This is a genomic window from Pseudomonas sp. FW305-25 (genome assembly GCF_017351415.1).
Lineage (GTDB): Bacteria > Pseudomonadota > Gammaproteobacteria > Pseudomonadales > Pseudomonadaceae > Aquipseudomonas > Aquipseudomonas chlororaphis.
The window spans coordinates 1-115343 of the sequence record NZ_JACNDE010000011.1; the positions used below are offsets into that span (position 1 = coordinate 1).

Annotated in this window: 101 protein-coding genes and 1 tRNA gene (1 of these 102 running past the window's edge); 55 read left to right on the top strand and 47 right to left on the bottom strand. The window is 62.2% G+C overall.

Features of this window, described 5'->3' with window-relative positions; genetic code table 11:
- Positions 1-102: 102 nt before the first annotated feature.
- Positions 103-1302 carry a tyrosine--tRNA ligase gene (gene tyrS, locus J4E58_RS12770; protein WP_007930201.1) on the bottom strand — a complete coding sequence of 400 codons (1200 nt, stop codon included), beginning with the start codon at positions 1300-1302 and terminating at the stop codon, positions 103-105.
- A 211-nt stretch (positions 1303-1513) separates the two neighbouring features.
- On the opposite strand from tyrS, the gene J4E58_RS12775 reads away from it, so the two are divergent.
- Together J4E58_RS12775 and J4E58_RS12780 are read left to right on the top strand one after the other, a co-directional pair.
- On the top strand, positions 1514-2944 hold the full coding sequence (locus J4E58_RS12775) for a peptidoglycan DD-metalloendopeptidase family protein (protein WP_087089345.1): 1431 nt from the start codon (positions 1514-1516) through the stop codon (positions 2942-2944).
- Between the two features lie 2 nt (positions 2945-2946).
- Positions 2947-4038 carry an anhydro-N-acetylmuramic acid kinase gene (locus J4E58_RS12780; RefSeq protein WP_087089347.1) on the top strand — a complete coding sequence of 364 codons (1092 nt, stop codon included), beginning with the start codon at positions 2947-2949 and terminating at the stop codon, positions 4036-4038.
- 67 nt (positions 4039-4105) lie between these two features.
- On the opposite strand, the gene erpA is transcribed toward J4E58_RS12780, so the two are convergent.
- Positions 4106-4456, bottom strand: a complete 351-nt coding sequence (gene erpA, locus J4E58_RS12785; protein WP_007906865.1) for an iron-sulfur cluster insertion protein ErpA — start codon at positions 4454-4456, stop codon at positions 4106-4108.
- Positions 4457-4623: 167 nt separating this feature from the next.
- Positions 4624-5658: an N-acetyl-gamma-glutamyl-phosphate reductase gene (gene argC / locus J4E58_RS12790; protein WP_025804014.1), complete on the bottom strand. Its 1035-nt coding sequence runs from the start codon at positions 5656-5658 to the stop codon at positions 4624-4626.
- A 134-nt stretch (positions 5659-5792) separates the two neighbouring features.
- Between argC and hemJ the strand changes: the two genes are divergently transcribed.
- The 6 genes from hemJ (at position 5793) to coq7 (ending at position 10298) form a co-directional block, all read left to right on the top strand.
- Positions 5793-6224, top strand: coding sequence for a protoporphyrinogen oxidase HemJ (hemJ, locus tag J4E58_RS12795; protein WP_007930191.1), 432 nt, complete (start codon positions 5793-5795; stop codon positions 6222-6224).
- A 34-nt stretch (positions 6225-6258) separates the two neighbouring features.
- Positions 6259-7227, top strand: coding sequence for a nitronate monooxygenase family protein (locus J4E58_RS12800; protein WP_007930184.1), 969 nt, complete (start codon positions 6259-6261; stop codon positions 7225-7227).
- A gap of 92 nt (positions 7228-7319) precedes the next feature.
- Positions 7320-8189 (top strand): DUF805 domain-containing protein, encoded by an 870-nt coding sequence (locus J4E58_RS12805; RefSeq protein WP_087089349.1) that lies wholly within the window; start codon positions 7320-7322, stop codon positions 8187-8189.
- Positions 8190-8319: 130 nt separating this feature from the next.
- A complete protein-coding gene (locus J4E58_RS12810; RefSeq protein WP_007930181.1) occupies positions 8320-9108 on the top strand; it encodes an SDR family oxidoreductase in 789 nt (262 codons plus the stop codon).
- 79 nt (positions 9109-9187) lie between these two features.
- A complete protein-coding gene (locus J4E58_RS12815) occupies positions 9188-9526 on the top strand; it encodes a histidine triad nucleotide-binding protein (protein ID WP_007930180.1) in 339 nt (112 codons plus the stop codon).
- Between the two features lie 124 nt (positions 9527-9650).
- Positions 9651-10298 carry a 2-polyprenyl-3-methyl-6-methoxy-1,4-benzoquinone monooxygenase gene (gene coq7, locus J4E58_RS12820; RefSeq protein ID WP_007930179.1) on the top strand — a complete coding sequence of 216 codons (648 nt, stop codon included), beginning with the start codon at positions 9651-9653 and terminating at the stop codon, positions 10296-10298.
- Between the two features lie 82 nt (positions 10299-10380).
- Here the strand turns inward: coq7 and J4E58_RS12825 are convergent, their stop codons facing one another.
- Entirely contained in the window at positions 10381-10803 is a 423-nt protein-coding gene (locus J4E58_RS12825) for an OsmC family protein (protein WP_009045862.1), read from the bottom strand.
- A gap of 236 nt (positions 10804-11039) precedes the next feature.
- Between J4E58_RS12825 and crp the strand changes: the two genes are divergently transcribed.
- On the top strand, positions 11040-11684 hold the full coding sequence (gene crp / locus J4E58_RS12830; protein WP_007930174.1) for a cAMP-activated global transcriptional regulator CRP: 645 nt from the start codon (positions 11040-11042) through the stop codon (positions 11682-11684).
- Here crp and J4E58_RS12835 read toward each other — a convergent pair.
- From J4E58_RS12835 to J4E58_RS12850, 4 genes are all read right to left on the bottom strand, one after another.
- The gene (locus tag J4E58_RS12835; RefSeq protein ID WP_087089352.1) at positions 11681-12382 is read right to left on the bottom strand and encodes a lipoyl protein ligase domain-containing protein; all 702 of its coding nucleotides are present in this window, start codon (positions 12380-12382) and stop codon (positions 11681-11683) included. The genes crp and J4E58_RS12835 overlap by 4 nt on opposite strands.
- Before the next feature lie 67 nt (positions 12383-12449).
- A complete protein-coding gene (gene trpC, locus J4E58_RS12840) occupies positions 12450-13286 on the bottom strand; it encodes an indole-3-glycerol phosphate synthase TrpC (RefSeq protein ID WP_087089354.1) in 837 nt (278 codons plus the stop codon).
- The gene (trpD, locus tag J4E58_RS12845) at positions 13283-14332 is read right to left on the bottom strand and encodes an anthranilate phosphoribosyltransferase (RefSeq protein ID WP_009045865.1); all 1050 of its coding nucleotides are present in this window, start codon (positions 14330-14332) and stop codon (positions 13283-13285) included. The genes trpC and trpD overlap by 4 nt, the downstream gene beginning before the upstream one ends.
- A gap of 9 nt (positions 14333-14341) precedes the next feature.
- Positions 14342-14935 carry an aminodeoxychorismate/anthranilate synthase component II gene (locus J4E58_RS12850; protein WP_007930170.1) on the bottom strand — a complete coding sequence of 198 codons (594 nt, stop codon included), beginning with the start codon at positions 14933-14935 and terminating at the stop codon, positions 14342-14344.
- Between the two features lie 408 nt (positions 14936-15343).
- On the opposite strand from J4E58_RS12850, the gene estP reads away from it, so the two are divergent.
- On the top strand, positions 15344-17254 hold the full coding sequence (gene estP / locus J4E58_RS12855; RefSeq protein WP_087089356.1) for an esterase EstP: 1911 nt from the start codon (positions 15344-15346) through the stop codon (positions 17252-17254).
- Between the two features lie 65 nt (positions 17255-17319).
- On the opposite strand, the gene trpE is transcribed toward estP, so the two are convergent.
- From trpE to J4E58_RS12905, 10 genes are all read right to left on the bottom strand, one after another.
- Positions 17320-18801: an anthranilate synthase component I gene (gene trpE / locus J4E58_RS12860; RefSeq protein ID WP_087089358.1), complete on the bottom strand. Its 1482-nt coding sequence runs from the start codon at positions 18799-18801 to the stop codon at positions 17320-17322.
- Between the two features lie 70 nt (positions 18802-18871).
- Positions 18872-19690 (bottom strand): phosphoglycolate phosphatase, encoded by an 819-nt coding sequence (locus J4E58_RS12865; RefSeq protein WP_007926157.1) that lies wholly within the window; start codon positions 19688-19690, stop codon positions 18872-18874.
- On the bottom strand, positions 19687-20361 hold the full coding sequence (rpe, locus tag J4E58_RS12870; RefSeq protein WP_007926156.1) for a ribulose-phosphate 3-epimerase: 675 nt from the start codon (positions 20359-20361) through the stop codon (positions 19687-19689). The genes J4E58_RS12865 and rpe overlap by 4 nt, the downstream gene beginning before the upstream one ends.
- Before the next feature lie 79 nt (positions 20362-20440).
- On the bottom strand, positions 20441-21589 hold the full coding sequence (locus tag J4E58_RS12875; protein ID WP_007926155.1) for an iron-containing alcohol dehydrogenase: 1149 nt from the start codon (positions 21587-21589) through the stop codon (positions 20441-20443).
- Positions 21590-21722: 133 nt separating this feature from the next.
- Complete coding sequence (locus J4E58_RS12880; protein ID WP_007926154.1) at positions 21723-22547, bottom strand: ABC transporter permease; 825 nt, start codon at positions 22545-22547, stop codon at positions 21723-21725.
- A gap of 13 nt (positions 22548-22560) precedes the next feature.
- Entirely contained in the window at positions 22561-23808 is a 1248-nt protein-coding gene (locus J4E58_RS12885) for an ABC transporter permease (RefSeq protein WP_087089360.1), read from the bottom strand.
- Positions 23809-23876: 68 nt separating this feature from the next.
- Positions 23877-24920 (bottom strand): ABC transporter substrate-binding protein, encoded by a 1044-nt coding sequence (locus tag J4E58_RS12890; RefSeq protein WP_009045873.1) that lies wholly within the window; start codon positions 24918-24920, stop codon positions 23877-23879.
- 44 nt (positions 24921-24964) lie between these two features.
- Positions 24965-26089: an ABC transporter ATP-binding protein gene (locus J4E58_RS12895; protein ID WP_087089362.1), complete on the bottom strand. Its 1125-nt coding sequence runs from the start codon at positions 26087-26089 to the stop codon at positions 24965-24967.
- Between the two features lie 246 nt (positions 26090-26335).
- Positions 26336-26965, bottom strand: a complete 630-nt coding sequence (locus J4E58_RS12900; RefSeq protein ID WP_007926150.1) for a response regulator transcription factor — start codon at positions 26963-26965, stop codon at positions 26336-26338.
- A 55-nt stretch (positions 26966-27020) separates the two neighbouring features.
- Positions 27021-29414 carry a PAS domain S-box protein gene (locus J4E58_RS12905; RefSeq protein WP_087089363.1) on the bottom strand — a complete coding sequence of 798 codons (2394 nt, stop codon included), beginning with the start codon at positions 29412-29414 and terminating at the stop codon, positions 27021-27023.
- Between the two features lie 74 nt (positions 29415-29488).
- On the opposite strand from J4E58_RS12905, the gene J4E58_RS12910 reads away from it, so the two are divergent.
- The gene (locus tag J4E58_RS12910; protein ID WP_087089365.1) at positions 29489-30487 is read left to right on the top strand and encodes an alpha/beta hydrolase family protein; all 999 of its coding nucleotides are present in this window, start codon (positions 29489-29491) and stop codon (positions 30485-30487) included.
- Positions 30488-30580: 93 nt separating this feature from the next.
- Here J4E58_RS12910 and J4E58_RS12915 read toward each other — a convergent pair whose 3' ends face one another.
- From J4E58_RS12915 to J4E58_RS12925, 3 genes are read right to left on the bottom strand one after another with little or no spacing between them, the layout of a single operon-like run.
- Complete coding sequence (locus J4E58_RS12915) at positions 30581-31348, bottom strand: TerB family tellurite resistance protein (RefSeq protein ID WP_053262871.1); 768 nt, start codon at positions 31346-31348, stop codon at positions 30581-30583.
- Between the two features lies 1 nt (position 31349).
- Positions 31350-32021 carry an N-acetylmuramate alpha-1-phosphate uridylyltransferase MurU gene (gene murU, locus J4E58_RS12920; RefSeq protein ID WP_087089367.1) on the bottom strand — a complete coding sequence of 224 codons (672 nt, stop codon included), beginning with the start codon at positions 32019-32021 and terminating at the stop codon, positions 31350-31352.
- Positions 32018-33043, bottom strand: coding sequence for an aminoglycoside phosphotransferase family protein (locus J4E58_RS12925; RefSeq protein ID WP_087089369.1), 1026 nt, complete (start codon positions 33041-33043; stop codon positions 32018-32020). The genes murU and J4E58_RS12925 overlap by 4 nt, the downstream gene beginning before the upstream one ends.
- Before the next feature lie 130 nt (positions 33044-33173).
- Between J4E58_RS12925 and J4E58_RS12930 the strand changes: the two genes are divergently transcribed.
- From J4E58_RS12930 to J4E58_RS12980, 11 genes are all read left to right on the top strand, one after another.
- Positions 33174-35999 (top strand): LPS-assembly protein LptD, encoded by a 2826-nt coding sequence (locus J4E58_RS12930; RefSeq protein WP_087089371.1) that lies wholly within the window; start codon positions 33174-33176, stop codon positions 35997-35999.
- A complete protein-coding gene (gene surA, locus J4E58_RS12935; protein ID WP_143481876.1) occupies positions 35980-37296 on the top strand; it encodes a peptidylprolyl isomerase SurA in 1317 nt (438 codons plus the stop codon). Before J4E58_RS12930 ends, surA begins: the two co-directional genes overlap by 20 nt.
- On the top strand, positions 37293-38282 hold the full coding sequence (gene pdxA, locus J4E58_RS12940; protein ID WP_087089375.1) for a 4-hydroxythreonine-4-phosphate dehydrogenase PdxA: 990 nt from the start codon (positions 37293-37295) through the stop codon (positions 38280-38282). The genes surA and pdxA overlap by 4 nt, the downstream gene beginning before the upstream one ends.
- Positions 38279-39097, top strand: coding sequence for a 16S rRNA (adenine(1518)-N(6)/adenine(1519)-N(6))-dimethyltransferase RsmA (gene rsmA / locus J4E58_RS12945; RefSeq protein ID WP_087089378.1), 819 nt, complete (start codon positions 38279-38281; stop codon positions 39095-39097). The genes pdxA and rsmA overlap by 4 nt, the downstream gene beginning before the upstream one ends.
- Positions 39098-39219: 122 nt before the next feature.
- The gene (gene apaG / locus J4E58_RS12950) at positions 39220-39600 is read left to right on the top strand and encodes a Co2+/Mg2+ efflux protein ApaG (protein ID WP_007926128.1); all 381 of its coding nucleotides are present in this window, start codon (positions 39220-39222) and stop codon (positions 39598-39600) included.
- Positions 39600-40481 (top strand): symmetrical bis(5'-nucleosyl)-tetraphosphatase, encoded by an 882-nt coding sequence (locus J4E58_RS12955; RefSeq protein ID WP_087089380.1) that lies wholly within the window; start codon positions 39600-39602, stop codon positions 40479-40481. The genes apaG and J4E58_RS12955 overlap by 1 nt, the downstream gene beginning before the upstream one ends.
- Before the next feature lie 32 nt (positions 40482-40513).
- Complete coding sequence (gene glpE, locus J4E58_RS12960) at positions 40514-40843, top strand: thiosulfate sulfurtransferase GlpE (protein ID WP_087089382.1); 330 nt, start codon at positions 40514-40516, stop codon at positions 40841-40843.
- A 295-nt stretch (positions 40844-41138) separates the two neighbouring features.
- On the top strand, positions 41139-43061 hold the full coding sequence (locus J4E58_RS12965; RefSeq protein WP_007926124.1) for a PrkA family serine protein kinase: 1923 nt from the start codon (positions 41139-41141) through the stop codon (positions 43059-43061).
- A gap of 188 nt (positions 43062-43249) precedes the next feature.
- Positions 43250-44521: a YeaH/YhbH family protein gene (locus J4E58_RS12970; RefSeq protein ID WP_007926123.1), complete on the top strand. Its 1272-nt coding sequence runs from the start codon at positions 43250-43252 to the stop codon at positions 44519-44521.
- A complete protein-coding gene (locus J4E58_RS12975) occupies positions 44518-46080 on the top strand; it encodes a SpoVR family protein (protein ID WP_007926122.1) in 1563 nt (520 codons plus the stop codon). The genes J4E58_RS12970 and J4E58_RS12975 overlap by 4 nt, the downstream gene beginning before the upstream one ends.
- 64 nt (positions 46081-46144) lie before the next feature.
- On the top strand, positions 46145-47374 hold the full coding sequence (locus J4E58_RS12980) for a multifunctional CCA addition/repair protein (protein ID WP_087089384.1): 1230 nt from the start codon (positions 46145-46147) through the stop codon (positions 47372-47374).
- Between the two features lie 67 nt (positions 47375-47441).
- On the opposite strand, the gene folK is transcribed toward J4E58_RS12980, so the two are convergent.
- Both folK and folB read right to left on the bottom strand, forming a co-directional pair.
- Entirely contained in the window at positions 47442-47960 is a 519-nt protein-coding gene (gene folK, locus J4E58_RS12985; RefSeq protein WP_087089386.1) for a 2-amino-4-hydroxy-6-hydroxymethyldihydropteridine diphosphokinase, read from the bottom strand.
- Positions 47951-48304: a dihydroneopterin aldolase gene (gene folB, locus J4E58_RS12990; protein ID WP_087089388.1), complete on the bottom strand. Its 354-nt coding sequence runs from the start codon at positions 48302-48304 to the stop codon at positions 47951-47953. The genes folK and folB overlap by 10 nt, the downstream gene beginning before the upstream one ends.
- A 74-nt stretch (positions 48305-48378) precedes the next feature.
- Between folB and plsY the strand changes: the two genes are divergently transcribed.
- Positions 48379-48948: a glycerol-3-phosphate 1-O-acyltransferase PlsY gene (gene plsY / locus J4E58_RS12995; RefSeq protein ID WP_007926112.1), complete on the top strand. Its 570-nt coding sequence runs from the start codon at positions 48379-48381 to the stop codon at positions 48946-48948.
- A gap of 41 nt (positions 48949-48989) precedes the next feature.
- On the opposite strand, the gene tsaD is transcribed toward plsY, so the two are convergent.
- Positions 48990-50015 carry a tRNA (adenosine(37)-N6)-threonylcarbamoyltransferase complex transferase subunit TsaD gene (tsaD, locus tag J4E58_RS13000; RefSeq protein WP_038575294.1) on the bottom strand — a complete coding sequence of 342 codons (1026 nt, stop codon included), beginning with the start codon at positions 50013-50015 and terminating at the stop codon, positions 48990-48992.
- Positions 50016-50215: 200 nt separating this feature from the next.
- On the opposite strand from tsaD, the gene rpsU reads away from it, so the two are divergent.
- The 6 genes from rpsU (at position 50216) to J4E58_RS13030 (ending at position 59812) form a co-directional block, all read left to right on the top strand.
- Positions 50216-50431 carry a 30S ribosomal protein S21 gene (rpsU, locus tag J4E58_RS13005; RefSeq protein ID WP_002551877.1) on the top strand — a complete coding sequence of 72 codons (216 nt, stop codon included), beginning with the start codon at positions 50216-50218 and terminating at the stop codon, positions 50429-50431.
- Between the two features lie 468 nt (positions 50432-50899).
- Positions 50900-52864 carry a DNA primase gene (gene dnaG, locus J4E58_RS13010; protein ID WP_009045891.1) on the top strand — a complete coding sequence of 655 codons (1965 nt, stop codon included), beginning with the start codon at positions 50900-50902 and terminating at the stop codon, positions 52862-52864.
- 67 nt (positions 52865-52931) lie between these two features.
- On the top strand, positions 52932-54779 hold the full coding sequence (rpoD, locus tag J4E58_RS13015; RefSeq protein ID WP_007926106.1) for an RNA polymerase sigma factor RpoD: 1848 nt from the start codon (positions 52932-52934) through the stop codon (positions 54777-54779).
- A gap of 121 nt (positions 54780-54900) precedes the next feature.
- Positions 54901-58644: a bifunctional diguanylate cyclase/phosphodiesterase gene (locus J4E58_RS13020; RefSeq protein WP_087089390.1), complete on the top strand. Its 3744-nt coding sequence runs from the start codon at positions 54901-54903 to the stop codon at positions 58642-58644.
- Positions 58645-58659: 15 nt separating this feature from the next.
- Positions 58660-58736 (top strand) — tRNA-Ile (locus J4E58_RS13025).
- 290 nt (positions 58737-59026) lie between these two features.
- Positions 59027-59812, top strand: coding sequence for a lipopolysaccharide biosynthesis protein (locus tag J4E58_RS13030; RefSeq protein ID WP_223816106.1), 786 nt, complete (start codon positions 59027-59029; stop codon positions 59810-59812).
- A gap of 82 nt (positions 59813-59894) precedes the next feature.
- Here J4E58_RS13030 and J4E58_RS13035 read toward each other — a convergent pair whose 3' ends face one another.
- The gene (locus tag J4E58_RS13035) at positions 59895-62261 is read right to left on the bottom strand and encodes a glucose/quinate/shikimate family membrane-bound PQQ-dependent dehydrogenase (protein ID WP_087089392.1); all 2367 of its coding nucleotides are present in this window, start codon (positions 62259-62261) and stop codon (positions 59895-59897) included.
- Positions 62262-62482: 221 nt separating this feature from the next.
- On the opposite strand from J4E58_RS13035, the gene J4E58_RS13040 reads away from it, so the two are divergent.
- The 10 genes from J4E58_RS13040 to J4E58_RS13085 all read left to right on the top strand — a co-directional run bounded on the left by J4E58_RS13040 (position 62483) and on the right by J4E58_RS13085 (position 73603).
- Positions 62483-62944, top strand: coding sequence for an Lrp/AsnC family transcriptional regulator (locus tag J4E58_RS13040; protein WP_007926099.1), 462 nt, complete (start codon positions 62483-62485; stop codon positions 62942-62944).
- Positions 62945-63180: 236 nt separating this feature from the next.
- Positions 63181-64863: an NAD(P)/FAD-dependent oxidoreductase gene (locus tag J4E58_RS13045; RefSeq protein ID WP_087089394.1), complete on the top strand. Its 1683-nt coding sequence runs from the start codon at positions 63181-63183 to the stop codon at positions 64861-64863.
- 107 nt (positions 64864-64970) lie between these two features.
- Entirely contained in the window at positions 64971-65765 is a 795-nt protein-coding gene (locus tag J4E58_RS13050; protein ID WP_007926096.1) for a carbon-nitrogen hydrolase family protein, read from the top strand.
- A 48-nt stretch (positions 65766-65813) separates the two neighbouring features.
- Complete coding sequence (gene pqqF, locus J4E58_RS13055; protein ID WP_087089397.1) at positions 65814-68276, top strand: pyrroloquinoline quinone biosynthesis protein PqqF; 2463 nt, start codon at positions 65814-65816, stop codon at positions 68274-68276.
- Positions 68277-68432: 156 nt separating this feature from the next.
- Complete coding sequence (gene pqqA, locus J4E58_RS13060; protein ID WP_009045898.1) at positions 68433-68507, top strand: pyrroloquinoline quinone precursor peptide PqqA; 75 nt, start codon at positions 68433-68435, stop codon at positions 68505-68507.
- 71 nt (positions 68508-68578) lie between these two features.
- Positions 68579-69490 carry a pyrroloquinoline quinone biosynthesis protein PqqB gene (gene pqqB / locus J4E58_RS13065; protein WP_087089399.1) on the top strand — a complete coding sequence of 304 codons (912 nt, stop codon included), beginning with the start codon at positions 68579-68581 and terminating at the stop codon, positions 69488-69490.
- A 137-nt stretch (positions 69491-69627) separates the two neighbouring features.
- A complete protein-coding gene (gene pqqC / locus J4E58_RS13070) occupies positions 69628-70380 on the top strand; it encodes a pyrroloquinoline-quinone synthase PqqC (RefSeq protein ID WP_007926092.1) in 753 nt (250 codons plus the stop codon).
- Positions 70377-70652 carry a pyrroloquinoline quinone biosynthesis peptide chaperone PqqD gene (gene pqqD / locus J4E58_RS13075; protein ID WP_087089401.1) on the top strand — a complete coding sequence of 92 codons (276 nt, stop codon included), beginning with the start codon at positions 70377-70379 and terminating at the stop codon, positions 70650-70652. The genes pqqC and pqqD overlap by 4 nt, the downstream gene beginning before the upstream one ends.
- A complete protein-coding gene (pqqE, locus tag J4E58_RS13080; protein ID WP_009045901.1) occupies positions 70624-71796 on the top strand; it encodes a pyrroloquinoline quinone biosynthesis protein PqqE in 1173 nt (390 codons plus the stop codon). Before pqqD ends, pqqE begins: the two co-directional genes overlap by 29 nt.
- Positions 71762-73603 carry a S9 family peptidase gene (locus tag J4E58_RS13085; RefSeq protein WP_087089403.1) on the top strand — a complete coding sequence of 614 codons (1842 nt, stop codon included), beginning with the start codon at positions 71762-71764 and terminating at the stop codon, positions 73601-73603. The genes pqqE and J4E58_RS13085 overlap by 35 nt, the downstream gene beginning before the upstream one ends.
- 51 nt (positions 73604-73654) lie before the next feature.
- Here J4E58_RS13085 and J4E58_RS13090 read toward each other — a convergent pair whose 3' ends face one another.
- From J4E58_RS13090 to J4E58_RS13110, 5 genes are all read right to left on the bottom strand, one after another.
- Positions 73655-73813 (bottom strand): YqaE/Pmp3 family membrane protein, encoded by a 159-nt coding sequence (locus tag J4E58_RS13090; RefSeq protein WP_003228885.1) that lies wholly within the window; start codon positions 73811-73813, stop codon positions 73655-73657.
- A gap of 132 nt (positions 73814-73945) precedes the next feature.
- Positions 73946-74266: a DNA-binding transcriptional regulator gene (locus J4E58_RS13095; protein ID WP_007926083.1), complete on the bottom strand. Its 321-nt coding sequence runs from the start codon at positions 74264-74266 to the stop codon at positions 73946-73948.
- The gene (locus tag J4E58_RS13100; RefSeq protein ID WP_087089405.1) at positions 74244-74615 is read right to left on the bottom strand and encodes a type II toxin-antitoxin system RelE/ParE family toxin; all 372 of its coding nucleotides are present in this window, start codon (positions 74613-74615) and stop codon (positions 74244-74246) included. The genes J4E58_RS13095 and J4E58_RS13100 overlap by 23 nt, the downstream gene beginning before the upstream one ends.
- Positions 74616-74895: 280 nt before the next feature.
- A complete protein-coding gene (locus J4E58_RS13105; RefSeq protein WP_087089407.1) occupies positions 74896-76179 on the bottom strand; it encodes an aspartate aminotransferase family protein in 1284 nt (427 codons plus the stop codon).
- Positions 76176-76874, bottom strand: coding sequence for an MOSC domain-containing protein (locus J4E58_RS13110; RefSeq protein ID WP_087089410.1), 699 nt, complete (start codon positions 76872-76874; stop codon positions 76176-76178). The genes J4E58_RS13105 and J4E58_RS13110 overlap by 4 nt, the downstream gene beginning before the upstream one ends.
- 102 nt (positions 76875-76976) lie before the next feature.
- Here J4E58_RS13110 and J4E58_RS13115 point away from each other — a divergent pair, with 102 nt between their 5' ends.
- Positions 76977-77906, top strand: coding sequence for a LysR family transcriptional regulator (locus tag J4E58_RS13115; RefSeq protein WP_087089412.1), 930 nt, complete (start codon positions 76977-76979; stop codon positions 77904-77906).
- 237 nt (positions 77907-78143) lie between these two features.
- Here J4E58_RS13115 and J4E58_RS13120 read toward each other — a convergent pair whose 3' ends face one another.
- The 10 genes from J4E58_RS13120 to bioB all read right to left on the bottom strand — a co-directional run bounded on the left by J4E58_RS13120 (position 78144) and on the right by bioB (position 90633).
- The gene (locus tag J4E58_RS13120; protein ID WP_087089414.1) at positions 78144-79922 is read right to left on the bottom strand and encodes an acyl-CoA dehydrogenase C-terminal domain-containing protein; all 1779 of its coding nucleotides are present in this window, start codon (positions 79920-79922) and stop codon (positions 78144-78146) included.
- 201 nt (positions 79923-80123) lie between these two features.
- Complete coding sequence (locus J4E58_RS13125) at positions 80124-81920, bottom strand: acyl-CoA dehydrogenase C-terminal domain-containing protein (protein ID WP_087089416.1); 1797 nt, start codon at positions 81918-81920, stop codon at positions 80124-80126.
- A 90-nt stretch (positions 81921-82010) separates the two neighbouring features.
- Positions 82011-83303, bottom strand: coding sequence for a GGDEF domain-containing protein (locus tag J4E58_RS13130; RefSeq protein WP_087089418.1), 1293 nt, complete (start codon positions 83301-83303; stop codon positions 82011-82013).
- A 218-nt stretch (positions 83304-83521) separates the two neighbouring features.
- The gene (locus tag J4E58_RS13135) at positions 83522-85327 is read right to left on the bottom strand and encodes a phenylacyl-CoA dehydrogenase (protein WP_007926069.1); all 1806 of its coding nucleotides are present in this window, start codon (positions 85325-85327) and stop codon (positions 83522-83524) included.
- 302 nt (positions 85328-85629) lie between these two features.
- Positions 85630-85926 carry a hypothetical protein gene (locus J4E58_RS13140; protein WP_007926068.1) on the bottom strand — a complete coding sequence of 99 codons (297 nt, stop codon included), beginning with the start codon at positions 85924-85926 and terminating at the stop codon, positions 85630-85632.
- A 107-nt stretch (positions 85927-86033) separates the two neighbouring features.
- Positions 86034-86714: a dethiobiotin synthase gene (gene bioD, locus J4E58_RS13145; RefSeq protein ID WP_087089420.1), complete on the bottom strand. Its 681-nt coding sequence runs from the start codon at positions 86712-86714 to the stop codon at positions 86034-86036.
- On the bottom strand, positions 86711-87523 hold the full coding sequence (gene bioC / locus J4E58_RS13150) for a malonyl-ACP O-methyltransferase BioC (protein WP_087089422.1): 813 nt from the start codon (positions 87521-87523) through the stop codon (positions 86711-86713). Before bioC ends, bioD begins: the two co-directional genes overlap by 4 nt.
- Positions 87516-88247, bottom strand: coding sequence for an alpha/beta fold hydrolase (locus tag J4E58_RS13155; RefSeq protein ID WP_087089424.1), 732 nt, complete (start codon positions 88245-88247; stop codon positions 87516-87518). The genes bioC and J4E58_RS13155 overlap by 8 nt, the downstream gene beginning before the upstream one ends.
- On the bottom strand, positions 88240-89418 hold the full coding sequence (gene bioF / locus J4E58_RS13160) for an 8-amino-7-oxononanoate synthase (RefSeq protein WP_087089426.1): 1179 nt from the start codon (positions 89416-89418) through the stop codon (positions 88240-88242). The genes J4E58_RS13155 and bioF overlap by 8 nt, the downstream gene beginning before the upstream one ends.
- 159 nt (positions 89419-89577) lie before the next feature.
- A complete protein-coding gene (gene bioB / locus J4E58_RS13165; RefSeq protein WP_007926062.1) occupies positions 89578-90633 on the bottom strand; it encodes a biotin synthase BioB in 1056 nt (351 codons plus the stop codon).
- 91 nt (positions 90634-90724) lie between these two features.
- Between bioB and J4E58_RS13170 the strand changes: the two genes are divergently transcribed.
- The 5 genes from J4E58_RS13170 to rarD all read left to right on the top strand — a co-directional run bounded on the left by J4E58_RS13170 (position 90725) and on the right by rarD (position 96631).
- Positions 90725-91465, top strand: a complete 741-nt coding sequence (locus J4E58_RS13170; protein ID WP_087089429.1) for a ComF family protein — start codon at positions 90725-90727, stop codon at positions 91463-91465.
- Positions 91466-91529: 64 nt separating this feature from the next.
- On the top strand, positions 91530-92294 hold the full coding sequence (locus J4E58_RS13175; protein ID WP_053262902.1) for a TOBE domain-containing protein: 765 nt from the start codon (positions 91530-91532) through the stop codon (positions 92292-92294).
- A 203-nt stretch (positions 92295-92497) separates the two neighbouring features.
- Complete coding sequence (locus tag J4E58_RS13180) at positions 92498-94399, top strand: PhoX family phosphatase (RefSeq protein WP_085533098.1); 1902 nt, start codon at positions 92498-92500, stop codon at positions 94397-94399.
- Positions 94400-94547: 148 nt separating this feature from the next.
- Entirely contained in the window at positions 94548-95522 is a 975-nt protein-coding gene (locus J4E58_RS13185; protein WP_087089431.1) for a serine/threonine protein kinase, read from the top strand.
- A 221-nt stretch (positions 95523-95743) separates the two neighbouring features.
- Positions 95744-96631 (top strand): EamA family transporter RarD, encoded by an 888-nt coding sequence (rarD, locus tag J4E58_RS13190; RefSeq protein ID WP_087089433.1) that lies wholly within the window; start codon positions 95744-95746, stop codon positions 96629-96631.
- Between the two features lie 225 nt (positions 96632-96856).
- On the opposite strand, the gene J4E58_RS13195 is transcribed toward rarD, so the two are convergent.
- The gene (locus tag J4E58_RS13195; RefSeq protein ID WP_007926052.1) at positions 96857-97375 is read right to left on the bottom strand and encodes a glycine cleavage system protein R; all 519 of its coding nucleotides are present in this window, start codon (positions 97373-97375) and stop codon (positions 96857-96859) included.
- A gap of 550 nt (positions 97376-97925) precedes the next feature.
- On the opposite strand from J4E58_RS13195, the gene J4E58_RS13200 reads away from it, so the two are divergent.
- Entirely contained in the window at positions 97926-100103 is a 2178-nt protein-coding gene (locus tag J4E58_RS13200; RefSeq protein ID WP_087089435.1) for a malate synthase G, read from the top strand.
- A gap of 111 nt (positions 100104-100214) precedes the next feature.
- Here the strand turns inward: J4E58_RS13200 and J4E58_RS13205 are convergent, their stop codons facing one another.
- Entirely contained in the window at positions 100215-100661 is a 447-nt protein-coding gene (locus J4E58_RS13205) for a response regulator (RefSeq protein WP_009045922.1), read from the bottom strand.
- Between the two features lie 253 nt (positions 100662-100914).
- On the opposite strand from J4E58_RS13205, the gene J4E58_RS13210 reads away from it, so the two are divergent.
- The 7 genes from J4E58_RS13210 to J4E58_RS13240 all read left to right on the top strand — a co-directional run bounded on the left by J4E58_RS13210 (position 100915) and on the right by J4E58_RS13240 (position 109359).
- Positions 100915-102855 (top strand): putative nucleotidyltransferase substrate binding domain-containing protein, encoded by a 1941-nt coding sequence (locus tag J4E58_RS13210; protein ID WP_087089436.1) that lies wholly within the window; start codon positions 100915-100917, stop codon positions 102853-102855.
- Entirely contained in the window at positions 102852-103559 is a 708-nt protein-coding gene (locus tag J4E58_RS13215; RefSeq protein WP_087089438.1) for a PolC-type DNA polymerase III, read from the top strand. The genes J4E58_RS13210 and J4E58_RS13215 overlap by 4 nt, the downstream gene beginning before the upstream one ends.
- A gap of 265 nt (positions 103560-103824) precedes the next feature.
- On the top strand, positions 103825-104343 hold the full coding sequence (locus J4E58_RS13220) for an RNA polymerase sigma factor (RefSeq protein ID WP_087089440.1): 519 nt from the start codon (positions 103825-103827) through the stop codon (positions 104341-104343).
- On the top strand, positions 104340-105326 hold the full coding sequence (locus J4E58_RS13225) for a FecR domain-containing protein (protein ID WP_087089442.1): 987 nt from the start codon (positions 104340-104342) through the stop codon (positions 105324-105326). Before J4E58_RS13220 ends, J4E58_RS13225 begins: the two co-directional genes overlap by 4 nt.
- A gap of 221 nt (positions 105327-105547) precedes the next feature.
- Positions 105548-107977, top strand: coding sequence for a TonB-dependent siderophore receptor (locus J4E58_RS13230; protein WP_087089444.1), 2430 nt, complete (start codon positions 105548-105550; stop codon positions 107975-107977).
- 63 nt (positions 107978-108040) lie between these two features.
- A complete protein-coding gene (locus J4E58_RS13235) occupies positions 108041-109174 on the top strand; it encodes a PepSY domain-containing protein (protein WP_087089446.1) in 1134 nt (377 codons plus the stop codon).
- On the top strand, positions 109171-109359 hold the full coding sequence (locus tag J4E58_RS13240; RefSeq protein ID WP_009045929.1) for a hypothetical protein: 189 nt from the start codon (positions 109171-109173) through the stop codon (positions 109357-109359). The genes J4E58_RS13235 and J4E58_RS13240 overlap by 4 nt, the downstream gene beginning before the upstream one ends.
- Here J4E58_RS13240 and J4E58_RS13245 read toward each other — a convergent pair.
- A complete protein-coding gene (locus J4E58_RS13245; RefSeq protein ID WP_053262912.1) occupies positions 109337-109759 on the bottom strand; it encodes a hypothetical protein in 423 nt (140 codons plus the stop codon). The genes J4E58_RS13240 and J4E58_RS13245 overlap by 23 nt on opposite strands.
- 111 nt (positions 109760-109870) lie before the next feature.
- Here J4E58_RS13245 and J4E58_RS13250 point away from each other — a divergent pair, with 111 nt between their 5' ends.
- Positions 109871-110500 (top strand): glutathione S-transferase, encoded by a 630-nt coding sequence (locus J4E58_RS13250; protein WP_087089448.1) that lies wholly within the window; start codon positions 109871-109873, stop codon positions 110498-110500.
- Positions 110501-110694: 194 nt separating this feature from the next.
- On the opposite strand, the gene creD is transcribed toward J4E58_RS13250, so the two are convergent.
- The 4 genes from creD to J4E58_RS13270 all read right to left on the bottom strand — a co-directional run bounded on the left by creD (position 110695) and on the right by J4E58_RS13270 (position 115017).
- Positions 110695-112071 (bottom strand): cell envelope integrity protein CreD, encoded by a 1377-nt coding sequence (gene creD / locus J4E58_RS13255; RefSeq protein WP_087089450.1) that lies wholly within the window; start codon positions 112069-112071, stop codon positions 110695-110697.
- Between the two features lie 274 nt (positions 112072-112345).
- The gene (creC, locus tag J4E58_RS13260) at positions 112346-113767 is read right to left on the bottom strand and encodes a two-component system sensor histidine kinase CreC (protein ID WP_087089451.1); all 1422 of its coding nucleotides are present in this window, start codon (positions 113765-113767) and stop codon (positions 112346-112348) included.
- The gene (gene creB, locus J4E58_RS13265) at positions 113767-114447 is read right to left on the bottom strand and encodes a two-component system response regulator CreB (RefSeq protein ID WP_009045935.1); all 681 of its coding nucleotides are present in this window, start codon (positions 114445-114447) and stop codon (positions 113767-113769) included. Before creB ends, creC begins: the two co-directional genes overlap by 1 nt.
- 69 nt (positions 114448-114516) lie before the next feature.
- Positions 114517-115017 carry an ATP-dependent zinc protease gene (locus J4E58_RS13270; protein WP_087089453.1) on the bottom strand — a complete coding sequence of 167 codons (501 nt, stop codon included), beginning with the start codon at positions 115015-115017 and terminating at the stop codon, positions 114517-114519.
- Between the two features lie 212 nt (positions 115018-115229).
- On the opposite strand from J4E58_RS13270, the gene J4E58_RS13275 reads away from it, so the two are divergent.
- Positions 115230-115343, top strand: partial view of an acyltransferase gene (locus J4E58_RS13275; RefSeq protein WP_087089455.1) — the beginning only. The gene runs 774 nt beyond the window's last position; the window shows 114 of its 888 coding nt (coding positions 1-114); the start codon lies at positions 115230-115232; its stop codon lies off the right edge, out of view.

Here is a 115343-nt window from a genome sequence, read left to right on the forward strand (position 1 = left end):
TGCATAACTCGTTGAATCTCAAGGAGTTTTCCGTTTCGACTGCGCCGGAAGTGGGGCGAATTATAGAGAGATATAATTCGCCGTCAACACCTATTTTCAGTTTTATTCGGATTTAAGCGTAATACGTGCAAAAGCCTTCTTTCCGGCCTGGCAAACATGAGTCGAGCCGACAGCCCATATAAAGGAACGCTCAACAACCTCACCATCTACACGCACACCACCCGAGCCGAGCAGGTCACGCGCCATTGCCGAGTTCTTTACCAAGCCCGCCTTATTAAGGACAGCCGCGATCGGCATATCTTCAGCAGCAGCCAGCTCGATCTCAGGCAGATCATCCGGCAGCTCACCATCCTTCATGCGGTTGCCCGCAGCACGGTGAGCATTCGCTGCAGCTTCCTCACCATGGAAACGCGCAACGATTTCTTCAGCCAGCTTGATCTTGATATCCCGCGGATTCGCACCCGCCTCGACATCTGCCTTAAAGGAAAGAATCTCATCCATGGAGCGGAAGCTCAGCAGCTCAAAGTAACGCCACATCAACGCATCTGGAATGGAAACCAGCTTGCTATACATAACACCCGGCGCTTCCTGGATACCTACATAGTTACCCAGCGACTTGGACATCTTCTTGACGCCGTCCAACCCCTCGAGCAACGGCATCGTCAGAATGCACTGAGCCTCTTGACCATAACCGCGCTGCAGCTCACGCCCCATCAACAGATTGAACTTCTGATCGGTACCGCCCAACTCCACATCGGCACGCAGCGCCACCGAGTCATAACCCTGAACTAGCGGATAGAGGAACTCGTGAATGGCAATGGGTTGATTGGTGGAATAGCGCTTGTCGAAGTCGTCACGCTCGAGCATGCGAGCAACGGTGTACTGGGAAGTCAGGCGGATGAAGTCCGCAGGCCCCATCTTGTCCATCCAGGTGGAGTTGAAGGCCACCTCGGTTTTCGCCGGGTCGAGAATCTTGAACACCTGGCTCTTGTAGGTCTCGGCATTTTCGAGGACCTGCTCGCGAGTCAGAGGCGGACGAGTTGCGCTCTTGCCACTCGGATCACCGATCATCCCAGTGAAGTCGCCGATCAGGAAGATCACCTGATGACCCAGATCCTGGAACTGGCGCAGCTTATTAATAAGCACGGTATGACCCAGGTGCAAATCCGGCGCCGTTGGGTCGAAGCCAGCCTTAATACGCAGCGGTTGGCCGCGCTTGAGCTTTTCGATCAGCTCGGACTCGACCAACAACTCTTCTGCACCACGTTTGATCAGCGCTAGCTGCTCTTCAACCGACTTCATAACAGACCCGCAAGGCTCAGATTCAAAGGGAACCAACCATACAAGATCAGCGCCCAATTACAAGTTTTGCCCGGCGTACGGATGGCTTTCCGCGAACAGGACGTCCGCAGGCTTGCTTAACAGATGATTTGGTTATATTTTATACAGTTATTTCATCTTCATCATGTCATTCATCTTTTCCAATTCATCTTTTTCAAAGTCAAAATTACTTATGACCACAGAACCGCCTAAAGCCCCGCCGCTTTATCCGAAGACCCACCTGCTCGCCGCAAGTGGTATCGCCGCCCTCCTCAGCCTGGCGCTCCTGGTATTCCCTTCCAGCGATGTAGAAGCCAAAAGAACAACTCTGAGCCTCGACCTGGAAAGCCCGGCCGAGCAACTGACACAAGATCAAGACGCCGCAGACGCCGCACAAGCCACAAATGAAGCCGTAGCGTCCCCGTTCGCACAAATCGAAAACAGCCCCGAAGACACTGCGAAAACCACTGAAACCGCTCAAGAGCAGCCTGCTCCGGCCGTGACGGAAGAAAAGAAGGCAGCGAATCATAGGGAAGTCATTGTCGCCAAGGGCGACACCCTTTCCACGCTATTTGAGAAGGTCGGCCTACCTGCCACTTCGGTGTATGACGTGTTGGCCAGCGACAAGCAAGCCAAGCAGTTCACCCAGCTGAAGCGCGGCCAGAAACTTGAGTTCGAACTGGGTCCGGACGGCCAGTTGAACAATCTGCACAGCAAGGTCAATGACCTGGAAAGCATCACCCTGACCAAAGGGCCAAAAGGCTTCGCCTTCAGCCGTATCACCGCCAAGCCCATGGTGCGCACGGCCTACGTTCATGGTGTGATCAACAGTTCGCTGTCGCAATCCGCAGCACGTGCTGGACTGTCTCACAGTCTGACAATGGACATGGCCAACGTCTTTGGCTACGACATCGACTTCGCCCAGGATATTCGCCCCGGTGACGAGTTCGACGTGATCTACGAACAGACCGTCGTCAATGGTAAAGCCGTGGGTACCCGCAACATTCTCTCTGCGCGCTTCACCAACCGTGGCAAGACCTACACCGCGGTGCGTTACACCAACAAACAAGGCATGAGCAGTTATTACACCGCTGATGGCAATAGCATGCGCAAGGCCTTTATCCGTACTCCGGTGGACTTCGCACGTATCAGTTCGCGCTTCTCCATGGGCCGCAAACACCCGATCCTGAACAAGATCCGCGCTCACAAAGGCGTCGACTACGCAGCCCCTCGCGGTACGCCAATCAAGGCAGCCGGCGATGGCAAGGTGCTCCTGGCCGGGCGTCGTGGCGGATACGGCAACACCGTGATCATCCAGCACGGCAATGCTTACCGCACGCTGTACGGCCATATGCAAGGCTTCGCCAAAGGCGTCAAGACCGGCGGAACCGTCAAGCAGGGCCAGGTGATCGGCTACATCGGCACCACCGGGCTTTCCACGGGCCCGCATTTGCATTACGAGTTCCAGGTCAACGGCGTTCACGTCGATCCACTGGGCCAGAAGCTGCCAATGGCCGACCCGATCGCCAAAGCGGAACGCGCACGCTTCCTGCAACAAAGCCAGCCGCTGATGGCGCGGATGGATCAGGAAAAAGCCACCCTGCTCGCTTCGAACAAGCGTTAAGCATGGCGCTCTATATAGGTGTGATGTCCGGGACCAGTCTTGATGGCCTGGATATCGCACTCATCGAGCAAACACCGCCGATCAGGCTGATCGCCACGCATTACATTCCCATGCCTGAATCCCTGCGCGCCGAGCTGCTTGGCTTGTGCGCCAGCGGTCCCGATGAAATCGCCCGCTCCGCCATCGCCCAGCAAAACTGGGTAAAACTGGCCGCCCAGGGTATTCATAGCCTACTTGCCCAACAGAAACTGAAACCCGCGGACATCCGCGCCATTGGCAGTCATGGCCAGACTATCCGCCATGAACCCACCCGCGGCTTCACGGTCCAGATCGGCAACCCGGCATTACTGACAGAGCTGACCGGAGTCACGGTGGTCAGCGACTTCCGCAGCCGCGACGTCGCTGCCGGCGGCCAGGGCGCTCCACTGGTACCGGCCTTTCATGAAGCGCTCTTTGATCAAAGCTGTGGCAAGCGCGCGGTCCTCAATGTCGGCGGTTTCAGCAACCTGAGCCTGATCGAGAGCGACAAGCCGGTTGCCGGCTTCGACTGTGGCCCGGGTAACGTCCTGCTGGATGCCTGGATCAATGCCCAGCGTGGAGAAAACTATGATCGCGACGGCCAATGGGCTGCCAGCGGTCAGGTTGAGCCGCGGCTGCTGAACGCGCTGCTCAGCGACCCATTCTTTGCCACTCAAGGCCCGAAGAGTACGGGTCGCGAGGTATTCAACCTGGAGTGGCTACAGGAGCATCTGGCTCGCCTGCCAGCCTTGCCCCCCGAAAACGTACAGGCAACGCTCCTGGAGCTGACCGCGCTGACCATCGTCGAGTCGCTGCAGGTGGCGCAGACCGATACCCAGGAGCTGCTGGTCTGCGGCGGCGGCGCTCACAACTCGGCCTTGATGAATCGCCTGTCCAGCCTGCTGCCTAACACCAAGGTCAGCAGTACCGCCACCCACGGCGTCGATCCGGACTGGGTTGAAGCCATGGCATTCGCCTGGCTGGCCCACTGCTGCCTGGAAGGCATAGCCGCCAACCGCCCAAGTGTCACCGGCGCCCGCGGCTTACGTGTACTGGGCGCGATCTACCCCGCCTGATCGCCAGACAGCAAAACGCCGCAGAGCCCGAAAGCCCTGCGGCGCTTGGTAAAACCTTATTCAGCGATCAGATCGAGAACGAAGACCCGCAACCGCAGGTGGTCGTGGCATTCGGGTTCTTGATCACGAAACGCGAACCTTCCAGACCTTCCTGATAATCCACCTCGGCACCCGCCAGATACTGGAAGCTCATCGGATCGACCACCAGGCTGACGCCTTCGCGCTCGACGATGGTGTCGTCATCCGCGACTTCTTCATCGAAAGTGAAGCCGTACTGAAACCCTGAACAACCGCCGCCCGTAACGAATACGCGCAGCTTCAAGCGATCATTACCCTCTTCATCGACCAGGCTCTTCACCTTGTGCGCGGCACCGTGGGTGAATTGCAAAGCCGTGGGGGTGAAGGATTCGACGCTCATGCTGACTATCTCCCGGCGTTACGCCGCCATAATGCGTGATGACGCGCATTATCCGCTTCTCCCAGAAAAGCGGTCAACTATTGTTACGGTATATCAATAAGCCCAGGGCTTACCGCAAAATGCAAAAAGGCCCGGTAACGGGCCTTTTGCTGAGGCAGGCAGACGCCTTAAGGCAGCATGCCGGCGTGGGACAGGCCCAGACGCTCGTCCAGACCGAACAGGATGTTCAGGTTCTGTACGGCTTGGCCCGACGCGCCTTTGACCAGGTTATCGATCACCGACAACACGACCACCAGATCGCCATCCTGAGGACGGTGCACGGCAATCCGGCATACGTTGGCGCCCCGCACGCTGCGGGTTTCCGGATGGCTGCCCGCCGGCATCACATCCACGAACGGCTCGTTGGCATAACGTTTCTCGAACAGCGCCTGCAGGTCCACCGACTTGTCCACGACAGTGGCATAGAGCGTCGAGTGAATGCCACGGATCATCGGCGTCAGGTGCGGCACGAACGTCAGGCCGACATCCTTGCCCGCCGCACGGCGCAGGCCCTGGCGAATCTCCGGCAGGTGACGATGACCTTTGACCGCATAGGCCTTCATGCTTTCCGAGGTCTCGGAGTACAGGGAACCGACGCTGGCGCCCCGACCGGCACCGCTGACACCCGACTTGCAGTCGGCGATCAGCCGCGAAGTGTCGGCCAGCCCCGCCTCCAGCAATGGCAGGAAGCCGAGCTGGGTAGCGGTCGGGTAGCAACCCGGAACAGCGATCAGGCGGGCCTTCTTGATCTGCTCGCGATTGACTTCCGGCAGGCCATAGACGGCTTCGTCGAGCAACTCAGGGGCCCCATGGGGCTGGCCGTACCACTTGGCCCACTCATCGGCGTCCTGCAGACGGAAGTCCGCCGACAGGTCGATGACCTTGGTACCGGCAGCCAGCAGCTCACCCGCCAGGGCATGGGCAACACCGTGCGGAGTCGCGAAGAACACCACATCGCAGGCACCGAGGGTCTTGATGTCCGGAACGCTGAATGCCAGGCCGTCATAGTGGCCTCGCAGGTTCGGGTACATATCGGCGACGGCAAGGCCTGCCTCGGATCGGGAAGTGATGACCACCACTTCAGCCTGCGGATGCTGTGCCAACAGACGCAGCAGTTCGACACCGGTGTAACCCGTGCCGCCGACGATACCGACCTTGACCATAAACCTGCCCTCAACAAACCCACTGGAAAGCCGTCGATGATAGGGGCCGAAAGACCCTGCGACAACCGTCAAGGTGACGTGCGGACGCTCCTGCCACTACTATCTTCGCTACCGTGAACCTGGGAATAACCGAAATGCTCTATCTGTGGCTCAAAGCCTTTCACATCGTCAGTCTGGTCTGCTGGTTTGCCGGTCTGTTCTACCTGCCGCGCCTGTTCGTTTATCACGCTCAAAGCGAAGACACGATCAGCAAGGAACGCTTCAGCATCATGGAGCGCAAGCTGTACCGCGGGATCATGGGGCCGGCGATGATCGCCACGCTGATTTTCGGTATCTGGCTGCTGAGCCTGAACCCCAGCGCCTACTTCGGCCAGGGCGGCTGGATGCATGCCAAGCTGACCCTGGTGGTCATCCTGATTGGCTACCACCATATGTGCGGCGCCCAGGTGAAGCGTTTTGCCCGTGGCGAAAACACCCGCAGCCATGTCTTTTACCGCTGGTTCAATGAAGTGCCAGTTCTGGTATTGCTGGCTATCGTAATTCTGGTCGTTGTCCGGCCGTTCTAACTCCTACTAGCCGTCATTATTCGGGGTACTTCCAATGTCGCTGCCCGCTCTGCTCGAACAACGCTTGCGCTTGCCTGTCGTGGCGGCGCCGATGTTCCTGATTTCCAACCCACAACTGGTTCTGGCGTGCTGCCGCAATGGTGTGGTCGGCAGTTTCCCTGCCCTCAACCAGCGTGAAAGCAGTGGCTTCAAAGCCTGGCTGGAAGAAATCGAAGCAGGCCTTGCGACCCTGGAAAACCCTGCGCCCTATGCCGTCAATTTGATCGTGCATCACAGCAACCCACGCCTGAACGCCGACCTGGCGATCTGCATCGAACACAAGGTGCCTATCGTCATCACCAGCCTGGGCGCGGTGAAGGAACTGGTCGATGCGGTGCATGCTTATGGAGGCCTGGTCTTCCATGACGTCACCACCCGGCGCCACGCGGAAAAAGCCGCCGAGGCCGGGGTCGATGGACTGATCGCTGTAGCCGCCGGCGCCGGTGGCCACGCCGGGACCTGGAGCCCCTTCTCCCTGATCGCCGAAATCCGCCAGTTCTTCGACAAGACGCTGCTGCTGGCTGGCTGCCTGAACCACGGCCACGAGATCCTCGCCGCACAGTTGCTCGGCGCCGACCTCGCCTACTTCGGCACGCGTTTTATCGGCACCACGGAAAGCCATGCACCGGAGGCCTACAAGGAGATGCTGCTGAGCGCCAAGGCCGCCGACATTGTGCACACCGCGGCAGTCTCCGGGGTTCCGGCAAGCTTCATGCGCCAAAGCCTGGAAAACGCAGGCTTCGACCTTGCCGCCCTGCAGGGCAAAGGCGAAGTCAACTTCGGCTCGAAACTCAAGCCGCTCAGCGACGAAGCCAAAGCCTGGAAAACCGTGTGGTCCGCCGGACAAGGCGTCGGTGAAATCGATGACTTGCCGAGCGTCGATCAACTGATCGCCCGTCTGGACGCCGAATACCGTGCCGCGCAGGAGCTGGCCGCCCGGCTACCGCAACGCTGGCCGCGCTGAATCGCTGATGTTTTTTGGCCAGCAACGGACGGCTGGCCTTAAACTGTCGCCCTGCGAAAGCCCTCTCTATATAGCCGACAAGGACGCCCTGCATGAGCCAAGACCGTTTCAAGATCGTATTTGACGGGGCTCTGCTTCCGGGTGTCGACATCGAACATGCCAAGCAGAAAATCGCCAAGCTATTCAAAAGTGATATCGCCGCGATCGAGCCTCTGTTCAAGGGGCAAAACATCACCCTCAAGCGCGACCTCTCCCAACAAGACGCGGACATCTATCTCGCCGCGCTGAACCAGGCCGGGATCGCCCCACGCATCGAACCGGATCTTGCCCCAGGCACCAGCCAACCTGTACCTCAGCCTGCTCCCCCAGCACCAGCACCAGCACCTTCGGTGGACTTGCCCCAGGCAGAACCCACCGCGACAAGTGACTGGCAACGCCCGGCCCCTACGCCGACGCCAGACCCCATGGCCGGCGCGGGTACTTCGCCCTACACCCCGCCTCAAGCCACAGTAGGCGATCCACTTCCCGAGTTTGGCGAGCTGAAGTTCTACACCGTCGATGGACGCATCGGGCGCCTGCGCTATCTCGCCTGGACCCTGGTGCTGATCCTGCTGACTACCCTGGCCGGCGGCTTCCTGACCGCGGCTCTGGTCGGCAACAGCCTGCAAGTGACGGGAATGATCTTCCTCGGCGTCGTAGCACTGGCCTTCGCCTATCTGAACATCACCATTTCCGTTCAGCGCCTGCATGACCTGGGCTGGTCGGGTTGGCTCTGGCTGCTGAATTTGCTGCCTTTTGTGTACGCAGTGTTTCCGCTGCTGCTGGCGATCCTGCCGGGCAACACCGGCGCCAATCGTTACGGCGCGCCGCCTCCGCCAAACAGCGGAGCGGTCAAGGGGCTTGCCGCGCTGTGGATAATCGTCTTACTGCTGTCCTTCATCGGTGGTCTCAGCTCGGTCTAGGGCGCCCAGAAACAGGAACAGCGAAAGCAGCAAGCCCGCCCCGGCCACCTGTAGACTATCGGATTGAATTAACGCGCCGCTGCCTGGGACTTTTCCCCACAGGCAACCGGCCGTTGCAATGGAGAACCGCATGACCCGTTACGCTCTGATCACCGGCGCCTCCAGCGGCATAGGCCTGGCCCTGGCCGAAGCGCTGGCACGGCGCGGCCGCAGCCTGATCCTGGTGGCCCGTCAGCGTGATCAGCTGGAAAGCATCGCCATCGAGTTGACCCAACGCTTTGGTGTGGAGGTGCTGTTCCGTGCCTGCGACCTGTCCGAGCCTTTGCGGCTTTCGGGTTTCCTGCTGGAGCTGGAGGAAGGCGACCGGCAGATCGATCTATTGGTGAACTGCGCCGGCATCGGCACCTGCGGCCCCTTCCTCGCCCAGGACTGGATGACCGAGCAGGACCTGATCGAAGTGAACATTCTGGCCCTCACCCGGCTGTGCCATGCACTGGGCAACAGCATGGCCTTGCAGGGCGGCGGGCAGATTCTCAACGTCGCTTCGATCGCCGGCTTCTATCCCGGCCCCTGGATGAGCACCTACTACGCCAGCAAGGCCTATGTACTGCACTTCTCCGAAGGCCTGCGCGAAGAGCTGAAAAACAATGCAGTGAAGGTTTCCGTGCTCTGCCCCGGCCCGACCCGCACCGGTTTCTTTGATACCGCCCAGTTGAACACCAGCAAGCTTAACGACAGCAAACTGCTGATGAGCCCGGAAGAAGTCGCGCTGTACACCGTGCGCGCCCTGGACAAGAATCGCGCCATTATCATCCCCGGCCGCCGCAACCGCTGGTTTGCGTTCAGCCCGCGCCTGGGTTCGCGCTGGCTGACCCGCAAGATTTCCGGCGCCGTCAACAAAGCCTATTGCCCGCGCTGACCTGGCAACCATCTAAGGCTGGGCGCACTCGGCTTGCCTGAGTACACTCAGCCCGGACCAACACAACGGAGAAACAGCTGTGGATACTCTGTTCACCAAGATCATCAACCGAGAAATACCGGCGAAGATCATCTATGAGGACGACCAGGTTCTGGCCTTCCACGATATCGCCCCACAGGCCCCCGTGCATTTCCTGGTAGTTCCGAAAAAGCCGGTACGCACCCTCAATGACCTGACCGAAGACGACAAGCTGCTGGCCGGACATATCCTGTTCACCGCCCAGCGTCTGGCCAGGGAGCTGGGCTGCGAAGAAGGCTTCCGGGTCGTCATGAACTGCAATGAACTCGGTGGCCAGACCGTGTATCACATTCACATGCATGTTCTGGGTCAGCGCCAGATGCACTGGCCGCCGGGCTGATCCCCATCCAAGGTGCGCGACAGCACACTTCTCGCCCGCTTTGCCGAGAGTGTGCTGATCCAGCGCAGGCCTCTGCCCATCGATTGGGGTAAACTGGCCGCCGTGATTCTTCCCGGAGGTAAGCATGACTACCCAACGTCACTACTCGCCGATTGACCGTCTACTGCTGCAGGCAGATGCGGCAATGCGTACCTTGCTGCCCTTCAGCGGCCAGCCTTATCGCCCTTCCCCTGCCATCGTGCAGCCGGACGTGCAGATGAGCGAAGAGGACACCAAGCATGTCGCCGGCCTGATGCGCATCAACCATACCGGCGAAGTCTGCGCCCAGGCGCTGTACCAGGGCCAGGCACTGACCGCCAAGCTGCCGCAAGTGCGCGCCGCCATGGAGCATGCCGCGGAAGAAGAAATCGATCACCTGGTCTGGTGCGAGCAACGCATTCACCAATTGGGTAGCCACACCAGCGTGCTCAACCCGCTGTTTTATGGCATGTCATTCGGCATCGGCGCAGTGGCCGGGCTGATCAGCGACAAGGTCAGCCTGGGTTTCGTGGCCGCCACTGAAGATCAGGTGTGCAAACACCTCAACGAACACCTTGAGCAATTGCCGGCCGAGGACGAAAAATCCCGGGCGATTCTCGAGCAGATGCGCATCGACGAAGAGCAACACGCCGAAAGCGCCCTGGACGCGGGCGGATTCCGCTTCCCGGCACCGGTAAAATTCGGCATGAGCCTACTGGCCAAGGTCATGACCAAAAGCACTTACCGGATCTGAGCGATACAAATCGCAGGCAAAAAAAGGGCGCTTTTTCAGCGCCCTTTCTTTTGCCGCGAATTCAGAAGGATTGAATGGCGACTCAACCGAGCTCGACGATTTCGTAATCGTGAGTGATGGCAACCCCGGCCGCACCGAGCATGATCGATGCCGAGCAGTACTTTTCCGCCGACAGCTCGATGGCGCGCTTGACCTGGGCTTCTTTCAACCCGCGGCCCTTGACCACGAAGTGCATATGGATCTTGGTGAAGACCTTGGGATCCTCTGTCGCACGCTCGGCGTCGAGGAAGGCTTCGCAACTTTCGACAGCCTGGCGGGATTTCTTCAGGATGCTGACCACGTCGAAGTTGCTGCAACCGCCTACGCCGAGCAGGAGCATTTCCATCGGGCGCACGCCCAGGTTACGACCACCGGCTTCCGGCGGGCCATCCATTACCACCACATGACCGCTGCCCGATTCCCCGAGGAACATGGCTTCGCCAGCCCATTGGATGCGTGCCTTCATCGCCAAGACTCCACTGCTAAAAAAGGGTCGCCAGCTTAGCACAGGGGCCCGGGATGGCAGCGCTTTGCCTGTTCGGGTGCCACACTCAGTTCTGATAGGAAAATTCTTAATTACCCAAAGGAAGCGTCTGTTAAGCTGGCGCCAAATCACTGGCGCATTGCCAGCTATCGGCGATCCAGCTTGACCGCCCCATAAAAAAACCAAATCACACCGTGCTGTCTTTTCGGGATACAACCATGGTTGCTCTTGCCCCTACACCCAAGATCAAGAACCTCGACAAGCTGTTGATGCATTGCCAGCGCCGCCGCTATCAGGCCAAGAGCAACATCATCTGCGCCGGCGATCAGTCGGACACGCTGTTCTTCATCGTCAAAGGCTCGGTCACCATCCTGATCGAAGATGACGACGGTCGGGAAATGATCATCGCCTACCTCAATGCCGGGGATTTTTTCGGCGAGCTGGGCCTGTTCGAACAAGCCGGGCATGAGCAGCAACGCAGCGCCTGGGTACGGGCCAAGGTCGAATGTGAAGTCGCGGAGATCAGCTATGCAAAATTCCGTGAGCTGTCTCAACAGGACCCGGACATTCTGTACGTGCTCAGCGGCCAGATCGCCCAACGCCTGCGCAACACTACCCGCAAGGTCGGCGACCTGGCGTTCTTCGATGTCACCGGGCGAGTGGCCCGCTGCCTGCTCGAACTGTGCAAGCAGCCAGATGCCATGACCCATCCGGACGGCATGCAGATCAAGGTGACTCGCCAGGAAATCGGGCGGATCGTCGGCTGCTCAAGGGAGATGGTCGGCCGGGTGCTCAAGGACCTCGAAGAACGCAACCTGGTCCATGTCAAAGGCAAGACCATGGTGGTGTTCGGCACCCGTTAGAGCGGCAGGAACTGCGCCAGCGTCTGCCGGTACAGGGCATCCAGGCGCTCGATGGCATTCGGCGCGACGAATGCCTCATGCAAGGCGATATGGCTCTCGGCGCGGCAACGCTGCTCCAGGCCACAGGCCTGGTTGAAACGATTGACCGCCGCCACCATGGTTTCCCGCTCGTCATCCAGCAACAGCGCGCCATGCACCAATCCAACCGGACGCGTCCCACCCTTGCTCTGGCGCCAACGCTGGGCGGTGCCGACCATCTTGCGCCCGTTGAGATTGACGTTGAACCGGCCATCGCAGAAAGCGCCTTCGACCTCACCCAGGGAGGGCTCGCCTCCCAGCTCGGAAAGCAGGTCGCAGATGGGCTGGCACAAACGGCGATAGCCGGTTTCGATCCGATTCTGATCACCCTCGCTGCGAGGCGGCGCATAAACCAGCGCGATATTGACCGTCGCCGCCGATTGCGGCACCGGCTCCCCACCGGTTTCTCGCAGCAACACCGGCCAGCCACTGGCAGCCAGCATGTCGCAGGCCTGCTCGAACCCCGGCAAACGGCTCAAGCGTCGCGGCATCACCAAGGCCCTGTCGCTCGGCTGCCAGAACAACAAACCGTACTCCTGGTCACCGGTGCATACCTGGGCGAGCAGATCCTGTTCGGCCTGCAGGCCGGCTTCGACGGTCAGGGAAAGGGGCTGGATCATGGCAGTAAAGGTCCTTTGCGATAGGTATAAAAAAGCCGGCGGCGCCGGCTTTTTCATCAACTCAGGTTCAGTCCAGGGTCGAACCGCTCACCGGCACGCCACGCTCCGGGAAGAACAGGCGCTGTAACTCCAGGCCAGGGCTTTCGGCGCGCATGAAGGCCTCACCCACCAGGAAGGAGTAGACGTCGCTGATTTCCATCAGCTCGACATCGGCCCGGTTGAGGATACCGCTCTCGGTGATCACCAGACGATCGCGCGGAATCTGCGGCAACAGATCGAGGGTGGTCTCCAGATTGACCTCGAAGGTGTGCAGGTTACGGTTGTTGATGCCCACCAGCGGCGTGTCGAGGGTTTTCAGAGCACGCTCCAGTTCGTCGCCATCATGCACTTCGACCAGCACATCGAGACCCACGCCTTTGGCCACGGCAGCCAGTTCGGCCATCCTGACATCATCCAGCGCGGCCACGATCAACAGTACGCAGTCGGCCCCCAAGGCGCGGGCTTCGACGATCTGGTACGGATCGATCATGAAATCCTTGCGAATCACCGGCAACGAACAGGCGGCACGCGCCTGTTGCAGATAGGCATCAGCGCCCTGGAAGTAATCGATATCGGTGAGTACCGACAGGCAGGTCGCGCCGCCCTTCTCATAGCTCTTGGCGATCTCTGCCGGCACGAAATGCTCGCGGATCACGCCTTTGCTCGGCGAGGCTTTCTTGATTTCGGCGATCACCGCCGGCTGCTTGAGCCTGGCCTGGTCGAGCAGCGCCTTGGCAAAGCCGCGCGGCGCATCCGCGGCACGGGCCAGGCCTTCGAGTTCGGCCAGGCTTACTCGTGCGCTACGCTCAGCCACTTCCTCGACCTTGCGGGCGAGGATTTTTTCCAGAACCGTCGGCACACTCATCCTTCATTCTCCTGCTTGAATACCGCGGTAAAGGCACCCAACTCCTCAAGCTTCTCGCGAGCCAGCCCGGTGTGCAAAGCGTCATGGGCCAGGGCCACACCCTCTTTCAGGCTGCTGGCATGGTCCGCCGCATAGAGCGCGGCACCGGCATTGAGCACGATCATCTCCGCCGCCTTCTGCCCATGCTCGGTCTTGCGCCGCCCCAGGGCATCGCGGATCAGCTCGAGCGATGCCGCCGGGCTTTCGACCACCAGGCCGAACAAGCTCTGGCTCTTTATGCCGAGGTCTTCGGGCTGAACCCAATATTCAGTGATCTGGTCGTCCTTCAGCTCCGCGACGAAGGTCGGCGCGGCGAGGCTGAATTCATCCAGGCCATCCTGAGAGTGCACCACCAGCACGTGCTTGCTGCCCAGGCGTTGCAAAACCTCGGCCAACGGCCGGCACAACGCCTGAGTGAACACACCTACCACCTGATGCTTCACGCCGGCCGGATTCGTAAGCGGGCCAAGCATGTTGAACAGGGTGCGCAGGCCGAGATCGCGACGCGGGCCAGCGGCGTACTTCATGGCACCGTGATGGGACTGGGCGAACATGAAACCGATACCGACGTTGTCGATACAGCGGGCGACCTGTACCGGCGTCAGGTTCAGGTAGATACCGGCGGATTCGAGCAGGTCGGCACTGCCGCTTTTCCCGGACACCGCGCGGTTGCCGTGCTTGGCCACCGTGCAACCGGCTGCGGCGACTACAAAGGAAGAAGCCGTGGACACGTTGAAGATGTTCGCACCGTCACCGCCGGTGCCGACCACATCGACCACACCGTCGAGGGTTTTCAGCTCGACCTTGTCCGCCAGCTCGCGCATGACCGAAACAGCGCCGACGATTTCGTCGATGCTTTCGCTTTTCATGCGCATGGCCATCATGAAGGCGCCGATCTGTGCATCGGTGCACTGGCCGGTCATGATTTCACGCATGACCTGGCGCATTTCATCGGTGCTCAGATCGAGGTGGCCGACGATACGGCTCAGGGCAGTCTTGATATCCATGGAAAGTCCTTAGCGCGTGCCGCCGCTCTGTTTGAGGAAGTTGGCGAACAGCTCGTGGCCCTGCTCGGTGAGAATAGACTCGGGGTGAAACTGCACACCCTCGATGTTCAGCGTCTTGTGGCGCAGCCCCATGATCTCGTCGACGGAGCCGTCTTCCAGTTGGGTCCAGGCGGTCAGTTCGAGGCAGTCCGGCAACGTATCGTGCTTGACCACCAGGGAATGGTAACGGGTCACGGTCAGCGGATGGTTCAGACCGGCGAATACGCCCTTGTCCTGGTGAAATACCGGGCTAGTCTTACCGTGCATCACCTGCCGCGCGCGCACCACGTCGCCGCCAAAAGCCTGGCCAATCGACTGGTGGCCCAGGCAGACGCCCAGGATCGGCAACTTGCCGGCGAAATGCTTGATCGCTTCGATGGACACACCGGCTTCGGTCGGTGTGCAAGGACCGGGCGACACGACGATCCGCTCAGGGTTGAGCGCTTCGATTTCAGCCACGGTCAGTTCGTCGTTGCGCACCACCTTGACCTCGGCACCCAGCTCGCCAAGGTATTGCACAACGTTATAGGTAAAGGAGTCGTAGTTATCGATCATCAGCAACATGGGGATTACAACCTCTTGAATTCACTGACTTTTAATACAGCCTTCAGTGGATTGCCCGCTGGCAGGCCCGCCGGAGGTTGCAATCACTCAACCAGCACAAGCGGAGTCGAACAGGGGTAAAGAAGGCAAAACGGTACAGGTCCGGCCGGGCCGGCAGAGAAAAGTTAGGCGCGCCAACGCCAACGGGCGTGTGCCTTAACAACTCGCATCAAGAGTTTGCTGACGATCAACACGGGGAAGGTCTCATTCATACGTTCAGGCACAGTAACTTAGCTGAGCAGAGGGTGCAATATGGCGGGGCCCGCGCCCGGATAAACAAGCGATATGGCTTATCGCCATAGCTGAAACGCAAAAGTTTTTGGTACTGTCGTTTCGTTCTCTACAACAATAAATAAAACGGACTTGCTCATGATCAAAAAGACGTTGTTCGTACCACTCGCCGGCAGTCTTTTGTCCCTGGCCTGCGCTCAAGCGATCGCAGCCCCCTCCCCCTATTCCAGTTTTATCGTGTTCGGCGACAGCCTCAGCGATGCCGGGCAATTCGCCGATCCCGGCGGTCCTGCGGGCGCGACCCAGCGCTTTACCAACCGCACCGGCCCGGTCTACCTGGATGGTAGCGGGGAAGTCCGCTCCGCCAACTCGACGCAATTGCTGGGGGCCAAACTGGGCTTCTCGGACGACCAGCTCGCCGCGTCGACCTCGGCGACCCGCGCCAGCGAAGGCCTGCCTGATGGCAACAACTGGGCAGTCGGCGGTTATCGCACCGACCAGATTCTCGACTCGATTACCACCACTTCGACCGCCGGCAGCCGCAGCCGCCCTGGCTATCTGGTGGCCAACGATTTCCGCGCCGACCCGAATGCCCTCTATTACCTGTCGGGCGGCGGCAACGACTTCCTCCAGGGCCGCGTCACCAGCCTTGACCAGGCCAACGCCGCGGCCGGCCGTCTGGTCGACAGCGTGCAGACCCTGCAACAGGCCGGCGCCCGCTACATCATGGTCTGGCTGCTGCCGGACATTGGCCTGACCCCGGCAATCAACGGCAGCCCGTTGCAAGGGTTCACTTCCCAGCTCAGTGCCCAATTCAATACCGAACTGGTCCGACAGCTGCAGACGGTCGATGCCGAAGTCATTCCCCTCAACATTCCCGTGCTGTTGAAGGAAAGCTTCGCCAACCCGGCACAGTTCGGCCTGGCCACCGACCAGAACCTCACCGCCACCTGCTTCAGTGGCAATGGCTGCACGGAAAACGCCCGCTATGGCATTCACAGCGCTACGCCAGACCCGAGCAAGCTGATCTACAACGACTCGGTCCACCCCACTGAAGCGGGCCAGCGGCTGATCGCCGATTACGCTTACTCCTTGCTGGCGGCGCCCTGGGAAATAACCCTGCTCCCGGAAATGGCCCAGGGCACCCTGCGCGCGCACCAGGATGAGCTGCGCAACCAATGGCAGGCCGACTGGGAAAACTGGCAGGGCGTGGGTCAATGGCGGGCGATTGTCGCCGCGGGCGGCCAGCACCAGGACTTCGACAGCCAGCGCAGCGGCGCCAGTGCCGACGGCAACGGCTTCAACCTGAACATCGGCGGCAGCTACCGGCTCGACGAGGCCTGGCGAGTGGGTGTGCTGGCTGGCGCCTATCGGCAGAAGCTCGAGGCGGGCAACAACGACTCGGACTACAAGCTCAACACCTACCTGGGCACCGCCTTCGTCCAGTACCAGCAAAACCGCTGGTGGGCCGACGCGGCAGCCACCGCCGGGCACCTGGACTACGACAACCTCAAGCGCAAATTCGACCTGGGGCCCAATGAGCGCGGGGAAAAAGGCGACACCAGCGGCGATGTCCTGGCCTTCAGCGCTCGCCTGGGCTACGACATCGCGCAGCAGGCCAGCAGCCCGTGGCACCTGTCGCCGTTCATCAGCGCCGACTATGCACGGGTCAAGGTCGACGGCTACTCCGAGGACGGCAACGACTCCACGGCGCTGACCTTCGATGACCAGAAACGCACGTCGCGGCGCCTGGGCATCGGTCTGCAGGGCAAGTACCAGATCACCCGGCAAACCCAGGTGTTCGGCGAAATCGCCCACGAAAAGGAATACGAGGACGATACCCAGAAGCTGACCATGGCCCTCAACAGCCTGCCGGATAACCGCTACACCCTCGAAGGCTATACCCCGCAGACCAACCTCAACCGCCTGAACCTCGGAGTCAGCCACAAGCTCACCCAGGACCTGGCCTTGCGCGCCAGCTACAACATCCGCAAGGACGATGACTTCACCCAGCAAGGCATCAACGTCGGGGTCAGCCTCGACTTCTGAACCGCAGGCCATAAAAAACGCTGCCCCCGTGAGGAGGCAGCGTTTTTTATGGCTCTTTGTCCGACTCAGCTATCGGGCGTTTGCTCAGCCAAGGCCACCGCACGGAACATCGCGCGACGCTTGTTCAGGGTTTCTTCCCATTCCAGCGCAGGCACCGAGTCGGCGACGATACCGCCACCGGCCTGCACATGCAGCTCGCCGTCCTTGATCACCGCCGTACGAATGGCAATGGCGGTGTCCATGTTGCCGTTCCAGGCGAAATAACCCACCGCCCCGCCATACACACCACGCTTGACCGGCTCCAGCTCGTCGATGATTTCCATCGCGCGGATCTTCGGCGCGCCGGACAAGGTGCCCGCTGGCAGAATCGCCCGCAGCGCGTCCATCGCGGTCAGTCCGGCCTTCAATTGGCCAGTGACGTTGGAAACGATGTGCATCACGTTGGAATAACGCTCGATCACCATCTTCTCGGTGAGCTTCACCGAACCGATCTCGGAAACCCGCCCGGTGTCGTTGCGCCCCAGGTCGATCAGCATCAGGTGTTCGGCGATTTCCTTGTCGTCGGACAACAGGTCCTTCTCCAGCGCCAGATCCGCCTCTTCACTGGCGCCGCGTGGACGGGTGCCGGCGATCGGGCGAACGGTGATCAGGTTGTCTTCGACCCGCACCAGCACTTCCGGCGAACTGCCGACCACATGGAAGTCGCCGAAGTTGAAGAAGTACATGTAAGGCGTCGGATTGAAGCAACGCAGGGCGCGATACAGGTCGATCGGCGCCGCCTTGAAATCGATAGACATGCGCTGCGACGGCACCACCTGCATGCAGTCGCCCGCCAGGATGTACTCCTTGATGGTATCGACGGCACGCTCGTAGTCACCCTGGGTGAAGCTGGAGCGGAACACCGGGTCGGCCGCCTGCTGCTTGCTGAAGTCCAGACCAGGACGCGGGGTGATGGGCTGGCGCAGCTTCTCCAGCAACGCTTGCAGGCGTGCCTGGCCTTGCTCGAAGGCATCGTCCTGGGACGGGTCGGCGAGGACGATGGCGTGCATCTTGCCGGCGAGGTTATCGAACACCACCACGGCGTCGGAGACCATCAGCAGAATGTCCGGCACACCGATCGGATCCGGGTTCGGACATTTGCCCAGGCGCTTCTCCACATAACGCACACAGTCGTAACCGAAGTAGCCGACCAGGCCACCATTGAAGCGCGGCAGGCCCGCGATGGTCGGCACCTGGTAGCGCGCCTTGAACTCTTCGACGAACGCCAGCGGATCGGCCACGTCATGGCTTTCGGTCTCGACGCCATCGACGGTAATGCTGACGTGATGGTCATGCACCCGCAGTACGGTGCGGCAGGGCAAGCCGATGATCGAATAACGGCCCCACTTCTCGCCGCCCTGCACCGACTCCAGCAGGTAGGAGTTGGGCTGGTCGGCCAGTTTCAGGTAGATCGACAGCGGCGTGTCGAAGTCGGCCAGGGTTTCGCAGGCAAGCGGGATGCGGTTGTAGCCGGCAGCGGCCAAACGCAGGAATTCTTCGCGGATCATGAGGTGCCTCGTGGCTTGAGGTTCTGACAGTCAGGTATGCAAACGCGCCGGAAGACCGGCCAGGAACAAGTCAGGCGCGCCAACGCCAGCGGGCCAGGGCCTTGATGACTTTCATCCAGAGTTTGCGAGTGACCACCACGATGGCGTTTCCAGGAGGGGATTGAACAGCGTCGGGCAACGTTATCTCAGCGGCCGGATCCAGGCAACCGGGAATTAGCTGGCGTAGATCGTCGATCACCAGGGCCGGCATTTCCTCGGCAATCGGCCGTCCGTGGTTGTAGCCATAGCTCAATGCCACGCACTTCACACCCGCGGCTTTCGCCGCCTGCACGTCGCTGCGCGAGTCACCGACGAACAACGATTGCGAGGCCGGGATGCTGGCCATTTTCATGACGAAGAACAGCGCTGCCGGGTCGGGTTTCTTCTGCGGCAGGGTATCGCCACCGATGATCCAGCGGAAATAACGGCCGATCTTCATCTGATCCAGCAAGGGCGCGACGAAACGCTCCGGCTTGTTGGTGATCAGCGCCATTTCGACGCCCTGCTTGTGCAGCCATTTGAGGGTGTCGCGCACGCCAGGGTAGACCACGGTCAGTTCGTGGCCATCCTCATAGGCATTGTTGAACAACTCCAGCCCGCGCTCTGCCTCGACATCGTCGACGCCCTGCGCCGCGATGTCGTTGGCCAGGGCCCGGCGCACCAGCATCTGCACGCCGTTGCCGACCCACTCGCGCACCGCCTCGATACCGGCGGGCGGGCGCCCCAGTTTGAGCAGCATGTCGTCCACGGCCGCCGCGAGGTCGGGAACCGAATCGACCAGGGTGCCATCCAGGTCGAACATCACCAGCCGCGGCAGACGCCCCGGGAACAGCTGCTCGAAACCGCTCATGGACGGGCCAGCGCCAGTTCGGCGCGCATCTTCTCGATCACGTCCCGGTAGTTCGGCGCATTGAAGATCGCCGAGCCCGCGACGAAGGTATCGGCGCCCGCGGCAGCGATTTCACGGATGTTGTGCACATTCACCCCGCCGTCGATTTCCAGGCGGATATCGCGACCGGAAGCGTCGATCAGGGCACGGGCCTCACGCAGCTTGTCGAGGGTGCCCGGAATGAACTTCTGGCCGCCGAAACCCGGGTTGACGCTCATCAGCAGGACCATGTCGACCTTGTCCATGACGTACTTGAGCACGTCCAGCGGGGTGGCCGGGTTGAACACCAGGCCAGCCTTGCAGCCGCCTTCGCGGATCATCTGCAGGGAACGGTCGACGTGCAGCGTGGCTTCCGGGTGGAAGGTGATGTAAGTCGCACCGGCCTCGATGAAGTCGCCGATGATGCGATCCACCGGGCTCACCATCAGGTGGGCGTCGATCGGCGCGGTGATGCCGTACTTACGCAGGGCAGCGCAGACCATCGGGCCAATGGTCAGGTTGGGTACGTAATGATTGTCCATGACATCGAAGTGCACGATATCGGCGCCAGCGGCGAGAACATTGTCCACTTCCTCGCCCAGGCGGGCGAAATCGGCGGAGAGGATCGACGGAGCAATTGCGAAGGGCTGCATGACGCACCTTTTTGAGCAGAATCACGGTGGCGCGCATTGTATACCTCATGCTTTGGCGCGCGCACCGTGACCGCGATGATCAGTAAGCCGCGCGATAGATCTTCTCTATATCGCCCGGGCTCAGTTTGCGCGGGTTGTTACGCATCAGGCGCTCGATCCCCGCGGCCTCCACCGCCATGGACGGAATGGCCTCCTCCGGCACCCCGAAGCTGCGCAGCCCCGAGGGAATCTCCACCGCAGCGCAGAGCTGGGTCATGGCCTCGACCGCCTTGTCGGCTGCCTCGGCCGCGCTCAGATGAGCGGTCTTCACCCCCATGGCCTCGGCGATATCCTGCATGCGCTCGACACAGGCCATCTTGTTCCAGGTCATGACGTACGGCAGCAGCAAGGCATTGCTGACGCCATGGGCGATGTTGAAGCGCCCGCCCAGTGGATAAGCCAGCGCATGCACCGCGCCGACCCCGGCGTTGCCGAAGGCCATGCCGGCCATCAGGCTGGCAGTGGCCATGTCTTCGCGGGCCTGCAGGTGGGCAGGATTGGCGTACGCCTTGGGCAGCGCCTGGGCGATCAGCTTGATGGCGCCAAGGGCCAGGGAGTCGGTGATGGGCGAGGCGTTGAGCGACAGATACGACTCGATGGCATGCACCAGGGCATCGACACCGCTGGCGGCAGTCACACTGCGCGGGCAGGTCAGGGTCATCTGCGGGCTGACCAGCGCCACATCCGGCAACAGGTAATCGCTGACAATGCCCTTTTTCAGCTGCGCGACCTTGTCCGAGAGAATCGCCACATTGGTGACTTCGGAGCCAGTGCCCGCCGTGGTGGGAATGGCAATCAGCGGCGGCCCCTTGCGCGGCACCTGGTCGATCCCGAACAGGTCTTCCAGCGCCCCGTGATAACCGGCGTAGGCCGCGACGCTTTTGGCGATATCGATGGCGCTGCCGCCGCCCAGGCCGATCAGCCCGTCGTGCCCGCCCTCGCGGTAAACCTGCATGCAATCTTCGACGATGGCGATTTCCGGGTCGGGCAGCACCCGGTCGAAAATCTCGTAATCCCGCCCCCCCAGTTGCGCCAGCGCCAGCTCCACGGTACCGGACTTGACCAGCGCGGCATCAGTGACGATCAGCGGGTTATCGATATCCAGGCGGCTCAGTTCGGTGGACAGTTGCTCGATCGCGGCGGAGCCGGTGAGCAGTTTGTGGGCGATTTTGAAAGAGGAAAGACTCATGTGCGCGGCCTCTTATATAAGGGAGAAGCTGGCACAAGAGTAGCTGGGGATTTGGGGTTGTCTGCCATTCAGCCAATGAATGGCGTAATGGATCGCTCCCACGGCCGGTACGGGAGCGATCTGTCAGAGGCAATCAGACCGGAGCGGTACGCAGCTTTTCGCTGCGGCCACGCAGCCACTCCAGGGTCAGCAGCAGGATCACCGAGAAGGCGATCAGCAGTGTCGCCGCAGCGGCGATGGTCGGGCTGAGGTTTTCGCGGATACCGCTGAACATCTGCCGGGGCAAGGTGGCTTGCTCGGGGCCGGCGAGGAACAGCGTGACCACCACTTCATCGAACGAGGTGGCAAAGGCGAACAGCGCGCCGCTGATCACCCCCGGCGCGATCAACGGCAGGGTCACCCGGCGGAACGCCGTCAGCGGCGAAGCGCCAAGGCTGGCCGCGGCCCGCACCAGGTTCTGGTTGAAGCCCTGCAAGGTGGCCGAGACCGTGATGATCACGAACGGCACGCCCAGCACGGCGTGGACAATGATCAGCGAGAAGAAGCTGTTGCCCATGCCCAGGGGCGCGAAGAACAGGTAGCTGGCCACGCCGATGATCACCACCGGCACCACCATCGGCGAAATCACCAGCGCCATCACCAGCGCCTTGCCGGGGAAGTCGCCGCGGGTCAGGCCGATCGCCGCCAGCGTGCCGAAGACCATCGCCAGCACCGTGGCCGCCGGGGCGACGATGATGCTGTTCTTCAGAGCGCGCATCCATTCCGCCGAGCCGAAGAAGTCGTGATACCACTGCAGCGAGAAGCCTTGCAGCGGGTACACCAGGAAGCTGCCCGAGTTGAACGACAGCGGAATGATCACCAGCACCGGCAGGATCAGGAACAACAGGATCACGCCGCAGAGAATCCGCAAGCTGTAGAACCAGACCCGCTCGACGGGCGACATGTAAGGGCTCAGCATTTCGATTCTCTCCTTAGCTCAGGCGCAGGCGACTGGCGCCCACCAGCCAGCTGTAAATCAGATACAGCACGATGGTCGCCAACAGCAGAAGGCCGCCCAGCGCGGTCGCCATGCCCCAGTTGATGCTGGTGTTGGTGTAGAAGGCGACGAAGTAGCTGACCATCTGGTCGTTCGGGCTGCCCAGCAACGCCGGGGTGATGTAGTAGCCGATGGCGAGGATGAACACCAGCAGGCAACCGGCGCCGACGCCGGCATAGGTCTGCGGGAAATACACCCGCCAAAAGCTGGCGAACGGGTGGCAGCCGAGGGAAATCGCCGCGCGCATATAAGTTGGTGAGATGCCTTTCATCACGCTGTAGATCGGCAGGATCATGAACGGCAGCAGGATGTGCACCATGGAGATGTAGACCCCAGTGCGGTTGAACACCAGCTCCAGCGGCTTGTCGATCACGCCCATGGCCATCAGCGCGCTGTTGATCAGGCCGCCCGATTGCAGCAGCACGATCCACGCCGCCACGCGCACCAGGATCGAAGTCCAGAACGGCAGCAGCACCAGAATCATCAGCAGGTTGCTCTGGCGCGCCGGCAGGTTGGCCAGCAGGTAAGCCAGGGGATAGGCCAGCACCAGGCAGATACCGGTAATCACCAGGCCCATCCAGAAAGTCCGGGCGAAGATATCCAGGTAGATGGCCTGGTCAGGGGTCGCCGGGGCGATCTCCCCCAGGTCGTCGATCCGATGGTCGACGGCGGCCAACAGGTAGAACGGCGTCAGGTTGCTGGTGTTGCGGCGTACCGCCTGCCAGTAGGCCGGGTCGCCCCAACGCTCGTCGATGGCTTCCAGTGCTTCTTTATAGGAAGCCGGTTCCTCCTTGAACGGCAGGGCCCGGGCGGTTTTGGTCAGCAGGCTGCGATAGCCGGCCAACTCCATGTTCAGTCGCTTGGACAGATCGCCCAAGGTTTGCTGCTTGCGCGCTTCGGCCAGGTCTTCGCTCAGCGCCTTGTACACCGGCTCGCCCGGCAGGCCGCGTCCGTCCCAACCGGCCACGGCGACCACAGTGCGCGGCATGCCTTCGACCACTTCCGGGTTACCGACGCTCTTGTACAGCAGCGCGGCGATAGGCACGAGAAACACCAGCAGCAGGAACAGCACCAGCGGCGCAATCAACGCTTGCGCTTTCCAGCGGTTGACCCGCTCGGCACGCGCCAGGCGCTGCTTGAGGCTGGGGCTGGTGACCTCGTTCAGGGGAACGCTAATGGCCATGACGAACTCCGCAAATCTTTAAACGGTAACGGCGTCACCCGCGGGTGACGCCGCCCATGCATGACGCCTTACTTGGCCGCCCACGAGTTGAAACGCTGTTCCAGTTGCTCACCGTTGTCAGCCCAGAAGCTGACGTCGATCTGCACCTGGTTGGCGATGTTTTCCGGGGTGGTCGGCATGTCTTTCAGGATGTCCTTGGCCAGCAGCGGAACCGCCTGGGTATTGGCCGGACCGTAGGCGATGTTTTCCGAGTAGGTCTTCTGCTGCTGCGGCTGTACCGAGAAGGCGATGAATTTCTTCGCCGCTTCGGCGCGGGTCTTGTCCAGGCCTTTCGGAATGGCCCAGGCGTCGAAGTCGTAGATACCGCCGTTCCACACGACTTTCAGGTTGCTTTCCTTCTGTACCGCGGCGATCCGGCCGTTGTAGGCCGAACTCATGACCACGTCACCGGAAGCCAGGTACTGCGGCGGCTGGGCGCCGGCTTCCCACCACTGGATGCTCGGCTTGAGTTCATCGAGCTTCTTGAAGGCACGATCCTGGCCGTCCTTGCCGGCCAGCACCTTGTACACATCCTTGGGCGCGACGCCGTCGGCCATCAGGGCGAATTCCAGGGTGTACTTGGCGCCCTTGCGCAGGCCGCGCTTGCCCGGGAATTTCTTGGTGTCCCAGAAATCCGCCCAGCTGGTCGGCGCGGTCTTCAGCTTGTCGGCGTTATAGGCCAGGACGGTCGACCAGACGAAGAAACCCACGCCACAAGGCTGGATTGCGCCCTTGACGTAATCCTCGGGCTTGCCGAACAGCTCGGGGTCGAGCTGCTCGAACATGTCTTCGTCGCAACCGCGGGACAGCTCCGGCGATTCGACTTCCACCAGGTCCCAGGACACGCTCTTGGTGTCGACCATGGCTTTGACCTTGGCCATCTCGCCGTTGTATTCGCCAGCGACGATCTTGCCGTTGCCCGCGGCTTCCCACGGGGCATAGAAGGCCTTGACCTGGGCCGCCTTGTTCGCCCCGCCAAAGGACACCACGGTCAGGTCCGGGCCCGCCGCCATCGCGTGCGATGCGCCCATCAGGCCCAATGTCAAAGCGGTGAATTTCAGGGATCTCAACATTTATTGTTCTCTCCACGTGCAGGGTTGGTGAAGCAAGGGGGCGATCAATGCGCCTCTAGAAGTGGGTCGAGCGCGCGAACGTGCTCGACCTGCCAGCCAAGCGGAACCACATCGCCCACCGCCAGCTCCGGATCGAGCTCGGCAATCGGCTGTTTCACGAAGAAGTCGGTCTTGCCACAGACTTCCAGGCGAACCCGGACGTGGTCGCCCAGATAGATGAATTCCGCCACCCTTCCTGAGAAGCGGTTGACACAGCTTTCGCTGGAGCCGTTGAGGCTCACGCGCTCCGGACGAATCGACAGGGTCACCGGCTCGCCGGTCTTGCCGACGTTGACCGCCAGCGCCTCGACCTTCTCGCCGCGCCCCAGCTCGACCACGCAGCGGTCACCGCTGTGGCTGTGCAGGCGGCCGTTGAGGCGGTTGTTCTCGCCGATGAAGTTGGCGACGAAGGTGTTCTTCGGCTCTTCGTAAAGGGTCCGAGGCGGGGCGATCTGCTGGATCTCGCCCTGGTGGAACACCGCGACCCGGTCGGACATGGTCAGGGCTTCGCCCTGGTCGTGGGTCACGTAGACCACGGTCACGCCGAGGCGCTGGTGCAGGTGCTTGATTTCCATCTGCATGTGTTCGCGCAGCTGTTTGTCCAGCGCGCCGAGGGGTTCGTCCATCAGCACCAGCTGCGGCTCGAACACCAGCGCCCGGGCCAGGGCCACCCGCTGCTGCTGGCCACCGGACAGTTGCGCCGGATAACGCTGGGCGAAGGACTCGAGCTGGACCATGCTCAGCACGCGTTTGACCCGCTCGCTGATATCGGTCTTGCTCAGGCCGCGCACCGACAGCGGGAACGCCAGGTTCTCGGCCACGGTCATGTGCGGGAACAACGCATAGTTCTGGAACACCATGCCGATATCGCGCTTGTGCGGCGGCACGTTGTTGATCGCCCGCCCGGCCAGCTGGATCTCCCCGGCGGTCGGGGTCTCGAAGCCGGCCAGCATCATCAGGCTGGTGGTCTTGCCGGAGCCGGATGGCCCGAGCAGGGTAAGGAACTCGCCTTTGCGAATTTCCAGGTTGAGGTCTTTGACGATCAGGTTTTCGCCGTCGTAGCTCTTTTGCACACCACGGAAACTGACCAGTACATCACTCGTCCCAGCGCTTGAATCGACCTCGCTCATACCCACACCTTTTGTTTTTTGACGGCTGTGGACTAAGCCTAGTGGAGGCCACAAGCCGCGCAAATCGGGGGGTATGAGAGATTGGCCTCAGCCGGATGGAAGGTTCCTTGTAGGAATCCCCCTACAAGGATGGCGCGATTGGACAAGTCCCGGCACAAGCCCGGCGAGGATCATGGCCATAAGCCGGTTTTCGTGTCGCAAATGGGTACGTGTAGCCGCTGCCGCAGACTGCGGCTACAGATCCATTCAGAGCAGCTTGTGCTCCATCGCGTACTTCACCAGCTCGGCCAGGGAGGTGATGTTGAGCTTCTGCATCAGCCGCGCCTTGTGGGTACTGATGGTCTTGCTGCTCAAGGCCAGCTGTTGGGCGATATCGTTGACGTTGGCACCCTGGGCCAGCCGTTCGAACACGGAAAACTCGCGCTCCGACAGCAGGGAATGCAGGGGCCGGGTGTCCGTCAGGCCGACTTCGAAGACCATCCGGTCGGCCAGCTCCGGGTCGATATAACGCCCGCCCGCCGCCACCTTGCGGATCGCCGTCAACAGCAGCGCCGGGTCGCTGTCCTTGGTGGCATAACCGGCCGCTCCCACCTTCAGCGCCCGGGCCGCCATCTGCGCTTCGTCGTGCATCGACAGCACCAGGATCGCCGGCGGATTGTTCAGCGCGCGGATCCGCGGGATCGCCTCCAGGCCGTTGACGCCAGGCATGGAAATATCCAACAGCACCACCTCGCAAGGCACATGGCGCAGGGTTTCCAATAGCTGCTCGCCATTGCTCGCCTCCCCCACCACCGTCAGGTCCTTGGCCAGGCCGATCAACTGCTTGATGCCTTCGCGAACGATGGTGTGGTCTTCGGCTACCAGTACACGGATCACAGCTCGTACCTCTTCTTATTGGTAATGATCTCTGCAGCAGTGAATCTGCTCGCGCCTACAGGTCCAGCGGCACAGTCACGCTCAGGGTGGTGCCCTCGCCCAGCTGACTGTCCAGGATCAGGCTACCGCCCATGATCAGCACCCGCTCGCGCATGCCCACCAGGCCGAAGGACGTCGGCCGCCCGGTCTCGACCACGAAACCCTGGCCGTCGTCGCTGATGGTCATGCACAGCTGGTCATGTTCGAGGCTCAGGGTCAGTTCGACAGTATGCGCCTGTGCATGGCGCATCACGTTGGTCAGCGCCTCCTGGAGGATGCGGAACAGACCGATGGCCTTGGCGTCGCTGAGCAGCGGCAGATTGTCGGGTACCTGCACCAGGCAAGGAATCTGCGTACGCGCCTCGAAACGCCGCGCCTGCCACTCGATGGCCGACGCGATCCCGGCATCGAGAATCGGCGGGCGCAAGGCCGTGGCCACATCCCGCACCAGCTGGAACAGCTGGGCGATCAGGCGCTTCATGCTGTTCAGGCGTTCGTGCAGCCCCGGGTCGAGCTGCGCGTAGGCCAGCTCGCACATCGAGGTCTCCAGCTTGAGCACGGTGAGCATCTGCCCCAACTCGTCGTGCACTTCCCGGGCGATGCGGGCCTTTTCCTCTTCGCGCACGCTTTCCAGGTGCGCCGACAGCTCGCGCAGTTGTTCGCGCGAACTGGCCAGCTCCAGTTCGATGCGCTTGCTTTCACTGATGTCCCAGACGATGCCGTCCCAGACATAGGTGCCGTCCTCAAGCTGGCGAGTGATGGCCTTGATTTCCGCCCAGCGCTGTTCGCCCTGCCGGGTCAGGATCCGCCCCTGCCAGGACCAGTCGCTGTCGGTGTCCAGGGCATGGTCCTGGGTCTGGTGATAACTGGCCCGGTCCTCAGGATGCACCAGGCTGCGCAGCCCTATGTCGCGGTGGCTGAGGGTCGCCGGGGAATAACCCACCAGGCTCTCGCTGCCTTCGCTGATGTAGGCGAAATCGATCTGCCCGGTCACCGGCGCCCGTTCCAGGCGGAACACCAGCCCCGGTACGTTGGCGGCGATCCCCTGCAACCGCGCTTCGCTTTCCTGCAGGGCGGCCAGGGCGCGACGACGCTCGGTGACGTCTGTGAGATAAACCACCAGGTACTCACCATCGCGAAAACGCAGAAAGCTCAGCGACACATCGGCCGGCAAGATGCTGCCATCGGCGCGGACACACTGGGTCTCGAAGCTGGGCGGCGCGTCCTCGCTGGCCCGGGCGCGCTTCCACAGGCCAAGCCAACGGTCCATGTGCAGGTTGGGTTCGAAGTCGCTCAACGGCCGGTCGACCACCGCCCCCGGCGCATAGCCCAGCATGCTTTCGGCCGCGCGGTTGGCGTAGCGCACATGGCTGTCCCAGTTGACCCACAGAATGCCCACCGTACTCTGGTCGATGGAAAACTGGGTCAGGCGCAAGGCTTCTTCACTGGCCTCGCGCCGGGCCAGGTCCTCGCGGGTGGTCAACAGCCGCTGTTCGAGCGTCTGTTGCTGGCGGCGCTGCCAGATAACGATGGCCATGCTCGCCAACAGCAGCACGGCCAGCAGCAGGCTGAGGTTCTGCCAGAAACCGCGGGACTCGCTCAGCCGCGGATATTTGGGCTGCAGCCAGCGATTGTGCAACTGCTCCAGGTCCTTGGCGGCGATACCGTGCAAGGCGCGCTGCACGATGTCCGCCAGCTCGGGCCAATCGCGCCGGGTCGCCACCCGCAACAGTTGCGGCAGGCCGATATCGCCCACCACCGCCAGGCCGGCGAACTCCGGCTCCGCCGACAAACGACTGAGCTGCGCTTCATCGATCACCGCATAACGCGCCTGCTGGCTGAGCAGCAATTGCAGGGCCTGGCGCTCCAGGGGCACACCCTGCAGATTGAGGTTGGAATAGGTCGCCCGCAGGTAGTCTGCCACCGCACTGGGCATGCGCACCGCCACGCGGGTCTGGCTGTCGAGCTTTTCCAGCTCCACCGCGCCGGCGCCCTTCTGCTCGCCGACCACCAGTTGCGGCACGCGCATATAGGGGTCGGAAAACTGCCAGAGCCGCAGGCCGGCCGGGGTCTGGCTCAGGCCCGGGGCTATATCCACTTCACCGGCACGCACTGCCGCCTCCAGTTGCGCCTGATCGGCAAAGTTGCGCCAGCTCAGCTCGACCTTCATCGCCTGGGCCAGCCACTGCATCAGTTCGATATTGGCGCCGGACAAGCGTTGCAGCCGTCGGTCGTACTGGGCATAGGGAGCCTGGAGCACCACGCCGACCCGCAATTCCCGGTGCTGCTCCAGCCACTGCTGTTGTGCGGGGCTCCACTGCGCCTGGGCGATATGTGGTGCAGGCACCGCCCGGGCCATCAAGGGAAGGCATATACAGCCGATAACCAACAGGCAGCGAAAACGCATCATCTGAAGTCTCACACACTGACAAATACTGACCAACCCATTAGGCTGCCGGGATTACTTCTGGCCTGGAATAACCGATGTCCCTTGTCCACCGCACGGCACTGCCCGCATTGTGCCTGTCGCTGATCCTGCCTTGTGCCTTTTCGGTCGAGGCCGCCGATCCGCAAGCCGCCCCGGCAGAACAGCCTGCCGCGGAAAAACCGGCCGAACGCCAGCCGCTCCTTGAGCGTAGCCAGGAAGATGCAGCGGCCCTCGAACGGGTCCTGCCATCCAGCGAACAACAGTCACTGCAAGCCGGCAGCGAGAGCTTTCTGGCCCTGTGGAAACCCGCCAACACCAGCGACCCCAAAGGCGCGGTGATTATCATCCCGGGCGCTGGCGAAACCGCTGACTGGCCTCAGGCAATCGGCCCTTTGCGCAACAGATTGCCGGATGCCGACTGGAGCAGCCTGAGCCTGACCTTGCCCGACCTGCAGAGCGATGCGGCGCAACCGCGCATCGTCGAGGCCGAACCTGCGCCCGCGATCGCCGACACTAGCAGCAAAGATGCCGCCACGGCAGCGCCCAAACCGATCGAACAGGCCGCCGGTGGCGAAGCCGAGATCGCCGATCGCACGGTGGTGGAGAGTAGCGAAGAACAGGCCAAGGCCGACGCCGAGCGGATTTTTGCCCGTATCGACGCCGCGGTGACCTACGCCCAGCAGCAGAACGCCCGCAGCATTGTGTTGCTGGGCCATGGCAGCGGCGCCTACTGGGCCACGCGCTACCTGAGCGAAAAACAGCCGCCGGAGATTCAAAAACTGGTGCTGGTGGCTGCCCAGACCCCGTCCATCGGCAAACCCGGACTGACGGAACTGACGCCGACCCTGAAGCTGGCGACCGCCGATTTTTTCTACAAGGACAACGCGCAGGCTCGCAAGAGCGCCCTGGAACGCCTGCAGGCGAGCAAGCGCCTGAAGAACGCCAACTTCACCCAGGTCTCGCTCAACGCCCTGCCGGGCAACAGCACGGCTGAAAACGAGCAGCTGTTCAGACGCGTACGCGGCTGGCTGAGCCCGCAACCCGCGCAAGACTGAATCCCGCCGCGCCCGGTCCCGCTCCTGTTTTGGGCAAGGTGCGGGACCGGGCGTGGGGCAGTTCCCTCTAGCGAATCTCTCTAACGAGCCTCTCTAACGAAAGTCCCGACGCTCGCGGATCAGTGCGTAAGCGCTGTGCAGTTCGCGGGTTTTCTCCGTGGCTTCACGCACCTGCAAGGGGCTTGCGCCGCTGCCGGCAATCTTGTCCGGGTGATGGCGACTGAGCAGGCGCCGGTAGGCGCGCTTGATCTGCGACGGCTCGCTGGTCGCCGAGACACCGAGCAGGCGCAACGCGTCCTGATAGGTGCCACTGCTGTTGGCCAACGGCTTTTTGCTCGGCTCATAGTCCGCCGCCAACGCCTGCACCTGCTGCACAGTCCAGCCCAGCCACTTGCCCCAAAGCTGGATCAGCTCGCGCTCGGAGGGGCTGGCCCGGCCATCGGCCCAGACCATCCGCCAGCAAGCGCGCAACACACCCTCGGCAGCATGAGGCTGCGTCGCCAGGCGTCGCAGGTAGCCCCGTAGCCGATCGTTACCCGACTTGCCCCGATTGAACGCGGCAATGGCGCGGCGCTGTGCAGCTTCGCTCATGTCCAGCGAACGCATTTCCAGACGCGCCTGCTGGATATGCCCATCGACCACCCGGCCATCGCTTTTCGCCAGCCGCCCCAAGAGCACGAACAGCAGTTCATCGTTGCGCAGCGCCGGTCGACCGCCCAGACGCTCACGCACCTGGGCCCAGCTATGCAATTGCAAACGCCGGTCCAGCGCCTGTCCCAGCAACGCTCCCAGCATGGCCCCCGGGATACTGGCTATGGCAAAGCCAGCCCCGGCTCCGATCAGAGTCCCTGGCCACAACATATCAACGACTCGCTTCTAACAAGGTTTCGACTTCCGCCAGACGCTCATGGGTGCCGACATCGACCCAGTGTCCCTGCAAACGCTCGCCACTGACCTGTCCATCGGCCATGGCCTTGCGCAACAGGGGCGCCAGCTTGAACGCGCCCGGTGTGCAGCCTTGGAACAGGTCCGGGTGCAACACCGCGATGCCGCTGTAGGTCAGGGTCTGCGCGCCCGGCTCGACGTCCCGCACCCGGGCATCGCTGAGGATGAAATCCCCGGCGGTATGGTGAGCCGGGTTATCCACCAGCACCAGGTGCGCCAACGCATCCAGCGGACGGTTCAACGAGCGGAAATCGTAATCGGTCCAGACATCGCCATTGACCACCACAAAGGGCTCGTCGCCCAGCAAGGGCAAGGCGCGGAAAATACCGCCGCCGGTTTCCAGCGGCTCGCCCTCCGGCGAATAGCGGATACTCAGGCCAAAGCGCGAGCCATCGCCCAGATGATCTTCGATCTGCTGTCCCAGCCAGGCATGGTTGATGACGATTTCGGTAAAGCCCGCCCGGGCCAGTGCTCGCAGGTGGTACTCGATCAGCGGCACACCAGCGGCGCGGATCAATGGCTTGGGCGTGGTCAGGGTCAAGGGGCGCATCCGTTCGCCCTTGCCCGCGGCCAGAATCATTGCCTTCATACACAGGCTCCGACCGGTTGACGCAGGCTGGCCAACAGTTCACCCAACTCCGCCAGCTCCGGCCGACGAGCCAGGACGGCCTCTATATAAGCGAAGAAACGCGGCACGTCGCCCAGGTAACGGGGCTTGCCGTCGCGGTGGCAGATCCGGGCGAAAATCCCGATCACCTTGAGATGGCGTTGCACGCCCATCAGGTCGCTGGCGCGCAGGAAATCCTCGAAATCGGGTTGTACCGCGATACCAAGCCGGGACGCTTGCTGCCAGTAGTCCTCCAGCCAGCCGCGCACCCGCGCTTCGGGCCAGCTGAGAAAAGCATCCTTGAACAGGCAGGTGACGTCATAGGTCACCGGGCCATAGACCGCGTCCTGGAAATCCAGCACGCCCGGATTGGGTTCGCTGAGCATCAGGTTGCGCGGCATATAGTCACGATGCACCAGCACCTTGGGCTGGGCCAGGGCACTTTCGATCAGCAGCTCGCTGACCCGCTGCCATTGGCCGCGCTGGCGCTCATTCAGCTCGACGCCCAGCTCGCGCCCCACGTACCACTCAGGGAACAGTTCCAGTTCACGGCGCAGCAAAGCGACGTCATAACTGGGCAACGGCGCATCCATCGGCAACTGCTGGAAAGCCAGCAAGGTTTGCAGCGCATCCTTGAACAGGGTGTCGGCATTTTCGCCGTCGATCACGTCCAGATAGGTTTTGTTGCCTAGGTCATTGAGCAAAAGAAAGCCGCGCGGCAAATCTTCTGCATAAATTTTCGGCACATTGGTTGCGGATTTTGCCAACAGATGGGCGATATCCACGAAGGGTTTGCAGTTTTCCTGCGGCGGCGGAGCATCCATCACAACAAAGCTGCGGCCTTCGCCTTCCCAGCGGAAATACCGCCGGAAACTCGCGTCGCTGCTGGCCGCGGTCAATGTGGCCAGGGGCACGGGGCCCCATCCGTTGGAGGCATAAACAATCGACAACTGCTCATCGAGCCAAACTTTCAGGTGTTGCAAGCGTACATCTTGGTCAGGCATTGCAAGGGTCTCCGACGGCGCTAGCCGTCAAGCGGGTCATGCTTTATTATCCAGCATCTTTTTCAGACCATCGAGAGGCGTGCGGCCCACACCGCGGGCAGATGGCACGCAGGAAGCCCGGACTAATAAGATGGCATTGAAATCCCCCGCGTTTCGTAAAAAATTTCCGTTGTTGGTTACTGGCAGTCTGCTGGCCCTGCAACCCCTAGCCACTTCGTTCGTGGTCGCCGCAGAACAGTATGACTGCTCAGTCTCTGCTTCGGGTGGCTGGGACTGCGCGCCGAAAACCAGCGCCGCTCAACTGCCTCCGCGCCCCGTGCATGACGCGAGTGCGGTCAGTTCGAGCACCGCGGCGTCGGCCGAAGGCGGCGAAACCAGCGAAGACACCGGCGCCAAGCCGATGCTGGTTACCGAGTCCAAGGGCCGCGGCCTGAAGTCCCGCAGCGAAGACTACAGTCACCTCGACTGGGTTCCGCGCGAGAAGCTCACCGCCGCCCAGCTGGCCGAGACCGGTCCTTACTGTGCTGGTGCTTATATCGAACCGATTCGTCCTGGCATGAATGACAAGACGAATAAAAGTGACGCGCCGACCTTTATTGGTGCCAAGGCTTCGCGTTACCAGCAGGAGCAGCAGATCGCTACCCTGGCCGGTGATGTGGTCATGCGCCAGGGCAGCATGCAGGTCGAGGCCGACGAGGCCAACCTGTACCAGGCCGAGAACCGTGGCGAGCTGAGCGGCAACGTCCGCCTGCGCGACAACGGCGCCCTGCTGGTCGGCGATCACGCCGACGTGCAGCTGGACACCGGCGAGGCCAAGGTCGACAACGCCGAATACGTGATGCACAAATCACGCATCCGCGGTAACGCGCTGTACGCCAAGCGTGCCGAGAACGCGATCATCCGCCTCAAGGATGGTACCTACACCACGTGCGAACCGAGCAGCAACGCCTGGCAGCTCAAGGGCAACAACATCACCCTGAACCCGGCGACCGGCTTCGGCACAGCGACCAACGTGACATTGCGCGTCAAGGACATTCCGGTCCTGTACACGCCGTACATCTATTTCCCGATCGACGACCGTCGCCAGTCCGGCTTCCTGCCGCCGACCATCGGCAGCGGCAGCGATACCGGCTTCATGCTGGTCACCCCGTACTACTTCAACCTGGCGCCGAACTATGACGCCACGCTGTACCCGCGCTACATGAGCAAGCGTGGCCTGTTGATGGAAGGCGAATTCCGCTACCTGACCAAGTCCAGCGAAGGTCAGTTCGGCGCGGCGTACCTCAATGACGACAACGATGACCGCAAACTGCAGTCGGACTACGAAAAAACCCGCTACATGTACAACTGGCAGCACAAGGGCGGGCTCGATTCGCGGGTAATGACCGAGGTCGACTACACCAAGATCAGCGATCCGTACTACTTCCAGGATCTGCAGAGCGACCAGATCGGTGTGGAAGGTCGTGATTACATCAACCAGCAGGGTGCAGTGACCTACCGCGGCGATACCTACACCGCGCGCCTCAATGCCCAGGCTTATGAACTGGCCACGGTTTCCAACGTCACGCCATACAATCGTTTGCCGCAAATCACCCTGAATGGCTTCTTGCCGCAGCATCCGGGCGGTTTGGACTTTAAATATGAAACCGAGATTGTCAGGTTTGATCGAGACCTTAAAACCGGTAACTTCGTTGATGAAAATGGCGGCCCATTGAACGCAGATGGATCAATAGGTACTCCTCGCCTAGATACCAATATTTTTGGTTTGGCACGAGCCAATGGTAACCGTCTCAACCTCGCGCCATCTGTAAGTCTCCCGCTCAACTGGACCTATGGTTTCCTGAAACCTTCTCTCAAGTACCAGTACACTCAGTACGATCTGGACCTCGACGGCCAAGGCAAACTTGATATCTCGAAACAAGGTCCGGAAGGCGATCGTCTGAACGGCACTTACAGCAGCAATCAGAACCGTGGCGTACCAATCGTCAGCGTCGATAGCGGCCTGTACTTCGACCGCAACACCCAATGGTTCGGCAAGAACTATCGCCAGACCCTGGAACCACGTCTCTACTATCTCTATGTACCGGAGAAAGACCAGAGTGACATTCCGGTATTCGACACCGGCGAAAGCACTTTCAACTACTCGTCGCTATTCCGTGATAACCGCTTCTCCGGCTCCGACCGTGTAGGCGATGAGAACAAACTGTCTCTCGGTATCACCAACCGCTGGATCGAAGAGAACGGTTTCGAACGCCAACGCATCAGTGTCGGTCAGGCCCTGTACTTCAAGGATCGCGAAGTACAGTTGCCAGGTATCGATGCGAAAACCCGCGACGACGCGCACTCCAACGTTTCGCCTTATGCGCTGGAATACGAGTACCGCTGGAACCGCGACTGGCGCACCACTGCCAACTACAACTGGGATCCGGATACCCGCAGCCCACGCTCCGGTAGCGCGATGTTCCACTACCAGCCGGAAGATAACCCGAACAAGGTCATCAACGCCGGTTATCGCTATCGCAACGACCTGGTTCGTTACGATCAGTCCACGGGTAAATGGTCGGTGGGTGGCGGTGACTACGGCACCCCAGGCACCCCTGGCTACGTGAAGGACTATTACAAAATCAAGCAGCACGACTTCTCGGTGATCTGGCCGATCGTGCCGCAATGGAACCTGATCAGCCGCTGGCAGTACGACTACAACCGCAACCGTACCCTCGATGCCTTCGGTGGTTTCGAATACGACAACTGCTGCTGGAAACTGCGCCTGATCAACCGTTACTGGGTCAAGTATGACGAGTTCAGTCAAGACGCCCCGCAGAACGAGAAAGGCGACCATGGCATCTTCCTTCAAATCGTCCTGAAAGGACTCGGCGGCCTGACCGGCGCCAAGGTAGAGAGCTTCCTCGACAAAGGCATTCAAGGTTACCGTGAACGTGAAGACCAAGCTTTCTGATTGTCTGCGCCCGCTGATGCTGGGCGCGCTGTTCCTGGGTACCGCGGCGAGCGCCGCGGTACAACCCATCGACAAAGTGGTGGCCATCGTCGATAACGACGTGGTCATGCAGAGCCAGCTGGACCAACGGGTTCACGAAGTTCAGCAAACCATCGCCAAGCGCGGCGGCGGTATGCCACCCGCCGAGGTCCTGAACCAGCAGGTACTGGAACGCCTGATCGTCGAAAACCTGCAACTGCAGATCGGCGAGCGCTCCGGCATCCGCATCACCGATGAAGAGCTAAACCAGGCCGTCGGCACCATCGCCCAACGCAACAACATGACGCCCGATCAGTTCCGCGCCGCCCTGGCTCGTGATGGCCTGTCCTATCAGGACGCCCGTGAGCAGATTCGCCGCGAGATGATCATCAGCCGTGTGCGTCAGCGCCGTGTCGCCGAACGCATTCAGGTCTCCGAGCAGGAAGTGAAGAACTTCCTCGCCTCCGACCTGGGCAAGATGCAACTGTCCGAAGAGTTGCACCTGGCCAATATCCTGATTCCAACCCCGGAAAGCGCCAACTCCGAAGCGATTCAGAGCGCCGCGCGCCAGGCCATGGAAATCTACCAGCAGCTCAAGCAAGGCGCCGACTTCGCTCAGCTGGCCATCGCCCGTTCCGGCAGCGACAACGCCCTGGAAGGTGGTGACATGGGCTGGCGTAAAGCCGCTCAACTGCCCCCTCCGTTCGACCGCGAACTGAGCGCCATGGCAGTGGGCGATATCACCCAGCCAGCTCGTACTCCAGGCGGCTTCATCATCCTGAAGCTGTTGGAAAAACGCGGCGGCGGCAATCAGATGCGTGACGAAGTGCATGTCCGTCATATCCTGATCAAGCCAAGTGAAATTCGCAGCGAAGAAGAAACCAAACGCCTGGCCCAGAAGCTCTACGAGCGCATCGAAGCTGGCGAAGACTTTGCCGAACTGGCGAAAAGCTACTCGGAAGATCCGGGTTCCGCCCTCAACGGTGGCGACCTCAGCTGGATCGACCCGAACGCCCTGGTTCCCGAGTTCCGCGACGTGATGGCCAAGACCCCGCAAGGTCAGCTGTCCAAGCCGTTCCAGAGCCCATATGGCTGGCACGTACTGGAAGTCCTTGGCCGCCGCGCCACCGACAGCACCAGCCAGGCCCGCGAACAGCAAGCGATGACCGTACTGCGCAACCGCAAATACGACGAAGAGCTGCAAACCTGGCTGCGCCAGATTCGCGACGAAGCCTACGTCGAGATCAAACTTCCTGGCGCTGACCAGGCGGCACAGTGAAACCCAAGCGTTTCGCGCTCACCCCTGGCGAGCCAGCCGGCATAGGTCCCGACCTGTGCCTGTTGCTCGCTTCGCAACAACAGCCATACCCCCTGATCGCCATCACCAGCCGCGACCTGCTTACCGAGCGGGCCGCGCAGCTGGGTGTGGCCGTCAGCCTGATTACGGTCGGTCCCGACAATTGGCCAAGCCAGCCGGCCGCCGCCGGTAGCCTCTACGTCTGGGATACCCCGCTGGCGGCCAAGGTCGTCACCGGCCAGCTAGACAAGGCTAACGCCGCATTCGTTCTGGAAACCCTGACCCGGGCCGGCCAAGGCTGCCTGGACGGACATTTCGACGGCATGATTACCGCCCCGGTGCACAAGGGTGTGATCAACGAATCCGGCATTGCCTTTTCCGGCCATACCGAGTTTCTCGCCGACCTGACGCATACCGAACAAGTGGTAATGATGCTGGCCACCCATGGCCTGCGCGTGGCACTGGTGACCACTCACCTGCCCCTGCGGGACATCGCCGATGCCATTACCCCGGAGCGCCTGGAGCGGGTTACGCGCATTCTGCATGCGGACCTGCGCAACAAATTCGGCATCGCCCAGCCACGCATCCTGGTCTGCGGGCTCAACCCGCATGCCGGCGAAGGCGGACATCTGGGCCATGAAGAAATCGATATCATCGAACCCACCCTGGAGCGTCTGCGCAACGAAGGCATGGACCTGCGCGGCCCCCTGCCCGCCGACACTCTGTTTACCCCCAAATATCTGGAGCACTGCGACGCAGTGCTGGCGATGTACCATGACCAGGGGCTGCCCGTGCTGAAATACAAAGGCTTCGGCGCCGCGGTCAACGTGACGCTGGGCTTGCCGATCATCCGCACCTCGGTCGACCACGGCACCGCCCTGGATCTGGCCGGCAGCGGCAAGATCGATACCGGCAGCCTGAAAGTCGCCCTGGAAACCGCCTACCAGATGGCCGAGACCCGTTTATGACCGAGCAATACCAACACCGGGCGCGCAAGCGCTTCGGCCAGAACTTCCTGCATGACGCCGGCGTGATCGACCGCATCCTGCGCTCCATCAATGCCAAATCCGGCGACCGCATGCTGGAAATCGGCCCGGGCCAGGGCGCCCTGACCGAGGGCCTGCTCAACAGCGGCGCCCAGCTGGATGTGGTCGAGCTGGACAAGGACCTGGTGCCGATCCTCAACCAGCAGTTTGCTGGCCGGGATAATTTCAGCCTGCACCAGGGCGATGCCCTGAAGTTCGACTTCAACAGCCTGAATGCCGCGCCCGGCAGCCTGCGGGTGGTTGGCAACCTGCCCTACAACATCTCCACCCCGCTGATCTTTCACCTGCTGCAGAACGCCGGACTGATTCGCGACATGCACTTCATGCTGCAGAAAGAAGTGGTCGAGCGCCTCGCTGCGGGCCCTGGCGGTGGTGACTGGGGCCGCCTGTCGATCATGGTCCAGTACCACTGCCGCGTGGAGCATCTGTTCAACGTCGGTCCTGGCGCATTCAATCCGCCACCGAAAGTCGACTCGGCAATCGTCCGCCTGGTGCCACACACCGTGCTGCCGCATCCGGCCAAGGATCATCGCCTGTTGGAGCGCATCGTCCGCGAAGCCTTCAACCAGCGCCGCAAGACCCTGCGCAATACCCTCAAGGCCCTGCTCACAAGCGCCGAGATCGAAGCCGCGGGCGTCGATGGCAGCCTGCGTCCGGAGCAACTGGACCTGGCAGCCTTCGTTCGCCTGGCTGACAAGCTCAGTGAACAAGCCGCGGACACCGCCAGCGCGAGCTGACACGCCACCAGCGTTATCGGGTAAGACGCCAGGCTCCATGTCTGGTTTACTACCCGATACTTGGCCTAGACTGACCCCCATCAGCTTTGTCCCGCGTCCCGCTTCGTTTTAAGGCCCCTTGCATGTCCGATCCCCGTTATCAGATCGACGTCAGCGTCGTCACCCGCTTTCTCGCAGAACAGTCGCAACCCGAGCAGAACCGCTTTGCCTTCGCCTACACCATCACCGTACAGAACAATGGCCTGCTGCCCGCCAAACTACTCTCGCGGCACTGGGTGATCACCGATGGCGACGGGCACGTCGAGGAAGTTCGCGGCGCCGGCGTCGTCGGCCAGCAACCGCTGATCGCCGTGGGCAAAAGCCACACCTACAGCAGCGGCACGGTCATGACCACACGGGTCGGCAATATGCAGGGCAGCTATCAGATGCTCGCCGAAGACGGCAAACACTTCGACGCCATCATCGCCCCCTTCCGCCTGGCCGTGCCCGGAGCCCTGCACTGATGACGACTTACGCCGTCGGTGACCTGCAAGGCTGCCTGGGACCTTTGCAGTGCCTGCTTGAAAAGGTCGCTTTCGACCCGACCAAGGATCGCCTGTGGCTGGTCGGCGATCTGGTCAACCGCGGCCCGCAGTCGCTGGAAACCCTGCGCTTTCTTTATGCCATGCGCGATTCCCTGGTGTGCGTACTGGGCAATCACGACCTGCACCTGCTGGCCGTCTGGCGCAATATCGAGCGCCTGAAGAAAGCCGACACCCTGCGCGAGATCCTCAACGCGCCGGATTGCGAGGAGTTGCTCCAGTGGCTGCGCCAGCAAAAGCTGATGCACTATGACGAACAGCGTAACGTCGCCCTGGTGCACGCAGGGATACCGCCACAATGGTCGCTGAAAAAAGCCCTCAAGTGCGCCACTGAAGTCGAAGAGGCGCTGCGGGACGACAACCGCTTCGAGCCCTATCTGGACGGTATGTACGGCAACGACCCGACAAAATGGGACAGCGAACTCAAAGGCGTGACCCGCCTGCGGGTGATCACCAACTATTTCACCCGCATGCGTTTCTGCACCAGCGATGGCAAGCTCGACCTCAAGGGTAAGGAAGGGCCGGACACCGCCCCACCGGGGTACGCCCCATGGTTCGAGCACAAGGAACGCAAGACCCGGGACGTGAAAATCATCTTCGGTCACTGGGCCGCCCTCGAAGGCAACTGCAACCAGCCCGGCGTCGTCGCCCTGGACACTGGCTGCGTCTGGGGCGGCGCCCTGACCTTGCTGAACGTCGACACCGGCCAACGCCTCGAGTGCGAGTGCGGCGCCCACGGCCACATCAAGCCCCAGGCCAATCAACCTTCCCCTGAACCCATGCCAATCACGGCCAAGCGCTAGACGGCGCTTGCCACCAGGCCCAGGAGCCCGCCATGAGCGAATTCAAACGCATCCCCCCAGAACAGGCCCAGGCACTGCGCGAGCAAGGCGCCGTGGTGGTCGATATCCGCGACCCGCAGACCTTTGCCCTGAACCACATCAGCGGCTCCCTGCACCTGGATAACCACTCCATCTCCGACTTCATCCGCAACGCCGATCTCGACGCCCCACTGGTGGTCGTCTGCTATCACGGCAACTCCAGCCAAAGCGCGGCGGCCTACCTGATCAGCCAGGGGTTCTCCGACGTCTACAGCCTGGACGGTGGCTTCGAACTGTGGCGGACCACCTACCCTGCGGAAATTGCCCAGGGTGGTAGCGAATAATTTTTTCTGTGCGCCAGCCCGCGTCATTCGCGGGCTGGCGCCGCGACCGACGAACGGTCACTTGAACAAATTACGTATTCCACCTTTATCTCCCCGATTCCGAACTATCCTTAGCCTCAGGCCATCCAATCAGGGGAGAGCCGGTACACCGGCGTGCGGGTCATCGGTACTAGCTTTCAAGGTCGATAGCTTTGAAAGTGTTCTGGGGGGTAAACATCAGCCGGATTCCCGGCTGCATGCCAGCACTTGACTGACTGATCCGGCGTCGGCTCCACGTATCGAGCGAGGTGACGTCATGAGTATTTTTAGCCACTTCCAACAACGCTTCGAATCCACACGCCAGGAAGAGTTCTCGCTACAGGAGTACCTGGAGCTCTGCAAAAAGGACCGTAGCGCCTACGCGTCGGCCGCTGAACGCCTGCTTCTGGCTATCGGCGAACCGGAGCTGCTGGACACGTCGACCAATTCGAGACTGTCACGGATCTTCTCCAACAAAGTGATCCGTCGCTATCCGGCCTTTGAAGACTTCCATGGAATGGAAGAATGCATCGACCAGATCGTCTCCTACTTCCGTCATGCCGCTCAGGGCTTGGAAGAGAAGAAACAGATCCTCTACCTCCTCGGCCCCGTCGGTGGCGGCAAATCATCCCTGGCCGAGAAACTCAAACAACTGATCGAGAAGGTGCCCTTCTACGCCATCAAGGGCTCTCCGGTATTCGAGTCGCCTCTTGGGTTGTTCAACGCCACGGAAGATGGCGCGATCCTCGAAGAAGACTTCGGTATCCCACGGCGCTACCTGAACACCATCATGTCGCCCTGGGCTACCAAGCGCCTGTCCGAGTTCGGTGGCGACATCAGCCAGTTCCGGGTGGTCAAGCTCTATCCTTCGATCCTCAACCAGATCGCCGTCGCCAAGACCGAACCGGGGGACGAGAACAACCAGGACATTTCCGCACTGGTGGGCAAGGTCGATATTCGCAAGCTGGAAGAGTTCCCGCAGAACGACGCCGACGCCTACAGCTATTCGGGCGCACTGTGCCGGGCCAACCAGGGCCTGATGGAGTTCGTCGAAATGTTCAAGGCACCGATCAAGGTGCTGCACCCATTGCTGACGGCCACCCAGGAAGGCAACTACAACAGTACCGAGGGTCTGGGCGCGATCCCCTTCACCGGCATCCTGCTGGCTCACTCCAACGAATCGGAATGGCACACCTTCCGTAACAACAAGAACAACGAAGCCTTCATCGACCGGATCTATATCGTCAAAGTCCCGTACTGCCTGCGGGTCAGCGACGAAGTCAAAATCTACGACAAGCTGCTGTTCAACAGCTCCCTGTCCAAGGCGCATTGCGCTCCCGACACCCTGAAAATGCTCGCTCAGTTCACCGTGCTCTCGCGCCTCAAGGAGCCGGAGAACTCGAACATCTACTCGAAAATGCGCGTCTACGACGGCGAGAACCTCAAGGACACCGATCCAAAAGCCAAGTCGATCCAGGAATACCGCGACGCCGCCGGCGTGGATGAAGGCATGAACGGTCTGTCGACCCGCTTCGCCTTCAAGATCCTGTCGAAAGTCTTCAACTTCGATCCCCACGAGATCGCGGCCAACCCGGTACACCTGCTCTATGTGCTCGAACAACAGATCGAACAGGAACAGTTCCAGGCGGAAACCCGCGAACGCTACCTGCGCTTCCTGAAGGAATACCTGGCTCCGCGGTACATCGAGTTCATCGGCAAGGAAATCCAGACGGCATACCTGGAGTCCTACAGCGAATACGGCCAGAACATCTTCGACCGCTATGTGCTGTATGCGGACTTCTGGATTCAGGATCAGGAATACCGCGATCCGGAAACCGGCGAGATCCTCAATCGGGTCGCGCTCAACGAAGAGCTGGAGAAAATCGAGAAACCGGCCGGCATCAGCAATCCAAAGGACTTCCGCAACGAAATCGTCAATTTCGTATTGCGGGCCCGAGCCAACAACAACGGCAAGAACCCGACCTGGCTCAGCTACGAAAAACTGCGGGTGGTCATCGAGAAGAAAATGTTCTCCAACACCGAGGACCTGCTCCCGGTCATCAGCTTCAATGCCAAGGCCAGCAAAGAGGATCAACAGAAACACAACGACTTTGTTACCCGAATGGTCGAGCGCGGCTACACCGACAAACAGGTACGACTGCTGTCCGAGTGGTATCTGCGGGTCAGAAAATCGCAGTAACCCGCCGGTTGCACCGGTTGTCGTTAGCCAGGAGCCTGTCTTAGCGATTTCTGCTACACAGGCTTCAGGAAGCGCGTTTGAACGTTCGCAGCGAGGCTCGGGCAGAGGACCGGCGGCACGACACCTTGTCGCCCCCTCCCCCCGCCCGGGCCGCTTGCGAGCTTCAAGACCGCTTCTAAGGAGCAGTCATGAGTTATGTGATCGACCGACGTCTCAATGGCAAGAACAAGAGCACGGTAAACCGTCAGCGGTTTCTGCGGCGCTATCGTGACCACATCAAGAAGGCCGTCGAAGAGGCGGTCAGCCGCCGTTCCATCACTGACATGGAGCATGGCGAACAAATCAGCATTCCAGGCCGGGATATCGATGAACCGGTGCTCCATCATGGGCGCGGCGGCAAACAGACCGTGGTGCACCCGGGAAACAAGGAGTTCACGGCCGGCGAGCACATCGCACGCCCTCAAGGCGGTGGTGGCGGAGGTGGTCGGGGCAAGGCCGGCAATTCCGGCGAAGGCATGGACGAGTTCGTTTTCCAAATTACCCAGGAAGAATTCCTCGAGTTCATGTTCGAAGACCTGGAGTTGCCGAACCTGGTCAAACGCAACCTGAGCGGGACAGACACCTTCAAGACCGTCCGGGCCGGGATCAGCAACGAAGGCAATCCCTCGCGCATCAACATCATTCGGACCCTGCGCTCGGCCCATGCCCGGCGCATTGCCCTGTCCGGCAGCAGCCGGGCAAAACTGCGCGAAGTCAAAGAGGAACTTGAACGCCTGAAACGCGAAGAACCGGACAACTTCGGCGATATTCAGGAAATGGAAGCGGAAATCGAGCGTCTCAGCGCCCGTATCCATCGGGTGCCATTCCTCGACACCTTCGACCTCAAGTACAACCTGCTGGTCAAACAGCCCAACCCCAGCTCCAAGGCCGTGATGTTTTGCCTGATGGACGTTTCCGGCTCCATGACCCAGGCCACCAAGGATATCGCCAAGCGCTTCTTCATCCTCCTGTACCTGTTTCTCAAGCGTAACTACGACAAGATCGACGTAGTGTTCATCCGCCACCACACCAGTGCGCGTGAAGTGGATGAGGAGGAGTTCTTCTACTCCCGGGAAACCGGCGGCACCATCGTCTCCAGCGCCTTGAAACTGATGCAGGAAATCATGGCCGAGCGTTATCCGAGCAACGAATGGAACATCTATGCCGCCCAGGCTTCCGACGGCGATAACTGGAACGACGACTCGCCGATCTGCCGTGACATCCTGATCAACCAGATCATGCCCTTCGTGCAGTACTACACTTACGTGGAGATTACCCCGCGCGAACATCAGGCCCTGTGGTTCGAATACGAGCGCATCGCCGAAGCCTTTTCCGATACTTTCGCCCAGCAACAACTGGTCTCGGCCGGAGATATCTATCCGGTCTTCCGTGAACTCTTCCAGCGCAGGTTAGTGACATGACCGCCAGAGAGCAGAAACGCCAGCCTATTTCCACCGGTTCGGAATGGACGTTCGAGCTGATCCAGGCCTACGACCGCGAAATCAGCCGTATCGCGGCGCGTTACGCCCTGGATACCTATCCCAACCAGATCGAAGTAATCACCGCCGAACAGATGATGGACGCCTACGCCTCTGTCGGCATGCCCCTGGGTTATCACCATTGGTCCTATGGCAAGCACTTCCTTAGCACCGAAAAGTCCTACAGCCGTGGCCAGATGGGGCTGGCCTATGAGATCGTGATCAACTCGGACCCATGCATTGCCTACCTGATGGAAGAAAACACCATCTGCATGCAGGCACTGGTGGTGGCCCATGCCTGCTATGGCCATAACAGCTTCTTCAAGGGCAACTATCTGTTCCGCACCTGGACGGATGCCAGTTCGATCATCGATTACCTGGTGTTCGCCAAGCAGTACATCATGCAGTGCGAAGAGCGCCACGGCATCGATGCCGTGGAGGACCTGCTGGACTCCTGCCATGCCCTGATGAACTACGGGGTGGACCGCTACAAACGTCCTTATCCGATTTCCGCGGAAGAAGAGCGACGTCGGCAAAAGGACCGGGAAGAACACCTGCAAAAACAGATCAACGACCTGTGGCGCACCATTCCCAAAGGCACGGACAAGTTCAGCGACAAGGACAACGCGCGCTTCCCCGCCGAGCCGCAGGAAAACATCCTGTACTTCATCGAGAAACACGCGCCGCTGCTGGAACCGTGGCAGCGGGAAATCGTGCGGATCGTGCGCAAGATCGCCCAGTATTTCTACCCGCAACGCCAGACCCAGGTGATGAACGAAGGCTGGGCAACATTCTGGCACTACACCCTGATGAACGACCTGTATGACGAAGGCCTGGTGACCGACGGCTTCATGATGGAGTTCCTCGCCTCCCACACCAGCGTGGTCTTCCAGCCTGGCTTCGACAGCCCTTACTACAACGGCATCAACCCCTACACCCTGGGTTTCGCCATGTACCGCGATATCCGGCGCATCTGCGAAGAACCGACCGAGGAAGACCGTCGCTGGTTCCCGGAACTGGCCGGGACCGACTGGCTTTCCAGCATCAAGTTCGCCATGAGCAGCTTCAAGGACGAGAGTTTCATCCTGCAGTACCTTTCGCCCAAGGTGATCCGCGATCTCAAGCTGTTCAGCATCCTGGACGACGACCAGAAAGACGACTTGCTGGTACCGGCCATTCATGATGAAAGCGGCTATCGAGTCATCCGCGAAACCCTTGCGGCCCAGTACAACCTGGGTAACCGCGAGCCCAACGTGCAGATCTGGAGCATCGATAGACGGGGCGACCGCTCGCTGACCCTGCGCCACCAACAGCACGACCGCAAACCATTGGGTGACTCCACCGACGAAGTCCTCAAACACCTGCACCGGCTATGGGGGTTCGACATCCACCTGGAAACCCTGCAGGGCGACCAGGTGATGAAAACCCATCACGTACCGCCAAGAAGCGATCACAACGAAGGGGACTACGGCCGCCTGGACCTGGCTGTCATCCACCTCTGAACGCATGACAAACCTCCGAAAGCGCGGCGTAAGGGTTATTCTGTCGGGCTAACGGAGGTTTTTTATGCAGATTTACAAGGTCGGCGGTGCGGTACGCGATCGCCTGCTGGGCAAACCGGTAACCGACATCGACTGGGTGGTAGTCGGTGCCACAGCCGAAGAAATGCTCGCCAAGGGCTTTCGGCCGGTAGGCTCGGACTTTCCGGTCTTTCTTCACCCCAAGAGCGGCGAGGAATACGCCCTGGCCCGCACCGAACGTAAAAGCGGTCGTGGTTATGGCGGCTTCACCTTTCACGCCAGCCCCGAGGTCACCCTCGAAGAAGACCTGATCCGCCGCGACCTGACAATCAACGCCATGGCGGAAGACGACCATGGCGTGCTGACGGATCCATATCACGGCCAGCAGGATCTGGAAAACCGCCTGCTTCGCCACGTTTCCCCCGCATTCGCCGAAGATCCGCTGCGTGTCCTACGCGTTGCCCGCTTTGCTGCTCGCTACGCTGGGCTCGGTTTCCGGGTGGCGCCTGACACCCTCGAATTGATGCGCCAGCTCAGCGAATCAGGCGAACTGGAAGCCCTGACGCCGGAGCGCAGCTGGAAGGAAATTTCCCGCGCACTGATGGAAGATCACCCCCAAGTGTTCATCCGGGTGCTGCGCGACTGTGGAGCGCTCAAGGTCCTGCTGCCCGAAGTGGAGGCGCTGTTTGGCGTTCCGCAACCCGCCACCCATCACCCGGAGATCGACAGCGGCGTGCACACCCTAAGCGTTCTCGAGCAGGCGGCACTGCACAAGCAGCCATTGAGCGTGCGCTGGGCGTGCCTGTTGCACGACCTGGGCAAGGGCCTGACACCGCAAAGTGAATGGCCACAGCACATCGCACACGAGCACAAGGGCCTGAAGCTGATCAAGTGCGTCAACGAACGCTTCAAGGCGCCGCGCGACTGCCAGGAACTGGCGCTGCTGGTGGGCCAGTACCACACCCACGGCCATCGCGCCCTCGAACTGAAACCTTCGACATTGGCGCAGCTGCTGCAAGGCTTTGACGTGTACCGTCGGCCGCAGCGGTTCGAGGAGTTTATCGCCGCCTGTGAAATGGATGCCCGCGGTCGTCTCGGACTGGAGGAGCGCGCCTATCCCCAGGCGGACTATTTGCGCGGCGCGGCCACCGCAGCACGAACGGTAGCGGTGCAGCCGCTGCTGGAGCAGGGATTCAAGGGGCCGGAGTTGGGAGAGGCGCTGAAACGGGAGCGACTGAAGGCGCTGAAAGCCTACAAGGAACAGCACCCGCGGTAAGAAACATCACGAGCTAGCTCCGCTGTAGGAGCTAGCTTGCTCGCAAGCCGATAGCAATCAGCCAGAACTATCCCAACTCCGGCGGCGTCAGCTGCCTGCCCCGCCACTCAAAGGCCACGGGCGCCAGCACCTGGTCGATTTGGGCTTCGCGCCAGAGGGTGGCGAAGTCCTGTCCGGCCAGCGGATGAACCCTTTCCGGTGCCATCAGCGACAAGGGCCAGAGCACAAAGGCATTCTTCAGAATCTCGGCGCGCGGCAGGATCAAGCCGTCGAAATTGCCCACCAGATCGCCGTACAGCAGCACATCGATATCCAGCGGCAGGCCCTTGCGGTCCGGGGCATAACGACCGTTATCCGCTTCGATGAACTTCAACCGGCGGTCCAGTTCCATCAGCGGCAGATCGGTAAAGGCCGAAACCACCAGATTGAAGAAAGGCCCGCTCTTGATCCCGACCGGCTGGCTTTCGAACACTGCCGAGCAGCGCATCTCCCGCAGGAAGCCCGCCAGGGCATCGAGCCCGGCCAGCAGATGGGTTTCGCGCTCGATATTGCTGCCGAGCCCAAGAAATACTTGAGTTAGCAACATCCGCGCTCGATCTCCACGCCCACACCTTTGGCGGCCGCAACAGCACCGGGTTTGGTCAGCTTGAGGTGCAACCAGGGAATATGAAACTCACTCATCAGGACTTCAGCCAGACGCTCGGCAAAGGTTTCCACCAGCTGGAATTGCGCCTGTTCAGCAAATGCCTGGATCCGCGAAGACACGCTGGCGTAGTCGAGCGCCAGGGTCAGGTCGTCACCAGCCGCGGCCGGGCGATTGTCCCAGGCGAAGCTCAGGTCAAGGCGCAGGCACTGTCGGATGCCTCGCTCCCAGTCGTAGGCACCGATCACCGTGTCGACTTCCAGACCCTCGATAAACACTCTGTCCAAGCACTCTTCTCCGCAGCACGACAAGGGCGCAATGCGCCGTTAGAATCAGGGCGTCCTCGCCCGGAATAGTTAGCATGTTTTGGTTACTGGCGATCTTCGCCTACCTGCTCGGCTCGCTGTCCTTCGCCATCTTGCTCAGCCGCCTGACCGGTAAACCCGATCCGCGAATGAGTGGCTCGGGCAATGCCGGCGCCACCAACATGTTGCGCCTGGCCGGCAAGAAACTTGCGGTACTGACCTTGCTCGGCGATCTGCTCAAAGGGCTGTTGCCCGTGCTGATCGCCAGTCTCGCAGGCCTTTCGCTCCAACAACAGGCCTGGATCGGGCTCTACGCCGTACTGGGCCATCTGTTTCCGGTGTACTTTCGCTTTCGCGGCGGCAAGGGTGTCGCCACCGCCGCCGGGATGCTGCTGGGGCTGTATCCGCCAGCGGCGCTCCTGGCCATTGCCGCCTGGCTCCTGACCTTCTACCTGACCCGCACCAGCTCGCTGGCGGCCTTGATTGCCACGCCCCTGACCCTGCCATTGCTGGCCTGGCAGGCGCCGGCGGCACTGCTGCCGATGAGCGTCCTCACACTGCTTATCGTCTGGCGCCACCGCGGCAATCTACGCGACCTGTTTGCCGGGCGCGAACGGCATTTCTGAATCCTGAAGATGAGCCGGGCTCAGGTCGGGAAATTACCGACTCACAACGACGACAACTGCTCCATCGGCCAACGCGCCTGCACACTGATCGCCAGGCTCTCCTGCTGACCGGCCTGCAAACGCTGGCAACCGGCAAACGCGATCATCGCGCCGTTATCGGTACAGAACTCAGGACGGGCGTAAAACACATTCCCCTTCATCTCGCCGAGCATTTTTTCCAGCGACGCGCGCAGAGCCTTGTTGGCGCTCACGCCACCAGCAATTACCAGACGCTTGAGTCCGGCCTGCTTCAAGGCTCGCTTGCATTTGATGGTCAGAGTTTCCACCACCGCCTGCTGGAAGGCGAGCGAGATGTCGCAACGGGTTTGTTCGCCGTCGTCCCCAGCGCTGACACATTGCTGCCAGGTATTCAGGGCGAAGGTTTTCAAGCCACTGAAACTGAAATCCAGCCCTGGACGATCGGTCATCGGCCGCGGGAAAACAAAGCGCCCGGCCACGCCTTGTGCGGCCAGGCGAGCGATTTCCGGACCGCCCGGATAATTCAGGCCGATCATCTTCGCCGTCTTGTCGAAGGCTTCACCGGCAGCATCATCCAGGGTTTCGCCCATCAGCTCGTATTGGCCGATGCCATCGACCCGCACCAACTGCGTATGACCACCGGAAACCAACAAAGCGACGAACGGAAATTCCGGTGGTTGTTCTTCCAGCATAGGGGCCAGCAAGTGCCCTTCCATGTGGTGCACACCCAGCGCCGGGATACCCCAGGCGAAGGCCAGCGCCTGGGCACAGGAAGCGCCCACCAGAAGGGCTCCGACCAGGCCCGGGCCAGCGGTATAGGCAATGGCGTCGATTTCGGTCGGCACACAGTCCGCCTCGGCCAGAACTTGGCGAATCAGCGGCAGCATGCGCTTGACATGGTCGCGAGAGGCCAGCTCCGGCACCACGCCACCATAAGCCCGATGCAGGTCGATCTGACTGAACAGCGCATCGGCCAGCAGGCCCCGCTCGCTGTCGTAAAGCGCGACGCCGGTTTCGTCGCAGGAAGTTTCTAATCCCAGTACTAGCATGGGTTTGCGCCTTGTAGAGGCTAAATTCGAAGGCGCGCATAATAGTCGCCACTCCCTCAGCCGACCAGCGGTTTTCGATCAGAGGCTTTGCATTCCGAGCGATGAGGGGTTAACATCCGCAACCCTTAAAAACCGACGACCTCAGCCGCGATTTTTGCGACGAGAACGTTGACCCCGGTAATGAATGAAGGTAGCTCTGGATGCCAGCCGTCAAAGTTAAAGAGAACGAACCCTTCGACGTAGCTCTGCGTCGTTTCAAGCGCTCCTGCGAAAAAGCCGGTGTTCTGGCTGAAGTTCGTAGCCGCGAATTTTACGAGAAGCCGACTTCCGAGCGTAAGCGCAAAGCAGCAGCTGCTGTTAAGCGTCACGCCAAGAAAGTTCAGCGCGAACAGCGCCGCGCCGTACGTCTGTACTAATACACAGACGTTCGCTGCAAGCTTCTGCCAAGCCCGGCCCTCAGCCGGGCTAATGGCATTTGCGGACAACGCTTGATGCTTCACCGTCAACGCCGCGCATGCGACCGAGACAATCCGCTTCACCACGTCAGACCTGGCTTCCTGCCAGCGGTGCACGTCTCTTCTGACGAGCCTTCCAAGGCTACTGACGAGCACACTTTATTCTGATTCCTCAACAGACTCAGTCCAAGGCGCCTTTCTCCAGCGCCCGCTTATGAGCCATCCGAGACCTGTCGGACTCAGAGCAATATCTTCAAATAGTCGAAGACTGATTGAAACTAACGTCAGTGGACTTTCGGCAGATACACTTCCCGATAGCGATCAAGCCGACGACAGATGGTCGAACGCGCAGCCGTTGCGTCTCGAACAGCCCACTTTCGAAGCCTTCGCATTGGTCCAATTCTTTCGCGCAGTGATGACGAGAACGCCATGGCCGGGCTGATTCCCCAGAGCTTTATTGACGACCTTCTGAACCGCACCGACATCGTCGATGTTGTCAGCTCGCGCCTGCAGATGAAAAAGGCCGGCAAGAACTACACCGCCTGCTGCCCGTTCCACAAGGAAAAGACCCCCTCCTTCAGCGTCAGCCCCGACAAGCAGTTCTACTACTGCTTCGGCTGTGGCGCGGGCGGCAACGCCCTCGGTTTCATCATGGACCACGACAACCTGGACTTCCCCCAGGCAGTCGAGGAACTGGCCAAAGCCGCCGGCATGGAGATCCCACGCGAGGAAAGCGGCCGCTCGCACAAGCCCCGGCAGCCGACCGACTCACCGCTCTATCCGCTGCTGACCGCCGCCGCCGATTACTATCGCCAGGCCCTGAAAAGCCATCCGGCCCGTAAGGCCGCGGTCGATTACCTCAAGGGGCGCGGCCTGACCGGCGAGATCGCCCGCGACTTCGGCCTCGGTTTTGCACCGCCCGGCTGGGACAACCTGTTCAAGCACCTGAGCAGCGACACCCTGCAGCAGAAAGCCATGATCGACGCCGGCCTGCTGATCGAAAATGCTGAAACCGGCAAACGCTACGATCGCTTTCGCGACCGGGTGATGTTTCCGATCCGCGACAGCCGCGGTCGGATCATCGCCTTTGGTGGCCGGGTACTGGGCGACGACAAACCGAAGTACCTGAACTCGCCGGAAACGCCGGTTTTTCACAAGGGCCAGGAGCTTTACGGCCTGTTCGAAGCCCGCAAGAACAACCGCAACCTCGACGAAATCATCGTCGTCGAAGGCTACATGGACGTGATTGCCCTCGCCCAACAAGGCCTGCGTAACGCCGTTGCGACCCTGGGTACCGCCACCAGCGAAGAACACCTCAAGCGCCTGTTCCGTATCGTGCCCAGCGTCCTGTTCTGTTTCGACGGCGACCAGGCCGGGCGCAAGGCCGCCTGGCGCGCGCTGGAGGCGACCCTGTCCAGCCTGCAGGACGGTCGCCGGGCGCGCTTTCTGTTTCTTCCCGAAGGGGAAGACCCGGATACCCTGGTCCGCTCCGAAGGCACCGACGCCTTTCGCGCACGCATCAATCAACACGCTCAACCGCTGGCCGACTACTTCTTCCAGCAACTGACGGACGAAGCCGATCCACGCTCGCTCGAGGGCAAGGCCCACCTGGCCACCCTGGCTGCACCGTTGATCGACAAGGTCCCCGGAGCCAACCTGCGGACCCTGATGCGCCAGCGCCTCAGTGAAATTACCGGCCTCAACAACGAGACCGTCAACCAGTTGGTGCACAGCGCCCCACAAGAAGCGCCGCCGGCGTACGACGCCGGCATCGATTATGACGCCATGCCGGACTATGCCGACTACCACGAGCCGCAAGAAGCCTATGTGCCGCAGCAGGAATGGACGCCGAAGAAAAGCGGTGCCGGCGGCAAGAAGTGGGAGAACAAGCCGTGGGACAAAAAGGGCAAGCGCAATGGCGATCGCGATCAACCACGTGCCCCGCGCGTTCCGGCCGCCGTCGAACCTCCTACACTGTCAGCCCTTCGAACATTGCTGCATCACCCGCAACTGGCCGAGAAAGTTGAAGACGCCGGGCATTTCGCCGCCGACGACAACACCAATACCCAGTTGCTGGTCGCCCTGATCGAAGCCGTGCAGAAAAATCCTAAGCTACGCTCTATTCATCAACTGATGGCGCGTTGGCACGGTACCGAACAGGGCCGCCTGATCAAGGCGCTAGCAGAAAAGGAATGGTTGATTGAAGGCGATAACCTTGAACAACAGTTTTTCGACACCATTAAAAGCTTGTCCGCTCGCCAAAGTGAGCGTGCTTTGGAACAACTTCTCAGGAAATCGCGTCAAAGCGAATTGAGTGGCGAAGAAAAAATTCAGCTACTTGAGCTTTTAAAACGCAATGTTCCCGCATCAAACCCGACCTCAACTGGCGCGTGAGGTCATAGCTCGGGTATAATCCTCGGCTTGTTTTTTGCCCGCCAAGACCTTCAGTGGATAGGGTGTTATGTCCGGAAAAGCGCAACAGCAGTCTCGCCTCAAAGAGTTGATCAGCCGTGGTCGTGAGCAGGGTTACCTGACTTACGCGGAGGTCAACGACCACCTGCCGGAGGATATTTCAGATCCGGAACAGGTGGAAGACATCATCCGCATGATCAACGACATGGGGATCAACGTATTCGAGAGTGCTCCGGATGCGGATGCCCTTTTGTTGGCCGAAGCCGATACCGACGAAGCAGCAGCTGAAGAAGCCGCCGCAGCGTTGGCGGCAGTGGAAACCGACATTGGTCGCACTACCGACCCAGTGCGTATGTACATGCGCGAAATGGGTACGGTAGAGCTGCTCACACGTGAAGGCGAAATCGAAATCGCCAAGCGTATCGAAGAGGGCATCCGTGAAGTGATGGGCGCGATCGCGCACTTCCCTGGCACGGTTGAGCACATCCTCTCCGAATACACTCGCGTCACCACCGAAGGTGGTCGCCTGTCCGACGTCCTGAGCGGTTACATCGACCCGGACGACGGCATCGCGCCGCCTGCCGCCGAAGTACCACCGCCTGTCGATGCCAAGGCCGCGAAAGCGGACGACGACACCGACGACGATGACGCCGAAGCCAGTGACGACGAAGAAGAAGCCGAAAGCGGTCCGGATCCGGTCATCGCAGCCCAGCGCTTTGGCGCCGTTGCCGACCAGATGGAAATCACCCGCAAGGCGCTGAAAAAGCACGGTCGTGAACACAAGCAAGCCCTGGCTGAAATGCTGGCCCTGGCTGAACTGTTCATGCCGATCAAACTGGTTCCGAAGCAATTCGAAGGCCTGGTTGAACGCGTTCGTAGTGCCCTGGATCGCCTGCGTCAGCAAGAGCGCGCGATCATGCAACTCTGTGTTCGTGATGCTCGCATGCCACGCGCCGACTTCCTGCGCCAGTTCCCTGGCAATGAAGTGGACGAAAGCTGGTCCGACGCACTGGCCAAAGGCAAGGCCAAGTACGCCGAAGCCATCGGTCGCCTGCAACCGGACATCATCCGTTGCCAGCAGAAGCTGACCGCGCTCGAGACTGAGACCGGCCTGACGATCGCCGAGATCAAGGACATCAACCGTCGCATGTCGATCGGCGAGGCCAAGGCCCGTCGCGCGAAGAAAGAGATGGTCGAAGCCAACTTGCGTCTGGTGATCTCCATCGCCAAGAAGTACACCAACCGTGGCCTGCAGTTCCTCGACCTGATCCAGGAAGGCAACATCGGCTTGATGAAAGCGGTAGACAAGTTCGAATACCGTCGCGGCTACAAGTTCTCGACTTATGCCACCTGGTGGATCCGTCAGGCGATCACTCGCTCGATCGCCGACCAGGCCCGCACCATCCGTATTCCGGTGCACATGATCGAGACGATCAACAAGCTCAACCGTATTTCCCGGCAGATGCTGCAGGAAATGGGTCGCGAACCGACCCCGGAAGAGCTGGGCGAACGCATGGAAATGCCTGAGGACAAGATCCGCAAGGTATTGAAGATCGCTAAAGAGCCGATCTCCATGGAAACCCCGATCGGTGATGACGAAGACTCCCATCTGGGCGACTTCATCGAAGACTCGACCATGCAGTCGCCAATCGATGTCGCCACCGTTGAGAGCCTCAAGGAAGCGACTCGCGAAGTACTCTCCGGCCTCACTGCCCGTGAAGCCAAGGTACTACGCATGCGCTTCGGCATCGACATGAATACCGACCACACCCTCGAGGAAGTCGGTAAGCAGTTCGACGTTACCCGTGAGCGGATTCGCCAGATCGAAGCCAAGGCGCTGCGCAAGCTGCGCCACCCGACGAGAAGCGAGCACCTGCGCTCCTTCCTCGACGAGTAATACCAAGACCCCCAGCCCTGCTGGGGGTCTTGTTTTGTGCAGTTTAAAACTCCCCGCGCCTCACTCCCTCCGGATTGCCCGTCTACACTCGAAACATTCCCCGTGTCATAACGAGACCGTTATGCCCAGACTGCCGACCGTGCTGGTGCTGTCGCTGCTCGCCTGGACCGCAACGGCTGGCGCACTGACGCTCACCGATGAAGAACGTGGCTGGCTTTCCGCCCATCCGGAATTGCGCCTGGGCGTCGACGCTTCGTGGCCGCCCTTCGAATATCGCGATGAGGAAGGGCGCTACCAGGGCCTTGCGGCGGACTATATCCATCTGATCCAGGATCGCCTGGCGATCACGCTCAAGCCGATAGAACCCGCCAGCTGGAGCGAAGTGCTCGAAGCCGCGAAAAAGGGCAAGCTGGACCTGCTGCCAGGTATCATGTCGACCCCGGAGCGGCAAAACTATCTGGCCTTCACCCGTCCGTACCTCGACTTCCCCATCGTGATCCTGGCCCATAAAGGCGGCGCGCAACCTCGCAAGCTCCAGGACCTGTACGGCCTGAAGATCGCCGTCGTGGAGAATTACGCCCCCCATGAACTGCTGCGCACCCACCATCCCGACCTGAACCTGGTCGCCCTGCCCAATGTGAGTTCGGCTTTGCAGGCGCTGGCCCTCAATCAGGTCGATGCCGTGGTCGGCGACCTGGCTTCCAGTGTCTGGAGCCTGCGGCAGTTGAAGCTCGACGGGCTCTATGTCAGCGGCGAGACGCCCTACCGCTATCAGCTGGCCATGGGCGTCCCCCGCGACAGCAAGATACTGGTAGGCATTCTCGACAAGGTACTGGCTGACATAAGCCCGGCGGAGGTCAACGAGATCCAGCAGCGCTGGGTGGGCAATGTGCTCGACCACCGTTCGTTCTGGTCGGACCTGCTGTTCTATGGTCTGCCAGGGCTGCTCCTGCTGTTTGCCATTCTGGCGGCAGTGATCCGCATCAATCGCCGGCTGAGCTCCGAGATCGCAAGGCGCGTGGCCCTGGAACAGGAGCTGCGCAGCAGCGAATACCATTACCGCGGCCTGGTCGAAAGCCTGTCGGCAATCGCCTGGGAAGCGCGCATCAGCGACTTCACCTACAGCTACGTGTCGCCCCATGCCGAGCAATTGCTGGGTTATCCCCTTTCGCACTGGCTGATTCCCGGGTTCTGGAGAAACATCATCCACCCCGCCGACCTGACGCGCGCCCAGCACTTCTGCGATCACGAAGTCCTGGCCGGGCGCGATCACAGCCTGGATTACCGAGTGATCACCGCCGATGGCCGCTGCCTGTGGGTTCGCGACATCGTCAGCCTGATCGAGCATGGACATGAACCGATCATGCGCGGCCTGATGATCGACATCAGCGAGACAAAACGCACCGAAGAGGCCCTGCAGCTCTCGGAACAGAAATTCGCCTCGGTCTTCCAACAGTGCCCGGACATCCTGGTCATTGCCCGCCTGTCGGATGGCTGCCTGCTGGAGGTCAACGAGGCGTTCGAAGAACAGATCGGCCTGAGTGCCTCGCAAGTCGTGGGCCAGACGGCCACCGAGCTGAATATCTGGGGTATTCAGGGCGTCGGCCCGGGGCTGCTGCAACGCTTGCAGGCCGGCAGTATCCGTAACCTGGAAATGCCCTTTCGGCGCAGCAACGGCCAGCTGTTCACCGGGCTGATCTCCGCCGACCCCTTCGACCTCGACACTACGCCCGCCCTGGTCGTGGTGGTTCGCGACATCAGCCAGTTGAAGGAAACCCAACAGCAGCTGCAAACCTCAGAAGAGAAGTTCGCCAAGGCTTTTCACGCCTCGCCGGACGGCCTGCTGCTAAGCCGCCAGCGCGACGGCTTGCTGATAGAGGTCAACGAAGGTTTCAGTCGTATCACCGGCTTCAATAGCGCCATGTCCGTCGACCGTTCCACGCTGGAGCTGGGCATCTGGGTCAACCTCAACGAGCGCCGGCAGATGCTCGACCTGATGCAGCGGGATGGCTTCGTGCGCGACTTCAGCTGCCATATTCGCCGCAATGACGGTCAGATCCGCCTCTGCGAGCTCTCGAGCCGGCCGCTGCCGATCGGCGACGAAGATTGCATGCTGACCATCGCCCGCGACATCACCGAGCGCCACCTGATGCAGGAGAAGCTGCAACAGGCCGCCACCGTGTTCGAGAGCACCGCTGAAGGCGTACTGATCACCGACACCCAGCAGCACATCAGCGCGGTCAATCGGGCATTCACCGAAATCACCGGCTACAGCGAAACCGAGGCCCTGGGCCACACTCCGCGCCTGCTGGCTTCCGGCCTGCATGACAGCGCCTTTTACGCCGCCATGTGGCACCAACTGACCGCCGAGGGTCATTGGCAAGGGGAAATCTGCAATCGGCGCAAAAATGGCGAGCTGTACCCCAGCTGGTTGACCATCAGCGCAGTGCGCAACAAAGACCGGTTCATCACCCACTTCGTCGCGGTATTCGCCGATATTTCCAGCCTCAAGCACGCCCAGGCCAAGCTCGATTACCAGGCGCACCACGATCCGCTGACCGGCCTGCCGAACCGTACCCTGTTCGAAAGCCGCCTGCTGACTGCCCTCAACAACCAGCAAGAGAACGGTGGCCAGGGCGCCGTGCTGTTTCTCGACCTGGACCGTTTCAAGCATATCAACGACAGCCTCGGCCACCCGGTCGGCGACCTGCTGCTCAGGGGCATTGCCGTGCGCCTGAAAGAACAACTACGGGATATCGACACCGTGGCCCGCCTGGGTGGCGACGAGTTCATCATCCTGCTACCCGGGCTGCAGCAGCCCAGCGATGCCGACCACATCGCCAACAAGCTGCTGAACTGCTTCACCGCGCCGTTCCAGGCCGGCGAGCACGAGTTCTTCATCAGTGCCAGCATCGGTACCAGCCTCTACCCCAAGGATGGTTGCGACGTGGCCACCCTGGTCAAGAATGCCGACGCCGCCATGTACCGCTCCAAGGCTAAGGGCCGCAACCGGGTCGAAAGCTATACCCGCGACCTGACTGCCCAGGCCAGCGAGCGCGTGGCCCTGGAACATGAACTGCGGCGGGCCATCGAACGCAACGAGCTGTATCTCTACTACCAACCCAAGATCAGGCTGGGCGACCAGGAGCTGGTGGGCGCCGAAGCCCTGATTCGCTGGCATCACCCGACCTTCGGCGATGTCCCCCCCGAACACTTCATCCCCCTGGCCGAAGAGAACGGCATGATCCTGCAAATCGGCGACTGGGTGCTGGAACACGCCTGCCAACAGTTGCGCAAGTGGAACGAGCGCTACGACAGCTTCGGCCCGCTCTCGGTCAACCTCGCCGGCGCCCAGTTGCGCCAGCCGAACCTGCTGGGGCGGATTGAACAACTGCTGAAAGACAACCGCCTCAAACCCGGCTTCCTGCAACTGGAAATTACCGAGAACTTCATCATGAGCCAGGCCGAGGAAGCCCTGGCGGTCCTGCACCAGCTCAAGCGCCTGGGCGTCCAGTTGGCCATCGACGATTTCGGTACCGGCTACTCGTCCCTGAGCTACCTCAAGCGCCTGCCGCTGGATTTCCTGAAAATCGATCAATCTTTCGTCCGCGGCCTGCCCGACGACCCCCACGATGTGGCGATCGTGCGGGCCATCATCGCCCTGGGCCGCAGCATGCAATTCACCGTGATCGCCGAAGGCGTGGAAACCCATGACCAGCAGGTATTCCTCGGGAACGAAGGCTGCGAACAGATCCAGGGCTACATCATCAGCCTGCCGCTGAGCGCCGACGAATTCGCCGCAACCTTTCTGCGCCTTCCCGTTTCGGATTTTTCGGATAGCACAGCCGAGAAACCGTCGCTATAATCCGCGGCCTACTGAGGGCCTATAGCTCAGTCGGTTAGAGCAGAGGACTCATAATCCTTTGGTCCACGGTTCGAGTCCGTGTGGGCCCACCATCTTTGGAAGCCGCGCATTGCGCGGCTTTCGCGTATTCAACGCGCTGCAAATCCCTCCATTCGGCCGCCAGGCCGGCAAAACGCCCGATCGTTTTTTCCAAGAAATCAGCCCTACCGCACAACTATTAAAAACCGCGACGGTCATAACCGTTCGGAAGTCGTGCATGGCCTTTGTTTGGTCCTAGACTGCACTTCTATCAATGGGGGAGAGCCTGTCCTTTCCCCGGCGTGATGCACCACTTAAGCCACCCCATAATAATCAGAGTGGCCTGATGATTCGGACACAACACATGGAAGTAGTATCTACGGCGCCTTCGCCTGGCCGGGCAACGGGGTTTGCACGTTGCCGAAATATTCAGCAAGGCCCTGTTTTCATCATTGCATCCGGTAGTTCGGCAAAGGACTTCCCTATCGAAGCCTTCTCGAACATCCCGATGATCACCATGAACGGGGCCATCTCGATGTTCCGCGGGACCGGCATACAACCCTTTTTTTATGCCTGCACCGACACCAGCTTCTCCCTCCAGCAACCCGAGCTCTTCACCCAGGCAATGGCTGTCAGTCAGCGTGTGGCGCTCTGGGAAGAACATGCCCGCACGATTCCGATCCAGCCTCGCGGCGAGCTGTTTCTGCTGAAGAAGGCGCCACGACAGACCTGGATGCAGCGATTGCTCAGGAGCAACCGCGATCTGGTTCGCCCTCCCCTGCTCTGGGGCAACAGGAGCCGGACCATCGGCTTCAGCAAGAATCTCGAACTGGGTTTCTTCGACGCCCGCACGGTGGCTTATCTGGCACTGCAACTCGCCTATCACGCCGGCTTCAATACGGCGATCCTGGTGGGCGTCGACCTGAATCCTGCCCAAGGGCGTTTTTATGAAACGCCAGATACCTTCAAGTCGCCCTGCGGCCTGGACCAGCACCTGCAATCGCGGATCCTGCCATCCTTGAAACTGATGTCGGACAAGGTCATGGGCAAGGATTTCTCCGTCTACAACCTGTCCCCCACGTCGAGCATCCCTACTTCGATCATTCCCAAGATCAGTCTCGACGAACTCGACAAGCTGGTTAATCGCTGAGCATTCCATGCTCGGACGGGTTGTATTCGCCCACAAAAAAACCGCGACTTGCGCGGTTTTTTTGTAAGGCCAGGATCAGCCGTTATTCAGGCAACGCATAAGCGATCACATAGTCCCCACGGTCCGGCGACTGACGCGCGCCGCCCGCGGTCAGCAGGATGTACTGCCGGCCGGTCTTGGGCGAAACGTAGGTCATCGGCCCCGACTGGCTGCCCACCGGCAGGCGGGCTTTCCAGATTTCGTTGCCGTTGCCGGTATCGAAGGCGCGCAGGTAGAAGTCCTGGGTGCCGGCGAAGAACAACAGGCCGGACTGGGTCGCCAGGGACGCCCCCAGGGTCGGCATGCCGATCGGGATTGGCATGTGCATGCGAATGCCCAGGGGACCGGTGTCCTGCACGGTACCGACCGGCACCTGCCACACCAGCTTCCTGGTTTTCAGGTCGATGGCCGACATGGTGCCGAACGGTGGCTTCTGGCACGGAATACCGGCAGGCGAGAGGAAACGCTGGCGCATCGCCCCAAACGGCGTGCCGTCCTGGGGTACCACGCCCATTTCGATACCGCTGGCCCCGGCCGCGATCTGCGCCCGCGGGATCATGTAGTTGGCCAGGCCCAGGCGCATGTCGTTGACGAACATATAGTTGCTGTTCGGGTCCACCGACACGCTGCCCCAGTTCATGCCGCCCAGGGAGCCCGGGAACTGCAAGGCATGATCCAGGCCCGGCGGGGTGTAGACACCTTCATGGCGCATGCTCTTGAACTGGATACGGCACATCAACTGGTCAAATGGCGTGGCACCCCACATGTCCGACTCGCTCAGGGTCTGGTTGCCGATCGACGGCATCTCCACCGAGAACGGCTGGGTTGGCGAGTAGCGTTCGCCCGGCATATTGCCCTGCGGCACCGGACGCTCTTCCACCCGGGCGATAGGCACGCCGGTTTCGCGGTTGAGCAGGAAGATCTCACCCTGCTTGGTGACCTGCGCCAGCGCCGGCTGCACCCCGCCCTTGTCGTCCGGCACGTCGTACAGCAGCGGCTGCGCCGGCAGGTCGAAGTCCCACAGGTCATGGTGAGTGGTCTGGAAGTGCCAGCGCACCTGACCGGTCTTCACGTCCAGGGCGACGATGGACGAACTCCACTTGTCGTCGAACTCCGTGCGCTGGCCGGCGAAGAAGTCTGGAGTGGCGTTGCCGGTCGGCAGGTAGACCAGACCGAGCTTGGCGTCGTAGGACATGGCCGACCAGACGTTCGGCGTGCCGCGGGTATAGGTCTCGCCCGCCTGTGGATGCTTGGTGGTGTTCGGGTTGCCCGGATCCCAGGCCCACACCAGTTCGCCGCTGCGCACGTCGAAGGCGCGGACCACGCCCGGCGGCTCGCCGATGGAATAGTTGTCCGCCACCCGGCCGCCGACGATGACCACATTGCCGGCCACCAGCGGGGTCGAAGTCTGCTGGTAGTAGCCAGGCTTCACTTCGCCCATGTCGGTTTTCAGGTCGACCGTGCCTTTGTCGCCAAAGTCTTCGCACGGCTTGCCGGTTTGCGCGTTGATCGCGATCAGGCGCGCATCGCCGGTCGGCAGGAACAAACGCTTGGTGCAGGCGGCCGGAGCGGCCGTTGCCTCGGCGCCTGGCTCGACGGAAGCATCGAAATAACCCAGGCCGCGGCAACGCTGCCAGTTAGGCGCCGAGCCTTGCGGATCGAACTTCCAGCGTTCGGCACCGGTGTCGGCGTCCAGGGCGAACACCTTGCCGTAGGCGGTGCAGGTATAGACCGTGTCACCGATCTGCAGCGGTGTGTTCTGGTCTTCGGCGCCCGCGCCGGTGCTTTGCGGAATATCGCCGGTGCGAAAAGTCCAGGCCACCTGCAGCTGGTCGATGTTGCCCTTGTTGATCTGGTCCAGCGCGGCAAAACGATTGCCGGCGGTGGTGTTGCCCCAATGGGCCCAGTCTTTCTGCTCGGAACCTGGAGCCACAGGCTTGATCGCCGGCTCGCTGCTGGCCTTGACCACATGGGTCGGCACAAACATGTAGGCCAGGGTCGCCACGACACCAATGCCCAGCACGCCGGCCAGGCCATAAGCGCCACGCCCGGCGGTCGCGCCCGAAGCACGCACCAGGGTCGGGTAGATCAGCGCCACCACCAGGCCGATAACGGCGAAGGTCAGCACCCGCGAAACCAACGGCCAGTACTCCAGCCCGGCATCCCAGACCGCCCAGATCGCCGTGAGCACCAGCGCCCCTCCATACAGCCAGGCACCACGCGGGTTACGCCGGGCGATCAGCAGCCCGGAAACGATCATCGCCAGGCCCATCAGCAGGAAGAACCAGCTGCCGCCCAGACTGACCAGGTACCCGCCCCCGCCGGCCAGCCCCAGGCCGATCAATGCGATCAGCAAACCCAGCGCCCCCAGCAGCCATTTGCTGCCGGTGGCAGCCCCAGAATTATTCATGTCGGAAATTTCTCCCATTCTTTACGTGGCGCAAGAATGTACTAACCAGTTACTTATGACAACTTGTCGCAGGCAGTTCGTGGCAAAAAATGTCATCCGCGCTGTTGAGCCTGGCCGTCACAACAGGGCCGGCAGCCAATACAACTGACGCCATGCCGCAAGCATCGCCTGGAGCGAGCCTGTAACATGCTCGGCCACCGTTGCCCGCGCCGGAGTTCACCTTGTCTGACAGCCGCCCTCCCGTCCTCGACGAAATCGACCGCCAACTGATCGCGGCCCTGCAGATCAATGCCCGCGAAAGCGTGGCCATGCTCGCCCGGCAACTGGGGATCGCCCGTACCACCGTGACCTCGCGCCTGGCGCGGCTGGAAAAGGCGCGGGTGATTACCGGTTATGGCGTGCGCCTGGGTCAGCGGGTCATCGATGGCGGCTTGCAGGCCTACGTCGGGATCAAGGTGCAGCCGCGTTCCGGCAAGGAGGTCCTGCGGCGCCTGAGCGCCATGGCCCAGGTCCAGCAGCTCTGCGCGGTCAGTGGGGAATTCGACTATGTCGCCTGGCTGCGCACCGATTCGCCGGAACAGCTGGACCAGTTGCTCGACCAGATCGGCAGCGTCGACGGTGTGGAAAAGACCACCACCTCGATCATCCTCAGCAGCAAGATCGACCGTGGGCAGCCCGTCTGAAGGTTTTTCCAGGCACGGTGTCCCGCTGTTTTGCGAGCGCTTCGCGTTCGATCGCAGCCTTCGGCAGCGGCTACAGAGAACATTTCGTCAGTTAGTTAAAAAACATCGTCAGTTTGAAATAAAACCATCCAAAACGACGACATTTTGCGTCTTATTAACGTGCGCAACGCTCCCTAGAATGGCTGCCATCTTTTCCTATACTCAGCGCTCTGCTCGAGTCGCCAGCAAGGTCAGCCATGAACAAGAACAATCGCCATCCTGCAGACGGTAAGAAACCCATCACCATTTTCGGCCCGGACTTCCCGTTCGCCTTCGACGACTGGATCGAGCACCCCGTCGGCCTGGGCAGCATCCCCGAAGCCAACCATGGCGCCGAAGTGGCGATTGTCGGGGCCGGTATCGCCGGGCTGGTGGCGGCCTACGAGCTGATGAAGCTGGGCCTCAAGCCCGTGGTGTACGAAGCCTCGAAAATGGGCGGCCGGCTGCGTTCCCAGGCGTTCGAAGGCGCCGAAGGGATCATTGCCGAACTGGGCGGCATGCGCTTTCCGGTGTCCTCCACGGCCTTCTATCACTACGTCGACAAGCTGGGTCTGGAGACCAAGCCCTTTCCCAACCCGCTGACCCCGGCTTCCGGCAGCACGGTGATCGACCTCGAAGGCCAGACTCACTACGCGCAGAAGCTCGCCGACCTGCCGGCGCTGTTCCAGGAAGTGGCCGACGCCTGGGCCGATGCCCTGGAAGACGGTTCGCGCTTCGGCGAAATCCAGCAGGCCATTCGCGATCGCGACGTGCCGCGCCTCAAGGAGCTGTGGAACACACTGGTGCCGCTGTGGGACGACCGCACCTTCTATGACTTCGTCGCCACCTCGAAGGCCTTCGCCAAGCTGTCGTTCCATCACCGCGAAGTGTTCGGCCAGGTCGGTTTCGGCACCGGCGGCTGGGATTCGGACTTCCCCAATTCGATGCTGGAAATCTTCCGTGTGGTGATGACCAATTGCGACGATCACCAGCACCTGGTGGTCGGCGGTGTCGAGCAGGTGCCACTGGGCATCTGGCGCCATGTGCCGGAGCGCTGCGCCCACTGGCCGCAAGGCACCAGCCTCAGCTCGCTGCACCATGGCGCGCCGCGTCCCGGAGTGAAACGTATCGCCCGGGCCGCCGATGGCCGCTTCAGCGTCACCGACAACTGGGGCGATACCCGCGAATACGCAGCAGTGCTGACCACCTGCCAGAGCTGGCTGCTGACCACCCAGATCGAATGCGAAGAATCGCTGTTCTCGCAGAAGATGTGGATGGCCCTGGACCGCACCCGCTACATGCAATCGTCGAAGACCTTCGTCATGGTCGACCGGCCGTTCTGGAAGGACAAGGATCCGGAAACCGGTCGCGACCTGATGAGCATGACCCTCACCGACCGCCTGACTCGCGGCACCTACCTGTTCGATAACGGCGACAACAAGCCGGGGGTCATCTGCCTGTCCTATTCGTGGATGAGCGACGCCCTGAAGATGCTGCCGCACCCAGTGGAAAAACGGGTCAAGCTGGCCCTCGATGCGCTGAAGAAGATCTACCCGAAAGTCGATATCGCCGGGCGCATCATCGGCGATCCGATCACTGTGTCCTGGGAGGCCGATCCGCACTTCCTCGGCGCGTTCAAGGGCGCGCTGCCCGGCCACTACCGCTATAACCAGCGCATGTACGCGCACTTCATGCAGGACGACCTGCCCGCCGAGCAGCGCGGTATCTTCATTGCCGGCGACGATGTGTCCTGGACTCCGGCCTGGGTCGAGGGCGCGGTACAGACCTCGCTCAACGCGGTCTGGGGCATCATGAAGCACTTCGGCGGGCAGACCCACGCCGAAAACCCGGGACCGGGCGACGTGTTCCACGAAATCGGCCCCATCGCCCTGGCCGACTGAACCTGTAGCCGCTGCCGCAGGCTGCGATCGAGCGCAACACTCGTGGTCTTTGAGCAGCCCGCAGCAACGGCTACAGTGACAGTCCAGCGCACAGAGGAGTCATCGCCATGCGTGTAGCGCTTTATCAATGTGCCCCACAACCGCTGGATGTCGCCGGCAACCTGCAACGCCTGCAGAAAGTCGCCGTGGAAGCTTCCGGCGCCGACCTGCTGGTGCTGCCGGAGATGTTCTTGAGCGGCTACAACATCGGTGTCGAGGCGGTGGGCGCCCTGGCCGAGGCCCAGGATGGTCCGTCGGCGCAATACATCGCCAATGTCGCCCAGTCGGCGGGCATCGCGATTCTGTATGGCTATCCGGAGCGCGCCGACGACGGGCAGATCTACAACGCCGTGCAACTGATCGACCGCAACGGCCAACGCCTGTGCAATTACCGCAAGACCCACCTGTTCGGCGATCTCGACCGCTCGATGTTCAGCGCAGGTCCAGACGATTTCCCCCTAGTGGAACTCAACGGCTGGAAGCTCGGTTTCCTGATCTGCTACGACATCGAGTTCCCGGAGAATGCCAGGCGCCTGGCACTGGCCGGGGCCGAGCTGATTCTGGTGCCCACCGCCAACATGCTGCCCTACGACTTCATCGCCGATGTCACCGTGCGTTCGCGTGCCTTCGAAAACCAATGTTATGTGGCCTACGCCAACTACTGCGGCCACGAAGACGAGATCCACTACTGTGGCCAGAGCAGCATCGCCGCCCCCGACGGCCAGCGGATTGCCCTCGCAGGGCTGGATGAAGCCCTGATAACCGGCACGCTGGACCGTCAGTTGATGCTCGATTCCCGCGCTGCCAACCGCTACTTCCATGACCGTCGCCCGGAGCTTTACGACGACCTGAACAAGCGCTGATCCAGGGTTATCCGCTAGCATGGGCGCTTCACTGTTCTGGAAGTGCTCATGCCCGCGCTGAACCACCCTCTGCCTCATCGGGAAACCCTGGCCAACGGCCTGCGGGTTTCACTGCACCATGTCCCTCGATTGAAGCGCTGCGCGGCGACCCTGCGGGTCTCGGCCGGCAGTCATGACGTACCGCTGGCCTGGCCGGGGCTGGCGCACTTTCTCGAACACCTGCTGTTTCTCGGCACCGAGCGTTTTCCCGCGCAACAGGGCCTGATGGCCTATGTGCAACGCCACGGCGGCCAGGTGAACGCCAGCACCGGCGAACGCCACACCGACTTTTTCTTCGAACTGCCCCCCGCGGATTTCGCCGGTGGGCTGGAGCGCCTGGCCGACATGCTCGCCCACCCGCGCATGAACCAGGAAGACCAGTTGCGCGAGCGCGAGGTGCTGCACGCGGAGTTCATCGCCTGGTCGCGGGATGCCGCGGCGCAACGGCAATTGGCCTTGCTCGACGGCCTGTCCGCGGAGCACCCGCTGCGGGCGTTCCACGCCGGCAATCGCTACAGCCTCAACGTGCCGCGCCCGGCGTTTCAACAGGCGTTGCAGGCCTTCTATCAGGCTCACTACCACAGCGGGCAAATGTCCCTGAGCCTGGCTGGCCCACAGTCGCTGGAAGAGCTGAAGGCCCTGGCACAAGGTTTTGGCGCCGTCCTCGCCGTCGGTAAAACGCAACCGCAAGCAGCCCCGGTGCCCTTGCTGACGTCTGCACAGCAGCATTATCAGCAGCTCGACGGACGCCACCTGAACCTGCTGTTCGCCTGCGAGCAACTGCCCACGGCCGCCCGCGAAGCGCTGGATTTTCTCTGCACCTGGCTGGCCTGCGGCAAATCCGGCGGGCTGCTGGCCATGCTCAAGGAGCGCAAGCTGGTCGAAGGGTTGAAGGCCGCGCCGCTGTATCAGTTTGCCGGCCAGGCGCTGCTGCATATCCAGTTCGACTTGACCGAGCAAGGCGCCCAACAGCCGGAGCAAGTGAGTGAGTTGTTCTTCGATTGGCTGGCGTTTTTCAGCAACCAGGACGACTGGCCGGCATTGCGCGACGAATACGCCCTGCTGCAACAGCGCCAACGCCAGGTCGCCAGCGCACTGGCGTTGGCAAGACTGAATAACGAGCAGTTGGAACCGCAGCTGTCCGACCGCGGTGTCACGGCCCTCAAAGCCCTGCTGTCGCAACTTCAAGCCCCGTCGGCAGCCAGCGGCATCGGCTGGCAACTGCCTGCGCCCAATCCGTTCCTGCGCAGCTCGGCGCCAACCGCGCGGGCCGGCCTGATTCGCGGGCAAACCAGCGCCCACCGCGGCTTGCGCACCTTCGCCCAGGATCGCTTGCGACAGCGTCGCGAATCCTCGGCGATGACCTTCAGCCAAGCCATCGCCGACGACGCTGGCGAGGCGGCCCTGTACTTGCGCTGGCGCCTGCAAAGCGTGTTGCCGCAGGAGCTGCGCAGCCGCTTGCAAAACCACCTGCGCAACCTGCGGGACGACGGACTTCAGGCGGGCGTCGAGCTGTCCCTCGGTGTCTCGGGCAACCAGTGCTTGCTGACGCTGAAGGGGCTTCCCGAACCGATGCCGATCATGCTCCAGCAGGCTCTGCTGGAACTGAGCGAACCCGGCGCGGCGTTCTGGCAGATCCCCCCGGCGACTCCCACGCCGCTGTTGCCGATCCGCCAATTGCTCCAGGAACTGCCCGAGCGCTGCCTGGACATACCCACCAACGAGGAGCCGCATCCACTGGATGAACAAGGATGGCAAACGCTGTGGGAGGGCTCCCGCTGGGATGGCCTGGCCATCGGCCTGGCCCATGCCCAAAGCACAATCGGCGCGGCATTGAGCAAAGCCACGGGCACCGCCGACAGCCAGCTGTCAGCGCCACCCTCGATAGCCGCGCAGCAGCACTGGCATAAGGTCGCAACCGGCTCCGGCGAGCAGGCCCTGCTGCTGTTTTGCCCGGCACCGGACACCACCCTTCAGCAGGAAGCCAGCTGGCGGCTGCTGGGGCAGCTTGGCCAGACGCCGTTCTATCAGCGCCTGCGGGTCGAGTTGCAACTGGGCTATGCGGTGTTCAGCGGCGTGCGACAGATCAATGGCCAGACCGGCCTGCTGTTCGGCGTGCAGTCTCCTAGCGCGTCACTGAGCGAGATCCTCGAGCATATCCGGGCGTTCCTGGCGCAGTTGCCCGAGTTGATCGAGGCACTGGATGACGCCTCTCTGGACGACTTGAAAGCTAACCTGGCCGCCCAGTTCGATGCCCGTGCATTGCCCGTGGCACAACTGGCCGAGCTGCTCTGGCAGGGCCGACTGGCCGGCCATCCGTCGGATTACCTGGAGCAATTGCAACAGGAAATCATGGCGGCGCCCCGGCCACAGCTGTTGCTCGCGGCCGAACAGTTGCAGCAGGCGCAAGGCGGCTGGCGCTGCCTGGCCAGCGGTGCCTGTCCGGGCGAACCCTGGCAAGCGGGAAAATGATCGTTACCCTGGCTGCAACGAGCTTTCTTCAACAATTGCAGTCATTCCCCGGGGGGAATTTAGTAAGATAGCCCCCTAAGCATCTGAACATCTCCGGTTGGAGGTGGACTATATGTATAGATCTCAACCGTCCCACCCACCTGAAGGAGCACCTCTATGTCCTGGTCCAAACCGGCTTACACCGACCTGCGTATCGGCTTTGAAGTCACCATGTACTTCGCCAGCCGTTGATTGCTCGCGCAGTGCAACGCCTCGGCTCGCCGGGGCGTTTTTATTTTCAGCCTTAACCTGATGGAGCGGCCATGTTTGTCCAGATTCTAGGTTCCGCCGCCGGTGGCGGTTTTCCGCAGTGGAACTGCAACTGCGCGAACTGCGCGGGCTTTCGCGACGGCAGCCTGCGGGCAAAGGCTCGCACCCAATCGTCGATCGCCATTTCCGATGACGGCGTGAACTGGGTCCTGTGCAACGCCTCGCCGGACATCCGCGCCCAGCTCCAGAACTTCGCCCCGATGCAACCGGGCCGCGCCCTGCGCGACACCGGGATCAGCGCAATCATCCTGATGGACAGCCAGATCGACCACACCACCGGTCTGCTCAGCCTGCGCGAAGGCTGCCCGCATCAGGTCTGGTGCACCGACATGGTCCATGAAGACCTCAGCAGCGGTTTCCCGCTGTTCACTATGCTCACCCACTGGAACGGCGGGCTGGACTGGAACCGCATCGAGCTCGACCGGAGCTTCACCATCCCGGCCTGCCCGAACCTGCGCTTCAGCCCGCTGCCGCTGCGCAGCGCCGCGCCGCCCTATTCGCCCCATCGCTTCGACCCGCACCCGGGCGATAACATCGGCCTGATCGTCGAAGACCTACGCACCGGCGGCAAGCTGTTCTACGCCCCGGGGCTGGGCAAGGTCGACGCGGCGTTGCTGGAAATCATGAGCGGCAGCGACTGCCTGCTGGTGGACGGCACCCTGTGGGAAGACGACGAGATGCAGCGTCGCGGCGTCGGCACCCGGACCGGGCGGGAAATGGGCCACCTGGCGCAGAACGGCCCTGGCGGCATGCTGGAAGTGCTGGAGCAGTTGCCAGAGCAGCGCAAGATTCTTATCCACATCAACAACACCAACCCGATCCTCGACGAGGATTCCGCCGAACGCGCGGAGCTGGCGCGGCGTAACGTTGAAGTGGCTTACGACGGCATGAGTATCGAGCTGTAATTGCCGGGACCGCTTCGCGGTCTATCGCGAGCAAGCTCGCTCCTACAAAAGATTGCGCTGTCCTGTAGGAGCGAGCTTGCTCGCGATAAGTCCAGAATAGACACCACAGATCCAGGACCTCCCTGCGGAGAACCGCAATGACTGACACAGCAATGTCCCCCGCCGAATTCGAGCAAGCCCTGCGGGCCAAGGGCGCCTATTACCACATCCACCATCCGTATCACGTGGCGATGTACCAGGGCCGGGCGACCCGCGAGCAGATCCAGGGCTGGGTCGCCAACCGCTTCTACTACCAGGTGAACATCCCGCTCAAGGACGCGGCGATTCTCGCCAACTGCCCGGATCGGGAAATTCGTCGCGAGTGGATTCAGCGCCTGCTGGACCACGACGGCGCCCCCGGCGAAGACGGTGGTATCGAGGCCTGGTTGCGCCTGGGGCAAGCGGTCGGTCTCGACCCGGACCAGCTGCGCTCGCAAGAGCTGGTGCTGCCGGGCGTGCGTTTCGCCGTCGACGCCTACGTCAACTTCGCCCGCCGCGCCAGCTGGCAGGAGGCCGCCAGCAGCTCGCTGACTGAGTTGTTCGCGCCGCAGATCCACCAGTCGCGTCTCGACAGCTGGCCCCAACATTACCCGTGGATCGACCCGGCCGGCTATGAATACTTCCGCACCCGCCTGGGCCAGGCGCGGCGCGATGTCGAGCACGGGCTGGCGATCACCCTGCAGCACTACACCACTCGCGCCGGCCAGGAGCGCATGCTGGAAATTCTCCAGTTCAAACTGGACATCCTTTGGAGCATGCTCGACGCCATGAGCATGGCCTATGAACTCAATCGCCCGCCGTATCACAGCGTCACCACAGAACGGGTCTGGCATAAAGGAATCACCCTATGAGCTTCGATCGCAGCAAGACCCCGACCTGGCGCCCCGGCTACCGCTTCCAGTACGAACCGGCGCAGAAGGGCCATGTACTGCTCTACCCTGAAGGCATGATCAAGCTCAACGAGAGCGCCGCGCTGATCGGTGGGTTGATCGACGGCGAACGGGATGTCGCGGCGATCATCCAGACGCTGGCAGTCCAGTTCCCCGACGTGCCCGAACTCGGTGACGACATCGAGCAATTCATGGAGGTCGCCCGTGCACAGCACTGGATCGAACTTGGCTGATTCGCCAGCGCCGATACCGCCCAAGCCGGAAGTCGGCCTGCCGCTGTGGCTGCTGGCCGAGCTGACCTACCGCTGCCCGCTGCAATGCCCGTACTGCTCCAACCCGCTGGATTTCGCCGAGCAGGGCAAGGAGCTGAGCACCGAGCAGTGGCTCAAGGTGTTTCGCGAAGCCCGGGAGATGGGCGCCGCGCAGCTGGGCTTTTCCGGTGGCGAACCGCTGGTGCGCCAGGACCTCGCCGAGCTGATCGGCGAGGCGCGCAAGTTGGGTTTCTACACCAACCTGATCACCTCCGGCATCGGCCTGACCGAGCAGAAGATCAGCGACTTCAAGAAGGCCGGGCTCGACCATATCCAGATCAGTTTCCAGGCCAGCGACGAGCAGGTGAACAACCTGTTGGCCGGCTCGAAGAAAGCCTTCGCCCAGAAGCTGGAAATGGCCCGGGCGGTGAAAGCCCACGGCTACCCGATGGTGCTGAACTTCGTCACCCATCGGCACAACATCGATCGAATCGACCGCATCATCGAGCTGTGCATCGCCCTGGAAGCCGACTTTGTCGAGCTCGCCACCTGCCAGTTCTACGGCTGGGCCCAGCTCAACCGCGTCGGCCTGCTGCCGACCAAGGAACAACTGGTACGCGCCGAACGCATCACCAACGAATACCGCGCCAGGCTGGAAGCCGAAGGGCATCCGTGCAAACTGATTTTCGTCACCCCGGATTACTACGAGGAACGCCCGAAAGCCTGCATGAACGGCTGGGGCAGCATCTTCCTCACGGTCACGCCGGACGGCACCGCCCTGCCCTGCCACGGCGCCCGGCAACTGCCCGTGCAATTCCCCAATGTGCGCGACCACAGCATGCAGCACATCTGGTATGACTCCTTCGGCTTCAACCGCTTCCGTGGTTATGACTGGATGCCCGAGCCATGCCGCTCCTGCGATGAAAAGGAAAAGGACTTCGGTGGCTGCCGCTGTCAGGCCTTCATGCTCACGGGCGATGCCAGCAATGCCGACCCGGTGTGCAGCAAGTCGCACCATCACGGCGTGATCCTCAAGGCCCGCGAAGAAGCCGAGCACGCCACTCAGACCATCGAACAACTGGCCTTCCGTAATGAACGAAACTCGCGCCTCATCGCCAAGGGCTGAATCCTTCAGCGCCGCCCAAGCCGTCGCCGCCGGCATCGATTTCGCCGAGCTGCGGCTCGGTGCCAATGGCCTGTTCTGGAACGAATACCGCCCCGAAGATGCCGCTTGCCGGATCTGGCACTGGCGCGACAACCAGGCCCGCTGCCTGACGCCACAAGGCTTCAGCGTGCGCAGCCGGGTCTATGAATACGGCGGCGGCGCCTTTTGCCTGAGCGATGACGGGCTGGTATTCGTCAACGAGGCGGACCAGCAGCTCTACCGACAGTCCCTGCAAGGCGAAGCGCCGGTAGCCCTGACCTGCGGCGAGTGCCGTTATGGCGACCTGCAGTTCGCCGCCGGCCAGGTGCTGGCAGTGGAAGAGCACAACAACCGGCATTGCCTCGTGGCCATCGACCTAGGTAACAGGAAACGCCAACTGCTAGCCGAAGGGGCGGACTTCTACGCGGCTCCCACCTTGAGCCCGGACGGCCAGCGCCTGACATGGATCGAATGGGATCGACCGCACCAGCCCTGGACCTCGACCCGCCTGATGGTCGCCGAGCGCCTGGCCAACGGCCGCTGGGATGACCCTCGGTGCCTGGCTGGTGACCGCGCGGAAGAGTCGCTGCAACAGCCGCGCTTCGATGACAACGGCCGCCTGTATTGCCTGACCGACCGCGCCGGGTTCTGGCAACCTTGGGGTGAAACCCCTAACGGCCTGCAGGCGCTGCCCTGCGCCGCCGCCGATCACGCCCCGGCGCCCTGGCAATTGGGCTGCTGCACCTGGCTGCCGCTGGGCGGCGACAGCTGGCTGGGTACCTGGACGCAAGCCGGCTTTGGCCGTTTGGGGCTGCGCCTGGCCGAGGGTGAGCAACAGGACTTCAGCGGCGACTACAGCCGCTTCCGCAACCTGGCGCTGGATGAACGGTTTATCTACTGCATCGCGGCGTCACCTGTGAGTCCGTCCGCGGTGATCGCCATTGACCGCCAATCGCAGCAGGTCAAGGTCCTGGCTGGCGGCGTGGCGCCCCTGCTGCCCGAGCAGATCAGCCGTCCGCAAACCCTGCGTTACCCCAGCGGCCAGGGCGAGGCCCACGGCTTTTTCTACCCGGCCATGAGCGATGACGACCGGCCGCCGCTGGTGGTGTTCATCCACGGCGGCCCCACCTCGGCCTGTTATCCGATACTCGACCCGCGTATCCAGTACTGGGCGCAACGGGGGTTCGCCGTGGCCGACCTGAACTATCGCGGCAGCACCGGCTATGGCCGCGAGTACCGGCAAGCCCTGCACCTGAGCTGGGGCGAAGTGGATGTGGAGGACGCCTGTGCGGTGGTCGCGTATCTGGCCCGACAAGGCCTGATCGATGGCGGCCGGGCGTTCATCCGCGGTGGCAGCGCCGGCGGCTACACCACCCTTTGCGCCCTGGCCTTCGCCGATGTGTTCCGTGCCGGCGCCAGCCTGTATGGCGTCAGCGACCCCGTGGCCCTGGCGCGAGACACCCACAAGTTCGAAGGCGACTACCTGGACTGGCTGATCGGCGACCCCGAACAGGATGCCGAACGCTACAAGGCCCGCACCCCGCTGCTGCATGCCGGCAATATCCGCGTGCCGGTGGTTTTCTTCCAGGGTGAACTCGATGCCGTGGTAGTGCCCCAGCAGACCCGAGACATGCTCAAGGCGTTACAAGACAACGGCATTGCGGCCGAAGCGCACTATTACCCGGACGAGCGCCACGGTTTTCGCAAGGCCGCCAATCAGGCACACGCCCTGGAACAGGAATGGCTGTTTTATCGGCAGGTAATGGAACAGACGGACGCACCGGAATAATCGCCGTCCAAGGGGGGACAAGCCCGCTCCTCTGCGGAGCGGGCGCCAGGCTCAGCGCTTGGCGATGATGTACACCGCATGCACGATGCCCGGAATGTAGCCGCACAGGGTCAGCAGGATATTCAGCCAGAACGCGCCGCCGAACCCCACTTGCAGGAACACACCCAATGGCGGTAACAGAATGGCGATGATGATGCGGATAAAGTCCATGGGGCAGCTCCTGATAGCAATCGACTCGTACGAGCCTCACCGCTAATCGACCCATGGCGTTCGGCAGGGTTCAATCGATTCTGGCCAAGGGCCAGTTTTTATCCCCAGGCCGGGCGGTGTTTCAGTGCCGGCTCACGCCAGTATTTCAAGGCCGTGCTTCTGCACGATGCTCAGCAGTTTCAACGCCATGCCGCTCGGGTGCTTCTCGCCAGACTCCCACTGCTTCACCGTGGACGCGCTGGTGTTCAGGTAGCGGGCAAAGACCGGCTGGCTGACGTTACTACGCTCGCGCAGCAGCTTGATCTGCTCCGCCGGAATATTCGCCGGTACTGGCGCGATACACGCCTCATCGAACTGGCGCATGGTGGTTTTGCCGATGGCGCCGATGGCGTGCAGGGCACTGGCCGACTCGTGTATCGATTCAAGGGCTTCAGTCTTGAATGGCTTGCTCATGTCTGATCTCCACAAACGCTTTCATCTCGAGTAGCTGCTGGACCTGCCAGCCATCCAGCCCTTCGTAGGCCTTGGCCAGCGCGCGGAATGCCTGCAGCTCCTGGTGGCTGATACTGCTCTGGTCCTGCTTGGCGAACAGGAACTGGAACACCCAGTAGCGCCGGCCCCTGGCCAGGACGATCGAACGATAGCGGTTGGCATTCAGGCGTTTTTTCCAGACCCCGCCACCCAGGTCATCAGCCTGGCCTTTGCATAACTCGCTGAATGCGGCCAGCAACTGGTCATCATGGATCAAGGCTTTTTTAGCCGCGACAGCAAAACCTTTGGTTTTGAACAACCTGATGGTCATGGCTTCCCTTCCCGAAAACATACCACTCAGTGGTATATATATTCAACCCAAGCTGCCCGGTGGTCTTGCGCCCCAGCAGCAGCCCCCACCGTCCTGGTGGATGAGCCTAAGGAACCTTGCCTGGATGATGGCCTTCAAGGCCTGATGGCGGTTTTGCAAAAGCCCGAGACAAAAAAACGCCCCGTGCGAAAGATCGGACACGGGGCGATGCGTTATACCGCGAGACGGTTCGGGAATTTCTGTCAGTGCAAGATCGGGTGTGGCGGGACCAGGCCAGGCCTCAAACCACCAGCCCCTTGCGGCATTGCAGCTGCGCGGTGCGTACTCGCGAAAAGGCCCGCGCCAGGCGCAGCAGCATTTCGTCGATGTTGGCCTTGCTCACCGTCAACGCCGGGGTAAAACGCAGGCAGTCCGGTTGGGTTGCGGCCAGCAACAGACCTTCGTAGCGGGCCGCCTTGACCACAGCCTCGGCCGAGTCGTCGGCCAGGCTCAGCCCCCAGAACAATCCCTGCCCACGCAGTTCTCCCTGGGCATAACGATTCGCCAGGCGGGCCAGCCCTTCGCGCAAGTACTGGCCGTTGTCCCGCACATGCTCGAGAAAGCTGTTGTCCAGTACGCTATCGAGCACCGCCAGGCCCGCGGCGGTCATCAGCGCATTGCCATGATGGGTGCCGTTCAGCTCACCCACCTCAAAGCAACAGGCGCTGCCACGCGCCAGTAAGGCCGCCAAGGGCACGCCACCACCGAGGCCTTTGCCCAGGGCCACGATGTCGGCGCGCACGCCATAGAGTTGTTCGGCCAACAAGGTGCCGCAGCGGCCGATGCCGGTTTGCACTTCATCCAGGATCAGCAGGATGCCCAGCTCGCGGCACAGGCGCTCGACCCCCTTGAGGTAATGCTCGGTCGCCGGAATCACCCCGGCCTCGCCCTGGATCGGCTCGAGCATGATCGCCACGGTCTGCGCGTCCACCGCGGCATGCAAGGCTGGCAGGTCATTGAAGGGAACATGACTGAAACCCGACAGCTGTGGCTCGAAACGATTGGCGATATGGGGGCTTGCCGACGCCGACATTGCCGCGAAGCCGCGACCATGACAGCTGCCGCTGGCAGTGATGATCTTCGCGGCCCCACCGCGATACAGCTGGCCCCATTTACGGGCCAGCTTGATCGCCGCCTCGCAGGCTTCGCTGCCACTGCTCAGCAGATAGGCCTGGTCGCTGCCGGTGCTGCGGCACAAGCGCTCGCTGAGGTTGAGCATGCCGCGGTTGTAAAAGCCCGGGCCGGGGTTGATCAGTGATTGGGCCTGGGCCGTCAGCGCCTTGACCAACGCCGACGAGCTATGGCCAAGGCTGTTGGCGGCGTTGCCCTGGACGAAGTCGAGATAGGCGCGGTCATCGCTGTCCCACAGCCATGAGCCCTGGCCACGTACAAACACTGGGTGGGGTCGCTGCACGCTGGGCATCAGGCACTCACTGGAAAGGTTGTCGCTCATCGGCGACAGGCAAGGCTCGGCCGCCAGATCATCAAGGCTCGGCTGAGGGCGGCGCAGGCTGAACAGATTCATGCACTCAACCCCTGCAGTGGCAGGCCCAGCAGGCGCGCGGACCAATCCTCGATCAGGCCGGTGCGCATGCGCTTGATCGCGATGTCGCGCCAACGCGACGCCAGTGCTGGACAGTCCACCAGTTTCTTCAAGCCCGCATGCTCCAGAGGTTCTCGATAAAAACAGCGCAAGGCCCAGGCCACGGTCAACCCCGGGTAACTGCGCTGGATCAGCTCGAAGGGCTGATCGGCACTGACGAAACCGGGTTTGAGCACCCGGTAGAACCAGCCGCAGCGACCATTGTTTTGCGCCTGTTGCGGCAGGTCGGGGATGCCCCAGCGGTGGCTCAGGCGATAACAGGGCGAACGCGGCTGGCTGACCTGCAGCAGCGCGCCGCCCCAGCGGAACATATCGCCGAGGCAGACCTGTTCCTCGGTCAGGCCGTGGGTAGACAGGTTTTCGCCAAAGGCCGGGGCACACCAGTCAATCAGCGGATAACGCTTGCGCCAGTAGCTGTAGTGTTCGGCGGGGTAATGGTGCAGCGCCCGCTCCGGGCCGGTATGAAAGCGCGGGTCGCCGTGTTCGTCGCTGCCCAGGCCCTGCGGCCATAACCAGAGTCGGTTTGCAACCGGACGTTTGTCCGTATCACTGATCAAACCCTGTCCGAGGTTTTTTGCCTTGCCTATGTAAACACCATCCACGTAAACGGTATTCATCTCGCCTTCTGGCCCTGTAAGCCCTGTGAATAGGGGTTAGACTAGGCTTCTGCAGCCTATCGGGCCATTTCGATTTTCCAGCTTTTTCGATAAGCAGAACTTATGGATTTTAAACAACTGCGTTATTTCGTCGCGGTGTATGAAGAAGGTCACGTGGGACGAGCCGCCGAACGCCTGTCGATCTCTCAACCGGCGCTCTCGCAACAGATCCGTCAGCTGGAACAGAACCTCGATGTCAGCCTGTTCGAGCGCAGCAGCAAGCGCCTGTTGCCGACGCTGGCGGCCCATACCCTGTACAACCATGCCCTGCCCTTGCTCGACGGCATGCAACGGGCTCGTGAAGCCCTGGGCAACTTCAAGGGCCACGCCCTGCGCACGCTGGCGATTGGCGTACTGCAAACCGTGCACAGCAGCCTGGTGCCGCAAATGCTTGAGCGGGTGCGCAAGGCCCAGCCGCATCTGGTGGTGCAGATCTACGAACTGACCGGCCTGGAAATCGAACGGCGCCTGCTCAATGGCTCATTGGATATCGGCATCAGTTATCTGCCGCCGCGCCAGCCAGGGTTGCATGGCGTGCAGCTCTACGAAGACGAGTTGACCCTGGTGATTCCTGCCGAACATCCCCTGCGCGAATTCAAGAAGGTCTCCATGAGCCAGGCCGCGGAGCTGCCCATGTTGTTGTTGGGCGAGGAGTTCCAGATACGCCAGATCTGGCAGGCGCAACTGGCCAGCCTCGGACGCCGGCCACAAGTGCAGGCGGAGCTGAACAATATGGCGGGGATTCTCGACAGCTTGCCCAACACCCGCCTGGCAACGGTCTTGCCGGGGCGTTCGCGGCAGACCCACAGCCATACGGACCTGTTATGGAAACCGCTGAGCGAACCAAGGGTGCCGTTGAAAGTGGGGCTGGTATGTCGGGATGTACAACGTCAGCAGGCAACCCTGGAATTGCTGCGAACCTTGCTGGAAGAAGAGATGAGCGGCCCGGATGGGCGGATGACAGGCCCGACGACGCTGGAAGGGCTGGGTTGAAGCAGCGCAGGTAAAAAACGCGGGCAAAAGAAAACCCCGCCGAAGCGGGGCTTTGCAGACTGTTTCCCTGACATCCTTTTCACTCCACCATCCTGGCGGAATCCTACGTGTCCGTGTTATTGCTTTGCGCTTCCTGCGCGACGTCCATGTGAAGTAGATTAGCTCTGGATCCAATCTGCCGATATGGGTGATTAGCAGCACGTCATGTAAGAGAATGCTTACATGACGTGGCCATGCTCAGAACTGCGCCGCATCCAGCAGGAACAGTGATTCGCTACCCGCCTTCACCGATGCGCTCAGCGAGTGAATACGCGGCAGCAGACGGGCGAAGTAGAAGCGCGCGGTACCCAGCTTGCTGGCGTAGAAATCGTCTTGCGACTCCTTGCCCAGGGCGGCTTTTGCCATCAACGCCCACATGTAGGCGTACGCCGTGTATCCGAATGCTTGCAGGTATTCGACCGAAGCCGCGCCGATTTCGTTCGGATTGGTCTTGGCCCGATCCAGCAGCCAGGCCGTCAGTTCGTCCAGGTTATCCAGTGCGTCGTTCAACGGCTTGGTGAACTCGGCCAGATCGGCGCTGGCGGTCGCGGTGAAATGGCGAATCTCGTCAGCGAACAGCTTGTAGAACGCCCCGCCGCTGCCGACGATTTTGCGCCCGACCAGGTCCAGCGCCTGGATGCCGTTGGTACCTTCATAGATCTGGGTAATGCGTACATCGCGCACCAGCTGCTCCTGGCCCCATTCACGGATGTAGCCGTGGCCGCCGAAAACCTGCTGGCCGTGAATCGTGGTTTCCAACCCCAGGTCGGTGAGGAAGGCCTTGGCCACCGGCGTCAGCAGCGCCACCAGATCTTCCGCGCGCTTACGCACCAGCGCATCTTCGCTGAACTTGGCGGTATCCAGTTGCATCGCCACATAGGTGGAGAACGCGCGGCCGCCTTCGTTCGCGGCTTTCATGGTCAGCAGCATGCGACGCACATCCGGGTGCACGATGATCGGGTCAGCAACCTTGTCCTTGGCTTGCGGGCCGGTCGGCGAACGGCTTTGCAGGCGATCGCGGGCGTATTCCACGGCGTTCTGATAGGAGCGCTCGCCCGAGGCCAGGCCTTGAATACCGACGCCCAGACGCTCGTAGTTCATCATGGTGAACATTGCCGCCAGGCCCTTGTTCGGCTCGCCGACGATGTAACCGACGGCTTCGTCGAAGTTCATCACGCAGGTCGCCGAGGCCTGGATGCCCATCTTGTGTTCGATCGAACCACAGTTGGCCGGGTTGCGCGCGCCCAGGCTGCCGTCGGCGTTGACCAGGAACTTCGGCACCAGGAACAACGAAATGCCCTTCGGCCCTGCCGGTGCGTCCGGTAGCTTGGCCAGCACCAGGTGGATGATGTTCTCGGTCAGGTCGTGCTCACCGCCGGTAATGAAGATCTTGGTGCCGCTGACCTTGTAGGAGCCGTCAGCCTGCGGCTCGGCCTTGGTGCGAATGATGCCCAGGTCGGTACCGGCATGCGGCTCGGTGAGGCACATGGAGCCGGCCCAGACGCCTGCATACATGTTCGGCAGGTAGGCCGCCTTCAATTCTTCGCTGGCGTGGGCATTGATCGACAGGCAGGCGCCCGCGGTCAGCATCGGGTACAGACCAAACGACAGGCTGGCCGAGTTGACCATTTCCTCGACCTGGGCCGATACCGCCTTGGGCATGCCCATGCCGCCGTAGGCTGGATCGCCGCCGACGCCAACCCAGCCGCCTTCGGCGTAAGTCTGATAGGCCTGTGGAAAACCTGCTGGCGTGGTCACCGCGCCGTCGCTCCAGTGACAACCCTCTTCGTCGGCGCCACGGCTCAGCGGGGCGATACTTTTGCCGGTGACTTTGCCGGCTTCCTCAAGAATCGCTTCGACGGTTTCAGCGTCGACGGTGTCGGCCAGAGCAGGCAGTTCGGCCCAGAGTTTGGCGACCTCGAAAACTTCATTGAGGACGAAGCGCATATCGCGCAGGGGCGCTTTGTAGTCAGCCATGGCAAACCTCGCAAGATCTAAACAAGTGGACCCGAACGGCCCCAGTTACGAAAGCTCGAGTGTACCCGAACAACTTTTACGACACATAGGGTCAACTCATGACTTTAATGTAATTTTTAGTCACCAAAAATCACGAGCAAACTCACTCCCGCAAATATCTGCAGGAGCAGGCTTGCCCGCAATGGACGATTACATGAAAACCTAGAGCGCAAACAGCTCCGCCGGCAACTTCATCAGGCAGTCACTGCCCGCCTCGATCGCCGCCAGATGGGCCGCGGTACGCGGCAGCAAGCGCTTGAAGTAGAACTCGCAGGTCGCCAGCTTGGCCTGGCAATAATCGGCATCCTCTTCACCGGCGTCGAGCCGGGCCTGGGCCACCAGCGCCATGCGCAGCCACAGGTAGGCGAGGATGATGTAACCGCTGTACATCAGGTAATCCAGCGCCGCGGCGCCGACTTCGTCGGGGTTCTTCATCGCCGCCATCCCGACCTTGGTGGTCAGCACGCCCCACTGCCGGTTGAGCCCGTCGAGTTGCGTCACATAACCCTTGAGTTGTGGATGCTCGGCATTGGCCGCGCAGAATTTATGGACGATCTTGGTGAAGCCCATCAACAACTTGCCCTGACTGCCGAGCACCTTGCGTCCCAGCAGGTCCAGGGCCTGGATGCCGTTGGTGCCCTCATAGATCGGGGCGATGCGGCAGTCGCGCACCAGTTGCTCCATGCCCCATTCGCGAATGAAGCCATGCCCGCCAAACACCTGCATACCGTGGTTGGTCACCTCCAGCCCGGTTTCAGTCATGAAGGCCTTGCAGATCGGCGTCAGGAAAGCCAACAGGTTCTCGGCATCCTGGCGCTGGGTCTCGTCGGCGGCCAGGTGCGCCACATCCAGCAACTGCGCGGTGAAATAGGCCAGGGCGCGATTACCTTCGTTGAAGGCCTTCATGGTCAGCAGCATACGCCGCACATCGGGGTGGACAATGATCGGGTCGGCGGCCTTGTCCGGCGCCTTCGGCCCGGTCAGGGAGCGCATCTGCAGACGGTCGTTGGCGTACTTGATTGCGCCCTGGAAGCTTGCCTCGCCCAGGCACAGCCCCTGCATCCCGGTACCGAGGCGCGCGTGGTTCATCATGGTGAACATGCAGTTCAGACCCTTGTTGGCCTCACCGATCAGGAATCCCTTGGCGCCATCGAAGTTGAGCACGCAGGTGGCCGAAGCCTTGATGCCCATCTTGTGTTCGATGGAACCGCAGCTCACACCATTGCGCTCACCCGCCTCGCCATCGGCGTTGGGCAAAAACTTGGGCACGATAAACAGCGAAATGCCCTTGGTACCGGCCGGCGCATCCGGCAGCTTGGCCAGCACCAGGTGGATGATGTTTTCACTCATGTCGTGCTCGCCGGCAGAAATGAAGATCTTGCTACCGGAGACCGCATAGCTGCCGTCGGCCTTGGGTACGGCGCGGGTCTTGATGATGCCCAGGTCGGTGCCGCAATGGGCTTCGGTCAGGCACATGGTGCCAGTCCATTGGCCAGCGGTGAGCTTGCTCAGGTAGGTCTGCTTCTGCTCTTCGCTGCCGTGGGTGTGAATCGCCGACATGGCGCCGTGGGTCAGGCCCGGGTACATGCCCCAGGAAGTGTTGCTGGAGCCAACCATTTCGCTGATCACCAGCCCCAGCGAATGCGGCAGGCCCTGGCCACCATAGTTCGGGTCTGCCGCCAGGCCGTGCCAGCCGCCTTCTACATACTGGGCGAAAGCCTGCTTGAAGCCTTTTGGCGTAGTAACCACGCCATTGTCGAAATGGCAGCCCTCTTCATCGCCCGGGCGGTTCAACGGCGCCAGCACGTTTTCACAGAATTTCGCCCCTTCTTCGAGAATCGCGGCCACCATATCCGGGCTGGCATCGCTGGCCCCCAGGGCGGCGTAGCTGGCGTGAAAGTCGAAGACGTGGTCGATCAAAAAGCGCATGTCGCGCAGGGGAGCTTTGTACTCGGGCATGGTGGTTTCTCCGGCAGCAGATCAATCCAACCTACTGCCGCTCATCCGACCTGCCAATCACAGTCCAGACGCTGAATGCGCCGCTATCACTCAACCCGCAGCGGTGTCCATGCGCACCGCGCCACGGCGGTTCTGACCGAAGGCCATGACGCAGTTACGCCCCGCGCCCTTGGCGCTGTACAGCGCCTGGTCGGCAGACTTGAGCACCTCCTCGGGCGAGCGGTGCTCCATCTGCCGCTCGGCGACGCCAATACTGACGGTCACCGATACGCTAGACGCCGCGACCGCACCCCGGCGCTGACGACCCTGCTGGTCGTCCTGGGGCCGGTTCTCCTGATTGCGCAACTGGATGTTGTAGTTGGCGATGGTCTCGCGAATGACCTCCAGGTGCGGCATGCACTCCTCGAGGGTCTTGCCGGCGAACACCACCGCAAACTCCTCACCGCCATAACGGTAGGCACGACCGCCGCCACTGACTTTCGACAGTTTGCTGGCCACCAGGCGCAGCACCTGATCGCCCACATCGTGGCCGTGGGTGTCGTTGAATTTCTTGAAGTGATCGACATCGCTCATCGCCAGCACATAGTTGCGCCCCAGGCGCTGCATGCGCTCGTTCAAGGCGCGGCGCCCCGGCAAGCCGGTCAGCTCGTCGCGAAAAGCCATCTGGTACGCCTCATGGGCAACGGCCGCGGCGATCATCAGCATCACCTGGCTGCACATGATGTTCAGGGTGAACGGCAGGATAAAGGTCTTGGGCAGCATCCAGAACAGCCCCAGCAGCCCCACCAACTGCGCCGCATGCAGCGGACGTGGATTGCGCCAGTACTGGATCGCCAGCAACAGGAAGGCGGCGATAAACACCGGGTACGACAACTGGATCAGGCTCATCCAGGCGCCGTGCAGGGCCGGCCAACGGATTTCCGCCAGCCAGGCCAGCAGCGCCTGGGGATAACTCTGCTCCAGGCCCAGCGCCACGCTGCCAAAGGCGAGCAATACGGCAAACCGCGCCACCATGTCCTGGAACAGGTGGGTACGCTCCTGCCAGGCCGCAAACAGGCCGAACAGCAGCGGCAGCAGCAAGCAGACCAAGTGGAATACCACGGCCGCATCCTCGCGGACCTTGCCGTTGTCACGGTAATAGTCGGTCTGGGTATCGAGCAGGAAATAGGCGATGTACACCGTGACCATCAGGAACAGTTCACGCTGGCGCCGGTACACCGCGCAATAAGCACCGCCGAGCAGCAGCACCAGGGTCGGCAAGACGTTGAACAGCGAGGTGAAGAAGACGTTGAGATCCTTGACGTAGGCAGCCGCGAGCCCCGCAAGCAAGAGTAACAATGACGGTAGAAAATGGCTGAAACGTACAGCAGAAGAACGCGGCAAGGTAAAGCTCCGACGCGGTTAAACAGTAGATGGCACTATGCCTTCACCTGGCATGGTTAAACAGCACAAATGTGATGCATGTCACATTGCCACTTCTGTAACGGCAGGGATCGGCTTCTTCTTAACGTTTTAGTCGGATTATTTTCAGATTCATCCCGCGCACAAAAAAGCCGCTTCTCCCGAAGGAGAAGCGGCCTCTGAAGAGATACCGGTAGGGCTTAGTAAGCCAGGCCGAAATCTTCCTCTTTCATGTCCATCAGGTTGTTGGCACCCGACAGCATCGCCGCAACGTGAGTGCGGGTACGCGGCAGGATGCGCTGGAAGTAGAAGCGCGCGGTCTGCAGCTTGGCGGTGTAGAACGCCTCTTCGGTGGTGCCGGCAGCCAGCTTCTCGGCAGCCAGGCGTGCCATGTCGGCCCAGAAGTAAGCCAGGCAGGCATAACCGGAATACATCAGGTAATCCACGGACGCAGCACCGACTTCTTCACGGTCTTTCATGGCCGCCATACCGACCTTCATGGTCAGCTCGCCCCATTCCTTGTTCAGTGCAGCCAGCGGTGCGACGAACTCTTTGACCGACTCGTTGCCTTCGTTGCTCTGGCAGAACTTGTGGACGATCTTGGTGAAGCCTTTCAGAGCCTCGCCTTGAGTCATCAGCACTTTACGGCCCAGCAAGTCCAGCGCCTGGATACCGGTGGTGCCTTCGTACAGCATGGAAATGCGGCTGTCGCGAACGTTCTGCTCCATGCCCCACTCGGCGATGAAACCGTGGCCACCGTAGATCTGCACGCCGTGGTTGGCGGATTCGAAACCGACTTCGGTCATGAAGGCCTTGGCGATCGGAGTCATGAAGGCCAGCAGTGCGTCGGCTTTCTTCTTCTCTTCTTCGTCCACGCCGTACTTGACGATGTCGACCTGCTTGGCGGTGAAGTAGACCATGGCCCGGTTGCCTTCGGCGAAAGCCTTCATGGTCAACAGCATGCGACGTACGTCAGGGTGCACGATGATCGGGTCGGCGGCCTTGTCCGGCGCTTTGGGGCCAGTCAGGGAACGCATTTGCAAACGATCGCGAGCGTATTTCAGGCCGCCCTGGAAGCCGATCTCGGCGTGGGCCAGGCCTTGCAGCGCGGTGCCCAGGCGAGCGGTGTTCATGAAGGTGAACATGCAGTTCAGGCCTTTGTTCGCCGGGCCGATCAGGAAACCGGTGGCCGCGTCGAAGTTCATCACGCAGGTGGCGTTACCGTGGATCCCCATCTTGTGTTCCAGGGAACCGCAGCTCACGGCGTTGCGCTGGCCGACAGTGCCATCGGCGTTCGGCAGGAACTTCGGCACGATGAACAGCGAGATGCCTTTGGTGCCAGCCGGTGCATCCGGCAGGCGGGCCAGAACGATATGGACGATGTTGTCGGCCATGTCGTGTTCACCGGCCGAGATGAAGATCTTGGTGCCGGTAACTTTGTAGGAACCGTCGGCCTGAGGTTCGGCCTTGGTGCGCAGCATGCCCAGGTCGGTGCCGCAGTGCGGTTCGGTCAGGCACATGGTGCCGGTCCACTCACCGGATACCAGCTTGGTCAGGTAAGCCTCTTGCTGCTCAGGCGTGCCGTGTTCGGAGATGGTGTTCATCGCGCCATGGGACAGGCCTGGGTACATACCCCACGACCAGTTGGCTTCGCCGACCATTTCACTGACAGCCAGGCCCAGGGACTCCGGCAGGCCTTGACCGCCATGCTCGACATCGTGAGCCAGGCTTGGCCAGCCGCCTTCGACGAATTGCTTGTAGGCCTCTTTGAAGCCAGTCGGGGTCTTAACGCCGGACTCGCTCCAGGTGCAGCCTTCCAGGTCACCCACACGGTTCAGAGGGGCCAGTACCTGCTCACAAAACTTCGCGCCTTCCTCGAGGATGGCGTCAACCATGTCTGGAGTAGCGTCCTGGCAAGCCGGCAGGCTCTGATAGTGCGCTTCATAGCCGAGCAGCTCGTCACGAACGAAGCGAATATCACGCAAGGGGGCCTTGTAGTCAGGCATAGCGATAAACCTCTGCTGATGTAACCGGGAATGAACGACCGCGTTGATTTATTGTGGCGGTCAAACAGTTGTTTGAAACATACGTTTACGCCCAAACCTTGTCAAGCGCCACGCAAACACCATTCGTCATCGATCCTCTGCAGGCCTTGCACGCAAAGGCCCACAGCGAATGCCGTGAAATATTCGGAAGCTGAATAGAGTGTAGGAGCTGGTAAGCCAGCAAGACAGAAGATGGGGCTTTGCAGGGCGTTCTTGCGCGGGTCACCCTGCCCGCAAAAATGGGTAGGGCTACCGAAGGAGGGTCAAGCGTAGGTGTCGATCAGCGTACCGAGCACTTCATCGGCGGCCTTGGCGACTTTCACACCCAGCTCCGCCTGAACCTTGCCCATGGCCATTTCGACCATGTTGCTGGCCAGGTCCGATTGCTGGCTGCGATCGACAGATCGCAAGCGCTCGACTTGTACCTCAGAGGATTGGCTGGCGACAGAACGTTCGATGGTCGTATTGGCGATCTGGCTGGCAGCCTGATCGACACGATTCTGCCCGGTCTGCACGGTACTCAGGCCGGCGTAGAAAGCGGTATTCCCGGAAATTTCCATGGGAGAATTCGACCCTGCAAGGAATGAACAGCGGCTATTGAACCAGACGCGTCAGAAAAAGACCCGTCAAAAACACTAATGGCACAGTGCCTCACCATAGGCAAAATCTAGTCAAGCAGGTCCAGTTGCAGATACTCGGCCACCGCTTCAGCGCTGATCGCCTTCAATCTTGGGACCCGCCCCAGACAAGGTGCGGGCAGGCGCTCCGCCAGCGTGGCGAGGTTCTCCTCGAGCCGCGAAGTCTTCGGCTCGATGATATTGGCCACCCAACCGGCCAGCTGTAATCCGTCCTGGGCAATCGCCTCGGCCGTCAGCAGCGCATGGTTGATACAGCCCAGGCGCACGCCCACCACCAGGATCACCGGCAGATACAGGGCCATGGCCAGGTCGGACAGGTTGTCCTGATCGGCCAGCGGCACACGCCAGCCGCCGGCCCCTTCGATCAGGGTGAAATCGGCACCCTTGGCCAGCACCTGGCGCATGGGCGCCAGCAAGGCCTGCACAGTCAACGCCACCCCAGCCTCACGGGCCGCCAGATGGGGAGCGATGGCTGGTTCAAAGGCCAGTGGATTGACTTCGTCGTAGGTCAGCGGCAACGAGCATTCAGCCAACAGAGCCAAGGCATCGGCGTTACGCAACCCCTTGGGGGTCAGCTCACAGCCCGAAGCCACCGGTTTCCCGGCCGCGGTGCTCAGCCCCGAGAGCCGCGCGGCATGCAGCAAGCCAGCGGCGACGGTGGTCTTGCCAACATCGGTGTCTGTTCCGGTAACGAAATAGGCTCGGCTCATAGCGGCTTCTCCAATACGGCGTAGACCACCTGGTAGGTCGCGGGCAATCCCTGCGCTTGACGGAACTGTTCGTAGGCGTCGATCAGGCCCTTGATCCGCGCCCGCCCTGTCAGCCCGCCGGGCCGTCCAGGGTTGAGGTTGTGCGCCCCCAGGGCCTTCAACTCATGGGTCAGACTGCGCACATCCGGGTAGTGCAGCACATGAGGACGGGTTTCCAGGCTCAGCACCTGCAAGCCGCTCGCCGCACACAGCTGTTGATACGTGCTGAACTCACGAAAGCGATTGACATGCACCATGCCGTCGACCTGACGCCAACTGTCGCGCAATTCGTACAGCGTACCGACGCACAGGCTGGCGAACGCCAGCACGCCGCCCGGCTTCAGCACCCGATGCGCCTCGCTGAGAACCGAACGAAAATCCGCGCACCACTGCACCGCCAGGCTGGAGAAAATCAGTTCGCAACTCTGCCCCTGCAACGGCAAACGCTCGGCATCGCCGGCAATGAAATACCGCGCCCCGCCCAACGGCCGGGCGTGCTCGAGCATGCCTTCGGCGATGTCCAGCGCCAGCCCTTCGCTGGCCTGGAAACGCTCGCCCAACAGGCGGCTGAAATAACCCGTGCCACAGCCCATGTCCAGCCACCGGCCGGGCTCGCGGTCTTGCGGCAGGCGGCCCAGCAACTCGTTACCGACGTCGCGCTGCAGTTGCGCCACGCTGTCGTAACTGGACGCCGCGCGAGAAAAGGAAGCCGCCACCTGGCGCTTGTCGGGCAAGCTGCCGGGGGGCTTGGGAAGGGACAGATCAGTCATCACCGGACTCATGCAAAAAAGCCTGGATCGCCCCCGCCACACCGTGGGGATCCTCCAGAAGAAACGCGTGGCTGGCCTGCTCAATCAGGCCAACTTCAACATCGGGCAACAACGCCAGCAGTTCGCCCGCGGCTTCGGCCGGCACCAGGCCGTCGAGCCCGGCGAACAGATGCAACTGCGGTCCACGAAACGCCTGCAAGGCATGGCGGGTATCCAGCTGCGCCAGCAACTCCAGGCCGGCCATCAACACCGTGCCCGAGGTATGCGGCGCGCCGCCCGACAGCAGGCGCGACAAGCCGCGCGGATCTTCGGCGCCCTGGGCACACAACAGGCTGAAGCGCTTGAGGGTGGTGCGTGGGTCGGCGTTACAGCCGGCCAGAAACCCGTCGAAGGTCTCCCCCGGCATTGCGCTTGCCCACTCGGCATGCGCCACGAAACTGGGGTTGCTGGCCAATGTCAGCAGACCGCAGCAGCGCTCGCCACGACGCGCCGCCAGCTCGGAAGCCAGCATGCCGCCCAGTGACCAGCCACCGAGCCAGGCGTTGTCCGGCACGCTGGCGTCCAGTTCGTCGAGCCACTCATTCAGGTCGCTGGACTCCAGCTCCGGCAATAGCTCGATCTCGACCCGCAGGTGTTCGTCCAGCCCCTGCAGAGCCGCCGCCAAGGGTTCGAGCGGCGATACACCGAGACCCCAACCGGGCAGCAGAATCAGTCGATCACGCATGGCTTGGCTCCGGTCCCAGTTCGCTAAAACAATCCGCCAGTGCATTCAACAATAGCTGGACCTGAGCCTCACTATGGGCGGCGGACAGGGTCACCCGCAAGCGGGCGCTCCCCGTGGGCACGGTAGGCGGACGAATCGCGGTGACCATCAGGCCGCGCTCGCGCAACATCTGCGACAGGCGAATCGCCCGCGCGCTGTCGCCGATCAGGATCGGCTGGATCGGCGTAAAGCTGTCCATCAGGGTCAGCCCGATCTGCTCGGCGCCCTGGCGGAACTGGCGGATCAGGGTATTCAGGTGCTCACGCCGCCAGTGCTCGCTGCGCAGCAACTCCAGGCTTTTCAGGGTGGCGCAGGCCAGGGCCGGCGGCTGGCTGGTGGTATAGATGTAGGGACGGGCGAACTGGATCAGGCTTTCGATCAGTTCCTCGCTACCGGCGACAAAGGCGCCGGCGGTGCCGAACGCCTTGCCGAGGGTGCCTACCAGGATCGGCACCTCTTCCTGGCTCAAGCCGAAGTGCTCGACGATCCCTCCTCCGTTGGCCCCCAGCGGCCCGAAGCCATGGGCGTCGTCGACCATCAGCCAGGCGCCCTTGGCCCGGGTTTCGCGAGCCAGCGCCGGCAGGTCGGCCAGGTCGCCGTCCATGCTGAACACACCATCGGTGACCACCAGGGTATTGCCGGTGGCTTTCTCCAGGCGCTTGGCCAGGCTCTCGGCATCGTTGTGCAGGTAACGGTTGAAGCGCGCGCCGGAGAGCAGGCCGGCATCCAGCAATGACGCGTGGTTGAGGCGGTCTTCCAGCACCGTGTCGCCCTGCCCCACCAGCGCGGTGACGGCGCCGAGATTGGCCATGTAACCGGTGCTGAACAGCAATGCCCGCGGGCGACCGGTGAACTCGGCCAGGGCTTCTTCCAACTGGTGGTGGGGCGTGCTGTGGCCGATCACCAGGTGCGAGGCGCCACCGCCCACGCCCCAGCGGGACGCACCGGCGCGCCAGGCTTCGATCACTTGCGGGTGATTGGCCAGGCCCAGGTAATCGTTGTTGCAGAACGCCAGCAACGGCTGGCCGTCGACCACCACTTGCGGCCCTTGCGGGCTTTCCAGCAATGGGCGCTGACGATAGAGGTTTTCGGCACGACGGGCAGCGAGACGCGCGCGGAGATCGAAAGACATGCAGGCCTCGATGATCTGATCGGACGATGATTGCCGTAGCCGCTGCCGCAAGCTGCGATCGACCCGAAGGGGCGCGAGGACCTTGAGTCCGTCGAGGTCCTGCGACCAGCGTGGCCCGGACTATCGCAGCCTGCGGCAGCGGCTACACAGGAGAGATGCTTAAACCGCGGCGTTGTAGAACTGCTCGCTGCTCTTCTGCTCCACCAGCGCCTGCTCGATGGCGGCCTGGTGCACCTCGTCGGCGTGCTCTTCGCGGGCTTCCGGCTGGATGCCCAGGCGCGCGAACAGTTGCATGTCCTTGTCGGCCTGCGGGTTGGCGGTGGTCAGCAGTTTCTCGCCGTAGAAAATCGAGTTGGCACCGGCGAAGAACGCCAGGGCCTGCATCTGCTCGTTCATCGCTTCGCGGCCGGCGGACAGGCGCACATGGGATTTCGGCATCAGGATACGAGCCACAGCGAGCATGCGGATGAAGTCGAACGGATCGACGTCCTCGGAGTTTTCCAGCGGCGTGCCGGCCACTTTCACCAGCATGTTGATCGGTACCGACTCCGGGTGCTCCGGCAGGTTGGCCAGCTGGATCAACAGGCCGGCGCGGTCATCGAGGGATTCGCCCATGCCGAGGATGCCGCCGGAGCAGATCTTCATCCCCGCATCGCGCACGTAGGCCAGGGTTTGCAGGCGCTCGCTGTAGGTGCGGGTGGTGATGATGCTGCCGTAGAACTCCGGCGAGGTATCGAGGTTGTGGTTGTAGTAGTCCAGGCCGGCCTTGGCCAGCGCTTCGGTCTGGTCCTGGTCCAGGCGACCGAGGGTCATGCAGGTTTCCAGGCCCATGGCCTTCACGCCCTTGACCATTTCCAGCACGTACGGCATGTCTTTGGCCGACGGGTGTTTCCAGGCCGCGCCCATGCAGAAACGGGTCGAACCTATGGCCTTGGCGCGCGCGGCCTCTTCGAGGACCTTCTGCACTTCCATCAGCTTTTCTTTTTCCAGGCCGGTGTTGTAGTGACCGGACTGCGGACAATATTTGCAATCTTCCGGGCAGGCGCCGGTCTTGATCGACAACAGGGTGGAAACCTGGACGCGGTTGGCGTCGAAATGCGCGCGGTGCACCGTCTGCGCCTGGAACAGCAAGTCATTGAACGGCTGGACGAAGAGGGCTTTGACTTCAGCCAAAGTCCAGTCATGACGCAGATTGGCGGTGGTGCTGGCGCTCATGGGCGATTCCTTGATTATGCTTGGCAAGCGGCTGCGGGAAGGCAATACCCACAGCCGCGACACGGATGTTGGGCATATTTAAGGAAGCGCCATGCAGTGTCAACCACATTACCAAGGACCAGTTTACATCTGGTTAAAAAACAAACAAACCTGTTTGCTCTGCGACGAGCCGACCGACACGCCCCAAGCCATTTGTACCGCCTGCGAAACCGAACTGCCGTGGCTCGGCGATCATTGCCAGGTGTGCGCCCTGCCCCTGCCCGCGGCCGGCCTGACCTGCGGCCAGTGCCTCAAGCGACCGCCCGCCTTCGCCCAGGTGGTGGCGCCCTGGCGTTATGGCTTTCCGGTCGACAGCCTGGTCAGCCGTTTCAAGCACAACGGCAAATGGCCCTTTGGCCGTCTTTTGGCCGAACTTCTCGCGCAATCGCTGCAACATCGCTTTGCCGAGGACCTGGCGCAACCCGACGCCCTGCTGCCGGTGCCCCTGGCTCGCAAGCGCCTGCGCCAGCGCGGCTATAACCAGGCGGCGATGCTCGCGCGCTGGCTGGGCGAGATCCTGCAAATCCCCTGTGACGAAACCTCGTTGCAGCGCACCCAGGACACGCCATCGCAGCAGGGCCTGGATGCCAGGGCGCGGCACCGCAACCTGCACCATGCCTTTGCCCTGATGCCCGAGGCGGCGGTCCATGGCCGGCACCTGGCGCTGGTGGACGACGTGCTCACCACCGGCGCGACCGCCCACGCCCTGGCGCGGCTGCTGCTCAAGGCCGGGGCGCGGCGGGTAGACGTCTATTGCCTGGCACGCACGCCAAAACCCGGCGAGCCCGACTGAACTTGACTCTCGCCCCTCAAGCCGCAAACTCCCTTTCCATTCCCAGCGTTCAAAGCGTTCAGCCATGCCCTTGCCCACCTTGTTGACCCAGCACATCGCCCGTCGCCCGCAGCGCATTGCCCTGCTGCAGCACATCGCCGAACAGGGCTCGATCACCCGTGCCGCGAAAAGCGCCGGCCTGAGTTACAAGGCGGCCTGGGACGCCATCGACGAGTTGAACAACCTGGCGCAAAAGCCCCTGGTCGAACGCAGTGTCGGCGGCAAAGGCGGCGGTGGCGCCAGGCTCTCCGTCGAAGGCGAACGGGTGCTGCGCCTCTACCAGCGCTTGCAGGCCTTGCAGGCCCAGGTGCTGGAAGCCGCCGAAGACGCCGCCGACCTCGATCTGCTGGGGCGCCTGATGCTCCGCACCAGCGCCCGCAACCAGCTGCATGGCACGGTGCTGGCGATCGAAGCGCAGGGGCGCAACGATCTGATACGACTGGCGCTCGCAGAAGACCTGGCGATCCAGGCGCAGATCACCCATGACAGCACCCTGCACCTGGAACTGGAGCCCGGCACAGGCGTCGTGGCGTTGATCAAGGCCGGCTGGCTGGAATTGCTGGCCATCGATCAACCCGCAACACCCGGACACAATTGTCTGCAGGGCACCCTGGAAGCGATCCTCGACGCCGAAGACGGCCCCAGCGAAATCAGAATCGCCCTGCCCAGCGGCCAGACGCTCTGTGCCCTGGCCGAACCGCTGCACCTGCGACACCTTGGCTTGAGCGCCGGCCAGCCGGTACGGGTGCAGTTCTCGCCGTCCAACGTGCTGCTCGGCACGCCGCTCTAGTTTTTTTTGCTGCTGCCGCAGGCTGCGATAGTCCGGGCCACGCTGGTCGCAGGACCTCGATGGACTCAAGGTCCTCGCGCCCCTTCGGGTCGATCGCAGCCTTCGGCAGCGGCTACACAAAGCCGCGCAATGCTTGCGGCGCTGCAACATGTTCGTCATCGACGCTGATTAAGGTGGCTGCAAAACCCTGCAGGAAGCCTGTGATGAGCCTATTAGAAGAAGACCAACCTACCGACCTCGAAAAGATGGTCGGCCTCAGCCGCCGTGGTTTCATCAGCGCCGGCGCCCTGTGCGGCGCGGCCATGTTCCTCGGTGGCAACCTGCTGAGCCGCAGCGTGCTGGCCGCCAGCGTCAGCGCCGGTTCCAGCAAGCTGCTGGGCTTTGAAGGCATTGCCGCCGCCACCAGCGACACCATCACCCTGCCGCCGGGCTACAAGTCTTCGGTGCTGATCAGCTGGGGCCAGCCCCTGCAGAAGAACGGCCCGGCGTTCGACCCGAGTGGCAATGGCACCGCCGCGGCCCAGGAGGTCCAGTTCGGTGACAACAACGACGGCATGAGCCTGTTCGCCTTCCCGGACGACAAGAATCGCGCATTGATGGCGATCAACAACGAATACACCAACTACCGCTACCTCTACCCCCACGGCGGCATGCCGCAGTCAGCGGAAGACGTGCGCAAGGCCCTGGCCAGCGAAGGCGTGTCGGTGATCGAAGTGCAGCGCCGCAGCGGCCAATGGCAGTTCGTCCAGGGCTCGCGCTACAACCGACGCATCCACGGCAACGCGCCGATTCGCCTGAGCGGCCCGGCCGCCGGCCACGCGCTGATGAAAACCAGCGCCGACAAGAGCGGCCGCAAAGTCCTCGGCACCTTCCAGAACTGCGCCAACGGCAAGACGCCATGGGGCACCTACCTGACTTGTGAAGAGAACTTCACCGACTGCTTCGGCAGCAGCAACGCCCAGCAGACCTTCGATGCCGCGCAGAAACGCTATGGCGCCTCGGCGAGCAGCCGCGACATCAACTGGCATCAGTTCGACCCGCGCTTCGACCTGGCGAAAAACCCCAACGAACTCAACCGTCACGGCTGGGTCGTGGAGATCGACCCGTTCGACCCGCAGTCCAAGCCGATCAAGCGCACCGCCCTGGGCCGCTTCAAGCACGAGAACGCCGCCCTGGCCGAAACCCGCGACGGACGCGCCGTGGTCTACATGGGCGACGACGAGCGTGGCGAGTTCATCTACAAGTTCGTCAGCCGCGACCGCATCAACCACCGCAACCCCAAGGCCAACCGCGACCTGCTGGACCACGGCACCCTGTACGTGGCGATCTTCGACAATGGCGACGGCAACCCGGACCACCCGAAAGGCAAGGGCAAATGGGTCGAGCTGAGCCATGGCAAGAACGGCATCGACGCCAGCAGCGGTTTCGCCGACCAGGCCGAAGTGCTAATCCACGCTCGCCTCGCGGCCAGCGTGGTCAAGGCCACCCGCATGGACCGCCCGGAATGGATCGTGGTCAGCCCGAAGGACGGCCAGGTCTACTGCACCCTGACCAACAACTCCAAACGTGGCGAAGACGGCCAGCCAGTGGGCGGCCCGAACCCGCGGGAGAAAAACGTCTACGGGCAGATCCTGCGCTGGCAGACCGCCCGTGGCGACCACGGCTCGATGGACTTCACCTGGGACCTGTTCGTGGTCGCCGGCAACCCGGCCGTGCATGCCGGCCAGCCCAAAGGCGGTTCGTCGAACATCACGCCGCAGAACATGTTCAACAGCCCCGACGGCCTGGGTTTCGACAAGGCCGGCCGGTTGTGGATCCTCACCGACGGCGACTCCAGCAACACCGGCGACTTCGCCGGCATGGGCAACAACCAGATGCTCTGCGCCGACCCGGACACCGGTGAAATCCGTCGTTTCATGGTCGGGCCGGTGGGCTGCGAAGTCACTGGCATCACCTTCTCGCCGGATCAGCGGAGCCTGTTCGTGGGCATCCAGCACCCGGGCGAGAACGGCGGTTCGACCTTCCCCGAGCACCTGCCCAACGGCAAGCCGCGTTCCTCGGTGATGGTGATCACCCGGGAAGACGGCGGTATCGTCGGCGCCTGATAGACCGCTTCGCGGGCAAGCCTCGCTCCTACAGATCCGTGTAGGGGCGAGCTTGCCCGCGATAGCGCCCTCACAGTCACCACCTGTCATCCTTCGTGCGCTACCATGCTTGGCCGGACGCAGCAGCCTGCTGCGCGCAGGAGTCAGCATGTCTCACCCGTTCGAAACCCTTACCCCTGATCTAGTCCTCGATGCCGTCGAAAGCATCGGTTTTCTCAGCGACGCCCGTGTCCTGGCACTCAACAGTTACGAAAACCGTGTCTACCAGGTCGGCATCGAAGACAGCGAGCCGCTGATCGCCAAGTTCTACCGCCCGCAGCGCTGGACCAACGAGGCGATCCTCGAAGAGCACCGCTTCACCTTCGAACTCGCCGAGTGCGAAGTGCCGGTGGTGGCGCCGCTGATTCACCAGGGCGAAAGCCTGTTCGAGCATGAAGGCTTCCGCTTTACCCTGTTCCCACGCCGTGGCGGCCGGGCGCCGGAACCCGGCAACCTCGACCAGCTGTATCGCCTGGGGCAATTGCTCGGCCGCCTGCATGCGGTCGGCGCCACCCGCCCGTTCGAGCATCGCGAAGCGCTGGGGGTGAAGAACTTCGGCCACGATTCGCTGACCACCCTGCTGGAAGGCGACTTCGTGCCCAAGAGCCTGCTGCCGGCCTACGAGTCAGTGGCCCGCGACCTGCTCAAGCGGGTGGAAGAGGTCTACCAGGCCACGCCGCACCAGAACATCCGCATGCACGGCGACTGCCATCCCGGCAACATGATGTGCCGCGACGAGGTGTTCCATATCGTTGACCTCGACGACTGCCGCATGGGCCCGGCGGTGCAGGACCTGTGGATGATGCTCGCCGGCAATCGCCAGGAATGCCTGGGGCAGCTGTCAGAACTGATGGATGGCTACAGCGAGTTCCACGACTTCGACCCGCGCGAACTGGCATTGATCGAACCGCTGCGCGCCCTGCGCCTGATGCACTACAGCGCCTGGCTGGCCCGGCGCTGGGACGACCCGGCGTTCCCACGCAGCTTCCCCTGGTTCGGCAGCGAGCGTTATTGGGGCGACCAGGTGCTGGCGTTGCGCGAGCAACTCTCGGCGCTCAACGAAGAACCGCTGAAGCTGTTCTGACCCCAAGCCCTGATCCGACCTGTAGAAGCGAGGCTGGCCCGCGATAGCCTCGCCGCGGTAGTTCTGATGCACCGTGGTGTATTGATCGCGGGCAAGCCTCGCTCCTGCAGAAGCCGGATTGATCACAAAAGCCGGCAACCAGGATGACGCCGACAAAGACACGGCCTGACAAACCTCCTTACAATCCCCCTCTTTGTTAGCTGCCTAAGCAAGGATTCTGCATGCAAGCCGCCAACCCGCGCCGCGGGTACATCCTGGGCCTGAGTGCCTACATCATCTGGGGCCTGTTCCCGATCTACTTCAAAGCCATCGCCAACGTGCCCGCCGTGGAAATCATCATCCACCGGGTGCTCTGGTCCGCGCTGTTCGGCGCGCTGCTGCTGATGGTCTGGAAGCATCCCGGCTGGTGGCGCGAGCTGCGGGACAACCCCAGGCGCCTGGCGATCCTGGCCCTGAGCGGTACCCTGATCGCGGCCAACTGGCTGACCTATGTCTGGTCGGTGAACAACGGGCGCATGCTCGAAGCCAGCCTGGGTTACTACATCAACCCGCTGGTGAACGTGCTGCTGGGCATGCTGATCCTCGGTGAGCGGCTGCGGCGCCTGCAGTGGCTCGCAGTGGGCCTGGCGGCGGTGGGCGTGGCGCAGCAGGTGTGGCAGGTCGGCAGCCTGCCCTGGGTTTCCCTGGTGCTGGCGCTGACCTTCGGTTTCTACGGGCTGATCCGCAAGCAGGCACCGGTCAAGGCGCTACCGGGGCTGGTGGTGGAAACCTGGATGCTGGTACCGATCGCCCTCGCCTGGCTCTTGCTCAACCCCACCGCCTCCAGTGCCCAGGCGGCCTTCTGGACCAGCTCCGAGGCCTGGTGGCTGGTGGCGGCCGGTCCCGTCACCCTGGTGCCGCTGGTGTGCTTCAACGCCGCCGCCCGTCACCTGCCCTACACCACCCTGGGCTTCTTGCAGTACCTGGCGCCGACCCTGGTGCTGCTGCAGGCGGTACTGCTGTTCGGCGAACACCTGTCGTCGAGCACCCTGGTGGCGTTCATGTTTATCTGGGCCGGCCTGGCGGTGTACAGCGTGGATGCCTGGTTGAGCCTGCGCAAACGCAGCTGATCAATAAACGTACAAAGCTCTGCAGGCCACGGTTGGCGTGGCCTGCATCTATCCTTCCCAAGGTTACCCACAGCGTGATCCCCGCCGTTTGTGCACAAGCCCTTGAAACTGCTGGTTTTTTGATCAGATTCAGCAAAGCCTTGGCCGGCTTGGGCTGGCGCCAGGTCTCTACAGGTTATCCACAGGCGCATGCACGCTAAAACTGGATAACCCGCCCTTTCAGGTTCACACCTCGCTGCGCAGCACCAACTCCACCATCAAATCATCCGCCAGGGTTTCCAGGCGCGACTGCAAAACGTCGAGGGACAAAGTCAGCGGCACCGCCAGGATCGCTTCGGCGTGGAACAGCGGCTCGCTGCTCATGGGGGCCGGGCGCACTTCGGTCACCAGCCGCTCCAGGTTCACCCCCTGCTCGCTCAACAGGCGGGTGATGTCGCGCACAATGCCCGGCCGGTCGTTGCCCACCAGTTCCATGGCGATCGGCTTCCAGGTGCAGGACTGTTCGATACCGCTTTCGGCGATCAGCACCCGAATGCCCTGGGCCGCCAAGCCTTGCAGCGCGTCCACCAGCTCGTCATAGGCTTCGGCCGGCACGCCGACCCGCAGGATGCCGGCGAACTGCCCGGCCATCCGCGACATGCGGCTCTCCAGCCAGTTGCCGCCGTGCGCGGCGATGCATTGGGCGATGCGCTCGACCTGTCCGGGCTTGTCCGGGGCGAATACGGTGAGTACGAGGTGGTCCATGGCGCAACCCTCTGTCAGGACGTTTGTTGTAGAAGGTCAAGTATAGGCAAGCCGCAGGGTCGCCGCGGCCCGGCAGGAGCGACGCCTGCTTGCGACAAGAATCACCCGGCCGGCATCGTTGGGACTGTCAGGATGCCATCGCGAGCAAGCTTCGCGCCTACAAGGAAAAAAGGGGCTTGAGACAAATCGTGTACATGTTTTTAGAATTCTATGGAACAATCCGCAAGTTTTTTGAGAACATCCTGTTCCCCAGCGTGACCGTGCCGCGAACTTGAGTCGCGGAACGACGTATTTAGTCTAATTTTCACAACCGCAATTCATCATGTAGTATGCCGCAGCGCGCACTACATAACGTTGGATCGATGTCTGCCAAGGCGCAGTCGCAACCCTGAAAGCCCTGTCAGCAAGGCTCCGAGCCGTTGATTGGAACCATCCCAGCCGCCCGCGATGGCATGTACTGGTAGAGGGGTTTGTGGTTTAAATGGCCAGAGGCTTCATTGTCAATTTGAAGAGCTGAAAAGCGAAATAGCTGAGCAGAGTGAGGCAAGCAATGACTGAACACGTTCAAGTCGGTGGCCTGCAGGTCGCCAAAGTCCTGTTCGACTTCGTGAACAACGAAGCGATTCCCGGTACCGGCCTCACCGCCGACACGTTCTGGGCCGGCGCCGACAAGGTCATCCACGACCTGGCACCGAAGAACAAAGCCCTACTCGCCAAACGCGACGATTTCCAGGCGCGTATCGATGCCTGGCACCAAGCCCGTGCCGGACAAGCCCACGACGCCGTGGCCTACAAAGCCTTCCTGCAAGACATCGGTTATCTGCTGCCAGAAGCGGCGGACTTCCAGGCCACGACGCAAAACGTCGATGACGAGATCGCCCGCATGGCCGGTCCGCAGCTGGTGGTCCCGGTGATGAATGCCCGCTTCGCCCTCAACGCCTCCAACGCCCGCTGGGGCTCGCTGTACGACGCGCTCTATGGCACCGACGCCATCAGCGAAGCCGACGGCGCGGAAAAAGGCAAAGGCTACAACAAGGTGCGCGGCGACAAAGTCATCGCCTTCGCCCGCGCCTTCCTCGACGAGGCCGCGCCATTGGCCGCCGGCTCCCATGTCGACTCCACCGGCTACAAGATCGTCGACGGCAAGCTGGTGGTCGCCCTCAAGGGTGGCAGCAACAGCGGCCTGCGCGACGACGCTCAACTGATCGGCTACCACGGCGATGCCGCGGCACCGACCGCGGTGCTGCTGAAACACAACGGCCTGCATTTCGAGATCCAGATCGACGCCAGCAGCCCGGTCGGCCAGACCGACACGGCCGGCGTAAAAGACGTGCTGATGGAAGCCGCCCTGACCACCATCATGGACTGCGAAGACTCGGTCGCCGCCGTCGACGCCGACGACAAGGTGGTGATCTACCGCAACTGGCTCGGCCTGATGAAGGGCGACCTGGCCGAAGAAGTGGCCAAGGGCGGCAAGACCTTCACCCGCACCATGAACGCCGACCGCGAATACACCGCGCCCAACGGCGGCAGTGTGAAGCTGCACGGCCGTTCGCTGCTGTTCGTGCGTAACGTGGGTCACCTGATGACCATCGACGCGATCCTCGACAGCCAAGGCAACGAAGTGCCGGAAGGCATCCTCGATGGCCTGGTCACCAGCCTCGCGGCGATCCACAACCTCAACGGCAACACCTCGCGCACCAACAGCCGCACCGGCTCGGTGTACATCGTGAAGCCGAAGATGCACGGCCCGGAAGAAGCCGCTTTCACCAACGAGTTGTTCGGGCGCATCGAAGACGTGCTGGAACTGCCGCGCAACACCCTGAAAGTCGGGATCATGGACGAGGAGCGCCGCACCACGGTCAACCTCAAGGCCTGCATCAAGGCCGCCAGCGAGCGCGTAGTGTTCATCAACACCGGCTTCCTCGACCGTACCGGCGACGAAATCCACACCTCCATGGAAGCCGGCGCCGTGGTGCGCAAGGCCGAGATGAAGGCCGCCAAGTGGATCGGCGCCTACGAGAACTGGAACGTCGATATCGGCCTGAGCACCGGCCTGCAAGGTCGTGCGCAGATCGGTAAAGGCATGTGGGCCATGCCGGACCTGATGGCCGCCATGCTCGAACAGAAAATCGCCCACCCGCTGGCCGGCGCCAACACTGCCTGGGTACCCTCGCCCACCGCCGCGGCCCTGCACGCCCTGCACTATCACAAGGTCGACGTGTTCGCCCGCCAGGCCGAGTTGGCCAAGCGCGCCCGCGCCTCGGTGGACGACATCCTGACCATCCCGCTGGCCAGCAACACCAACTGGTCGGCCGAAGAGATCAAGAACGAACTGGACAACAACGCCCAGGGCATTCTCGGTTATGTGGTGCGCTGGATCGACCAGGGCGTCGGCTGTTCCAAGGTGCCGGACATCAACGATGTCGGCCTGATGGAAGACCGCGCCACCCTGCGTATTTCCAGCCAGCACATCGCCAACTGGCTGCGCCATGGCGTCGTCACCCAAGCCCAGGTCATGGAAAGCCTCAAGCGCATGGCGCCCGTGGTGGACCGGCAGAACGCCGGCGACACCCTGTACCGTCCGCTGGCACCGAACTTCGACAGCAACATCGCCTTCCAGGCGGCGGTCGAACTGGTGATCGAAGGCACCAAGCAGCCCAATGGCTACACCGAGCCGGTGCTGCACCGTCGTCGTCGCGAGTTCAAGGCCCGCAACGGCCTGTGATCCTGCGTTGACGCGGTAAAGAAAAAGCCCTGGTCGCGAGACCAGGGCTTTTGTGTTTCTGCCGGGGAATCTTATCGCGAGCAGGCTCGCTCCTAGGGGGACACCCTGTTCCTAGCGCACCACTCCCAGCTCATGCTTGACCAGCGCCAGCAGCTTGCCGGTGTCGATCGGCTTGAGCAGGAAGTCCACCACGCTCAGGTGCATGGCCGCGATGGCGTCGCGCACATCGGCATCCCCGGAAATGATAATGATCGGAAGGGCCGCCCGCTCCGATTCGCGCACCTGGCGTATCAGATCCAGGCCGTTGCAGGGGGCCATGCGCAGGTCGGTGATCAGCAGTCCGATCGATTTGTTCGAGTTCAACAGTTCCAGTGCTGCCTTGCCACTGGCTGCGGTCATGCAGCGAATGCCATCCAGTCCGAGAATCTCCGACAGCAACTCACGGGCATCCTTGTCATCATCGGCGATCAACACGCGCTGGGGCGGCAGATCGGGCTCGAGCATCACGGCGTTCAACGCCTCGCGCTCGGCATCACTCAAAATATCGTGGTCGGACATGGCTTTCTCTACATATTCAAATCGATCCCCTAGCACAGTGGTCAGACATCGCTAAGCAGGCCTCCAATGTGCACTTCGTCGGATTTTTTTCCAAGAGGCCGGATAAGTACTTTTTTCACAGTTTTGACACCTGCTTGAAGCGAATTAACAGGTGCAGAGCCGCTACCTAGACTTACGTCCAATGGGCACCTGGCAGCGTGGGACCGACCATGACCCAAGACCCGACCACGACAAATCCAAAAAGACTGCGGTAATGGTTATGAGTAAAGCGGATGCCTTCACCCAGGCAGGGAAAACCGCGGTGTTGCAGAACATCCACGGCACGATGCAGTTTCTCCAGCGGTTCCCCCCCTTCAATCAGATGGAAAACGCTCACCTGGCGTACCTGGTCGAGCAATGCCAACTGCGTTTCTACGGCCCCGGCGAAAGCATCATCAAACCCGCCGACGGACCGGTCGAACACTTCTATATCGTCAAGCAGGGCCGGGTGGTCGGCGAGCGCCAGCACGCCCTCAAGGGCGGCACCGAAACCACCTTCGAGATCACCGCCGGCGAGTGTTTCCCCCTCGCCGCGCTGCTGGGCGAGCGCGCCACCCGCACCGAACACCTGGCGGCCGAGGACACCTTCTGCCTGCAACTGAACAAGCCGGCCTTCATCAAGCTGTTCGCCCTTTGCGCGGTGTTTCGCGATTTCGCCCTGCGCGGCGTCAGCAGCCTGCTGGACCAGGTCAACCAGCAGGTCCAGCAAAAAGCCGTTGAAACCCTCGGCACCCAATACTCCCTCAACACCCGGCTGGGCGAACTGGCGATGCGCCACCCAGTGACCTGCAGCCCGTCCACCCCTCTGCGCGAAGCCGTGAGCCTGATGCACGAACAGCAGGTCGGCAGCATAGTGGTGGTGGATGAACACAAGGCGCCGCTCGGCATCTTTACCCTGCGCGACCTGCGCCAGGTGGTGGCCGACGGCACCAGCGACTTCAACCAGGGCATCGAACGGCACATGACCCAAGCGCCGTTCGCCCTCTCGCCGGACCACAGCGCATTCGACGCCGCCATCGCCATGACCGAACGGCACATCGCCCACGTCTGCCTGGTCAAAGAGCAGCGCCTGTGCGGCGTGGTTTCCGAGCGCGACCTGTTTTCCCTGCAACGGGTCGACCTGGTGCACCTGGCGCGGACCATCCGCAACGCGCCACGGATCGACAACCTGGTGGCGATTCGCGGCGAGATCGGCCAGCTGGTGGAGCGCATGCTGGCCCACGGCGCGTCCTCGACCCAGATCACTCACATCATCACCCTGCTCAACGACCACACCGTGTGCCGGGTCATCGAACTGACCCTGGCCGACAAGGGCGACCCCGGCGTGCCGTTCAGCTGGCTGTGTTTCGGCAGCGAAGGCCGGCGCGAGCAGACCCTGCACACCGACCAGGACAACGGCATCCTGTTCGAAGCGCGCGACGCAGCCCATGCGGCAGAGATTCGCGGCAAGCTGCTGCCCCTGGCGCAGCAGATCAACCAGAGCCTGGCGCTGTGCGGCTTCACCCTGTGCAAGGGCAACATCATGGCCGGCAACCCCGAGCTGTGCCTGTCCCGCGCCGAATGGGCACGACGCTTCGCCGCCTTCATCCGTGAGGCCACGCCGGAGAACCTGCTGGGTTCGAGCATCTATTTCGACCTGCGGGTGGTCTGGGGCGACGAGCAGGGCTGCGCGCAACTGCGCCGCGGCATCCTCGACCAGGTCGGCGACAACCGCCTGTTCCAGCGCATGATGGCCGAGAACGCGCTGCGCCAGCGCCCGCCGGTGGGGCGTTTTCGCGAGTTCGTCCTGGCCAGGAAAAATGGCGAAAAAGCCACCCTCGACCTCAAGATCCAGGGCCTCACCCCCTTCGTCGACGGTGCGCGCCTGCTGGCCCTGGCCAATGGCATCGATGCCAACAACACCCTGGAGCGCCTGCGCCAGCTGGTGGCCAGGGAAGTCATCGAAACCCTCGACGGCGCCGCGTATGAAGAGGCTTATCACTTCATCCAGCAGACCCGTATGCAACAGCACCAATTGCAGACCCGGCAGAACCTGCCCTACTCCAACCGCGTCGACCCGGACAGCCTCAACCACCTGGACCGGCGTATCCTGCGCGAGTCGCTGCGCCAGGCCCAGCGCCTGCAAAGCAGCCTGGCGCTGAGGTATCAGCTATGAGCCTGTTCGCCTGGTTGCGCCCGGCCAGCACGGCACTCAGCGCCGAGCAGCAACAACGCCGCGAGCGCCTGCCCGTCGCCCCGGCGCTGGGCGAATGCAGCCTGCGCGAACAGCGCTGGGTGGTGCTGGACCTGGAAACCAGCGGGCTCAACCTCAATCGCGACCAGGTGCTGTCCATTGGCGCGGTGGTGATAGAAGACGGCGCCATCGACTTCAGCCAGCAGTTCGAGCGCACCTTGCAGCGTACCGATCACAAGCTCAGCCCCAGCGTGCTGATTCACGGCCTTGGCCCTAGCGCGATCGCCGCCGGCAGCGACCCGGTGGAAGCCTTGCTGGATTTCATGGCGTTCGTCGGCGACAGCCCGCTGCTGGCCTTCCATGCGCCATTCGACCAGCACATGCTCGGCCGGGCGCTGAAGGACAGCCTGGGTTATCGCCTGCAGCATCCGTTCCTCGACGTCGCCGAAATGGCCCCGCTGCTCTGCCCCCAGGCGCATATCCGCGAAGCCGGGCTGGATGACTGGATGGGCTACTTCAAGCTGCACGCCGGCGAACGCCACCATGCCGCCGCCGATGCCCTGGCCACCGCCGAGCTGGCGCTGATCCTGTTCAGCCGCGCCCGCCAGCAGCAGATCCACAGCCCGCTGAACCTGCAACAGCGGCTCAGCCAATGGAAACGCCGGCAGCAGAGCCACTCCTTCTGACCCTGCTGCCGCTGCCGAGCCCTGCGAGGCTGCGATCGAGCGCATAGCGGTCGCCGACGCTCTCTGCCAGACACACTGCAAGCCGAGGCTTTGCGGCAACTGCGTTGCCGGTCGCAGCCTCGCGTTGCTCGGCAGCGGCTACAGGTATCGACCCGAAACATTGGCTATCCACCCCGCCGACCGGCGCCCATTGCGCGGCTCTTTGCGCCCTGCCACAATCGCGAATAATTCTCGTTAGTTTCAACTTCTCGATTGGGATACCCAGGTGCCATCAGCCCAAAGCCCCCACAGTGACCTCGTTGGTGCGTTGTATCGCGACCATCGCGGCTGGCTGCTGGCCTGGCTGCGGCGCAACGTGGCCTGCCCGCAACGGGCCGAGGACCTGAGCCAGGACACCTTCGTCCGCCTGCTGGGCCGCGACGAACTGAAAGCCCCGCGCGAGCCGCGGGCGTTCCTGGTGGCCATCGCCAAGGGCCTGCTGTTCGACTACTTCCGCCGCGCCGCGCTGGAGCAGGCCTACCTCACCGAACTGATGCTGATCCCGGAAGAGGAACACTCCTCCCCGGAAGAACAGCAATCGATCCTTGAAGACCTCAAGGCCATCGACCGCCTGCTGGGCAAGCTGTCGAGCAAGGCCCGCGCCGCCTTCCTCTATAACCGCCTCGACGGCCTCGGCCACGCCGAAATCGCCGAACGCCTCGGGGTGTCCGTGCCGCGGGTCAGGCAGTACCTGGCCCAGGGCATTCGCCAGTGCTACGTCGCCCTGTACGGTGAGCCGGCATGAGTTCGCTCAACGCCAAGCCGGTGTCTGCCCGGGTGCTGGACGCGGCGATTGCCTGGCAGTTGTCGCTGGATTCCGGCGAAGGCAACCCGATGGCCCGCGAAGAGTTCGCCAAATGGCACGCCGCCGATGAAGAACACGCCCGCGCCTGGCGCCAGCTGGGCATGCTCGACCAGCGTTTCAGCGTCGCCAACGGCCCGGCCCGCAGCGCCCTGCTGCAATCGCGGGACGGCATCCGGCGGCGCGTGCGCAAGCTCGGCAGCGGGCTGGCCAGCGTCGCCCTGCTGCTGGGCCTGGCCCTGTTCGCCGGCGACCGTTACGGCCAGCTGGATTACTGGCTCGCCGACCAGCGCACCGCCACCGGCGAGCAGCGCACCCTGCGCCTGGCCGACGGCACCGTGATCAACCTCAATACCCACAGCGCCGTGGATGTGCGTTTCGACGAAAAGCAGCGACGCATCGTGTTGCAGGAAGGCGAGATCCTGGTCGAGACCGGCCACAACGACGCCCGCCCCTTTATCGTCGAAACCCGCGAAGGCCATATGCGCGCGCTGGGCACGCGCTTCCTGGTCAAGCGCGAGGAACAGGGCACGCGCTTGAGCGTGCTGCAATCGGCCGTGGCCGCGCGGCCGGAATCCAGCCAGGACGAGCAGATCCTCAAGGAAGGCCAGCAGGTGCTGATACGCCGCGACGGCCTCGGCCCGCTGCTGGCCCTGAACTCCGGCGCCGACGCCTGGACCCGCGGCATGCTGGTGGTGGACAACGCGCGCCTGGCGGACCTGGTCAGCGAACTGGGGCGCTACCGCCGCGGCCATCTGGGGGTGGCCGACGAGGTGGCCGACCTGCGCATCACCGGCAGCTTCCCGCTGCACGACACCGACCTGGCCCTGAGCGCGCTGCTGCCGACGCTGCCCGTGGCCATCGAGCGGCATACGCCCTGGTGGGTGACGTTGGTGGCGCGGGCCGAGAGCAAGGCCAAGCCCTAGGCGGCACGATTTTTATCGCAAGCAAACTCGCGCCTACAGGAACGGCGGTGCCCTGTAGGCGCAAGCTTGCTCGCGAAAATTCCAACTGACGCCGCCTGCCCCAGCCTGAAATATCCCTCTTATTTTCGTGAATCGAAATTATTTTCAGTCCGCCCTATCACTTTTGGAATCTCGTCCGGCACATAGGCAATTGAGAAATATTTCCATCCAGGAGCCGCCGTATGTCCCGCTCGCTAGACACCCTGTTGCGCCCCAGCCTGTTGGCCGTGGCGATTGCCCTTTGCGCCCCGCTGGCCAGCACCCCGCTGATCGCCGCCGAACAGGCGTCCAGCGTGCGCGCCTACAACCTGCCGGCCGCGCCCCTGGCCAGCACCCTGAACCAGATCGCCAGCCAGGCGGGCCTGGCCCTGAGCCTCAACCCGAGCCTGGCCGCCGGCAAGACTTCGGCCCCGGTCAAGGGCCAGTTCGACGCCGCCGGCGCCCTGCGCGAGGCCCTGCGCGGCACCGGCCTGCAACTGGAACAAAGCAGTGCCGGCACCTACAGCCTGGTGGCGATTCCCGACGGTGTGGTGGCCCTGCCGGAAACCAGCATCACCGGCCAGCAGGCTTATGAGAGTGCCTGGGGGCCGGTGGACGGTTACCTCGCCACGCGCACCGCCGCCGGCACCAAGACCGACACCTCGCTGGTCGAAGCGCCGCGTTCGATTTCCGTCGCGACCCGCCAGCAGATGGAAGACCGCAACGTGCAGAATCTGGACGATGCCGTGCGTTACATGCCCGGCATCGTTTCCGCCAGCTACGGCAGCGACACCCGTTATGACTGGATGCGCGTGCGCGGCTTCGAGCCCACCCAATTCCTCGACGGCCTGCCGCTGCCCCGCGGTGTGTATGCCAACCCGAAAGCGGAGACCTGGAACCTCGACCGCCTTGCCCTGCTGCGCGGCCCGGCCTCGTCGGTCTACGGCCAGACCCCGCCGGGCGGCCTGCTGGACATGGTCAGCCGGCGCCCCAGCGCGGAATCGAGCCATGCCATTCAGCTGCAGTACGGCAGCGACAACTACCGCCAGATCAACTTCGCCAGCACCGGCAAGATCGACGATGAAGGCCAGTTCCTCTACGGCCTCAGCGGCGTGGTGCGGGATGCCGGAACGCAGGTCGATCACATCGACAACAAGCGCTACAACATCGCCCCCAGCCTGACCTGGAACATCGATACCGATACCAGGCTGACCCTGCTTTCGCAGTTCACCCGCGACGACACCGGGGCGACCAGCCAGTTCATGCCGATCCAGGGCACCAAGATCAAGTCGCCACTGGGCGACGTCTCCCATCACAAGAACCTCGGCGACCCGGACTACGAGTTCTACGACCGTACCTACTACGCCCTGGGCTATGCCTTCGAGCACCGTTTCAACGATGTCTGGCAGTTCCGCCAGAACCTGCGCTACACCAAATCGGAGCTGTCCTTCCAGCAACTGACCGTGGGTTCCTACGCCTACTCCCCGGCTGACGCGGCAGGCAATATCAGCCGTACCTCGACCAACGTCGACGAGGACATCAGCCAGTTCGCGGTCGACAACAACTTCCAGGCCGACTTCGCCACCGGCGACATCACCCACACCGTGCTGATCGGCCTGGATCACCAACGGACCGACACCTCCTACCTGTCGATTTACGGCGACGGCGGGACCACCAACATCTTCAATCCGGTTTATGGCCAGCCGATCGTGCGCCCGGCGCGCTCCAGCGCTTACTACGACTACAACCAGAAAACCGTGCAGACCGGCCTCTACGTGCAGGACCAGATGGCCCTGGACAAATGGCGCCTGACCCTGGGCGGGCGTGAAGACTGGGTGCACCAGGGCACCACCTACTTCAACAAAAACGACGTGACCAACACCGACCGCAGCAAGAACTTCAGTGGCAACGCGGCGCTGAGCTATGTGTTCGACTCGGGCCTGGTGCCGTACCTGTCCTACGCCGAATCCTTCCAGCCCGCCAGCAACGCCAGCGTCTCCCCGACCGAGTCGTATAAACCCACCGAGGGCAAGCAATGGGAGCTGGGCATCAAGTACCAGCCGCCGGGCTCCAACACCCTGCTGAGTGCGGCGGTCTACGACCTGACCCAGAAAAACGTGCTGGTAACCAGCATCGGTGCCGGTGGCGAGTCGGTCACCAACCAGACCGGCGAAGTGAAGGTCAAAGGCCTGGAACTGGAAGCCGTGTCCGACGTGACCGACAACCTCAAGGTCATCGCCGCCTACACCCTGGCCAAGTCCGAGGTGCAAAAAGGCATCTATAAAGGCAACCGCCTGCAACTGATGCCCAACCAGCAAGCCTCCCTGTGGACCGACTACACCTGGCACAGCGGCGTGCTCGACGGTTTCGGCATTGGCGCCGGTGCCCGCTATACCGGCAACACCTACGGCGACCAGGCCAATACCTGGCTGGGTAAGGCCAATGCCTACACGGTGTTCGATGCCGCCGTGCATTACGACCTGGGCCGCCTGGACAGCAGCCTCAAAGGCGCGTCGCTGAAACTCAACGCCACCAACCTGTTCGACAAGGACTACCTGTCCACCTGCGATGGCTCCTACTGCTATTTCGGCGATCAGCGTAGCGTGGTCGCCAGTGCCACCTATCAGTGGTAATCGGCTGAGTTAACAACCAGGCCGTCCTGCAAGGACGGCTTTGCTGTGCCTGAAGGCTAAGAAATGAAAAGCAAAACCATCCGCCGCTGGTCCTTTATCCACACCTGGACCAGCCTGATCTGCACGGTGTTCCTGCTGATGCTGGCCCTGACCGGCCTGCCGCTGATCTTTCACCACGAGATCGATCACCTGCTGGGCGACGCACCGCAGCTGCGGGAAATGCCCGCCGACACCCCGCAGCTGGATCTGCAGCAGCTGGTGCGCGCCGCCGAGGCCCATCGACCGGGCGAGGTCATGCAGTACTTCGGTTGGGACGAGGAAGACCCCAACGGCGTGCTCACCATCATGGCCAGGACCGCCGGCACCGAGCCCAACTCGTCCCACACCTTCATGCTCGACGCGCGCACCGGCGAAGCCGTGGAAACACCCTCGGCCAATGGCGGGCTGATGATGTTCATGCTGCGCCTGCACGTGGACCTGTTCGCCGGCCTGCCGGGCAAGCTGCTGCTGGCGTTCATGGGGCTGCTGTTCGTGCTGGCGATCGTCTCCGGCGTGGTGCTGTACCTGCCGTTCATGCGCCGGCTGGAATTCGCCACGGTGCGCCAGGACAAGTCCACCCGCCTGCGCTGGCTGGACCTGCATAACCTGATCGGCGTGGTGACCCTGACCTGGGCCCTGGTGGTCGGCGTCACCGGGGTGATCAGCGCCTGCGCCGACCTGCTGATCGCGGCCTGGCGCAACGACAGCCTCAGCGCGATGATCGAGCCTTACCGCGAGGCCCCGCCACTGACCCGACTGGCCCCGACCAGCCGCCTGCTGGAGATCGCCAAGGAAGTGGCGCCGGGCATGCAGCCGGACTTCATCGCCTTCCCCGGCACACGTTTTTCCAGCGAGCATCACTACGCGGTGTTCATGAAAGGCAGCACCCACCTGACCTCGCACCTGCTGACCCCGGTGCTGATCGACGCCAGCACCCTGGAGGTCACCGCGGTGGCCGAACGTCCCTGGTACATGGACGCCATGGGCATGTCGCAACCGCTGCACTTCGGCGACTACGGCGGCATGCCGATGAAGATCCTCTGGGCGACCCTGGATGTGCTGACCATCATTGTCCTGGGCAGCGGGGTGTACCTGTGGCTGGTGCGGCGCCGCGCGGCCCGGCCGGCCTTGGGCGAACCCGCCGCGGTGGCGCCATGAGGCCGCGGCAATCGAATTTCTGGAAGGTCTTCGGCGCGCCGCTGTTCATTGCCGTGCTCTGTGCCGCAGGGCTGTTCTCCGCGCTGCTCGGCGACGGCATCTGGGACGCCCTGAGCTGGCTCGGCTTGGGCGCTCCGGCCCTGATCGCCCTGCGGGGTCTGTTCAACCGCCCGCCACCGGCCTGACCCCGGCGGCGGGGAAACCGCGCCACAGGTACAGCGCCAGCCCCAGGCCGATCGGCAGCACCGGGATGAATACGCGGTTTTCCTGCTGCGCCTCGGCGGCCACCAGTACGCAGAACAGCGCCAGCCCCAGCAGCGGTACATAGCTCGCCGCCAGGCCCCAGCGCCAGGGCCGGGTCACCGGGCCGGGGCCCCGCAGGCTCAGCAGGGCACAGCCCAAAGCCGGCAAGGCCAGCGCCGGCAGCGCCCAGTACCAGGCCATGTAGGCGAACGCCATGATCAGTTCCGGCTCACCCTCGCCGTGGCGGCGAAACTCATACTGCAAGGCCAGGTACACCGCCAGCGCGCCCGACAGCGTCAGGACCAGGCTGTACAACCCGTGCCGAAAATAACACCTGCGCATTCATCACTCCTTGTCTGTCCTGCATGCCGCCCCTGTGGCCGGGGCCAGAGGCTGCGTTAAGATCCCCGGGGTGGCGAGCCTGCGCTCCACTTCCACCTTCGAGGAATATTCATGTCCACCCCCAGCATGACGCTGTTCCACAACCCGGCATCACCTTATGTGCGCAAAGTCATGGTGCTGCTGCACGAGACCGGCCAGCTGGACCGCGTGGCCCTGCAAGCCAGCCAGTTGACCCCGGTGAACCCGGACACCGCCCTCAACCAGGACAACCCGCTGGGCAAGATTCCCGCCCTGCGCCTGGCCGACGGCAACGTGCTGTACGACAGCCGGGTGATCCTCGACTACCTCGACCAGCAGCATGTCGGCAACCCGCTGATCCCCCGTGAAGGCTCGGCCCGCTGGCGGCGCCTGACCCTGGCGGCGCTGGCCGACGGGATCCTCGATGCCTCGGTGCTGATCCGTTACGAACTGGCCCTGCGCGCCTCCGAGAAACACTGGGAGCAGTGGCTCGACGGCCAGCGCGACAAGATCCGCCGCGCCCTGGCCGTGCTCGAGGCCGATGCGATCGCCGAACTGGCCAGCCACTTCGACGTCGCTTCCATCGGCGTCGCCTGTGCCCTGGGTTACCTCGATTTCCGCCACCCCGACCTGCGGTGGCGCGACGCCCAGCCCCAACTGGCGGCCTGGTACGCCGAGGTCAGTCGACGCCCTTCGATGCTGGCGACCCAGCCGCCGGTTTGAAGCCTCCCACCTGAAGCATGGTGGTGGCCGCGCCGACCCTATCGCGAGCAAGCTCGCTCCTACAGGTACTGCGCTGTTCCATGTAGGAGCGAGCTTGCTCGCGATGGCCGCCCCACGGTGCTTCAGGCAGCAACCCGACTATCCATGCCAGCAAGGCTTCCGCCGCCTGCTGGTCCTCGCGCAACCCCAACGACCTACTCATGGGCCACCTGCGTCTCGAACGTCAGCGGCTGGTTCGCTTTGGCCTGGCCTACGCCGTACCAGTCGAGTTTGCGGGTCAGCACCATGAACACACCCAGCAGGCCGAACAGCAGCAGCGAGCCCATCAGCAGTGCGTAATCCTCGGCGCTGAGCAAGCCGTACAACAGGCCATACAAAGCGGCCAGGCCGGCGGCGAAACTCAGGCCGTGGCCCAGGCTGCGCAACACATGGCTGACGTAGAAGCCGATCAGCGCCACACAGGCACCGGCCGACAGCAGGTAGGCCAGGGCGAAGCCGATGTGCTCCGACAGCGACAGCAGCAACAGATAGAAGAACGCCAGGGCCACGCCCACCAGGGCGTATTGCACCGGGTGCACCGCCAGGCTCTTGAGCACCTCGAAGAGGAAGAAACCGGCAAAGGTCAGGGAGATGAACAGCAGCGCGTATTTGATCGCCCGGTCGCTCTTGAGGTACTGGTCCACCGGGTCGATGAAACTCACGCCGAAGGAGCGGTTCTTGAACTCCTTGCACTGCCCGCTGGCCAGGCAATTGATCAACGCGCTTTCCAGGTTGGTGGAGAAGAACGAGGTCTGCCAGTTGGCGGCGAAGCCCAGGTCGGAAATCTCACGCTGGGCCGGCAGGTAGTTGCCGATAAAGCTCGGATGAGGCCAGTCGGCACGCAGGCGCACCTTGCTGGTCTTGCCCACCGGCAGCACCTGCAACTGACCAGTGCCTTGCAATTGCAGATCGAAGGCGAAGTCCAGGTCGGTGCTGCGCTTGCCGTCCAGCAGCGGCAGGTTGACGTGTACGCCCTCCCCGAGCCAGTCAATCCGGCTGCCGGGAGCGAACGGCAGGTTCTGTCCGTTCAGTTCGAGGGCCAGCGCTTGTTCGATACCGCGAATGTCGCTGATGCCCACGGCGAGAAACGGCTGCTCGAATTTGTAGTCGACGAAGTCTTCCTTGATCCCCAATTGCTCGGGCAGCGCAAACTGGCCGCTGATGCGGTTGTTGGCATGGAACAGCCGGGCCTGGTAGATACCCCGGGCACGCAATTCGGTCCGTACCTGGCCATCGAGTTCGAAGTGCTCCGGCAGGAAGTACAGCTGCCCGCGCTCTTCTCCCAGCTCCTGGTAACGCTTGTTGGTCTTCTCGTTGGTTTTCCAGGTGCGCACCACCTTGCGATAAGGCACCACCAGCAGCGGGCCGCTCAGTTGCTGGCTGTAGCTGGAGCTGCGGGCGATATCGGTCAGCACACCGTCGCGCAGTTCCTGGCGCTCCTGGATCAGCCCGTCGATCATCAACAGCGGGACCAGCAGCCCCAGGATCAAAAGGGCGATAGCCCCCAGCTTTATGGTCAGATTGCGATTCATGGGTTCTCTCCCTGTTCGAATGAGGGAGAGTCTGGGCAGCCCATGTGGGGGTTTTATGGGGGCTGTGTGGAGACTGTGTGGAGATTGCCCCTCGCCCTTTGCAGGAGCGTCTATCGGTGGCCCCATAGAGATGGGGTGGCTGGCAGATCTGGCGGCCGCTTCGCGCCCGATCGCAGGCTGCGCCAGCGGCTACACAGATTCCGTGCATCTTGCAGCCGCTGCCGAAGGCTGCGATCGGTCTGCGAAGCAGCCGCAAAACGGTACACGCAGGGAATCAGGCCGGGAACTGCAAGGTCACTTCAACGCCGCCTTCCACGTTGCCGATCCGCATCTGGCCGCCATGCAGCTGCACCACCTCTTCGACGAAGTTCAGCCCCAGGCCGGTGCTTTTGCGCCCGCTGTCAGGCCGTGGCAGGGAGTAGAAACGTTCGGTCAGGCGCGCCAGGGCGTAGTCCGGGATCGGCTCGGCCTGGTTGAACAGGCTCAACCGCAGCTGGTCGCCCGTTCTGCTGGCGCTCAGGCGCAGCACACCACCGGCGGGGGTGAAATCCAGGGCGTTTTCCAGCAGGTTGCCCAGGGCCTGGCGCAACAGGAACGCTTCTCCCGACAGCTTCAGCCCCGGGTCGATACGCTGCTCGACCTGCAGGCCCTTGCCCTCGATCCGTGCCTTCTGGCTGTCCAGCACCTGGTTCGCCAGGTCCGCCAGCGGCACCGCCTCCCGCTCTTCCAGGCCATGACGCTGCTCGACCAGCGCCAGGTTCAGCAAACGCTCGATCAAGTGCTGCATGCGCGCGCTTTCGCTGTCGATATTGCTGACGAAACGTGCGCGCTGTTCGCCGGGCATATCGCTCTGCAACAGCTCCGCCGCCCCGCGAATCGCCGCCAGTGGGCTTTTCAGTTCGTGGGTCAGGGTGTGCACATAACGCTCGACATAGGCCTTGCCCTCCAGCTGGGTGCGCATGTCCTCCACCGCCGTGGCCAGCTGTTCCAGTTCGCCGCCGCGATAGTGCGGCAGCTCGGCGCGACGGCCTTCGCTGACCGCCTGGGCATACCCGGTCAGGCGGCGCAGGGCAGCGCTCAGCCACCAGGACAGCAAGGCGCCGAACAGCAGGCCCAGGCCGATCAGGCCGGCGCCGTACCACAGTAGGCGGCGCTCGGTGCGGTCGACGTAGGGTTGCAGGGAACTGTTGGGCTTGGCCACGGTGACCACGCCGATGATCCGGCCGTTGTCGCGAATCGGCGCGCCGACATGCATCACCGAGGAGTTCGGGTCATCGGCCACGCTGCGCGAGGAGCGTGCGCCGTATTGGCCGCGCAGGGTCAGGTACACGTCGTTCCAGCGCGAATAATCCTGGCCGACCGCCAGGCCGCTGGAGTCCAGCACCACTTTGCCCTGGGCGTCGGTGACGTAGATGCGGTGGTTGACCTGGTTCTTCGGCAGGCCCCAGATGGTCGCCGCCGGCTGCCGCTCGCCATAGGCCTTGAGCAACTGCGGCCAGCGGTTCTCGCTGAGGGTGCCGGCCTTGAAGTCATCGCGCAGGATTTCCGCCAGCAGGTTGGCGGTGTCCACCAGGGTTTCTTCGGTGGACTGGCGCACGCCCGGGCGGATTTCCTCCATCACCGTGCTGAGCACGAAATAACCGGTCAGGCCGACGAACAGGACGTAGACCAGGAAAATCCGGATTCCCAACGGCATCAGCTGTGCCCCGGGCTGTAGCTGTAGCCCAGGCCGCGATGGGTCTGGATCGGCTCGGCATCGGCCGCCACCAGGCGCAGCTTGGCCCGCAGGCTCTTGATATGGCTGTCGATGCTGCGCTCGTAGCCGGCATCCGCCGCCACCCCCAGGGCGTCGAGCAACTGCTCGCGGCTGAACACCCGCTCGGGTTGCTCCAGCAGGCAATGCAGCAGGCGGAACTCGTGGCGGGTCAGGCTCAGCAACTGGCCGCGATAGCTGATCTGGAACTTGTCGGTATCGACCTGGAACGGTGAGGCCGGCGCCTCGACCACCGCCCGCGGCGCCATGCGCTTGAGGATGGCCTTGACCCTTGCGGCGACCTCGCGCGGGCTGAAGGGCTTGACCACATAATCGTCGGCGCCGATTTCCAGACCCACCACCCGGTCGATTTCCCCGTCCCGGGCACTGAGGAACATCACCGGCACCTCGCTGAAGCGCCGCAACTGCTTGCAGGTTTCGAAGCCGCTGATGTCCGGCAGGCCGATATCGAGAATCAGCAGGTCCGCCGGTGTATGGCGCTGATAGTCCAGCGCCGCCTGCCCGAGATTCAGCCAGGTGGTGCTGAAACCTTCACCCTGCAGGGCAAAAATCAGCGTATCGGCAATCGCCGCTTCGTCTTCGACAATCAGGATATGAGGCATGGCATCCAAGCACGGGAGGTAAGTGCCAGAACGGTGCCGGATGCCTCATGCGCCGTCAATCAAGTCTGATCAGCAGTCGGGCTTGTCCGCGGTGTAACGCCGGGCCGGGTTCACGGCGGCGCCGAACTCGCGCAGGGCCTTGGCGCCGATCAGCAGCGGGTAGTTGAAGCTGCTGCGGTCGGTCAGGTTGACCTCGACGGTGCGCTTGACGTTACCCAGGCACATTTCCAGGTCGACCACCGGTCGCTTGGCCACCTGGGCCTCTTCCCTGTCTTCGTCTTCATCGGCGCGGCTCTTGATCTTGCTGATCCGCGCCACCTTGTGTTCGTAGACCTTGCCGTCGGCGTCCTTGGTCGCCAGGCGGAAACGCACCCACTCCTCGCCATCGCGGGTGAAGGTCTCGATGTCCTTGGCCGACAGCGAGGCGGTCAGGGCGCCGGTGTCCATCTTGGCCTTGAGGGTTTCGCCGATTTCCGGCAGTTGAATGTATTCGTAGCGCCCGTAGAGGGTCGGCTCGGCGGCCATGACCGGCAGCGCTAGCAGGGACAGGAGTGCAAGGACGGATTTCACGTGAGCAGGTTCCTTGGAAAGTGGGCAGCAGGATTTTAGACCGTGGCCGGGCAATTGGTTCGGCCCGCGAGAAAACCCGCAGCCGCCACGGTCGGCGAAATTGACCGCCAGCATATCCCGGTATACGTGAAACATTCGTCAGCACATCAGGATTTGGCCTGCCCGGCGAAGGTGCTTATCATGGCGCGCCCAAAGGCTTTCAAGAGTTCCTTATGCGCCGCCTGCTCACCGGCTGTTTCGTCACCCTGCTGCTGTTGCTCAACACCCTGGTCCTGTTCGGGCCGCTGATGGTGTTCGCCCTGCTCAAGCTGGTCCTGCCAGGGCGC

Excerpts from the sequence above, each read along its gene's own strand:
- murU (WP_087089367.1), bottom strand. The coding sequence starts at position 32,021 with ATGAAGGCAATGATTCTGGCCGCGGGCAAGGGCGAACGGATGCGCCCC.
- bioF (WP_087089426.1), bottom strand. The coding sequence starts at position 89,418 with ATGTCTTTCGATCTCCGCGCGCGTCTCGCTGCCCGTCGTGCCGAAAAC.
- trpD (WP_009045865.1), bottom strand. The coding sequence starts at position 14,332 with ATGGATATCAAGACTGCCCTGAGCCGTATCGTCGGCCACCTCGATCTG.
- J4E58_RS12965 (WP_007926124.1), top strand. The coding sequence starts at position 41,139 with ATGAGTATTTTTAGCCACTTCCAACAACGCTTCGAATCCACACGCCAG.
- J4E58_RS13250 (WP_087089448.1), top strand. The coding sequence starts at position 109,871 with ATGTCCACCCCCAGCATGACGCTGTTCCACAACCCGGCATCACCTTAT.
- hemJ (WP_007930191.1), top strand. The coding sequence starts at position 5,793 with ATGCTCTATCTGTGGCTCAAAGCCTTTCACATCGTCAGTCTGGTCTGC.
- folK (WP_087089386.1), bottom strand. The coding sequence starts at position 47,960 with ATGTTGCTAACTCAAGTATTTCTTGGGCTCGGCAGCAATATCGAGCGC.
- J4E58_RS13175 (WP_053262902.1), top strand. The coding sequence starts at position 91,530 with ATGCCCTTGCCCACCTTGTTGACCCAGCACATCGCCCGTCGCCCGCAG.
- J4E58_RS13085 (WP_087089403.1), top strand. The coding sequence starts at position 71,762 with ATGAACGAAACTCGCGCCTCATCGCCAAGGGCTGAATCCTTCAGCGCC.
- J4E58_RS13155 (WP_087089424.1), bottom strand. The coding sequence starts at position 88,247 with ATGCGTGATCGACTGATTCTGCTGCCCGGTTGGGGTCTCGGTGTATCG.
- pqqF (WP_087089397.1), top strand. The coding sequence starts at position 65,814 with ATGCCCGCGCTGAACCACCCTCTGCCTCATCGGGAAACCCTGGCCAAC.
- J4E58_RS13210 (WP_087089436.1), top strand. The coding sequence starts at position 100,915 with ATGGTTATGAGTAAAGCGGATGCCTTCACCCAGGCAGGGAAAACCGCG.
- J4E58_RS12780 (WP_087089347.1), top strand. The coding sequence starts at position 2,947 with ATGGCGCTCTATATAGGTGTGATGTCCGGGACCAGTCTTGATGGCCTG.
- J4E58_RS13105 (WP_087089407.1), bottom strand. The coding sequence starts at position 76,179 with ATGAATCTGTTCAGCCTGCGCCGCCCTCAGCCGAGCCTTGATGATCTG.
- rarD (WP_087089433.1), top strand. The coding sequence starts at position 95,744 with ATGCAAGCCGCCAACCCGCGCCGCGGGTACATCCTGGGCCTGAGTGCC.
- J4E58_RS13245 (WP_053262912.1), bottom strand. The coding sequence starts at position 109,759 with ATGCGCAGGTGTTATTTTCGGCACGGGTTGTACAGCCTGGTCCTGACG.
- J4E58_RS13125 (WP_087089416.1), bottom strand. The coding sequence starts at position 81,920 with ATGCCCGAGTACAAAGCTCCCCTGCGCGACATGCGCTTTTTGATCGAC.
- J4E58_RS12775 (WP_087089345.1), top strand. The coding sequence starts at position 1,514 with ATGACCACAGAACCGCCTAAAGCCCCGCCGCTTTATCCGAAGACCCAC.
- pqqD (WP_087089401.1), top strand. The coding sequence starts at position 70,377 with ATGAGCTTCGATCGCAGCAAGACCCCGACCTGGCGCCCCGGCTACCGC.
- pqqC (WP_007926092.1), top strand. The coding sequence starts at position 69,628 with ATGACTGACACAGCAATGTCCCCCGCCGAATTCGAGCAAGCCCTGCGG.
- J4E58_RS13230 (WP_087089444.1), top strand. The coding sequence starts at position 105,548 with ATGTCCCGCTCGCTAGACACCCTGTTGCGCCCCAGCCTGTTGGCCGTG.
- J4E58_RS13050 (WP_007926096.1), top strand. The coding sequence starts at position 64,971 with ATGCGTGTAGCGCTTTATCAATGTGCCCCACAACCGCTGGATGTCGCC.
- J4E58_RS13090 (WP_003228885.1), bottom strand. The coding sequence starts at position 73,813 with ATGGACTTTATCCGCATCATCATCGCCATTCTGTTACCGCCATTGGGT.
- J4E58_RS12825 (WP_009045862.1), bottom strand. The coding sequence starts at position 10,803 with ATGAAGGCACGCATCCAATGGGCTGGCGAAGCCATGTTCCTCGGGGAA.
- J4E58_RS12980 (WP_087089384.1), top strand. The coding sequence starts at position 46,145 with ATGCAGATTTACAAGGTCGGCGGTGCGGTACGCGATCGCCTGCTGGGC.
- J4E58_RS13215 (WP_087089438.1), top strand. The coding sequence starts at position 102,852 with ATGAGCCTGTTCGCCTGGTTGCGCCCGGCCAGCACGGCACTCAGCGCC.
- J4E58_RS13195 (WP_007926052.1), bottom strand. The coding sequence starts at position 97,375 with ATGGACCACCTCGTACTCACCGTATTCGCCCCGGACAAGCCCGGACAG.
- trpC (WP_087089354.1), bottom strand. The coding sequence starts at position 13,286 with ATGAGTGTGCCGACGGTTCTGGAAAAAATCCTCGCCCGCAAGGTCGAG.
- J4E58_RS13200 (WP_087089435.1), top strand. The coding sequence starts at position 97,926 with ATGACTGAACACGTTCAAGTCGGTGGCCTGCAGGTCGCCAAAGTCCTG.
- trpE (WP_087089358.1), bottom strand. The coding sequence starts at position 18,801 with ATGATCCGCGAAGAATTCCTGCGTTTGGCCGCTGCCGGCTACAACCGC.
- J4E58_RS12895 (WP_087089362.1), bottom strand. The coding sequence starts at position 26,089 with ATGAGCGAGGTCGATTCAAGCGCTGGGACGAGTGATGTACTGGTCAGT.
- J4E58_RS12810 (WP_007930181.1), top strand. The coding sequence starts at position 8,320 with ATGACCCGTTACGCTCTGATCACCGGCGCCTCCAGCGGCATAGGCCTG.
- J4E58_RS12955 (WP_087089380.1), top strand. The coding sequence starts at position 39,600 with ATGACGACTTACGCCGTCGGTGACCTGCAAGGCTGCCTGGGACCTTTG.
- J4E58_RS12885 (WP_087089360.1), bottom strand. The coding sequence starts at position 23,808 with ATGGCCATTAGCGTTCCCCTGAACGAGGTCACCAGCCCCAGCCTCAAG.
- crp (WP_007930174.1), top strand. The coding sequence starts at position 11,040 with ATGGTTGCTCTTGCCCCTACACCCAAGATCAAGAACCTCGACAAGCTG.
- creC (WP_087089451.1), bottom strand. The coding sequence starts at position 113,767 with ATGCCGTTGGGAATCCGGATTTTCCTGGTCTACGTCCTGTTCGTCGGC.
- coq7 (WP_007930179.1), top strand. The coding sequence starts at position 9,651 with ATGACTACCCAACGTCACTACTCGCCGATTGACCGTCTACTGCTGCAG.
- pqqB (WP_087089399.1), top strand. The coding sequence starts at position 68,579 with ATGTTTGTCCAGATTCTAGGTTCCGCCGCCGGTGGCGGTTTTCCGCAG.
- J4E58_RS12875 (WP_007926155.1), bottom strand. The coding sequence starts at position 21,589 with ATGAGTCTTTCCTCTTTCAAAATCGCCCACAAACTGCTCACCGGCTCC.
- J4E58_RS13185 (WP_087089431.1), top strand. The coding sequence starts at position 94,548 with ATGTCTCACCCGTTCGAAACCCTTACCCCTGATCTAGTCCTCGATGCC.
- J4E58_RS13035 (WP_087089392.1), bottom strand. The coding sequence starts at position 62,261 with ATGAATAATTCTGGGGCTGCCACCGGCAGCAAATGGCTGCTGGGGGCG.
- creD (WP_087089450.1), bottom strand. The coding sequence starts at position 112,071 with ATGAATCGCAATCTGACCATAAAGCTGGGGGCTATCGCCCTTTTGATC.
- J4E58_RS12835 (WP_087089352.1), bottom strand. The coding sequence starts at position 12,382 with ATGATCCAGCCCCTTTCCCTGACCGTCGAAGCCGGCCTGCAGGCCGAA.
- rsmA (WP_087089378.1), top strand. The coding sequence starts at position 38,279 with ATGACCGAGCAATACCAACACCGGGCGCGCAAGCGCTTCGGCCAGAAC.
- J4E58_RS13120 (WP_087089414.1), bottom strand. The coding sequence starts at position 79,922 with ATGGCTGACTACAAAGCGCCCCTGCGCGATATGCGCTTCGTCCTCAAT.
- J4E58_RS12975 (WP_007926122.1), top strand. The coding sequence starts at position 44,518 with ATGACCGCCAGAGAGCAGAAACGCCAGCCTATTTCCACCGGTTCGGAA.
- J4E58_RS12800 (WP_007930184.1), top strand. The coding sequence starts at position 6,259 with ATGTCGCTGCCCGCTCTGCTCGAACAACGCTTGCGCTTGCCTGTCGTG.
- J4E58_RS13235 (WP_087089446.1), top strand. The coding sequence starts at position 108,041 with ATGAAAAGCAAAACCATCCGCCGCTGGTCCTTTATCCACACCTGGACC.
- estP (WP_087089356.1), top strand. The coding sequence starts at position 15,344 with ATGATCAAAAAGACGTTGTTCGTACCACTCGCCGGCAGTCTTTTGTCC.
- J4E58_RS12865 (WP_007926157.1), bottom strand. The coding sequence starts at position 19,690 with ATGAGCGGTTTCGAGCAGCTGTTCCCGGGGCGTCTGCCGCGGCTGGTG.
- J4E58_RS13030 (WP_223816106.1), top strand. The coding sequence starts at position 59,027 with ATGGAAGTAGTATCTACGGCGCCTTCGCCTGGCCGGGCAACGGGGTTT.
- bioD (WP_087089420.1), bottom strand. The coding sequence starts at position 86,714 with ATGAGCCGAGCCTATTTCGTTACCGGAACAGACACCGATGTTGGCAAG.
- J4E58_RS13170 (WP_087089429.1), top strand. The coding sequence starts at position 90,725 with ATGCAGTGTCAACCACATTACCAAGGACCAGTTTACATCTGGTTAAAA.
- J4E58_RS13180 (WP_085533098.1), top strand. The coding sequence starts at position 92,498 with ATGAGCCTATTAGAAGAAGACCAACCTACCGACCTCGAAAAGATGGTC.
- glpE (WP_087089382.1), top strand. The coding sequence starts at position 40,514 with ATGAGCGAATTCAAACGCATCCCCCCAGAACAGGCCCAGGCACTGCGC.
- J4E58_RS13095 (WP_007926083.1), bottom strand. The coding sequence starts at position 74,266 with ATGAGCAAGCCATTCAAGACTGAAGCCCTTGAATCGATACACGAGTCG.
- plsY (WP_007926112.1), top strand. The coding sequence starts at position 48,379 with ATGTTTTGGTTACTGGCGATCTTCGCCTACCTGCTCGGCTCGCTGTCC.
- J4E58_RS12910 (WP_087089365.1), top strand. The coding sequence starts at position 29,489 with ATGTCCCTTGTCCACCGCACGGCACTGCCCGCATTGTGCCTGTCGCTG.
- rpsU (WP_002551877.1), top strand. The coding sequence starts at position 50,216 with ATGCCAGCCGTCAAAGTTAAAGAGAACGAACCCTTCGACGTAGCTCTG.
- J4E58_RS12925 (WP_087089369.1), bottom strand. The coding sequence starts at position 33,043 with ATGCCTGACCAAGATGTACGCTTGCAACACCTGAAAGTTTGGCTCGAT.
- creB (WP_009045935.1), bottom strand. The coding sequence starts at position 114,447 with ATGCCTCATATCCTGATTGTCGAAGACGAAGCGGCGATTGCCGATACG.
- argC (WP_025804014.1), bottom strand. The coding sequence starts at position 5,658 with ATGGTCAAGGTCGGTATCGTCGGCGGCACGGGTTACACCGGTGTCGAA.
- J4E58_RS13225 (WP_087089442.1), top strand. The coding sequence starts at position 104,340 with ATGAGTTCGCTCAACGCCAAGCCGGTGTCTGCCCGGGTGCTGGACGCG.
- J4E58_RS13135 (WP_007926069.1), bottom strand. The coding sequence starts at position 85,327 with ATGCCTGACTACAAGGCCCCCTTGCGTGATATTCGCTTCGTTCGTGAC.
- J4E58_RS12915 (WP_053262871.1), bottom strand. The coding sequence starts at position 31,348 with ATGTTGTGGCCAGGGACTCTGATCGGAGCCGGGGCTGGCTTTGCCATA.
- dnaG (WP_009045891.1), top strand. The coding sequence starts at position 50,900 with ATGGCCGGGCTGATTCCCCAGAGCTTTATTGACGACCTTCTGAACCGC.
- J4E58_RS13110 (WP_087089410.1), bottom strand. The coding sequence starts at position 76,874 with ATGAATACCGTTTACGTGGATGGTGTTTACATAGGCAAGGCAAAAAAC.
- rpoD (WP_007926106.1), top strand. The coding sequence starts at position 52,932 with ATGTCCGGAAAAGCGCAACAGCAGTCTCGCCTCAAAGAGTTGATCAGC.
- rpe (WP_007926156.1), bottom strand. The coding sequence starts at position 20,361 with ATGCAGCCCTTCGCAATTGCTCCGTCGATCCTCTCCGCCGATTTCGCC.
- J4E58_RS13100 (WP_087089405.1), bottom strand. The coding sequence starts at position 74,615 with ATGACCATCAGGTTGTTCAAAACCAAAGGTTTTGCTGTCGCGGCTAAA.
- J4E58_RS13205 (WP_009045922.1), bottom strand. The coding sequence starts at position 100,661 with ATGTCCGACCACGATATTTTGAGTGATGCCGAGCGCGAGGCGTTGAAC.
- apaG (WP_007926128.1), top strand. The coding sequence starts at position 39,220 with ATGTCCGATCCCCGTTATCAGATCGACGTCAGCGTCGTCACCCGCTTT.
- tyrS (WP_007930201.1), bottom strand. The coding sequence starts at position 1,302 with ATGAAGTCGGTTGAAGAGCAGCTAGCGCTGATCAAACGTGGTGCAGAA.
- tsaD (WP_038575294.1), bottom strand. The coding sequence starts at position 50,015 with ATGCTAGTACTGGGATTAGAAACTTCCTGCGACGAAACCGGCGTCGCG.
- bioC (WP_087089422.1), bottom strand. The coding sequence starts at position 87,523 with ATGACTGATCTGTCCCTTCCCAAGCCCCCCGGCAGCTTGCCCGACAAG.
- J4E58_RS13240 (WP_009045929.1), top strand. The coding sequence starts at position 109,171 with ATGAGGCCGCGGCAATCGAATTTCTGGAAGGTCTTCGGCGCGCCGCTG.
- erpA (WP_007906865.1), bottom strand. The coding sequence starts at position 4,456 with ATGAGCGTCGAATCCTTCACCCCCACGGCTTTGCAATTCACCCACGGT.
- J4E58_RS13140 (WP_007926068.1), bottom strand. The coding sequence starts at position 85,926 with ATGGAAATTTCCGGGAATACCGCTTTCTACGCCGGCCTGAGTACCGTG.
- J4E58_RS13020 (WP_087089390.1), top strand. The coding sequence starts at position 54,901 with ATGCCCAGACTGCCGACCGTGCTGGTGCTGTCGCTGCTCGCCTGGACC.
- J4E58_RS12970 (WP_007926123.1), top strand. The coding sequence starts at position 43,250 with ATGAGTTATGTGATCGACCGACGTCTCAATGGCAAGAACAAGAGCACG.
- J4E58_RS12905 (WP_087089363.1), bottom strand. The coding sequence starts at position 29,414 with ATGATGCGTTTTCGCTGCCTGTTGGTTATCGGCTGTATATGCCTTCCC.
- J4E58_RS12890 (WP_009045873.1), bottom strand. The coding sequence starts at position 24,920 with ATGTTGAGATCCCTGAAATTCACCGCTTTGACATTGGGCCTGATGGGC.
- J4E58_RS12880 (WP_007926154.1), bottom strand. The coding sequence starts at position 22,547 with ATGCTGAGCCCTTACATGTCGCCCGTCGAGCGGGTCTGGTTCTACAGC.
- J4E58_RS13115 (WP_087089412.1), top strand. The coding sequence starts at position 76,977 with ATGGATTTTAAACAACTGCGTTATTTCGTCGCGGTGTATGAAGAAGGT.
- bioB (WP_007926062.1), bottom strand. The coding sequence starts at position 90,633 with ATGAGCGCCAGCACCACCGCCAATCTGCGTCATGACTGGACTTTGGCT.
- J4E58_RS12930 (WP_087089371.1), top strand. The coding sequence starts at position 33,174 with ATGGCATTGAAATCCCCCGCGTTTCGTAAAAAATTTCCGTTGTTGGTT.
- J4E58_RS12850 (WP_007930170.1), bottom strand. The coding sequence starts at position 14,935 with ATGTTGCTGATGATCGATAACTACGACTCCTTTACCTATAACGTTGTG.
- J4E58_RS12805 (WP_087089349.1), top strand. The coding sequence starts at position 7,320 with ATGAGCCAAGACCGTTTCAAGATCGTATTTGACGGGGCTCTGCTTCCG.
- J4E58_RS13045 (WP_087089394.1), top strand. The coding sequence starts at position 63,181 with ATGAACAAGAACAATCGCCATCCTGCAGACGGTAAGAAACCCATCACC.